The organism is Gammaproteobacteria bacterium (genome assembly GCA_015709695.1).
Taxonomy (GTDB): domain Bacteria; phylum Pseudomonadota; class Gammaproteobacteria; order Steroidobacterales.
The window spans coordinates 2,672,172-2,787,514 of sequence record CP054183.1 but is presented as its reverse complement, the minus strand read 5'-3'; the positions used below and the strand labels follow the sequence as shown (position 1 = coordinate 2,787,514).

Annotated in this window: 93 protein-coding genes and 1 pseudogene (2 of these 94 cut by a window edge); 38 read left to right on the top strand and 56 right to left on the bottom strand. The window is 68.1% G+C overall.

From position 1 onward, the window contains the following. A protein-coding gene (locus HRU81_12860; protein QOJ32934.1) for a primosomal protein N' crosses the window boundary here: on the top strand, positions 1–414 show its end. 1,794 nt of this gene lie to the left of the window's left edge; 414 of the gene's 2,208 nt are visible here — the last part of the coding sequence; the start codon falls outside the window, past its left edge; the stop codon is at positions 412–414. 185 nt (positions 415–599) lie between these two features. Here the strand turns inward: HRU81_12860 and HRU81_12855 are convergent, their stop codons facing one another. From HRU81_12855 to HRU81_12835, 5 genes are all read right to left on the bottom strand, one after another. Then, complete coding sequence (locus HRU81_12855) at positions 600–1,115, bottom strand: hypothetical protein (GenBank protein QOJ32933.1); 516 nt, start codon at positions 1,113–1,115, stop codon at positions 600–602. A gap of 524 nt (positions 1,116–1,639) precedes the next feature. Next, positions 1,640–2,590: an IS5 family transposase gene (locus HRU81_12850; GenBank protein QOJ32932.1), complete on the bottom strand. Its 951-nt coding sequence runs from the start codon at positions 2,588–2,590 to the stop codon at positions 1,640–1,642. 704 nt (positions 2,591–3,294) lie between these two features. Next, positions 3,295–4,560, bottom strand: coding sequence for an RHS repeat-associated core domain-containing protein (locus HRU81_12845; protein QOJ32931.1), 1,266 nt, complete (start codon positions 4,558–4,560; stop codon positions 3,295–3,297). 564 nt (positions 4,561–5,124) lie between these two features. Further along, positions 5,125–5,517 (bottom strand): hypothetical protein, encoded by a 393-nt coding sequence (locus tag HRU81_12840; protein QOJ32930.1) that lies wholly within the window; start codon positions 5,515–5,517, stop codon positions 5,125–5,127. Next, the gene (locus tag HRU81_12835) at positions 5,498–7,180 is read right to left on the bottom strand and encodes an RHS repeat-associated core domain-containing protein (GenBank protein ID QOJ32929.1); all 1,683 of its coding nucleotides are present in this window, start codon (positions 7,178–7,180) and stop codon (positions 5,498–5,500) included. Before HRU81_12835 ends, HRU81_12840 begins: the two co-directional genes overlap by 20 nt. Before the next feature lie 136 nt (positions 7,181–7,316). Here HRU81_12835 and argS point away from each other — a divergent pair, with 136 nt between their 5' ends. From argS to HRU81_12815, 4 genes are read left to right on the top strand one after another with little or no spacing between them, the layout of a single operon-like run. Further along, entirely contained in the window at positions 7,317–9,074 is a 1,758-nt protein-coding gene (gene argS / locus HRU81_12830) for an arginine--tRNA ligase (protein ID QOJ32928.1), read from the top strand. A gap of 22 nt (positions 9,075–9,096) precedes the next feature. Then, positions 9,097–9,669 carry an SPOR domain-containing protein gene (locus tag HRU81_12825; protein QOJ32927.1) on the top strand — a complete coding sequence of 191 codons (573 nt, stop codon included), beginning with the start codon at positions 9,097–9,099 and terminating at the stop codon, positions 9,667–9,669. Beyond that, positions 9,666–10,835 (top strand): CapA family protein, encoded by a 1,170-nt coding sequence (locus tag HRU81_12820; protein ID QOJ32926.1) that lies wholly within the window; start codon positions 9,666–9,668, stop codon positions 10,833–10,835. Before HRU81_12825 ends, HRU81_12820 begins: the two co-directional genes overlap by 4 nt. Continuing rightward, positions 10,832–11,908: a pyridoxal-phosphate dependent enzyme gene (locus HRU81_12815; GenBank protein ID QOJ32925.1), complete on the top strand. Its 1,077-nt coding sequence runs from the start codon at positions 10,832–10,834 to the stop codon at positions 11,906–11,908. The genes HRU81_12820 and HRU81_12815 overlap by 4 nt, the downstream gene beginning before the upstream one ends. A gap of 24 nt (positions 11,909–11,932) precedes the next feature. Here HRU81_12815 and HRU81_12810 read toward each other — a convergent pair whose 3' ends face one another. From HRU81_12810 to def, 6 genes are read right to left on the bottom strand one after another with little or no spacing between them, the layout of a single operon-like run. Next, complete coding sequence (locus HRU81_12810) at positions 11,933–13,282, bottom strand: sigma-54-dependent Fis family transcriptional regulator (protein QOJ33406.1); 1,350 nt, start codon at positions 13,280–13,282, stop codon at positions 11,933–11,935. Between the two features lie 29 nt (positions 13,283–13,311). After that, complete coding sequence (locus tag HRU81_12805) at positions 13,312–15,540, bottom strand: HAMP domain-containing protein (protein ID QOJ32924.1); 2,229 nt, start codon at positions 15,538–15,540, stop codon at positions 13,312–13,314. Further along, positions 15,522–16,109: a DUF4390 domain-containing protein gene (locus HRU81_12800; protein ID QOJ32923.1), complete on the bottom strand. Its 588-nt coding sequence runs from the start codon at positions 16,107–16,109 to the stop codon at positions 15,522–15,524. The genes HRU81_12805 and HRU81_12800 overlap by 19 nt, the downstream gene beginning before the upstream one ends. 38 nt (positions 16,110–16,147) lie before the next feature. Next, positions 16,148–17,497, bottom strand: coding sequence for a 16S rRNA (cytosine(967)-C(5))-methyltransferase RsmB (gene rsmB / locus HRU81_12795; GenBank protein QOJ32922.1), 1,350 nt, complete (start codon positions 17,495–17,497; stop codon positions 16,148–16,150). Next, complete coding sequence (locus HRU81_12790; GenBank protein QOJ32921.1) at positions 17,494–18,444, bottom strand: methionyl-tRNA formyltransferase; 951 nt, start codon at positions 18,442–18,444, stop codon at positions 17,494–17,496. The genes rsmB and HRU81_12790 overlap by 4 nt, the downstream gene beginning before the upstream one ends. Before the next feature lie 43 nt (positions 18,445–18,487). Beyond that, entirely contained in the window at positions 18,488–19,009 is a 522-nt protein-coding gene (gene def, locus HRU81_12785) for a peptide deformylase (protein ID QOJ32920.1), read from the bottom strand. A gap of 226 nt (positions 19,010–19,235) precedes the next feature. Between def and HRU81_12780 the strand changes: the two genes are divergently transcribed. The 6 genes from HRU81_12780 (at position 19,236) to HRU81_12755 (ending at position 28,529) form a co-directional block, all read left to right on the top strand. After that, positions 19,236–20,345: a LysM peptidoglycan-binding domain-containing protein gene (locus tag HRU81_12780; GenBank protein ID QOJ32919.1), complete on the top strand. Its 1,110-nt coding sequence runs from the start codon at positions 19,236–19,238 to the stop codon at positions 20,343–20,345. Positions 20,346–20,435: 90 nt separating this feature from the next. Next, positions 20,436–21,566, top strand: coding sequence for a DNA-protecting protein DprA (dprA, locus tag HRU81_12775; protein QOJ32918.1), 1,131 nt, complete (start codon positions 20,436–20,438; stop codon positions 21,564–21,566). A gap of 29 nt (positions 21,567–21,595) precedes the next feature. Beyond that, positions 21,596–22,072: a DUF494 domain-containing protein gene (locus HRU81_12770; GenBank protein QOJ32917.1), complete on the top strand. Its 477-nt coding sequence runs from the start codon at positions 21,596–21,598 to the stop codon at positions 22,070–22,072. 72 nt (positions 22,073–22,144) lie between these two features. Continuing rightward, the gene (locus tag HRU81_12765) at positions 22,145–24,670 is read left to right on the top strand and encodes a DNA topoisomerase I (GenBank protein QOJ32916.1); all 2,526 of its coding nucleotides are present in this window, start codon (positions 22,145–22,147) and stop codon (positions 24,668–24,670) included. 12 nt (positions 24,671–24,682) lie between these two features. Beyond that, positions 24,683–25,243, top strand: coding sequence for a Sua5/YciO/YrdC/YwlC family protein (locus HRU81_12760; GenBank protein ID QOJ33405.1), 561 nt, complete (start codon positions 24,683–24,685; stop codon positions 25,241–25,243). A gap of 136 nt (positions 25,244–25,379) precedes the next feature. Next, the gene (locus HRU81_12755; GenBank protein QOJ32915.1) at positions 25,380–28,529 is read left to right on the top strand and encodes a S8 family serine peptidase; all 3,150 of its coding nucleotides are present in this window, start codon (positions 25,380–25,382) and stop codon (positions 28,527–28,529) included. 8 nt (positions 28,530–28,537) lie between these two features. Here the strand turns inward: HRU81_12755 and HRU81_12750 are convergent, their stop codons facing one another. Further along, a complete protein-coding gene (locus HRU81_12750) occupies positions 28,538–29,134 on the bottom strand; it encodes a DNA-3-methyladenine glycosylase I (protein ID QOJ32914.1) in 597 nt (198 codons plus the stop codon). Positions 29,135–29,217: 83 nt separating this feature from the next. On the opposite strand from HRU81_12750, the gene aroE reads away from it, so the two are divergent. Together aroE and rhlP are read left to right on the top strand one after the other, a co-directional pair. Then, positions 29,218–30,033, top strand: a complete 816-nt coding sequence (aroE, locus tag HRU81_12745) for a shikimate dehydrogenase (protein ID QOJ32913.1) — start codon at positions 29,218–29,220, stop codon at positions 30,031–30,033. Positions 30,034–30,215: 182 nt separating this feature from the next. Next, positions 30,216–31,133: a rhombotarget lipoprotein gene (gene rhlP / locus HRU81_12740; GenBank protein QOJ32912.1), complete on the top strand. Its 918-nt coding sequence runs from the start codon at positions 30,216–30,218 to the stop codon at positions 31,131–31,133. A 71-nt stretch (positions 31,134–31,204) separates the two neighbouring features. On the opposite strand, the gene HRU81_12735 is transcribed toward rhlP, so the two are convergent. Next, positions 31,205–32,323 (bottom strand): PD40 domain-containing protein, encoded by a 1,119-nt coding sequence (locus HRU81_12735; protein ID QOJ32911.1) that lies wholly within the window; start codon positions 32,321–32,323, stop codon positions 31,205–31,207. An 81-nt stretch (positions 32,324–32,404) separates the two neighbouring features. Between HRU81_12735 and HRU81_12730 the strand changes: the two genes are divergently transcribed. Continuing rightward, complete coding sequence (locus HRU81_12730; protein ID QOJ32910.1) at positions 32,405–33,841, top strand: hypothetical protein; 1,437 nt, start codon at positions 32,405–32,407, stop codon at positions 33,839–33,841. 174 nt (positions 33,842–34,015) lie between these two features. Here HRU81_12730 and gorA read toward each other — a convergent pair whose 3' ends face one another. Then, a complete protein-coding gene (gorA, locus tag HRU81_12725) occupies positions 34,016–35,368 on the bottom strand; it encodes a glutathione-disulfide reductase (GenBank protein ID QOJ32909.1) in 1,353 nt (450 codons plus the stop codon). 61 nt (positions 35,369–35,429) lie between these two features. On the opposite strand from gorA, the gene HRU81_12720 reads away from it, so the two are divergent. The 4 genes from HRU81_12720 to rimO all read left to right on the top strand — a co-directional run bounded on the left by HRU81_12720 (position 35,430) and on the right by rimO (position 40,753). Next, positions 35,430–37,502, top strand: a complete 2,073-nt coding sequence (locus HRU81_12720) for a M3 family metallopeptidase (protein ID QOJ32908.1) — start codon at positions 35,430–35,432, stop codon at positions 37,500–37,502. Between the two features lie 9 nt (positions 37,503–37,511). After that, on the top strand, positions 37,512–38,276 hold the full coding sequence (xth, locus tag HRU81_12715) for an exodeoxyribonuclease III (GenBank protein QOJ32907.1): 765 nt from the start codon (positions 37,512–37,514) through the stop codon (positions 38,274–38,276). 81 nt (positions 38,277–38,357) lie between these two features. Beyond that, positions 38,358–39,407, top strand: a complete 1,050-nt coding sequence (locus tag HRU81_12710) for an HD domain-containing protein (GenBank protein QOJ32906.1) — start codon at positions 38,358–38,360, stop codon at positions 39,405–39,407. Between the two features lie 20 nt (positions 39,408–39,427). After that, complete coding sequence (gene rimO, locus HRU81_12705) at positions 39,428–40,753, top strand: 30S ribosomal protein S12 methylthiotransferase RimO (protein ID QOJ32905.1); 1,326 nt, start codon at positions 39,428–39,430, stop codon at positions 40,751–40,753. 24 nt (positions 40,754–40,777) lie between these two features. On the opposite strand, the gene HRU81_12700 is transcribed toward rimO, so the two are convergent. The 19 genes from HRU81_12700 to HRU81_12610 all read right to left on the bottom strand — a co-directional run bounded on the left by HRU81_12700 (position 40,778) and on the right by HRU81_12610 (position 58,067). After that, complete coding sequence (locus HRU81_12700; protein ID QOJ32904.1) at positions 40,778–41,803, bottom strand: LLM class flavin-dependent oxidoreductase; 1,026 nt, start codon at positions 41,801–41,803, stop codon at positions 40,778–40,780. A 17-nt stretch (positions 41,804–41,820) separates the two neighbouring features. Beyond that, the gene (locus tag HRU81_12695) at positions 41,821–42,321 is read right to left on the bottom strand and encodes a CoA-binding protein (GenBank protein ID QOJ32903.1); all 501 of its coding nucleotides are present in this window, start codon (positions 42,319–42,321) and stop codon (positions 41,821–41,823) included. Then, positions 42,248–42,805 carry a pyridoxamine 5'-phosphate oxidase family protein gene (locus HRU81_12690; GenBank protein QOJ32902.1) on the bottom strand — a complete coding sequence of 186 codons (558 nt, stop codon included), beginning with the start codon at positions 42,803–42,805 and terminating at the stop codon, positions 42,248–42,250. The genes HRU81_12695 and HRU81_12690 overlap by 74 nt, the downstream gene beginning before the upstream one ends. Before the next feature lie 47 nt (positions 42,806–42,852). After that, positions 42,853–44,688, bottom strand: coding sequence for a glutamine--fructose-6-phosphate transaminase (isomerizing) (gene glmS, locus HRU81_12685; GenBank protein ID QOJ32901.1), 1,836 nt, complete (start codon positions 44,686–44,688; stop codon positions 42,853–42,855). A gap of 112 nt (positions 44,689–44,800) precedes the next feature. Next, the gene (gene glmU, locus HRU81_12680; protein ID QOJ32900.1) at positions 44,801–46,174 is read right to left on the bottom strand and encodes a bifunctional UDP-N-acetylglucosamine diphosphorylase/glucosamine-1-phosphate N-acetyltransferase GlmU; all 1,374 of its coding nucleotides are present in this window, start codon (positions 46,172–46,174) and stop codon (positions 44,801–44,803) included. Positions 46,175–46,288: 114 nt separating this feature from the next. After that, a complete protein-coding gene (locus HRU81_12675; GenBank protein ID QOJ32899.1) occupies positions 46,289–46,714 on the bottom strand; it encodes a F0F1 ATP synthase subunit epsilon in 426 nt (141 codons plus the stop codon). 107 nt (positions 46,715–46,821) lie between these two features. After that, positions 46,822–48,201: a F0F1 ATP synthase subunit beta gene (gene atpD / locus HRU81_12670; GenBank protein ID QOJ32898.1), complete on the bottom strand. Its 1,380-nt coding sequence runs from the start codon at positions 48,199–48,201 to the stop codon at positions 46,822–46,824. 38 nt (positions 48,202–48,239) lie between these two features. Then, positions 48,240–49,100: a F0F1 ATP synthase subunit gamma gene (gene atpG, locus HRU81_12665; GenBank protein ID QOJ32897.1), complete on the bottom strand. Its 861-nt coding sequence runs from the start codon at positions 49,098–49,100 to the stop codon at positions 48,240–48,242. A 131-nt stretch (positions 49,101–49,231) separates the two neighbouring features. Further along, entirely contained in the window at positions 49,232–50,773 is a 1,542-nt protein-coding gene (locus HRU81_12660; GenBank protein QOJ32896.1) for a F0F1 ATP synthase subunit alpha, read from the bottom strand. 36 nt (positions 50,774–50,809) lie between these two features. Next, positions 50,810–51,373, bottom strand: a complete 564-nt coding sequence (locus tag HRU81_12655; GenBank protein ID QOJ32895.1) for a F0F1 ATP synthase subunit delta — start codon at positions 51,371–51,373, stop codon at positions 50,810–50,812. Positions 51,374–51,382: 9 nt separating this feature from the next. After that, a complete protein-coding gene (locus HRU81_12650) occupies positions 51,383–51,853 on the bottom strand; it encodes a F0F1 ATP synthase subunit B (GenBank protein QOJ32894.1) in 471 nt (156 codons plus the stop codon). 43 nt (positions 51,854–51,896) lie between these two features. Then, entirely contained in the window at positions 51,897–52,166 is a 270-nt protein-coding gene (gene atpE / locus HRU81_12645) for a F0F1 ATP synthase subunit C (GenBank protein QOJ32893.1), read from the bottom strand. 43 nt (positions 52,167–52,209) lie between these two features. Further along, complete coding sequence (gene atpB / locus HRU81_12640) at positions 52,210–53,049, bottom strand: F0F1 ATP synthase subunit A (GenBank protein ID QOJ32892.1); 840 nt, start codon at positions 53,047–53,049, stop codon at positions 52,210–52,212. Continuing rightward, positions 53,042–53,509 (bottom strand): ATP synthase subunit I, encoded by a 468-nt coding sequence (locus HRU81_12635; protein QOJ32891.1) that lies wholly within the window; start codon positions 53,507–53,509, stop codon positions 53,042–53,044. Before HRU81_12635 ends, atpB begins: the two co-directional genes overlap by 8 nt. A gap of 172 nt (positions 53,510–53,681) precedes the next feature. Then, positions 53,682–54,575, bottom strand: a complete 894-nt coding sequence (locus HRU81_12630; GenBank protein ID QOJ32890.1) for a ParB/RepB/Spo0J family partition protein — start codon at positions 54,573–54,575, stop codon at positions 53,682–53,684. Between the two features lie 296 nt (positions 54,576–54,871). Then, entirely contained in the window at positions 54,872–55,648 is a 777-nt protein-coding gene (locus HRU81_12625) for a ParA family protein (GenBank protein ID QOJ32889.1), read from the bottom strand. A 7-nt stretch (positions 55,649–55,655) separates the two neighbouring features. Then, positions 55,656–56,276, bottom strand: coding sequence for a 16S rRNA (guanine(527)-N(7))-methyltransferase RsmG (rsmG, locus tag HRU81_12620; GenBank protein ID QOJ32888.1), 621 nt, complete (start codon positions 56,274–56,276; stop codon positions 55,656–55,658). Positions 56,277–56,374: 98 nt separating this feature from the next. Then, positions 56,375–57,364, bottom strand: a complete 990-nt coding sequence (locus HRU81_12615; protein QOJ32887.1) for a YhdH/YhfP family quinone oxidoreductase — start codon at positions 57,362–57,364, stop codon at positions 56,375–56,377. A gap of 85 nt (positions 57,365–57,449) precedes the next feature. Continuing rightward, positions 57,450–58,067 carry a cytochrome c gene (locus HRU81_12610; protein QOJ32886.1) on the bottom strand — a complete coding sequence of 206 codons (618 nt, stop codon included), beginning with the start codon at positions 58,065–58,067 and terminating at the stop codon, positions 57,450–57,452. A 96-nt stretch (positions 58,068–58,163) separates the two neighbouring features. Here HRU81_12610 and HRU81_12605 point away from each other — a divergent pair, with 96 nt between their 5' ends. Continuing rightward, positions 58,164–58,904, top strand: coding sequence for an SIMPL domain-containing protein (locus tag HRU81_12605; protein QOJ32885.1), 741 nt, complete (start codon positions 58,164–58,166; stop codon positions 58,902–58,904). A gap of 23 nt (positions 58,905–58,927) precedes the next feature. On the opposite strand, the gene HRU81_12600 is transcribed toward HRU81_12605, so the two are convergent. The 5 genes from HRU81_12600 to mnmG all read right to left on the bottom strand — a co-directional run bounded on the left by HRU81_12600 (position 58,928) and on the right by mnmG (position 66,178). After that, on the bottom strand, positions 58,928–60,760 hold the full coding sequence (locus tag HRU81_12600; protein QOJ32884.1) for an ABC transporter ATP-binding protein: 1,833 nt from the start codon (positions 60,758–60,760) through the stop codon (positions 58,928–58,930). Further along, a complete protein-coding gene (locus HRU81_12595; GenBank protein ID QOJ32883.1) occupies positions 60,757–61,638 on the bottom strand; it encodes an ABC transporter permease subunit in 882 nt (293 codons plus the stop codon). The genes HRU81_12600 and HRU81_12595 overlap by 4 nt, the downstream gene beginning before the upstream one ends. Next, complete coding sequence (gene oppB, locus HRU81_12590; protein ID QOJ32882.1) at positions 61,635–62,561, bottom strand: oligopeptide ABC transporter permease OppB; 927 nt, start codon at positions 62,559–62,561, stop codon at positions 61,635–61,637. The genes HRU81_12595 and oppB overlap by 4 nt, the downstream gene beginning before the upstream one ends. A 55-nt stretch (positions 62,562–62,616) precedes the next feature. Further along, on the bottom strand, positions 62,617–64,164 hold the full coding sequence (locus tag HRU81_12585) for a peptide ABC transporter substrate-binding protein (GenBank protein QOJ33404.1): 1,548 nt from the start codon (positions 64,162–64,164) through the stop codon (positions 62,617–62,619). A 109-nt stretch (positions 64,165–64,273) separates the two neighbouring features. After that, a complete protein-coding gene (gene mnmG / locus HRU81_12580; protein QOJ32881.1) occupies positions 64,274–66,178 on the bottom strand; it encodes a tRNA uridine-5-carboxymethylaminomethyl(34) synthesis enzyme MnmG in 1,905 nt (634 codons plus the stop codon). A 218-nt stretch (positions 66,179–66,396) separates the two neighbouring features. Here mnmG and HRU81_12575 point away from each other — a divergent pair, with 218 nt between their 5' ends. The 7 genes from HRU81_12575 to HRU81_12545 all read left to right on the top strand — a co-directional run bounded on the left by HRU81_12575 (position 66,397) and on the right by HRU81_12545 (position 74,565). Beyond that, positions 66,397–67,587 (top strand): GGDEF domain-containing protein, encoded by a 1,191-nt coding sequence (locus tag HRU81_12575; GenBank protein QOJ32880.1) that lies wholly within the window; start codon positions 66,397–66,399, stop codon positions 67,585–67,587. Positions 67,588–67,623: 36 nt separating this feature from the next. Next, positions 67,624–68,268: a hypothetical protein gene (locus tag HRU81_12570; GenBank protein ID QOJ32879.1), complete on the top strand. Its 645-nt coding sequence runs from the start codon at positions 67,624–67,626 to the stop codon at positions 68,266–68,268. Between the two features lie 82 nt (positions 68,269–68,350). Continuing rightward, positions 68,351–68,719: a winged helix-turn-helix transcriptional regulator gene (locus HRU81_12565; GenBank protein QOJ32878.1), complete on the top strand. Its 369-nt coding sequence runs from the start codon at positions 68,351–68,353 to the stop codon at positions 68,717–68,719. A 41-nt stretch (positions 68,720–68,760) separates the two neighbouring features. After that, the gene (locus HRU81_12560) at positions 68,761–68,961 is read left to right on the top strand and encodes a DUF2892 domain-containing protein (protein QOJ32877.1); all 201 of its coding nucleotides are present in this window, start codon (positions 68,761–68,763) and stop codon (positions 68,959–68,961) included. A gap of 2 nt (positions 68,962–68,963) precedes the next feature. Then, positions 68,964–70,040, top strand: coding sequence for an efflux RND transporter periplasmic adaptor subunit (locus HRU81_12555; protein QOJ32876.1), 1,077 nt, complete (start codon positions 68,964–68,966; stop codon positions 70,038–70,040). Beyond that, positions 70,040–73,270, top strand: a complete 3,231-nt coding sequence (locus tag HRU81_12550; protein ID QOJ32875.1) for an efflux RND transporter permease subunit — start codon at positions 70,040–70,042, stop codon at positions 73,268–73,270. The genes HRU81_12555 and HRU81_12550 overlap by 1 nt, the downstream gene beginning before the upstream one ends. Continuing rightward, positions 73,267–74,565 (top strand): TolC family protein, encoded by a 1,299-nt coding sequence (locus tag HRU81_12545; GenBank protein QOJ32874.1) that lies wholly within the window; start codon positions 73,267–73,269, stop codon positions 74,563–74,565. The genes HRU81_12550 and HRU81_12545 overlap by 4 nt, the downstream gene beginning before the upstream one ends. A gap of 72 nt (positions 74,566–74,637) precedes the next feature. On the opposite strand, the gene HRU81_12540 is transcribed toward HRU81_12545, so the two are convergent. Next, on the bottom strand, positions 74,638–76,338 hold the full coding sequence (locus tag HRU81_12540; GenBank protein QOJ32873.1) for a DEAD/DEAH box helicase: 1,701 nt from the start codon (positions 76,336–76,338) through the stop codon (positions 74,638–74,640). 163 nt (positions 76,339–76,501) lie between these two features. Here HRU81_12540 and HRU81_12535 point away from each other — a divergent pair, with 163 nt between their 5' ends. Then, positions 76,502–77,599: a hypothetical protein gene (locus HRU81_12535; protein QOJ32872.1), complete on the top strand. Its 1,098-nt coding sequence runs from the start codon at positions 76,502–76,504 to the stop codon at positions 77,597–77,599. A 398-nt stretch (positions 77,600–77,997) separates the two neighbouring features. Continuing rightward, the gene (locus tag HRU81_12530; protein ID QOJ32871.1) at positions 77,998–78,321 is read left to right on the top strand and encodes an AlpA family phage regulatory protein; all 324 of its coding nucleotides are present in this window, start codon (positions 77,998–78,000) and stop codon (positions 78,319–78,321) included. A 493-nt stretch (positions 78,322–78,814) separates the two neighbouring features. Here HRU81_12530 and HRU81_12525 read toward each other — a convergent pair. The 8 genes and pseudogenes from HRU81_12525 to HRU81_12490 all read right to left on the bottom strand — a co-directional run bounded on the left by HRU81_12525 (position 78,815) and on the right by HRU81_12490 (position 91,191). Continuing rightward, positions 78,815–81,820: pseudogene (locus HRU81_12525) on the bottom strand (type I restriction endonuclease subunit R). Continuing rightward, positions 81,817–82,869, bottom strand: a complete 1,053-nt coding sequence (locus HRU81_12520; protein QOJ32870.1) for a virulence RhuM family protein — start codon at positions 82,867–82,869, stop codon at positions 81,817–81,819. Before HRU81_12520 ends, HRU81_12525 begins: the two are co-directional and overlap by 4 nt. 70 nt (positions 82,870–82,939) lie before the next feature. Continuing rightward, positions 82,940–85,942, bottom strand: coding sequence for an RNA-directed DNA polymerase (locus HRU81_12515; GenBank protein ID QOJ32869.1), 3,003 nt, complete (start codon positions 85,940–85,942; stop codon positions 82,940–82,942). Positions 85,943–86,093: 151 nt separating this feature from the next. Continuing rightward, on the bottom strand, positions 86,094–86,624 hold the full coding sequence (locus tag HRU81_12510) for a DUF4411 family protein (protein QOJ32868.1): 531 nt from the start codon (positions 86,622–86,624) through the stop codon (positions 86,094–86,096). Further along, entirely contained in the window at positions 86,621–87,772 is a 1,152-nt protein-coding gene (locus HRU81_12505) for an ImmA/IrrE family metallo-endopeptidase (GenBank protein QOJ32867.1), read from the bottom strand. The genes HRU81_12510 and HRU81_12505 overlap by 4 nt, the downstream gene beginning before the upstream one ends. Continuing rightward, entirely contained in the window at positions 87,769–89,010 is a 1,242-nt protein-coding gene (locus tag HRU81_12500; GenBank protein QOJ32866.1) for a restriction endonuclease subunit S, read from the bottom strand. Before HRU81_12500 ends, HRU81_12505 begins: the two co-directional genes overlap by 4 nt. Next, the gene (locus HRU81_12495; GenBank protein QOJ32865.1) at positions 89,007–90,998 is read right to left on the bottom strand and encodes an SAM-dependent DNA methyltransferase; all 1,992 of its coding nucleotides are present in this window, start codon (positions 90,996–90,998) and stop codon (positions 89,007–89,009) included. The genes HRU81_12500 and HRU81_12495 overlap by 4 nt, the downstream gene beginning before the upstream one ends. Beyond that, positions 90,988–91,191, bottom strand: coding sequence for a helix-turn-helix domain-containing protein (locus tag HRU81_12490; protein ID QOJ32864.1), 204 nt, complete (start codon positions 91,189–91,191; stop codon positions 90,988–90,990). The genes HRU81_12495 and HRU81_12490 overlap by 11 nt, the downstream gene beginning before the upstream one ends. 149 nt (positions 91,192–91,340) lie before the next feature. Here HRU81_12490 and HRU81_12485 point away from each other — a divergent pair, with 149 nt between their 5' ends. Both HRU81_12485 and HRU81_12480 read left to right on the top strand, forming a co-directional pair. Beyond that, positions 91,341–92,504 carry a Fic family protein gene (locus HRU81_12485; GenBank protein QOJ32863.1) on the top strand — a complete coding sequence of 388 codons (1,164 nt, stop codon included), beginning with the start codon at positions 91,341–91,343 and terminating at the stop codon, positions 92,502–92,504. Continuing rightward, positions 92,501–94,903: a DEAD/DEAH box helicase family protein gene (locus tag HRU81_12480; protein ID QOJ32862.1), complete on the top strand. Its 2,403-nt coding sequence runs from the start codon at positions 92,501–92,503 to the stop codon at positions 94,901–94,903. The genes HRU81_12485 and HRU81_12480 overlap by 4 nt, the downstream gene beginning before the upstream one ends. A 24-nt stretch (positions 94,904–94,927) precedes the next feature. Here HRU81_12480 and HRU81_12475 read toward each other — a convergent pair whose 3' ends face one another. The 5 genes from HRU81_12475 to rpmH form a co-directional block, all read right to left on the bottom strand. Further along, entirely contained in the window at positions 94,928–96,160 is a 1,233-nt protein-coding gene (locus HRU81_12475; GenBank protein ID QOJ32861.1) for a tyrosine-type recombinase/integrase, read from the bottom strand. Between the two features lie 188 nt (positions 96,161–96,348). Then, positions 96,349–97,695, bottom strand: a complete 1,347-nt coding sequence (gene mnmE, locus HRU81_12470) for a tRNA uridine-5-carboxymethylaminomethyl(34) synthesis GTPase MnmE (protein ID QOJ32860.1) — start codon at positions 97,693–97,695, stop codon at positions 96,349–96,351. Between the two features lie 49 nt (positions 97,696–97,744). Continuing rightward, entirely contained in the window at positions 97,745–99,400 is a 1,656-nt protein-coding gene (gene yidC, locus HRU81_12465) for a membrane protein insertase YidC (protein ID QOJ32859.1), read from the bottom strand. Between the two features lie 3 nt (positions 99,401–99,403). Next, positions 99,404–99,799 carry a ribonuclease P protein component gene (gene rnpA / locus HRU81_12460; protein ID QOJ32858.1) on the bottom strand — a complete coding sequence of 132 codons (396 nt, stop codon included), beginning with the start codon at positions 99,797–99,799 and terminating at the stop codon, positions 99,404–99,406. Beyond that, a complete protein-coding gene (rpmH, locus tag HRU81_12455; protein QOJ32857.1) occupies positions 99,800–99,934 on the bottom strand; it encodes a 50S ribosomal protein L34 in 135 nt (44 codons plus the stop codon). It lies immediately after the preceding gene. Positions 99,935–100,054: 120 nt separating this feature from the next. Here rpmH and dnaA point away from each other — a divergent pair, with 120 nt between their 5' ends. The 4 genes from dnaA to gyrB all read left to right on the top strand — a co-directional run bounded on the left by dnaA (position 100,055) and on the right by gyrB (position 106,339). Beyond that, positions 100,055–101,446: a chromosomal replication initiator protein DnaA gene (gene dnaA / locus HRU81_12450; protein QOJ33403.1), complete on the top strand. Its 1,392-nt coding sequence runs from the start codon at positions 100,055–100,057 to the stop codon at positions 101,444–101,446. Positions 101,447–101,696: 250 nt separating this feature from the next. Then, entirely contained in the window at positions 101,697–102,797 is a 1,101-nt protein-coding gene (dnaN, locus tag HRU81_12445) for a DNA polymerase III subunit beta (GenBank protein ID QOJ32856.1), read from the top strand. Between the two features lie 28 nt (positions 102,798–102,825). After that, the gene (gene recF, locus HRU81_12440; protein ID QOJ32855.1) at positions 102,826–103,890 is read left to right on the top strand and encodes a DNA replication and repair protein RecF; all 1,065 of its coding nucleotides are present in this window, start codon (positions 102,826–102,828) and stop codon (positions 103,888–103,890) included. A 31-nt stretch (positions 103,891–103,921) separates the two neighbouring features. Further along, complete coding sequence (gene gyrB, locus HRU81_12435) at positions 103,922–106,339, top strand: DNA topoisomerase (ATP-hydrolyzing) subunit B (GenBank protein QOJ32854.1); 2,418 nt, start codon at positions 103,922–103,924, stop codon at positions 106,337–106,339. 9 nt (positions 106,340–106,348) lie between these two features. Here the strand turns inward: gyrB and HRU81_12430 are convergent, their stop codons facing one another. From HRU81_12430 to glyQ, 4 genes are read right to left on the bottom strand one after another with little or no spacing between them, the layout of a single operon-like run. Further along, a complete protein-coding gene (locus HRU81_12430; protein QOJ33402.1) occupies positions 106,349–107,029 on the bottom strand; it encodes a 1-acyl-sn-glycerol-3-phosphate acyltransferase in 681 nt (226 codons plus the stop codon). Between the two features lie 26 nt (positions 107,030–107,055). Then, positions 107,056–107,616, bottom strand: coding sequence for a D-glycero-beta-D-manno-heptose 1,7-bisphosphate 7-phosphatase (gene gmhB / locus HRU81_12425; GenBank protein QOJ32853.1), 561 nt, complete (start codon positions 107,614–107,616; stop codon positions 107,056–107,058). Positions 107,617–107,632: 16 nt separating this feature from the next. Further along, positions 107,633–109,738 (bottom strand): glycine--tRNA ligase subunit beta, encoded by a 2,106-nt coding sequence (locus tag HRU81_12420; GenBank protein ID QOJ32852.1) that lies wholly within the window; start codon positions 109,736–109,738, stop codon positions 107,633–107,635. Between the two features lie 27 nt (positions 109,739–109,765). Next, on the bottom strand, positions 109,766–110,683 hold the full coding sequence (glyQ, locus tag HRU81_12415; protein QOJ32851.1) for a glycine--tRNA ligase subunit alpha: 918 nt from the start codon (positions 110,681–110,683) through the stop codon (positions 109,766–109,768). Between the two features lie 283 nt (positions 110,684–110,966). Between glyQ and glnA the strand changes: the two genes are divergently transcribed. The 4 genes from glnA to ntrC all read left to right on the top strand — a co-directional run. Continuing rightward, positions 110,967–112,376 (top strand): glutamate--ammonia ligase, encoded by a 1,410-nt coding sequence (glnA, locus tag HRU81_12410; protein QOJ32850.1) that lies wholly within the window; start codon positions 110,967–110,969, stop codon positions 112,374–112,376. A gap of 99 nt (positions 112,377–112,475) precedes the next feature. Next, a complete protein-coding gene (locus tag HRU81_12405; protein QOJ32849.1) occupies positions 112,476–113,003 on the top strand; it encodes a DUF4124 domain-containing protein in 528 nt (175 codons plus the stop codon). Between the two features lie 32 nt (positions 113,004–113,035). Continuing rightward, positions 113,036–114,115, top strand: coding sequence for a PAS domain-containing protein (locus tag HRU81_12400; protein QOJ33401.1), 1,080 nt, complete (start codon positions 113,036–113,038; stop codon positions 114,113–114,115). Beyond that, on the top strand, positions 114,112–115,343 hold the 5' portion of the coding sequence (gene ntrC, locus HRU81_12395; protein ID QOJ32848.1) for a nitrogen regulation protein NR(I). The gene runs 175 nt beyond the window's last position; the window shows 1,232 of its 1,407 coding nt (coding positions 1–1,232); it begins with the start codon at positions 114,112–114,114; its stop codon lies off the right edge, out of view. Before HRU81_12400 ends, ntrC begins: the two co-directional genes overlap by 4 nt.

Here is a 115,343-nt window from a genome sequence, read left to right as displayed (position 1 = left end):
TACATCCAGACGCTGTTCCCCGACCACCCGCTGCTGCAGGCCCTGGTGCGCGAAGGCTACGAGCGCTTCGCCGAGGCCGCGCTGGCCGAACGGCGTGCCGCCGGCTGGCCGCCGTACAGCCACCTCGCCATGCTGCGCGCCGAAGCCCCCGCGCGCGAACCCGCGCTCGCCTTCCTCGCCGACGCGCGCGCCGCCGCCGACGCCCTCGGCCCGCGGCAGGTGCGGCTGCTCGGCCCCGCGCCCGCGCCCATGGAACGCCGCGCCGGCCGCTACCGCGCCCAGCTCCTCGCCGAGGCCGCCAACCGTTCACGCCTGCAGGGATTCCTCGCCGCCTGGCGCGAGAGCATCGCCGCCCTGCCCGAAGCCGGGCGCGTGCGCTGGTCGCTGGATGTGGATCCGGTGGATCTGTTTTGAAGGCTGAAACCGGGCGTGGAGATCGCGGCCATTCTCCCGACGACGAACGGCTGGCTCAAGGAAGGATGGTCGATGGCGGGTGTCCGAGGCGGGGGAAGCGAAAAAGAATGGCGCCTACATCAGTCGAAGCTACATTCTCTGGAGAACAAGCAAACGGACGACAATCACCGCCTGTCCGTATTTCTCTATGCCCACAATTCTTCGGAGACGTCCAATCCCAAAGCTCTCATCGCAAAGAAAGGTGATTCATATCGCCCTGTTCGGAACTGCACCGGAGTGGGCACCGAGAACATAGGGTCAGATGACGCTACCTCCAGAGCACACAGCGTCGCGCGACACTCAAGCGTGCGCACCAGCCCACCCGGCACTTGCTCAATAATATCCCGCACTTCCGTCTCCATGCGATGCGCCCAAGCTACATCCCTGTGCTCCTGAGCCAGTTTTGCCAGCATTTCAAGGGCCGTCCTGCACCCTGACATCGAACCATATCTCTCGATCATTCGATGACATCCCTCTGCCACTGACGGCGAGATTGAAAACTCGTGCCTGCTTGTCTCATCACCATCCAATTTCCGTTCTCCAGTCCCGCTGTCATGGTGCTGTCCTTCCAGCACCCGGGAACTCACTTGCCCGTCAGCTTCCAGCGCTCCGGCGAATGCGGACGCCGCAACGATGACCGATGCCAGAAGGAAAGCGCTCATCATCCATCTTGTATGGAACATTCCGAGATTACTCCCTGAGTCAGTTCATGACTCAGCAACTCCTTTATGGAAGAACTTTCGGCGGCGGCCCGTTGCGAATTCTCTCGAGATTTGCCTCAAACAAAGATGGAGGTGGGGGCGGCGATTGGGGCAGGGGCGGAGGCTCTACGTACAGGGTGTTCATCGCACCGGACCGCCACACCCACAGCTTCGATAGTAGTTTGACAAGTAACGTGCTGCCAGCCGCAAATTGCCGTAGTAAGCGTTCCAGTCCCCTTCGGCACGTGCGTATGCCGCCGAATCTAGGGCAGACGCTTCCTCAGCCACCCACCCCAATGCGTCGCTGTAGTCGGTGTTATCCGCCAACAAGTACGGACTTCTAAGGAAGCTCTGAAAAACCGGTCATGACAGCGGACTCGGTCCAAGCGCACGGACGGAAGCCGGGTGCGGCGCGAGATGTTCCGCTCTGCGCGGGCGGTTTCGATGCAAAACGCTGCATTTCCCGAATTTCATCGACACTTCGCCTACGTTGCCAGCAGCTGTCGCCTGACCAGATACAGATTGGTGAGCGCCGCCGTCACTTCCAGCCGATGCAGGTTCTTCGCCAACCCGCGGTAACGAACCTTGCGGAAGCCGAAGATGTTCTTGATCACGCCGAATACGTGCTCGACCTTGGCCCGCACCCGCGATTTGTTGCGGTTTTTCGCCTTCTCGGCCTCGTTGATCGTACCGTGGAAGCGATAGCGGCGGTTGGTGAAGTCCTTGGCGTGGGGCGCACGGCTGCGAATGAGGTTCCGCTGGCCTTGGTAGCCTTGATCACCCCAGACCCGGCTCTCCTTCCCGTGCAGCAGATAGGGCAGTGCTTCCCGATCGTGGACGTTGGCCGCCGAAGCAAGCACGGTGTGCACCAGCTTGGTTCTGCTGTCGACGCCGATGTGAGCCTTCATGCCGAAGTACCACTGCTGGCCTTTGGCCGTCTGATGCATCTCAGGATCCCGTTGACCGGCCTTGTTCTTGGTCGAACTCGGCGCGCCGATGATCGTGGCATCGACAATAGTGCCCTTGGCGATCTTGATGCCACTGCGGTGCAGGTGGTCGTTGACCGCGGTCAACAGCGTCTTGCCGAGCTTGTGGCGCTCCAGCAGATGGCGGAACTTGCAAACCGTGGTCTCATCGGGAACGCTCTCCATCCCAAGATCGATGCCGGCAAAGCTGCGCATGGCCAGCGAGTTGTACAAGGCTTCTTCCACCGCGGGGTCCGACAGGTTGAACCACAGCTGCAGGAAGTAGATCCGCAGCATCCGCTCCACCGGAATCGGCGGCCGGCCGCCGTTCTCGCTAAGCTTCGGGTCCACCGTCTGCACCGCTGCCGCCAGCTCCGGCCACGGAATGATCTGGTCCATATCCAGGAGAAACTGCGCTCGGCGCGTGGTCTTGCCGAACTTCTCGAAACTCGTCAGCGTCTGCTGTTTCATCACGACCTCCGCACGGTTGAGCAATCATGCCTCAGCGGGCGGGGTAAATCAGAATTTCCTCAGCTGTCACCATGGAAGATGCTCCCTACGACCCATCATGAAAAGCGTCACAGTCAGCGTATCGCCCGAGGGCAAGCTTTCATCACCCGCTAGCCAGTATCCCGTTACGATTCCTTTGGAGCGCAGAAAACCATCATCTAGCAGTGGGAAGTAATTGAACCAGCCATCAGTCGAGCTCACCTCAGCGACGCACAGCGATGTGCGGCATTCCAAGGCGCGTACCGCGCACTGCGCATGCTGCGGACACTGCGCCACGATGTCTTCACGAATCCTAGCTTCGATCACCTCCGCCCATGCAGGGTCGCGTTCCTCGTTGGCAAACTCATCAAGATCGTGAATAACCCTGCCACACGGCGCCCCCGCGGCTACTGCTCTGGTGGGACACGTGGCAAGCACCGACTCCGATGCGGGAAATGGCACCCGACCAGCAGTAGGCCTTTGCGGTCGGTCGTTAGCTGCTACCCCATCGACTCGATCACCTGCTTGCACTTGCCCAATCAGGGCCACTGATGAGGAGTCGGCACAATCGCCCGAACCAGAGCACACCGCAAGCAAGAGAATCAGTAAGACCTCCGCAGATGACCCACCCTTAAGATTGAGTGGGCTCTCCCTCTTGTCGACACAAGCACGCATACAAACCTCCGTCATGGAAGGGACAGTCGTGGTGGCTGAATCCAATCAAAATTCAGCGATGGACTGGAGGGGGAGGGCAAAGAGCCTCCTATCGGGATTGGCTCTGGTCCTGGCTTCTCTACCAGGTTCCCGTAGAGCGCGTAATCATAGCGACGTATGGCATCGTCAATTTGTTCAGTCGCGCGCAATACTGCGAAGTCATCACCAGCAAAACGGGCATTGTTCAGACGCTCCGCTGCCTCGGCCCAGGCTTTCTCAGCCTGCAAGGCAGCCGGTATATCTGGGCTCCAACGTCCGCCCTGCCAAACGCTACTGCCAGCATCCGCCAGTAGATATGGGCTCCGGAACACCCTGCCGGTGCCTGAAAAGTCCATCGCAGAATCCCTCGCCACGACAGGCACCATCCTGCCATTCACCTCCGCATACCCCACCAGATCGACATTGCGGAAAGCGCGAAAATCTGCAACCGCCTGCCCTAACGTCAGCTCTCGCAACTGCTCGCGCGAAGTCATGTCATCGTTGATCATGCGCAAGACCGCCGTCGAAGTCCGCATCAGTCCAACTGCTGCGTCCCTCACACCGGTTGGAATCGGCATGTCAGCGCCGTCACAGTAGGGAAGCGCGGCACGGCATCCGGCCAGCCAGCCACTGAAAGCATGTTGGTAGTTGCGCAGCGCCACATCCAGACTGAGCATCGCGTTGTCCATGATGCGGCCGATCTGCCTGGAGAATTCCATGCTCTCCCTGTCCGCCGAGTACCCGCTCGGATCCCTGGCAGTCAATGGATTGTTCGCCACATAACTGTGCGGATCGAGCGTCTGCGGCGAGGCCAGATCCCCGCCATACACCGGATCGGCCGACAGGAACCGCCCGAGCTGCGGGTCATACACCCGCCCGTTCATGTGCACCAGCGAGAGGTTGTCCAGGTGCTCGTGCCCGGTGAACCCGCGCCGTGTGGTCGCGGTGATGGTGGTCCACTCCGCCGCCAGCAGCTGGTCCTGCCAGGCGCTGCCGCGGCGGCTGCCGAAGGCGGCAAAGCTCAGCTGGCTGAGCAGCGTGCCGTCGGCCTGCATCACCGCGGTGGCCGAGCCCAGATGATCCCCGGTGACGTAGTAGGTGGCGCTGGCCGGGCTGCCGGCACTCTTGCGCACCTGCAGCGCCATCGTGCCTGCCCCTGCCGGGATGTAGTGCTTCCACTCGGTCACCGCGCCGCGGGTCACCTTCTCCATCACCCCGCCGAGGTAGAGCGTGGTCTCCGTGGTGCTGGCGGAGTACACCGCCACCTGCTTCCAGCGGCTGCGGTTGGGCCCACCCTCATGCTCGCTGCCGAATCCAGTTTGCAAATGTAATCAACACAAAGCCGAATGATGCCGCTGCGAACGGCAGTAGAAGAAACACAATCCATGGAAAAAGGTCATCAGATGGTAGACCATTAAGATACGCAACCCCTCCTCTCCCGGATAGATCACCGATCATCGCAATAAGAACCAAGGGTGAGACAACGATAAATACCCACCCCACAAATAATAATGCGGTGCTGTAAAAGTGCAGAAAGCGGAGAAAGAACCAGCGAGTGTGATTAGCCAGACGATGGCCTATCTTGATCGTGGGCTTCTCAATCACATGAATGCTCCGGGAGATTCCTTACAAAAGAGCATGTCGCAACCCCCTCGTCCCGAATCCTACGGACCGTAGACCGGAGCTGTCGTGTATCCCCACCGGATGATTTCACCTGTCGCGTTCATGTATCCGATGCCCGGTCCTCCTCTTAGGCCTATCGTGCCCGAAACCTGAAATGGATCATTTCGGCCAGACACTGATCCTGACAAACGCCCAGCAGGTCAATGGGTTCTAGCCAGGAACGCCAATATCAAGCTTGCTGCAAAACCTGTCACTGTCAGAAACACGTACACAGCCCATAACTTTATCCATCCCGCTGCTTGCGCTGGCCCGCTGCGTACATTAATACCCGTACGCTTACCAACTACAACATGCAGGCATCCAATGGCGATACCTACAAGAATCAAAATGATCTTGTGACTTATGGCCCACTCAACCAAGGTAAAGGACCGAAAAAGCGCGAACTCACAGATTGTTGCAAGAGAGATGAGATTCAGCTCAAGCATGATCGACAGTGCCATGGCGGCACTGAGCGCGGGAAAGGAACGCTGTCCCTCTTTGCTTGCGTATAACGCCCGCAAGCCATCAAAGATCTCAAGGTACACAGCTGCCACCAGACAAATCCTCCCGCCCCGCCAACATGACGAGCTCCATGGTCCCTCGTGCAAGAAAGTATGGCCCGGTCACCACAACAGATTGTGGAACAACAACGCTTACCACAAATGCTGCGGTATCTAGAGTACCTACGCTTGCATCCCAATAATTCCCCGTCCGAAATCCGTTGATCGCAGTCGCTGCCGAGACTAATGCGCCAGCAGCACCGAGCCCTCTGACGAGAATCGGAGCGTCATTCCTAACTTGAGCTGCGATTCCTATTGTCATACCCGCGAAAGTTGAAGCGAACCCGGCCAATGCATACCGATCTGAATTGCTCATTACACACTGCTTCTCGGACGGCAATTCAGGAAGAACGCCCACTAGTGGCTTCGTTTGCGGTTGAGAACTGGCCTTCCTTTCTGATGCTTCATTTGGCTTCGTTGCAGTCACCACGATGGTGTTAATTGCATCCTCTTCCGCCTCGTCTTCGGTGGGAAGGCCCTCTATCACTGTATCGAAACTACCGTCATTTATTGAATCAAATACGGACTGAATCTCAAACCAGTCATTCCACCAGTTTGTTTTCGGCTGCACCCCAATGACGGTGATTTCATCCATCCACCCGCTCGGATCCGTAGCAGTCAATGGATTGTTCGCCACATAACTGTACAGATTGAGCGTCTGCGGCGAGGCCAGGTCGCCGAGGTACACCGGATCGGCCGACAGGAACCGCCCGAGCTTCGGGTCGTATACCCGGCCGTTCATGTGCACCAGCGAGAGGTTGTCCAGGTGCTCGTGCCCGGTGAACCCACGGCGCGTGGTCGCCGTGATGGTGGTCCACTCCGCCGCCAGCAGCTGGTCCTGCCAGGCGCTGCCGCGGCGGCTGCCGAAGGCGGCAAAGCTCAGCTGGCTGAGCAGCGTGCCGTCGGCCTGCATCACCGCGGTGGCCGAGCCCAGATGATCCCCGGTGACGTAGTAGGTGGCGCTGGCCGGGCTGCCGGCGCTCTTGCGCACCTGCAGCGCCATCGTGCCCGCACCGGCCGGGATGTAGTGCTTCCACTCGGTCACCGCGCCGCGGGTCACCTTCTCCATCACCCCGCCGAGGTAAAGCGTGGTCTCCGTGGTGCTGGCGGAGTACACCGCCACCTGCTTCCAGCGGCTGCGGTTGGGCCCATAGGCAACCTGGCTGGAGACACCGTCCTGGGTGCTGAGCGTCAGCGGCAGGTCGTAGCTGCTCCAGCTGATGGTCCTGCCGACGGCAGCGCCCCCGCGGGTGGTCTGGTTGCCGTTGGCATCGTAGGCGTAGCTGTCGCTCAGGCAGTCGCAGCCGCAGTCGTGGAGCACCTCGCTCACCGCGTGCGGATGGGCCGCGTTGCTGTACTGGTAGCTGTACTGGTAGCTGTAGCTCATCCCGCCTTCCAGCCGGCTCGCGATGCTGCCGTTGGCGTTGTAGCCGAGTGCGAGGTTCTGCACCCCGGCGCGCTGGGAATAGGACAGGCGGTTCAAGGCATCGTAGAAGAACGTCTCGGTCAGCCCGCCCTGGGTGTGGTCGGTGCGGGTCTTCAGGTTGCCGCCGGCATCCCAGTTGAACGAGAGGTCCTGGCGCACCGCGCTGCCCACGCTTGCCGGGTAGGACAGCAAGCCCGGCACCCCTGCACTGTTGTGGTCGCGGTTGAACACGTGGGAGTCGCCATCGGCCGTGATCGTGGTCTGTATCAGCCAGCCGGCCGAGTCCAGATCATAGACCTCCGCATGACCTTGCGCACCGCAGGCATGCTGGATCTACCCGCTTTCGACACCCTGCTAGAATTCCCCCATGCCCATCACCACCCCCATCGCGCAGGCCCTCTGCGCCGCGCTGGAGTATGCCCCGGAGCGCGGCGAGGAGATCGCCGGCCTGCTCACGGCGCCGCCGAACCTGAGCATGGGGGATTTCGCCTTTCCCTGCTTCCAGCTGGCAAAGGCGCTGCGTGCGCCGCCGCCGAAGATCGCCGCGGACCTGGCGGCCCGCGTGAACCCCGACGCGCTGATCGCGAAGGCGGTGGCGCAGGGCCCCTATGTGAACCTGCACCTGCACCGCCCGGAGGCGGCGCGACGCGTGCTCGGCGCCGTGCTGACGGAGGCGCGGGGCGAGGTCCGCCGCAACACCGGCGGCGGCCAGGTGGTGGTGCTGGATTTCTCGGCGCCGAACATCGCCAAGCCGTTCCACTTCGGCCACCTGCGTTCCACCAACCTCGGGGCGGACCTGGCGCGGATATTTGCCTTCCTCGGCTACCGCGTGGTGCGCCGGAACTACCTCGGCGACTGGGGCACCCAGTTCGGCTTCGTCATCCATGCCTGGCAGAAGTGGGGCGATGCGCAGCTGCTGCGCGAGCGGGCCATCGATTACCTGGTGGAGCTCTACGTGCGCGCCTACCGCGAGAGCGAGAGCGACCCGGGTGTGCGCGAGCAGGCGCGGCTGCTGTTCCTGCGGCTGGAGCAGGGCGATCCGGAGATCACCGCGCTCTGGCGGCAGTTCCGCGAGCTGTCGCTGGCGGGATTCATGAAGACCTACCGGCGGCTCGGCATCGAGTTCGACAGCTACGAGGGCGAGGCCGCGGTGAACCCGCTGGTGGAGGCGACGATCGCGCGCTTCCAGCGGGCAGGTGTCGCCGAGGAATCCCAGGGCGCGCTGGTGGTGCAGGTGGGCGCGGTGATCGGCCGCGAGATCGCGCCGCTGATGCTGCGCAAGTCCGACGGCGCTTCCACCTATGCCGCCCGCGACTGCGCCGAGGCGCTGGATCGCTGGGAGCGCTACGGCTTCTCCGCCAATATCTATGTGGTCTCGCGCCAGGAAGACCATTTCGCCCAGGTGTTCGCCGCGCTGACGCGGCTCGGCGAGGCGGAGGGCTGGGACAGCCGCTGGCCGGCGACCTGCGAGAACGTCAGCTTCGGCTACGTGCGCGGCATGTCCACCCGCAAGGGCGAGGCCGTGTGGCTCGAGGCGGTGCTCGACGAGGCCCGCGACCGCGCGCGGCGCATCCGCGAGGAGAAGTCCGCCGCCAACCCGCGCGCCTTCCCGGCGCTCTCGCCGGACGAACTCGACGCCGTGAGCGAGGCCGTGGGCCAGGCGGCGCTGCTGTATTTCGACGTCTCCGCCCGGCGTCTCTCCGACGTCAGCTTCGACTGGGACAGCGTGCTGCAGTTCGAAGGCAACACCGGGCCGTACCTGCAGTATTCCCATGCGCGGATGTGCGGCATCTTCCGGCGCGCCGCGGCCATGGGCATCGGTGAACCGGCGGCGCTGCCGCCGATGCCCGCCAGCCTGGCCGACGAGGAGTGGGCGCTGGTGCTGGCGCTGCGTGGCTTCGGTGCCGCGGTCGAGCGCGCCGCGGCCGAGCGCGAACCGCACGAGGTGGCCCGCTACCTCCACGGGCTCGCCAGCGCCTACAACGCCTTCTACAACAACTGCACGGTCCTCGACGCTACCGATGCGCCGACCACCAACGCGCGCCTGGCGCTGGTGAGCGCCTGCCGCGCGGTGCTCGCCAGCGGGCTGGGCCTGCTCGGCATCAGGCCGCTGGAGACGATGTGAGCGTCCCGGGGCATCGCTGATCGTGGCCACCCGTCGCAACCGGCGCCGTGCCGGCAGCACCCGCAGCCGCACGGGCACACCGGCCTGGGTGTTGCTGCTCGCGGGGCTGGCACTGGGCGCGGCCGCGGTGGCGGCGGTGTTCGTGGTGCGCGAGCGCCTCGCCAGCGGCGCGGCCGCCCGGGCGCAGGCCGTCGAGGCCGCCGCGGAGCGCCCGCGGCCGGCACCGAAGCCGAAGGCGGGCACGGCACCGCCGGAGAAGCGCTTCGAGTTCTATGAGATGCTGCCCAACTTCGAGGTCGTGGTCCCGGAGCAGGAGCGCGACGTGCGCCGTGACACCACGCCGGCGCCGGTGGACGTACCCGGGGCCTACGTGCTGCAGGCCGGCTCCTATGGCAGCTTCGCCGAGGCCGACAAGGTGAAGGCGCGGCTGGCGCTGCTCGGCATCCGCTCGCAGATCCAGAAGATCACGGTGGACGAGCGGCCCTATCACCGCGTGCGCATCGGGCCCATCGACGACCTCGGCGAACTCAACCGCACGCGCCGCCAGCTGCGCGAGGCGAAGATCGACGTGCTGGTCATCCGGGTGGGCGAATGACGAACCGATACCTGGGCTTCATCCTGCTGGCCGGCGCCGCGCTGCTGGCGGCCTGCGCGCCCGTGGCCCGGGCGCCGGCACCGGCGCCGCAGCCGGTGCCCCCGGCGGTGCCAGCACCCCCGGCGCCCGTGCCGACGCCAGCACCCGCGCCCGGCCCTCGGGCCTGCGCCACGCTGGACATCGCCGCGGTGGGCGACATCATGCTCGGCAGCGATTTCCCCGAGGACGTCCTGCCGCCCGACGACGGCCGCGGCCTCCTCGCCGCCGTCGCCCCGGAGCTGCGCGCCGCCGACCTGACCTTCGGCAACCTCGAGGGCGTGCTGATGGACGGCGGCGAGCCGGTGAAGAAGTGCCAGGACCCGAAGGTCTGCTACCTGTTCCGCTCGCCGGCCCGCTACGCGCGCACGCTGGCCGAGGCCGGCTTCGATGTCATGAGCCTCGCCAACAACCACGCGCGGGACTTCGGCGAAGCAGGCCGCAGCGCCAGCATGGCGGCGCTGGATGCGGCCGGCATCCGCCACTCCGGGCGCATCGGCGACATCGCCAGCTGGGAACAGGGTGGCCGGCGCATCGCGCTGGTGGCCTTCTCCTTCACCAGTGGCTCCCACCCGCTCAATGACCTGGCCGGGGCGCGCGCCCTGGTCGGCGAACTGAAGGCCGGCCATGACCTGGTGATCGTCTCCTTCCACGGCGGCGCCGAGGGCGGCGATGCCACGCAGCTGCCCTTCACCACTGAACGCTTCTTCGGCGAGGACCGCGGCGACGTCGTGGTGTTCGGGCGGGCGATGGTGGATGCCGGCGCGGCGCTGGTCCTCGGCCACGGCCCGCATGTGCCGCGCGCCATCGAGGCCTGGAACGGCCACCTGATCGCCTACAGCCTCGGCAACTTCGCCACGTATTTCGGCATCAGCATCGCCGGGCCCAAGGGCTATGCGCCGATCCTGCGGGCGACGCTCGACGGCGAGGGGCGGCTGGTGTCCGGGCGCATCGTCTCGGCGATCCAGCAGCGGCCGGACGGCCTGCGGCCCGATCCCGGCCAGCAGGCCGGGCGCCTGATCCGCAGCCTGACCGAGACCGACCTGCGCGGCGGCGGCCTGCTGTTCGACGCCGATGGCGGCTTCCGCCCGGCGACGCCGCCACCGGCCTGCGCGGCGGCAGCGCCATGAGCGGCAACCAGCTCGAGCGGCACTATCCCGGCCTCGCGGCCGCGCTCCCCTGCCTGACGCTCGGCGAGTGGCCGACACCGCTCGAGGAGCTGCCCGGGCTCGCCGCCCAGCTGGGCCTGGCCGCGCTGGCCGTGAAGCGCGATGACCTCAGCTCGCCGCTGTACGGGGGCAACAAGCTGCGCAAGCTCGAGTACCTGCTGCCGGACGCGCTGGCGTCGGGCTGCGACGCCGTGGTCACCTACGGCTCGGTGGGCTCCAACCATGCGCTCGCCACCAGCGTGTTCGCCACGCGCCTGGGTCTGCTGTCCCACGCGGTGCTGGTGGACCAGCCGCCCTCGCCGGCGGTGGCGCAGAAGCTGCGCTACCTGCTGAAGACCGGCGCCGTCATCCATGCCGCCGGCAGCTTCAACCAGACGCGGCAGATCTTCGAGCGCATCAGCCACAGCCACCCCGGCGGGCCCGCGCGCGTCTGCGACATCCCCTGGGGCGGCTCCAGCTGGCGCGGCGCGGTGGGTTTCGTCGCCGGCGCCTTCGAACTGGCGCGGCAGGGCGCGGATGCCGGCACCCCGCCGCCGGACTTCCTCTATGTCTCCGGCGGCACGCTCGGCACGGTGATCGGCCTCGCGCTCGGCCTGCGCGCGGCCGGACTGCCGACCCGCGTCGTCGCGCCACGGGCGGTGCCCTCGGGGGCGGGCTCGGCCGCGCACGCCGCCGAGCAGCTGCTGGACACCAACCGCGAGATCCATGCCCGGGATGCGTCGTTCCCGCTGTTCGACGAGCCGCTGGCCAACGTCGAGCTGCGGCCCGAGTTCTACGGCACGGGCTATGCCGAGGCGACACCCGGGGCGCTGGAGGCGATCGAACTGATGCACGGGCAGGGCGTGAAGCTGGAGGCCACCTACACCGGCAAGGCCTTCGCCGGCCTGCTGGCCGACGCCCGCAGCGGCCGGCTCGCGGGCAAGCGCGTGGTGTTCTGGAATACCTACAGCTCGGCGCCGTATCCGCCCGATCTCGACGCGGTGGACCTCGCGCGGCTGCCGGCCGCGTTCCGGCACTACGTCGAGGGCGGATAGCGCGGTATCCGCGCGGACGCCGGCTCAGTCCTCGCCCAGCGTGCCGCGGAAGTCGATGCCGAGGGAGCGCAGCTTGCGGTACAGGTGCGTGCGCTCCATGCCGACGCGCTTGGCGAGCAGGCCGACCTTGCCGCCGCAGAGGGCGAGCTGCTCGGTGAGATAGGCGCGTTCGAACTGCTCGCGCGCCTCGCGCAGCGGCAGCGCCAGCAGGTCCTGCTTGACCAGCGGTTCCTGGGTACCCGGCGCCGGGCGCAGCTCGCGTTCCACCTCGGCGAGCGGCACTTCCTCGGGACCTCCCGCCACCAGCAGGCGGCGCACCAGCCCGTTGAGCTCGCGCAGGTTGCCGGGCCAGGGGTAGTTGCGCAGGCGGTTCTGCGCCGCGAAGCCGAAACGCCGGAAGGCGAGGTGCTCGCGGTCGGCGAGGTCCTCGGCCGTGTAGCGCAGCAGCTCGGGGATGTCCTCCGAATACTCGCGCAGCGGCGGCACCTCGATGCGCAGGGCGCCCAGCTGTTCCACGAGATCGGGTCGCACCGCCGCCGCGGCGGGATCGGCCAGCGTCGCGGGGCGCAGGGAGGCGACGAGGCGCGCGGCCAGCGGCAGTTGCACGGCATGGCCGATGCGCGTGTAGCGCATGGATTCCAGCACGCCGGCCAGCAGCGCCTGGGCAGCCGGACCCGTGTCCTCGAGGTTGCTGATGAACAGCGTGCCGGCGCCGGCCTGGTCGAGCAGCCCGCGCTCGGCGCCGGTGGCCGAGTCCGTGCCGAGCAGGGCCTGGGCGGCGGTCTCCGCCTGGAGGCTGGCCCCCGGCACCGCGATGAACGGCGCGTCGCGTCGGGGACTCGTCTGGTGGATGAAGCCGGCCAGTGCGCCCCGCCCGGTTCCGCTCTCGCCGACGATGAGCAGCGGCGAGGCCTGCGGCGCCAGCTGTTCGGCCTGCTGGCGCAGCTCGCGGATGCGCCGGCTGCGTTCCAGCGCGGCGAAAAGCGGTGGCAGGCGCGCGCCCCGCGGGCCGCCGCGGTCGGCCGGGCGCACGCCGCGCAGGGATTTTTCCACCGTGCGCAGCAGCTTGTTGAGCGACAGCGGCTTCTCGACGAAATCGGCGGCGCCGAGGCGCGTGGCCTCCACCGCCGTCTCCACCGTGCCATGCCCGGAGAGGATCACCACCGGGCAGCCGACGCGGTTCTCCTGCTGCCACTCGCGCAGCAGGCTGATGCCGTCGGTGTCCGGCATCCAGATGTCGAGCAGCACCAGGTCGGGCGAGCGATCCTGCACGGCCTCGCGCGCCTGCGCGGCGTTGGCGGCGGTGGCGACGTCATAGCCCTCGTCGGAGAGGATTTCCTGGATCGTGTTGCGGATGTCCGCCTCGTCATCCACCACCAGGATGTGGGGTGCGCGCATCGGGCCTACCTCCGTTCACCTGCCCGCCGCGGCCGGCTGTCCGGCTGGGCGTCACGGTCGCGCTGGCTCACCGGTAGCGTAACCCGGATGGAGGCCCCGCCGCCCGTCTGGTTCCAGGCGCTGACCGTACCGCCGTGCTCTTCCACCAGCCGTCGCACGATGGCAAGGCCGAGGCCGGTGCCGCGCGTCTTGCCGGTGACATAGGGATCGAACACCCGGCCGAGCAGGCTGGCATCGATCCCTGGCCCGTTGTCGCGCACGACGATCTCCACCATCGCGGCGGCAGCCTCGCCCAGCCGGCGGGTGCTGATGAAGATGCGGCCGCCCGCCTGGCCCTCCAGGGCCTCGGCGGCGTTGCGGATCAGGTTGTGCAGCAGCTGGCGCAGGCGCACCGCATCCGCCTCGATGCTGGCCAGGCCGGCATCGAGGTCCAGTACCAGCTCCGGCTGCTGCGGTCCGTGGTAGAGGTCGGCCAGCTCGCGCACCAGGCCATTGAGGTCCATGGCGGCAAAGCTGACCTCGGGCGCGCGCGCGTACTCGCTGAAGGCATTGACCATGTCGCGCATGGCCTCGACCTGCTGGACGATGGTGTGCGTGGCGCGATCCAGCAGCTCGGTGTCCGCCTCCGGCTGGCCGGCCAGGTAGCGGCGCCGGATGCGCTCGGCCGACAGCTGGATCGGCGTCAGCGGGTTCTTGATCTCGTGGGCGAGCCGGCGCGCCACCTCGCCCCAGGCCGCCTCGCGCTGCGCCTGCAGCGTGGCGGTGATGTCCTCGAACACGAGGACGAAGCCCGGGCTGGCCCCCTGTTCGTCGGGCAGCGGCGCGGCCGAGCACATCAGCACGCGGCGCGCGGCGTTCTCGGCGCCGATCGCCATCTGCTCCCGCCAGCCGGCGGGCGACTCGCGGCTGCGCTGCAGGCAGCCGCCGAAGAACTGGTCGAGCAGCGGATGCTTCGCGCCGATTTCCTCCAGGGTCTCGCCGACCTGCTGCGACAGCCCGGCCCCGAGGATGGCGCCGGCCGCCTCGTTGGCGATCTGCAGGCGACCGCTGCCGTCGACGGCGACCACGCCGCTGGCCAGGCGCGCCAGCACCGTCGCCAGCTGGCTGCGCGAGCGCTCGATCTCGGCGGCGCTGCGCCGGGCCTGCTCGCCGGCTGCGTCCAGTTGCGCCGTCATCTCGTTGAACGACTCGACCAGCGCGCCGATGTCGTCCCGGCTGGTCACCGGCAGGCGCATGTCCAGGCGGCCGGCAGCCACCGCGCGGGTGCCGGCCACCAGCGCGCGTACCGGTGCCACCAGGCGCCGGGAGAAGACGAAGGCGCCATAGAAGGCGGCGAACAGCGCCAGCAGCAGCGCCACCGACAGGGCCAGCGTGAAGCTCGATTCCAGCGGATCGCGCAGGAACACCAGCTCGCCGTAGCGGCTGTAGATCTTCTGCACCGACTCGGCCAGCGCGCCCAGCTGCTCGCTGACGGGGAACAGCGCCTGCAGCGTCATCACGTCGCCAGCCGCGTCGCCACCCGGGCGCAGCAGTACCGCGGCGCGCACGCGCAGGCGGTCCCCGCCGGCGGGCTCCACGGCGACATAGCGGCCGTCGCGCGGCAGCTGCAGCAGCACGTCCTCGCCCGGCAGCTCCGGCATGACGCCGGGCCTGGCATCGCTGCTGGTGGCGACGATGCGGTAGTTGCGCGCGAACACGCTCATCTCGCTGGCGCCGGCTTCGCGCCGCAGCCGCGGCAGCGCCTCCACCATCTCCCCGGGGGCCAGGCCGGCGAGTTCGCGCGCCACCTGCTGCGTGTGCTCCAGCGCAGCGCGCAGCTCGGCATCGAGCGCGCCGCGCGACAGCTCCAGGGAACGCTCCAGGCCGAGGGCAATGCGGTCATCCGCCCAGGTCTCGATGCCCCGGTGCAGGAACTGCACGGACAGCAGGAACACCACCAGCACCGGCGCCGCCGCCACGGCGGCGAAGGCGCCGAGCAGGCGCAGCTTGAGCACGGAGCCCGGCACGTTCTCGCGGCGGTCGCGGAGCAGCCGCAGCAGGTTGAAGAGGAGCAGACCGAACAACAGCAGCGCGCCAGCCGTGTTGACCAGCAGCACGGTATCGTGCCAGCGGCCGAAGCGATCGGAGTTCTGTACGGTCTGGGTGAGGAGCACGAGCCCGGCGAGGCCGATGGCGGCCAGCACAGCCGCCAGCACCCAGCCGGGTGGCCGCAGCCTTACGGGCTCATCGTCCATTCGTACCAGTCGCTCTCCAGGCTGAAGCCGCTGTCCCAGAAGGCCAGCACCTGCAGCGGCCCGGGCAGGCGCTGCTGGTCGAGCACGGCCCGCACCGAGATGACATAGGTCTGGCCGGCGACCAGCGTGCCGGGCTCCGCCACCGCCAGTCCCTGCACGCGGCCCAGCGCGTTGAGCGCGCCGAACAGGGTGCCGTGGGAGGTGTCCGCGCGGCCGTCCGGATAGGCGACGAGGTAGCGCTTCGTCAGCGGCTCGTAGCTCAGCTGCCAGTCACGGTGGACGGCGAGCACCTCGGTGTTCGGCAGCCAGCGGCGCACGCGATCGGCGCCAAGCTCCACGCGGATGGTCAGCATCACGCCATTCTCCAGCGCGGCGATCGCCTCGTCGGTCAGGCGGTATTCGATGCGGGCGCTGAGCCGCCAGGCGCCGTCGGTGAGACCCATGCTGGCGGTGCGCACGTCGAAATCCTCGGCCCGCGCGCCGGCCGCGGGCAGGGTCAGCAGCAGGGCGGTGAACAGGGCGGCGATGCATCCGGCCACGGCCTGGAACCTCGGGGACGATGACTGCATGGGGACTGTCTGGATGGCGGATGGGAGGCCCGGCGCGCTCAGCCGGTTCTGCGGGTCATTAAAGCATAGTAGAGACCATCGGTATCGGCCTCGCCCGGCAGCGCCTGCCAGCCCGCGTGGCGCGTGCACCGCAGCCAGCCGGGCAGCGTCCCGGCCGGCGGTTCGGCCGCGGCGGCCTCCGTGTGGTCCGCGAGGAAACCGGCCACCACGTCATCGTTCTCCTCGTGCAGGATCGAGCAGGTGGCGTAGAGCAGCCGGCCGCCGGGGCGGAGCAGGGGCCAGAGCGCCTCGAGCAGCTGGCGCTGGCGCCGCGCCATCGGTCCGATATCCGTCTCGCGGCGCAGGATCTTGATGTCCGGGTGCCGGCGGATGACGCCGGTGCCCGAGCAGGGCGCATCGAGGAGGATGCGGTCGAAGGGTTGGCCATCCCACCAGGCCGCGGGCGTGGTGGCATCCGCCCGGAGGGTGGTGGCCGGCAACGCCAGCCGCGCGAGGTTCTCGCGCACGCGCCCGAGGCGGGCGTCATCCGCATCGAGAGCAAGCAGATCGAGATCGCCACCAGCCTGCTCCAGCACATGGCAGGCCTTGCCGCCCGGCGCCGCACAGGCATCGAGCACGCGCATGCCCGGGCTGGCGCCGAGCAGCGGCGCGGCGAGCTGCGAGGCCGCGTCCTGCACGCTGAACTCGCCCGCCGCGAAGCCCGGGATGTCGGCCACCGGCAGGGCACGCGCGAGGCGCAACGCACCGGGCACCGGGCCAGGCGCCGCCTCGATGCCCGCTTCCCGAAGGCGCGCCAGGCCGGCCTCCGGCGCCAGCCGCGTCTGGTTCACGCGCAGCCAGAGCGGCGGCGACTGCTGTGCGGCCTCGAGGATGCGCGGCCAGTCGCCGGGCCAGTCCCGGCGCAGCCGCGCGATCAGCCAGGCCGGGTGCGAGCTGCGCGCCTGCTCGTCGGCGAGCGCCTCGGCCAGCAGCTGCGCGCGCTCGCGCTGCAGGCGCCGCAGGCTGGCGTTGACCACGCCGGCGAGCCGCGGCCGGCCGAGCAGCCGTGTCGCCGCCACCGTGGCCGACACCGCCGCATAGTCCGGCTGCCGCTCGTCGAGCAGCTGGAACAGCCCCACCGAGAGCAGCGCCTCCAGCAGCCGGTCCCTGCCCGGCAGGGGACGGTCGAGCAGCAGCGCCAGCAGGCGCCGGTGGCGGTGATGCCAGCGCAGCGCGCCATAGGCGAGCGCCCTGGCCTGGCTGCGATCGGCAGGCGCGAGCTGCTGCAGGTCGGGCGCGCCCAGCGCGGCGTCCAGCGTGGCGCCCGCGCCGAGCACCGCCGCCACGGCACGCGCCGCGCATGCCCGGCTCGCCGCACCGGGCTCCGCGCGGCCGCCGCCACGGCTCATGCGCCGAGGACCCTGCCGACGACAGCGAACCCGTTGGCGAACACGCCGGCGGCGACCCGCTGGCGGCCGGCGAGCTGCACGCTCAGCAGCCGCAGCACGCCGTCGCCCGTCTGCACGTCGATGCCGTCGGCTCCCGCCGCGAGCACCCTGCCCGGCGGGGCCGTGCGATCGCCGCCCGCCTGCGGCCGTGCCAGCCAGCAACGCAGCTGCTGGCCCTCGAGCCGCGTCTCCGCCACGGGCCAGGGGTTGAAGGCGCGGATGCGCCGGTCGAGCGCGACGGCGGGCTCCCGCCAGTCGATGATCGCCTCGGCCTTGGTGATCTTCGGCGCATGCGTCACACCGGTGGCAGGCTGCGGGACGAACCGCGCGCGGCCATCGAGGATGCCGTCGAGCTCGGCCATCAGCAGATCGGCGCCGAGCCGGGCGAGCCGGTCGTGCAGCTCGCCCGCGGTGTCGGCAGGGCCGATGTCGAGCGCCTGCATCGCGGCGACGGGGCCGGTGTCGAGCCCTTCTTCCAGCCGCATCAGCGCCACACCGGTCTGCGCATCGCCCGCCAGCACCGCGGCCTGGATCGGCGCCGCGCCACGCCAGCGCGGCAGCAGCGAGGCATGGATGTTGAGGCAGCCCCGGCGCGGGATGCCCAGCACCTCCGGCGGCAGCAGCAGGCCGTAGGCCACCACCACGATGAGGTCGGGGGCCAGACCGCGCAGCGCCTCGCGCGCGCCGGCATCGCGACGCAGGCTCGCGGGCTGCAGCACCGGCAGGCCATGCGCCAGCGCGCAGGCCTTCACCGGACCCGCCTGCAGTTTGCGTCCGCGGCCGGCCGGGCGGTCGGGCTGGGTGAGCACGGCAACGACCTGGTGCGACGAGGCCACCAGCCGCTCCAGCGCCGGCACGGCGAATTCCGGCGAGCCGGCGAAGACGATGCGGGATGGGGGCGGACTCACCGGCGGCGTGACCTGGCGGCTGCGGCCGGAGGCCGGGCCGGCCTCAGAGCGCGGGCGCGCGCTCGCCGTCGCGCCGTGCGGACTTCGCCAGCTTCTTGCGGATGCGCTGGCGCTTGAGCTCGGAGAGATAGTCGACGAAGAGCTTGCCCTCGAGGTGGTCCATCTCGTGCTGGATGCACACCGCGAGCAGCCCGTCGGCGTCGAACTCCAGCGCCTTGCCCCGGGCGTCCAGGGCCCGCACGCGGATGCGGCGGGCCCGCGACACGCTCTCGGTGACCCCGGGCACGGACAGGCAGCCTTCCTCGCCGGTGCCGATGTCCTCGCGCTCGAGGATCTCGGGGTTGATCAGCGCCATCGGCTGCTTGCGGTCCTCGGAGATGTCCAGGACCAGCACGCGCAGGTGCACGTCCACCTGCGTGGCCGCCAGGCCCACGCCGGGGGCGGCGTACATGGTCTCCAGCATGTCGGCCACCAGGCGCCGTATTTTGTCATCGACCACCGGCACCGCCGCCGCCCGGGTGCGCAGCCGCGGATCCGGATATTCCAGAATCTTCAACAGCGCCATGGGTATTCCTTCACAGTTTCGTGTCCATCACTATGAAGGTCCGATAATTTTATGATATACCGCATCCGATTCGTCCCGGGCCATCGGGGTTGGGTTCGGTGGCAACGGATTCCTGAGTTGTTGTCGCAAACGTGTGTCGCACCGCGATCCCCGCCGACCGGGCCGGGATTCTAGCACCGGAGGATTGCCTCCCCGGCGCGGCGGTCAGCATAGGGATGGAGCTTCCATGAAGATCTCTCGCCCCTCCTTGGTTCCGGCCCTCGTGGTCGCCTGCACGGCGTCGCTGGTCCTCGGCAGCGCCTGGGCCGCCGCCGGTCCCGGCATCAGCCTCATGGCGGCGGACGCTGCCGCCACCTCGCCGGCCCTCAATCCGGCCCATCCGGACAGCTACACGGTGAAGCGGGGCGACACCCTCTGGGGCATCTCGTCGATGTTCCTCAAGGACCCCTGGTACTGGCCGGAGATCTGGTACGCCAACCCGCAGGTCGAGAACCCACACCTTATCTATCCGGGTGACGTGCTGACGCTGGTCTATGTCGACGGCAAGCCGCGGGTGCAGGTGCAGCGTGCCGCCGCCAGCCAGCCGGGCGGCACCGAGAAACTCTCGCCGCAGATCCGCGAGTCACCGCTGGAGAGCGCCATCCCGGCCATCCCGCTCGAGGTGATCGGCGCCTTCCTCGGCCGCGGCTCGGTCCTGCAGAAGGACGAGATCAAGCGCTCCCCCTACGTGGTGTCCATCCGCGGCAAGCACATCATCGGCGCCGCGGGCAACGAGCTCTACGTGCGCGGCAAGGTCGAAGGCGTGGACCACGGCTACAGCGTCGTCGAGGTCGGCAAGCCGCTCGTGGACCCGGACGACGGCGACGTCGTCGGTTACGAGGGCATCTACGTCGGCGCCGGCACCATCCGTCGCGTCGGCGATCCCTCCACGCTGTTCCTGACCGACACCAGCCGCGAGGCCACCGAGGGCGACCGGCTGATCTCGCAGCAGGTGGCCTTCCCCGCCCAGTTCGTGCCGACCGTGCCGCCGCGGCCCGTCGAGGGCACCATCATCGCGGTGATGGACGGCGTGTCCCAGGTCGGCCAGTACCAGGTGATCATCATCAACCGCGGCAGCGGCAATGGCCTCGCGCCCGGCAACGTACTGCGCATCTGGCAGGTCGGCGAGAAGACGGCCGATGCCGCCAAACCCGGGCGAATCTCCGCGAATGTCCGCTTGCCGGATGAGCCGGCAGGGCTTGCAATGGTGTTCCGCACCTACGACCGCGTGAGCTACGCGCTGGTCATGCGCGCCACCAGTGAAATGCATGTGCAGGACATCGTCAGGAATCCCTAGCCACCGCGCCGCGCCCCGGGCACGGCCCGCGATCGCACCTGATCCGCACAGCCCGCCGCAAGGCGGGCTGTGCCGTTTCCGGGGCCGCTGATGCAGCGGACCTGGCTGATCCTCGCCGATGCACCGGGCCTCAGCGGCGCCGAACTGCCGGCACTGCTCGCCGCCGCCGGCGGCATCGACGGGCTGGCGCGCGCCCCGGAGGCGGCGCTGCGCGCGGCCGGCGCCAGCGACGCGCTGCTCGCACACCTGCGCGCACCGGACGAGGCACGCATCGCCGCCGCCGGCGCCTGGCTCGCCGCTGCCGCCGATCATCACCTCGTCAGCTGGGAGGATCCGCTCTATCCGGCGCTGCTGCGGCAGATCCCCGATCCGCCCGTGGCCCTGTTCGTGCGCGGCGATGCGCGCTGCCTGGCCGAGCCCCAGATCGCCATCGTCGGCAGCCGCAACGCCAGCCCCGGCGGTGCGGCGACCGCCCGCGCCTTCGCCAGCCATCTCGCGGGCTGCGGGCTCGGCATCACCAGCGGCCTGGCGCTCGGCATCGATGCGGCGGCGCATGCCGGCGCTCTTGCCCGTAGCGGGGCCCGTAGCGGGGCCGGCGGCACGACCGGCAGTGGGCATACCGTGGCGGTGCTCGGCACGGGGCCGGACCAGGTCTACCCGCGCGCGCACGCGGCGCTCGCGGAGGCGATCGCCGCGAACGGCGCGCTGTGCACCGAGTTCCTGCCCGGCATGGGCCCGATGCGCGGCAACTTCCCGCGCCGCAACCGCATCATCAGCGGCCTCGCGCTCGGCACCCTGGTGGTGGAGGCGCGCCTGCAGAGCGGCGCGCTGATCACCGCGCGGCGTGCCGCCGAGCAGGGTCGCGAGGTGTTCGCCATCCCGGGCTCCATCCACAACCCGCTCGCCAAGGGCTGCCACCGGCTGATCCGCGACGGCGCGAAACTGGTGGAGTCCGCCGAGCACATCCTCGAGGAACTCGCGCCCCTGCTCGCGGTGGATGCTACGGCCGAAGCGGCAGCGGAGGCCGGCGCAGCAGACCGCGTGCGCGACCCGGCCTACGCGCGCCTGCTCGATGCGCTCGGCTGGGACACGCTGGATGCCGACACGCTGGCCGAGCGCAGCGGATTGACGCCAGCGGAGGTTTCCTCCATGCTCCTCATCCTCGAGCTCGAAGACTCGGTGCGGCTGCTGCCCGGCGGCCGCTACCAGCGACAGGGGTAAGAGCCGGTCCCAGAGGGTCACCAGAAGTAATGAACCACAGCGTACTCGACGTGCTCATGTACCTGTTCGAGACGTTTTCCGAGCAGGAGCACGAAGAGGCCACGGACCAGGATGTCCTCCGCCAGGAGCTCCTGCGGGCCGGGTTCGGCGAGCCGGAGGTGGACCGCGCGCTGGACTGGCTCGAAGACCTCAACCGCGACCCCGACCGTCCGTTCCCCTCGGCGCCGACCGAGCGCTCCCTGCGCCTGTTCAGTTCCCTGGAGCTGTCGCGGCTCGATGCCGCCTGCCGCGGCTACCTGATTTATCTCGAGCACATCGGTATCCTGTCGCCGCTCAACCGGGAGATCGTCATCGACCGGCTCATGGCCCTCGGCGCCGGGGAGATCGATGTCGAGCAGGTCAAATGGGTTACGCTGATGGTGCTGTTCAGCCAGACCGGGCAGGAAGGGGCCTTCGCCCGCATGGAAGACCTGGTCTTCGAGGAGAACACCGGCCTGGTCAACTGAGCACGCAGCGCAGGCAGAGTTTCCCCCGACCGCGGCCCAGCCGCGGTTTGTCGTCTATGGATACCGCAAGAAATGGCTAGCAAGGTCGTCGTCGTCGAGTCACCGGCCAAGGCCAAGACCATCGGCAAGTACCTCGGCAAGGATTACGAGATCCTCGCCTCCTACGGCCATGTCCGCGACCTGGTGCCCAAGGAGGGCGCGGTGGACACCGGCAACGGCTACCGCATGCGCTACGAGATCATCGAGCGCAACACCCGGCACGTCGATGCCATCGCCCGCGCCGTGAAGAAGGCCGACGCGGTCTACCTCGCCACCGACCCGGACCGCGAGGGCGAGGCCATCTCCTGGCACCTGGCGGAGATCCTCCGCGAGCGCGGCATGCTCGACGGCCGCGAGCTGCACCGCGTGGTGTTCTACGAGATCACCGAGCGCGAGGTGCGCGAGGCCATGCAGGGCCCGCGCCAGCTCTCCGCCGACCTGGTGAACGCGCAGCAGGCGCGGCGCGCGCTCGACTACCTCGTCGGCTTCAACCTCTCGCCGCTGCTGTGGAAGAAGGTGCAGCCGAAGCTCTCCGCGGGCCGCGTGCAGAGCCCGGCGCTGCGCCTGATCTGCGAGCGCGAGGACGAGATCGAGGCCTTCCGGCCGCGCGAGTACTGGTCCATCGAGGCGGACCTGCGCGCGGCCACCGCGCCGTTCGCCGCGCGGCTCGCCGAGTTCCGCGGCGAGAAGGTCGAGCAGTTCAGCTTCGGCAACGAGGCAGCCGCCAGCGCCGCCCGCCAGGCGCTGCTCGATGCCGCCGGCGGCAGGGTCCGCGTCTCGGCCATCGAGAAGAAGCAGCGGCGGCGCAATCCGGCGCCGCCCTTCACCACCTCGACGCTGCAGCAGGAGTCCTCGCGCAAGCTCGGCTTCAACGCGCGGCGCACCATGATGATCGCCCAGCGCCTCTACGAAGGGGTGGAGACCGGCGAAGGCACCGTCGGCCTCATCAGCTACATGCGTACCGACTCGGTCAACCTCGCCAGCGTCGCCGTCGACGAGATCCGCAGCTTCATCGCCAGCCGCTACGGCAGCGACAACCTGCCGGCGCAGCCGCGCAGCTACAAGACCACGGCGAAGAACGCGCAGGAAGCCCACGAGGGCGTGCGGCCCACCAGCGTGGCGCGCACGCCGGAAAGCCTGCGCCAGTTCCTCAGCGAGGAACAGTTCCGCCTCTACGACCTCATCTGGAAGCGCACCGTCGCCTGCCAGATGGTGCCGGCTGTCTACGACATGGTCACGGTGGACCTCGCCCCTGCCCGCGACCCGGGCGTGGCGCGCCTGCGTGCCAGCGGCTCGACGCTGGTGGTGCCCGGCTTCATCGCCGTGTACCAGGAAGGCCGCGACGACGCGGCCGAGGAGGAAGGCGACCGCATCCTGCCGCCGCTGCGCGAGGGCGACGACGTCGACCTCACCGGGGTGCGCGCCGACCAGCACTTCACCGAGCCGCCGCCGCGCTACAACGACGCCACCCTGGTGAAGGCGCTGGAGGAGTACGGCATTGGCCGGCCATCGACCTACGCCTCCATCATCTCGACGCTGCAGGACCGCGGCTACATCGAGGTGGACGGCAAGCGCTTCATCCCCAAGGACATCGGCCGCATCGTCAACCGCTTCCTCACCGACCACTTCACCCGCTACGTGGACTACGGCTTCACCGCCCACCTGGAAGACGAGCTCGACGAGGTGTCGCGCGGCGAGCGCGACTGGGTGCAGGTGCTCGACGAGTTCTGGCAGCCATTCGAGGCGCTGGTGAAGGACAAGGAAACCAGCGTCACCCGCGAGATGGTGGCGCAGGCGCGCGATCTCGGCATCGATCCGGCATCGGGCAAGCCGGTGTCGGTGCGCATGGGCCGCTTCGGGCCCTTCGCGCAGATCGGCACCAAGGACGACGTGGAGAAGCCGCGCTTCGCCGGCCTGCGGCCGGGGCAGAAGATGGTATCCATCACGCTGGAAGAAGCCCTCGCGCTGTTCCAGCTGCCACGCAAGCTCGGTACCACGGCCGAGGGCGAGCCGGTGCAGGCCAGCGTCGGCCGCTTCGGGCCCTATGTGCAGTACGGCAAGAAGTACGTGTCGCTGAAGCCGCCCGACGATCCCTACACCGTGAGCCTCGAGCGCGCGCTGCAGGTCATCGAGGAAAAAAAGGTCGCCGATGCCAACCGCCTGATCCTCGATTTCCCCGAGGCCGGCATCCAGGTGCTCAATGGCCGCTACGGACCCTACATCACCGATCGGGAACGCAATGCGCGCATCCCCAAGGGCGAGGACCCGAAGAGCCTGACGCTCGAGCAGTGCCGCGAGCTGCTGGCCGCCGCCCCGCCGCGCGGCAAGCGCGGCTTCCGTGGCCGCAAGGCCGCCCCGGCGAAAGCCCCCGCCGCGGAGGACGCGAAGCCGAAGAAGACCGCGAAACCCGCCAAGCGCGCCGCCAGCAAGACCAGCAAGACCAGCAAGGCCGGCAAGCCCGCGGAAGGCAGCCCCGCGCCCCGCAAGCCCCGGGCCCGACGCGCCGCCGGCAGTCCGGGCCAGGCACCGGACAAGGCACCGGGCGACAGCTCGGGCTAGCCACCGGGGGCGCTGGTGTCACCGGGCTTCCCGCTGCGGCTCGCCGCCCGCGTGGTCCGCGCCGGCGGCGTGATCGCCTATCCCACCGAGGCGGTCTATGGCCTGGGCTGCGACCCGGCGGCCGTCGAGGCCGTGCTGCGCATCCTCGCCATCAAGGGCCGGCCGGCAGCCGCCGGATTCATCCTGGTGGCAGCCAGCTGGGCGCAACTCGAGGGCTGGATCGCCCCCACGCCGGCGGAACGCCGTCGCCTCGGCCAGCGCCTCGCGCGGCCGGTGAGCTGGGTGGTCCGCGCCGGTCCCCTGGCCTACCCGCTGCTGACCGGCGACCGGCCCAGCCTGGCCGTGCGGGTCACCCGCCACCCGGTGGCCGCAGCGCTCTGCGAGCTGTCGGGCGGGCCGCTGGTTTCCACCAGCGCCAACCGCCACGGCCGGCCTCCAGCCCGCACGGCGCTCGCCGCAAGGCGGCGGCTCGGCACCGAGGTCGACCAGGTGGTCGGCGGCGAGGTCGGGGGTGCCCATCGGCCCAGCGAGATCCGTGATGCCGCCACCGGCACGGTGCTGCGCCCCGGCTGAGCCCCGGGGCTGACGCCCCCCGCCCGGATTCTGTAATATCGGCCGTGGACCGCTAGAAAAACCGCGGCCAAGCCGTTGCGAAAAATAAGGAAATCATCGGCAACCCCGGCCCCTGGCCGCGCCTGCCCCCCATTCCATGCGACGCAGCCAGCACCTGTTTCCCGCTCCCTGGCGCCTGCTGGCGCTGCTGATCCTTGCAGCGGCCCTCGCCGGTGCGCTCACGCCGAGCCGCGCCCGGGCGGATGAGGCGGAGGCCACCCGCGTCTACATCGTGCAGCTGCGCGAGCCGCCGGCCATCGACGCGACCGACCGCAGCCGCCGCGTTGGCGAGGAGCGCTTCGATGCGCGCTCGCCGGCGGTCTCCAGCTATGGTGCCGCGCTGGTGGCCAGCCATGACCAGCTGCTGGCCGAAATCGGCGCGCCGGACGCCAAGCTCTACAGCTACAAGCTGGCCTTCAACGGCTTCGCCGCACGCCTCACCGCTGCGCAGGCGGCGAGGCTGCGCGCCCATCCCGACGTGCAGCGGGTCTCGCTGGACCGGGTCAAGTCGCTGCGCACCAATGCCAGCGCCCAGTTCCTCGGCCTGCTCGATCCGGGCAACGGCCTGCGCAACGCCCGCGGGCTCACCGGCGAGGGCGTGGTCATCGGCATCATCGACAGCGGCATCGATCCCGGCCACCCGGCTTTCGGCGACCGCGAGCAGAAGCCGAAGCCGCGCCTGTGCCGCGGCAGCTGGGCGAAGGAATCGCTGCTCGGCGCCTGGCTCTGCCAGCGCTTCAGGAAGCCCCGCTTCCGCCCGCTCTATGCCCCGCTGCCCGACTGGCATGGCCGCTGCCAGGCCGGGCCGGGATTCCCGGCGACGGCCTGCAACAACAAGCTCGTCGGCGCCCGCTTCTACGCCAATGGCTTCCGCGGCAGCTTCCCCATGGATCCGGCGGAATCGCTCTCGCCGCTCGATGCCGATGGGCATGGCACCCACATCGCCTCGGTGGCCGCCGGTGGCCGCGTCACCGCGACCCTCGGCGACACGGTGCTGGCACCCATCAGCGGCATCGCGCCGCGGGCACGCATCGCGGTGTACAAGGCCTGCTGGCTGGAACCCGGCGCCACGCGCGCCCACTGCGCCATGTCGGACCTGCAGCGCGCCATCGAGGACGCGGTGGCCGATGGCGTCGACATCATCAATTACTCGGTCGGCACCGGCGACGGCGGGCCGGGTGATTCCGATGCGCTGGCCCTGCTCGCCGCCGCCAACGCCGGCGTGCTGACCGTGGCCGCCGCCGGCAATGGCGGGCCCGCGCCGGCCAGCATCGAGTCACCGGGCAGCTCGCCCTGGGTGCTGGCCACGGCGGCCGCCACGCGCAGCGGCACCCGCTACGACGAGGTGCTGCGCTACACCGCGCCGGCCGGCGTCACCGGCGATCTCACCATGAAGGAGGCGGCCTTCACGCCGGAACTGCGCAACACCGGTGCCGTGAACGGCTCGCTGGTGCTTGCCGACGACGGACTGGGCGCGGCCGATGGCTGCACGGCGCTCGCCAATGCCGCCGACCTCGCCGGCCGCATCGCCCTCGTGCGCCGCGGCTCCTGCGAGTTCCTCTCCAAGGTCGCCAACGCCGAGGCGGCCGGCGCCATCGCCGTGGTGGTCTTCGGCGATGCGCAGGACGACGGTCAGCCCATCACCATGAAGGGCGAGCGCGGTGTCGTCGACATTCCCGCGGTGATGATCGGCCAGGCCGATGGCGAAGCCCTCGCCACCCGGCTGCTGGCCGGCGACAGCGTGCAGGTGACGCTGCAGAAGGGCCTGATCGCCAGCCGCCAGGTCGCCGGCAACATCCTCTACAAGGCATCGGCCCGCGGGCCGAATCCCGACGTGTTCGACATCCTCAAGCCGGACGTGGCGGCGCCGGGCGTGGACATCCTCGGCGCACAGACTCCCGGGGTCGCCAACGGCCTGCGCGGTGAACGCTTCCAGTACCTCTCCGGCACCTCGATGGCGGTGCCGCAGGTGGCCGGGGTCGCCGCCCTGCTGCGCCAGGCGCATCCCGAATGGAGCCCGGCGGCGCTGCGCTCGGCGCTGATGACCACCGCCAGGCAGGACCTCCTGCTGGCGGATGGCGGCAGCGCCGGTCCCTTCGACTTCGGCGCCGGCCACATCGTGCCCGACCTGGCCGTGGACCCCGGCCTGGTCTACGAGGCGGGCCGTGACGATTACGACGCCTTCGGCTGCGGCGTCGGCCTCACCGGCATCGGTGACGAGCGTTGTGATGCCCTCCGGGAAGCCGGTCTCTCGCTGGAGGCTGCCGACCTCAACCTGCCGTCGATGGCCAGCCACGCCGTGGTGCATTCACGCAGCATCCGTCGCCGCGTGACCAATGTCGGCCCGGCCGCGGTGTACCAGGCGACGGTGGAGGCGCCACCCGGCATCGCGGTGGCGGTGGCACCCGCCAGCCTGGCGCTCGCCAGCGGCGAGAGCGCCGAGTACACGCTGACCTTCACCAGCACCGGCACTGCCCGGCGCAGCGACTACTTCAGCGACGAGGCCCGGCTGCCGGATTTCCGCTTCGGTTCCCTCAGCTGGAGCGATGGCCGCCACCGGGTGCGCAGCCCGCTGGCGGTGGCGCCGGCCGCCATCGGTGTCGAGGATCCGGTCGCCGGCCACGAGGCCACGGGGCAAACCACGGTGCATGTCGACTTCGGTTACGACGGCACCTACCAGGCGCTGGTCTCGGGACTGGCGTCACCGGCCAGCACCACCGGCACCGTCATCGATGATCCGCTCGATTACTACACCTTCCAGTCCGACGACAGCGCGCTGCCCGACTTCATCCGCCGCCAGCGCATCAGCGTCCCGCCCGGCACCCGCTACCTGCGGGTGGCCCTGGTCGCCACCACGGGTGGTGACGCGGAGGATCTCGACCTCTACCTGCACTGCCCGGATGGCGCCTGCCCCGGCGGTGTCCTCGCCAGCGCCACCGATGCCGCCACCGAGGTGATCGACCTGCTCGATCCCGCGCCCGGCGAGTACCTGATCGACATCCACGGCTTCGAGGTATCGGGCCCGGAAGCGGGATACGAAACCGGCGTCTGGATGGTGAACGATGCGCCAGGGCCGGGGGGCTTCTCCGTGCTGGCCGCGCCGGCGGCGGCGGTGACCGGTGCCAGCGGCGAGGTGACGCTCGGCTGGGCCGGCCTCGATCCCGGCGAACTCTACCTGGGCCTGGTGACCCACGGCGATGGCGAGCACGCGCTCGCGCTGACGCTGGTGGAGATCGCCACGCCCTGAGGCGGGGCTCAGCGCGGACCCGTGCCGAGCGCGCGCACCGGCCGGTGGCGGAAGCAGCCAACGAGGTGGTCGTTCACCAGCCCGGTGGCCTGCAGGTGCGCATAGACGATGGTGCTGCCGACGAAGCGGAAGCCGCGCGCCCTGAGGTCGCGGCTCAGCGCGTCGGAGAGGGCGCTGGTGGCGGGCACCTCGCGCGGCGTGCGCCAGCGGTTCTGCACCGGGTGGCCGTCGACGTAGCGCCAGATGTAGTCGCTGAAGCTGCCGAACTCCTCCTGCACGGCGAGGAAGGCGCGGGCATTGCCGATGGCGGCCTCGATCTTCAGGCGATTGCGGATGATGCCGGGATCGAGCAGCAGCTTTGCCACCCGGGCGGGCGTGAAGCGCGCGACCCGGGCCGGGTCGAAGCCGGCGAAGGCGCGGCGGTATCCCTCGCGCCGGTGCAGGATGGTGGCCCAGCTGAGTCCCGCCTGGGCGCCCTCGAGCAGCAGGAATTCGAACTGGCGCGCATCGTCGCGCACCGGCACGCCCCACTCGGTGTCGTGGTAGGCGAGGTAGGCCGGGCTGACGCCTTCGGCCCAGGGGCAGCGTTCGGGGGTCTTCGCCATGTCCGCCAGTGTACGCGGCGCGGCGGTTGGACACCCCGGGTCCCGTAGGGTAAAAAACCCGCGAGCAGGCACAGGGTCATTCCATGACGGACCGCTACGGGGTCATCGGCCATCCCATCGGGCACAGCAAGTCGCCGGTGATCCACCGGCTGTTCGCGGCGCAGACCGGCGAGGATCTGTCCTACGAGGCCATCGACATCCGGCCGGAGGACCTCGATGCACGGCTGAAGGCCCTGGCGAAGGAGGGCCTGCGCGGGTTCAACGTCACCGTGCCGCACAAGGAGGCGGTGGCGCGGCTGGTGGACCAGCTCACCGACCGCGCCCATCTTGCCGGTGCCGTGAACACCGTGATCATCGCCGCCGACGGCCGGCTCGACGGCGACAACACCGATGGCGTGGGCCTGCTCACCGACCTGAAATCCAATCTCGGCCTGCAGCTCAAGGGCCGGCGCCTGCTGGTGCTCGGTGCCGGCGGCGCCACCCGTGGCATCGTGCCCGCCCTGCTCGGCAGCGGGCCGGCGGAGTTCTGCATCGCCAATCGCAACGTCGAGCGCGCGCGGGAGGTCGCCGGCCACTTCGAGCGGCTCGGCGCCATCCGCGCCTGTCGCTTCGATGAACTGCCCGCCGGGCCCTGGGACCTGGTGATCAACGCCACCGCAGCCGGCCTGCAGGGCGGCGTCCCGCCGGTGCCGGAGGCCGTGATCGGCCCGGACACCGCCTGCTACGACCTCTCCTACGCCATGACCGACACGCCCTTCGTCGGCTGGGCCCGCCGCCTCGGCGCGAAGCAGGCCTGGCAAGGCTGGGGGATGCTGGTCGAACAGGCTGCCGAGGCGTTTTTCATCTGGCGCGGCGTGCGCCCCGACACCCGGCCAGTCCGCGCGAAGCTGCCTGCGTAGGGGAAAAGGAAAAAAGGAAAAAGGTGCCTGACTTATTTTCCGTGCGGAAAAGGTGCCTGACTTATTTTCTACGAACTGCTTTCTCAAATTCCGTCGGCACCACAGAAAATAAGTCAGGCACCTTTTCCGCACGGAAAATAAGTCAGGCACCTTTTTCCCCTTTTTCCTCGAGGAGACGCGAAATGAATGCCCTCCGCGCAATCATCACCATCGCCTTGGGTACCGCCCTCGCCACCGGCTGCAGCGCGCTCTTCGATGAGCATGGCAGCGGCATGCGCACGGGGGTGTCGAGCAGCCTGGTCGATTACCTCTACCCCAAGGGGGACATTCCCCCTCCGCAGGACCAGCAGATTCCGCACCTGGTGCTGCCACTGCGTGTCGGCCTGGCCTTCGTGCCCGGCAACAGCGCCCCGGGCAACGCGCCGACCGAGGCCCTCAAGAACCAGCTACTCGAGCAGGCCCGGAAGCAGTTCCTCGACCGCAAGTACATCGCCTCGATCGAGGTGATCCCCGAAACCTACCTGCGGTCCACCACGGGCTTCGAGGGCATGCAGCAGGTGGCCCGGCTCTATGGCGCCGACGTCATGGCGCTGGTGTCCTACGACCAGGTCACCACCACCACCGACAACAAGCTGGCACTGACCTACTGGACCATCGTCGGCGCGTACGTCATCAAGGGTACCGAGAACCAGACGCAGACCTTCGTCGACACAGCCGTCTTCGACGTGGCCAGCCGCAAGTTGCTGTTCCGGGCTCCTGGCGTCGACGCCCGCGAGGAGTCCTCCACGGCCGTCGAAGCCTCGCAGGTGGTGCGCGACTCGCGAGCGGCAAGCTTCACCTCCGCCATGTCCAACATGACCACGAACCTCGCGGCGGAGCTGGACCGCTTCCAGCAGCGGCTGAAGGACGAACCGCAGCTGGCCGAGGTCGAGTGGAAGGGCGGCTCGAAGGGTGGCGGCGGCGCGCTCGGCCTGCCGGGCCTCGCCATCCTGGCCGGCGCCGGATGCTGGCGGCGCGCGCGGAAAAGGTGCCTGACTTATTTTCAGGGAAAAGGTATCGGAAAAGGTGTCCGGAAAAGGTGTCTGACTTATTTTCTGTAGTGCTGACGGAATGGAGAAAGTAATTCGTAGAAAATAAGTCAGACACCTTTTCCGGAGACACCTTTTCCGCGCTACCGACGACTGAAATCGCTCACGCGCACCGCGCCCGGCGGGATCGGCGTGTCGGGAATCCCCTTGTAGTTCTCCGGCCCGAGCCTGAGGGACGATAGATCCATGACGTGCGAGTAGAGCGCGCGGGGATCACCTGCGAGTCGCACGAACACCATCTTGCTGCTGTCGGGCGAGAACGACTTCATGCCGTCGAATCCCGGATTGTAGGTGAGCCGCAGCGGCGGATCGCCGGCGAGGTCGCCGAGGAAGAGTTCGTGGTTGTTGCCGTCGATGATGCGCGTGAACAGGTAGTGGCGCCCGTCGGCAGCAGGGCCCGGACCCCAGTACATGTTGCGGTCGAAAGTCCGCTGGACCAGTCCGCTGCCATCGGCCTTGATGGTGAAGACCGTCATCGGCACCGGGTCGAGCTTGCCATACTCGCTGGCGCGCCAGGCCTGGAAGATGATGGTCTCGTTGTCGGGCAGGTAGAAGGGCGCACCGGGCTGCCAGTCATCGGTGAAGGTGATCTGCTGCTCGCCGGTGCCATCCGCGCGCATGCGCCACAGGCTGGCCTTGCCCTCGATCTGCCGCATCCACACGATCCACTCGCCGTTGGGCGACACCGTGACCTCCGCGTCATACCACCGGTTGCGGGTGAGGCGGACGACATGCCGGCCGTAGAGATCCGAGGTGTAGAGTTCCGCACCCTGGGGGTAATTGGCCGGATCGGCCCAGTCGCCGAGCGGCATGTCCATGTGGTCCCGCGTCGAGGTCCAGATGACACGCCTCTGGTCGGGGAAGAAGAACGAGCAGGCGTCCTGGCCACGGTCGTTGATCCGCCGCAGCGTCTGGCCATCCTCGGTGAAGATGTAGGTCAGCGCGCCACCGACGCGTTTGTCGCCTGACTGCTGCGCGTCCTTGTCGCGCACCTGGGCAATCAGGTGCTGGCCATCCGGTGCGTAATAGGCCTCCGCAGCCGGCGGAATATGCGGGATGCGGAACACCGGCAGTTCCTTGCCACGGTCCGCGGCCGGGGCCGCGGGACTGGCAGCGGAGACCGCATCGGTCTGGGCCCAGGCGGCGGCCATCAGCAGCAGCCAGGCGGTGGCGGCGGATGCCGGCAGACGGATTGCATTCATGGTGCTGCACTCCCTGGTTGTCGACCTGCGCTGACGGCGATCATGGCACCGGACCCCCGGCCTGATCCAGACTCCGGCACCATGCCAGACCAGCTCGACACATCCTCCCCCATCGCCCGGCTGCTCGCCGCGCTCGCGGCGGGCGAACTGTCCGCCGAAGCCCTGGCGCGGGACATGCTCGCGCGTTGCGAACGTCACCGTGACCTCCATGCGCTGATCGCCCAGGACCCCGCGCAGCTGCTGGAGGCCGCGCGGGCCGCGGACCGGCGGCGGGCAGCGGGGGAACCGCCCGGGCCGCTGCATGGCCTGCCCATCCTGGTGAAGGACAACATCGATGTCCTGGGCTACGCGACGACGGCGGGCACGCCCGGCCTCATCGGCGTCTGCCCGAATGCGGACGCGCCGGTGGTCACCCGGCTGCGCGATGCCGGCGCCATCATCGCCGGCAAGGCCAACCTCCACGAGCTGGCGGTCGGCGGCACCAGCCACAACGAGCATTTCGGCCACGTGGTCAATCCCTGGCGCACTGGGGTCGTCGCCGGCGGCAGCAGCGGCGGCTCGGCGGTGGCCGTCGCCGCGCGGCTGGTGCCGGCGGCGCTGGGCACCGACACCAACGGTTCGGTACGCGGGCCCTGCTCGTTCAACGGCATCGCCGGGCTGCGCCCGTCCTTCGGGCGCTACCCGTATGGCGGCATCTTTCCCGCCACGCCGACCCGCGACACAGCAGGTGCCATGGCCGTCGACATCGAGGGCCTGGCGATACTCGACGCGGTGCTGGCCGGCGAGCCGGTGGCGCCGCTGCCGGCAATCGCCCCCGGGGAATTGCGCCTCGGCCAGCCGCTTGGCGACTTCGAGACGCTGGTCGATTCGCGTACCGCGGCCGTCATGGCAGCGGCACTGGATCGCCTGCGCGAGGCCGGTGCGCGGATCGTGCCGGTCGAGTTGCCCGGCCTGCACGCGCTGGCGAACCGGGTGGCCTGGCCGATCTCCGCCTACGAGGCCATCGTTGGCATGCCGGGCATTCTCGCGGGCCGCCGGCCGCTCACCCGCATCGGGGATATCGTGGCGAAGATCGCCTCACCGGTCGCCAGGCAGCGCTTCAACCCGGACCCGGCGAGGCTCGCACAGCTGGAACCGGCCTGGCGCGAGGCCATGGCGGCGCTGCGGCCGCGGCTGCAGGCGCAACTCGCCGCCTGCTTCCGCGACCAGGGGCTCGATGCCCTGGTGTTCCCGACCACGCCGTTCCCGGCGGTCGCCATCGCCGACGACAGCGCCGACATGGTGATCGACGGCCGCCATGTCGCCGGCGGCTTCGGGCACTTCATCCGCAACCTGGTGTACCAGAGCGCGGCTGGCATCCCCAGCCTCAGCGTCCCGGCGGGGCTTGCCATCGACGGTCTGCCGGTCGGCATCAACTTCGACGGCCCCCTGGACAGCGACCGGCGGCTGCTCGCCATCGGCCGCGTCTTCGAGCAGCTCCGGGGACCATTCCCGGCGCCGGGAAAAGGTGTCCGCTGAGAAAAGGGAGAAAAGGTGTCAGACATATTTTCCCCGCTGAGAAAAGGGAGAAAAGGTGTCGGTGTCAGAAAAGGTGTCAGACATATTTTTCCGGCACCGGAAAATATGTCTGACACCTTTTCTGACACCTTTTCTCAGCGGGGAAAATATGTCTGACACCTTTTCTCCCTTTTCTCAGCGCATGGTCACCAGCTCTTCGGCGAGTGTCGGGTGGATGGCGATGGTGTCGTCGAAGTCACGCTTGGTGGCGCCCATGCGGATGGCCACGGCGAAGCCCTGCAGCGCTTCGTCCACCCCGGGGCCGGCGATATGGCAGCCGACCACGCGCTCGTCGGCGCCGGCGGTCACCAGTTTCAGCCTTGCCCTGGGCTTGGCCGTGGTGAGGGCGTGGTACATGGGGACGAATTCGGCCTGGTAGACCTTGACCGCGGCCTCGCCATGCACCTGGCGGGCCTGCTCCTCGCTGAGGCCGACGGTGCCGAGCGGCGGGTGGCTGAAGACCACGGTGGGAATGTTGTGGTAGTCGAGATGCCGGCCCTCCATGCCACCGTAGACCCGGTCCGCCAGGCGTCGCCCGGCGGCGATGGCGACCGGTGTCAGCTGCTCGCGGCCGGTGACGTCACCGATGGCGAAGATGCCGGGCACGGCGGTCTCCTGGAAGCGGTCGGTGGGCACGAAGCCGCCGGCATCGGTGTCCACGCCCGCGGCGTCGAGGCCGAGCCCGCGGGTGGCCGGCAAGCGGCCCACCGCCCAGACCAGCGTCTCGAACGGCCCGTGCTCGACGCCGTCGCGGGTGCGCAGGTGCAGGCCGTCCGCGCGCCGGGTGAGTGCCTCCGGCACGCTGCGCCAGCGCAGCGACACGCCATCGGCCCGCAGCGAGCCCACCACCGATTCCTGCAGCAGGCCGTCGAAGCGGCGCAGCAGGCTGTCGTGCCGCGCGAACAGCGTCACCGCCGAGCCCAGCGCCTGGAGCATGCCGGCGAGTTCCACCGCGATGTAGCCGCTGCCGACGACGGCGGTGCGCGCCGGGCAGTGGTCGAGTTCGAAGAAACCGTCCGAGGTGATGCCCAGCTCTGCGCCCGGCAGCTCGGGCACCAGCGGATAACCACCGGTGGCGATGATGAGATGGTTTCCCTCCAGTACCTCGCCGGCGACCTCCACGGTGCGCGGGCCGGTGAGGCGGCCGCTGCCGCGGAACAGCTGCACCCGCCGGCGCTCGAGGTTCGCGGCATAGATGTCGTTGAGGCGGCGCAGGTAGGCATCGCGCTTCTCCCGCAGCTGCGCCCAGTCGTGGGGCCCGCTCGTGGCCAGGCGGAACCCGTAGTCGGCGGCGTCCTCGAGTACATGGGCGATGCTCGCCGCATTCCACATGACCTTCTTCGGCACGCAGCCGACGTTCACGCAGGTGCCGCCCAGACGCCCCGCCTCCACCAGCGCGACGCGCGCGCCGTACTCCGCCGCGCGCTGGGCCGCAGCCAGGCCGCCGCTGCCGCCACCGATCACCACCAGGTCCCAGGGTTTGCCCATTCCATGTCCTCCGGCCGCGGGGCCGATGCCAAAAGCCCGCTGCCGACACCATAATAGCGGCATGGACAATCCCCTTCTCGACACCACGGCGGGCGCGCTGCCCGCCTTCGCCGCCATCCGTCCCGAGCATGTCGAGCCGGCCCTGCAGGCCGTGCTGACCGCCAACCGTGCCGGGCTGGAGCGCATCCTCGCCGCCAGCCGTGCGGCCCCGCCCCGCTTCGAGGACGTCATTCCGCCGCTGGAGGAACTCGGCGACCGGCTGCAGCAGGTGTGGGGACCAGTCAGCCACCTGCATGCGGTGGCCAACACGCCGGCGCTGCGCGAGGCCTACAACCGCTGCCTGCCGCTGCTCGCCCGCTACCAGACCGAGATCGCGCAGAACGCCGAGCTGTACCGGCTGTTCGCCGCGGTGGCGGGCACCGTTCCCGAAGGACGCGCCGACGGCGCCCGCGCCCTGCTCGACCACGCGCTGCGCGATTTCCGCCTCTCCGGCGTCACCCTGCCCGCGGAGCAGAAGCAGCGCTTCATGGAGATCATGGAGGCGCTCGCCGCGAAGCAGGCGCTGTTCGAACAGAACCTGCTCGATGCCATGGCCGCCTGGAGCCACCACGAGACCGACGCCGCGCGGCTGGCAGGCATCCCGGCCAGCACCCTCGAGCGGGCCGCGGAAACGGCGCGCGCCGCGGGCAGGGAGGGCTGGCTGTTCCACCTGGACCAGCCCACCTATATCGCGGTACTCACCCATGCGCAGGACCGCGAGCTGCGCGCGCACTTCCACCGCGCCTGGAGCACCCGCGCCTCGGACCAGTCACCCTCGCCGCCCGCCTTCGACAACGGGCCGCTCATGGACGAGATCCTGGCGCTGCGCCACGAGGCCGCGGAGCTGGTGGGCTTCACCGATTTCGCCGAGTACTCGCTGGCCACGAAGATGGCCAGCTCGGTGCAGGAGGTGCGCAGCTTCCTCGATCGCCTGGTGGTGGCCTCGCGCTTCGCGGGCCGCGCCGAGTTCGCCGAACTCGAGGCCCATGCCGGCCACGCGCTCGCGCCCTGGGATGTGGCCTTCCATGCCGAGGAACTGCGCCGGAAGAAGTTCGCCATCTCCGACGAGGAGCTGCGGCCCTACTTCCCGCTGCCGCGCGTGCTCGATGGCCTCTTCGGCCTGGTCGGCAGGCTCTACGGCCTGCGCCTGGAAGCCGACGGCCAGGTGGCCGTCTGGCACCCGACGGCCCGCTTTTACCGCGTCCTCGACGCCGACGGTACGGTCATCGGCGGGCTGTACACGGACCTGTACGCCCGCCCGGAGAAGCGCAGCGGCGCCTGGATGGACGACTGCGTCAGCCGCAAGCATCTCGACGGCAGCCTGCAGCGGCCCGTGGCACACCTGGTCTGCAACTTCGCGCCGCCTTCAGCGCGCGCGCCGAGCCTGCTGTCGCACGACGAGGTGCTGACGCTGTTCCACGAGATGGGGCATGCGCTGCATCACCTGCTCACCCGCGTCGATTACCCGAGCATCGCCGGCATCCACGGCGTGCCCTGGGATGCGGTGGAGCTGCCCAGCCAGTTCATGGAGGGCTTCGCCTGGGAGCCCGAGATCCTCGCCATGGTGTCCGGCCACCACGAGAGCGGCCTGCCGCTGCCCGACGGGCTGGTGGAACGGCTGCGCCAGTCGCGGGTGTTCCAGGGCGCCATGCACATGCTGCGCCAGCTCGAGTTCTCGCTGTTCGACCTGCGCATCCATGCGGAGTACGCGCCCGGAGAGGGCGGGCGCGTCCTGCCGCTGCTGGCCGAGGTGCGCGATGCCGTGGCCGTGGTGCCGGCCGCGCGCTACGACCGCTTCCCGCACGGCTTCGCCCACATCTTCGGCGGCGGCTATGCCGCCGGCTACTACAGCTACAAGTGGGCGGAGGTGCTCTCCTCCGATGCCTATGCCGCCTTCGAGGAAGAAGGCGTGCTCGCCCCCGGGCCGGCCGCGCGTTTCCGCCGCGAGATCCTCGAAATCGGCGGCAGCCGCGACATCGCCGCGGCCTTCCGCGCCTTCCGCGGCCGGCCGCCGGACATCGCCGCCCTGCTGCGCCACTCGGGCATCACCGCGGCAGCGGCCGGCGAAGCGGGAACAGGCCCCGCCGCCGCCTGAAGGGCGCGGATGAAGATCGCCAGCTGGAACGTCAACTCCATCCGCCAGCGCCTGGGCCATGTGAAGGACTGGCTGGTGGCCGAGCAGCCGGACGTGCTGGCGTTGCAGGAAATCAAGGTGGTGACCGAGGGATTCCCGGCCGCCGAGTTCGAGGCGCTGGGCTACCACTGCGCGGTGGACGGACAGAAGGCCTACAACGGCGTGGCGCTGCTCTCCCGGCTGCAGCCCGTGGACGTGGTCCCTGGCCTGCCCAATTTCGAGGATGAACAGAAGCGGGTGCTGGCCGCGAGCTATGCGGACCTGCGGCTGTTCAATCTCTACGTCCCCAACGGCCAGAGCGTCGGCTCGGAGAAATTCGAGTACAAGCTGCGCTGGCTGGCGGCGCTGCACGATCACCTGAAGGAGGAGCTCGCCCGCCACGGGAAGGTCGCGGTGATGGGCGACTTCAACATCGCGCCGGAGGACCGCGACGTCCACGACCCCGAGGCCTGGCGTGGGCAGGTCCTGTGCAGCGAGCCGGAACGCGCCCGGCTGCAGGCGCTGTTCGACCTCGGGTTCGTCGATGTCTTCCGCCGCTTCGAGCAACCGCAGCAGTCCTACAGCTGGTGGGACTACCGTGCCGCGGCATTCCGCCGCAACCGCGGCCTGCGCATCGACCTGATCCTCGCCTCACCCGCGCTGGCGGCCACCAGCACCGGCAGCGGCATCGATACCGGTCCCCGGGGCCGCGAGCAACCCTCGGACCATACCCCGGTGTGGGCGAGCTTCACCTGAGCAGCCGGTGAAATCAGCGTGTTCCCGAGCCATTGCGGCGTTGTGCGGAGACGGGCAGCGGTGCCAGAATCCCGCCACAGCATGTCAGACCCGGTCTACATCGAGCAGACGGCGAGCCGGCCCTTCCGCATCCGGCCCAACGAATTTGACGTAACCGGACGGGTCTGCGTCAGCTCGGCGGCCTCGGTCCGCGACGCCGTGCACGACATTTTCCTCCAGGCCTACCCCGGGAGCGCGTTCGACATCCTCTGGGTGGCCTTCCACGATTTCGAGCGGCTGTTCCGCGGCCAGTACGAGGATTACCTCGGCTGCGACACCGTCTACCACGACATCCAGCACACGCTGGACATGACCCTGGCCATGGCGCGGCTGCTGGCGGGCCACGAGAAGACCTGCGCCGCGGCGGACCGCCTCGGCCAGGAACGCGCGGTGCTGGGCCTGATCACCGCGCTGTTCCACGACTCGGGCTACATCCGCCGGCGTTCCGACACGGGCATCCTCAATGGCGCGGAATTCACCGGCCAGCACGTGTCGCGCAGCGCCGAGTTCCTCCGCAGCTACCTGCCGCGCATCGGCCTGACGGGGCAGGCCCAGGTCGCCGCCCAGGCCGTGCACTTCACCGGCTACGAGATGAGCCTCGACGACATCGAGCTCGACGATCCCAGGGACAGCCTGGTTGGCCATCTGCTCGGCACGGCGGACCTCATGGCGCAGATGGCCGATCGCTGCTACCTCGAGAAGTGCCGCGACCGGCTCTACGCGGAGTTCGTGCTGGCGGGCGTGGCCACGCGCGCCATCCCGGCGGCGGACAGGATCCAGTACCAGTCGGGGATCGACCTGCTGCGGCAGACGCCCGGCTTCTTCCGGCTGTCGGTCCGCGAGCGGCTGGACCAGAAGTTCAACCGCGCCTACCGCTACATCGAAGCCGCCTGCGAAGGGCGCAATCCCTACTTCGAGGCCATCGAGCAGAACATGGCCCACCTCGAGCGCGTCATCGACAGCGAAGGCTGGGACCGCCTGCGGCGCCAGCCACCCTGCTTCACGGTCCTGGAGCAGCCGCTGCAGCATGTCAGCGGACTGGTCAGCCGCTACCTGGCCCGCTTCGAGATGCCTGCCGCCATCCCCGCCTGACGCATCGTCCCGGCTGGTCCATGGCCCGCAAACCCGCAGCGCCGCCCCGCATCGGCTTCGTCAGCCTCGGCTGCCCGAAGGCGCTGGTGGACTCCGAGCGCATCCTCACCCGGCTGCGCGCAGAGGGCTACGAGGTGGCGCCCAGCTACGAGGGCGCGGACCTGGTGGTGGTCAACACCTGCGGCTTCATCGACGCCGCGGTGGACGAATCGCTGGACGCCATCGGCGAGGCGCTGGACCGCAACGGCAAGGTCATCGTCACCGGCTGCCTCGGTGCGCGCCGCGAGACCATCCTCGCGCGTCACCCGACGGTGCTGGGTGTCACCGGTCCGCAGGCCTATGCCGAGGTCATGGAGACGGTGCACACGCACGCACCCAAGCCGCACGACCCCTACCTGGACCTGGTGCCGGCGCAGGGCATCCGCCTGACGCCGCGGCACTACGCCTACCTGAAGATCAGCGAAGGCTGCAATCACCGCTGCAGCTTCTGCATCATCCCCAGCCTGCGTGGCGATCTCGCCAGCCGCGGCATCGAGGAGGTCATGCAGGAGGCCGAGCGCCTGGTGAGGGCGGGCGTCCGCGAACTGCTGGTGATCTCGCAGGACACCAGCGCCTACGGGGCGGACATCCGCTACCGCACGGAGTTCTGGCAGGGCCAGCCGCTGCAGACGCGCTTCCTCGACCTGGCGCGCGCGCTCGGCAGCCTCGGCGCCTGGGTGCGCCTGCACTACGTCTATCCCTATCCGCATGTCGACGAGGTCATCCCGCTGATGGCCGAGGGCCGGGTGCTGCCCTACCTCGACATCCCCTTCCAGCACGCCAGCCCGCGCATCCTGCGGCTGATGCGCCGCCCCGCGCACGCCGAGAACACGCTGGCCCGCATCCGCCGCTGGCGCGAGGCCTGCCCGGACCTCACGCTGCGCAGCACCTTCATCACCGGCTTCCCCGGTGAAACCGAGGACGACTTCCGGATGCTGCTCGACTGGCTGGAGGAGGCCCGGCTCGATCGCGTGGGCTGCTTCACCTACTCCCCGGTGGCCGGCGCCGCGGCCAACGACCTGCCCGACCCCGTGCCGGCGGAAATCGCCGCGGAACGCCAGGCCCGCTTCATGGAAGCCGCCGCCCGCATCAGCACCGCGAAGCTCGCCGCGAAGATCGGCAAGCGGATGCGTGTGCTGGTGGACGAACTCGGGCCCGAGGGTGCCGTGGCGCGCGGCCCCGGCGATGCCCCGGAAATCGACGGCGTGGTGCGCATCGCCGCGCCGGGGCGCTGCAAGCCCGGCGATTTCCTCGAGGTGGTCGTCACCGGCTCGGATGCCTACGACCTGGAGGCCAGGCTGGCCTGAGGCGCCGGCCCGGCTTGCCGCCGGTCAACGCAGGGCCGGCACCACGTGGCGGCCGATGATCTCCAGGGCCTCCATCGGCTGGTCGTGGAGCCGCAGCGCGATGGTCGTCTGCCCGGCCCTGCCGAACTGCCGGAAGCGCTCGATCTCGCGATCCAGGTCCTCGAGCCCGCCGGTGGAGGTAAAGCCCTCGCAGAGTGCGCTGGTGATGCGCTCGGGCACGCCCCGGATGTTGCCGGAGCGGTCGAACCAGGCGGCGACGAAGTTCTCCCAGTGATCGCGCACGAACTGCACGTCCTCCGGGCCCAGGAACAGGTTGATGAGCGCCGGATCGAGCTTGCGCGCACGCCAGGCCAGCTCGCGGCGCGACTCGCGGTAGCCCTCGGCACGATCCTTCTTCAGGTGCCAGGCCCAGAAGCTGTTGATCCGGAAATCCGCCTTCGGCGCCTGGCGACGGGCCAGGCCCTCGCGGATGGCGGCGATGGCGGGCCCGAGGATCTCCAGCGGCGTGCAGCCGATGAACACGCCGTCGGCCACGCGGGCGCCGGCGCGCATCATCTGGTGCCGGTAGGCACCGAGGTAGACGCGGGGCGGCGGCGCCTGGAGCCAGCCGTAGGCACAGGGATAGGTCACCTGAAAGTGCTCGCCCCGGTAACCCGCCTGCTTCAGCCGGCCCTGGCCCGCGCCGATGACAATCTCGACCGCCTCGCGCGTGGCGCCGACGATCTTCTGCGGCTTGCTCAGCGCCATGGCGTCGAGATTGCCCTCGCCGGCGCCGATGGACACTTCCGCGCGGCCGCCTGAAAGCTCGTTCAGCGACAGCAGCGCATTGGCGATCTTCAGCGGGTGCATCTCGAAGGGTGACAACGCCAGGGCACCCAGCCGCAGCCTGCGGGTGGCCAGCGCCACCGGGGCCAGCGACACGAACGGATCCCAGTGGGCGAAGTAGTTCGAGGCCCAGAGGGTGCCCACGCCGAAGCGCTCCGCCGCCTGCGCCAGCTCGACCAGCTGCGCCGGGGTCAGTTCGGGCTCCACGATGATGTCGATGTCCACTCGCGAGGCTCCTGCCTTCAGCCGAGGTCCAGCCGTCCCCATTCGATGACCGGGCAGCGGTCCATGATGACCGTGAGCCCGGCGCGGCGGCCGCGTCCGGCCGCCTCCTCGTTGATCACGCCCAGCTGCATCCACACCACCTTCGCGCCGATGGCGATGGCCTCGTCGACGACCGGCCCTGCCGCCGCGGAATTGCGGAACACGTCCACCATGTCCACCGGCTCCGTGATCGAGGCCAGGTCCGCATGCACCGTCTCCCCGAGCAGGGTTTCGCCCGCATGGCCCGGGTTCACCGGGATGCAGCGGTAACCCTTGCCCTGCAGGAAGCGCATGACCTCGTGCGAGGCGCGGTGCGGCTTGGGCGAGGCGCCCACCACGGCAATGGTGCGCGTCTCGCGCAGCGTGGCGCGGATGACCTCGTCCGGCGTCGCGTCGGCCACCGCGCTATTTCTTCTTCCGCGCCGCGGGCCGGCGCGCCGCCTTGCGCGGCGAGCGCTCCCAGCGCTGCTTGGCGCCATAGCCGAGCTTCCACAGCCAGGTCTCGGTGTAGAGGATCTTCTCCGGCACGATCCGGCAGACCTGGCGCTCGAAGGGCTTGCGGGCATCCAGGCCGAGGTCGCTCATCCACTCATGCCAGCGGAACACCTGCATGCCGCGATCCCAGCCACGCGCATGCGGCTCGATGACCTCGGCGCGGCCGAAGATCTGCACGCCGCGGGCGCTGTGCCAGCCGTGGTAGGCACCGTGCACCGCCACCGACACCCGTGGATCGGCCTGCATGGCCTTGAGCTTCGGCGTGCCCGGATCGGGCAGCATGTAGAGGTCCAGCCCGTCGGCGTAGTACTCGATCGGGCTGGCGATCGGCTGGCCACTCCGGCCCACGGTCGCCAGCACGCACATGTTCGTCGAACCCAGCAGCTGCGCGATGCGATCCTCGAGCTGCGCGCGGGGCAGGACCTTGCGCGGCCAGGGCGGCTTGACCCAGGGGTAGGCGGTACTCATGGCGAAGCGCTCCAGTCAGGGTGCAGGAGCGCTATGGTGCCAGAGCGTTACTCCACGGTCACCGACTTGGCAAGATTGCGCGGCTGGTCCACGTCGGTGCCCCGCAGGATGGCCACGTGGTAGGCGAGCAGCTGCAGCGGCACGGTGTAGACGGCCGGGGCCTGCAGGTAGGTCACGTGCCGGGGCATCTGGATGACGGTGACGCCGTCGCTGGATTCGAAGCCGGAGTCCGGGTCGGCGAAGACGAAGAGCTCGCCGCCGCGGGCGCGCACTTCCATGAGATTGGACTTCAGCTTCTCCAGCAGGTCGTTGTTGGGCGCCACGGTGATCACCGGCATCTCGGCATCCACCAGTGCCAGCGGGCCGTGCTTGAGCTCGCCGGCGGGGTAGGCCTCGGCGTGGATGTAGGAGATCTCCTTGAGCTTGAGCGCGCCCTCCATGGCGATCGGGTGGAGGATGCCGCGGCCGAGGAACAGCGCATGGCGCTTGTCGGCGAAGCGCTCGGCGAGCTTCTTCATCTCGGGGTCGAGGACCAGGGTCTTCTCGATCAGTCCGGGGATCTCGATCAGCCGCGTCACCAGGCCGCGCTCGCGCTCGGCATCGGTGCTGCGATGCTTGGCGAGCGCGATGACCAGCATGCTCAGGGCGGCGATCTGCGTGGTGAAGGCCTTGGTGGAGGCGACGCCGATCTCAGGGCCGGCCCGGGTCAGCATCACCAGATCGGACTCGCGCACCAGCGAGCTTTCCGGCACGTTGCAGATGGCGAGCGAGGAGAGGAAGCCCTCCTGCTTCGCCAGGCGCAGCGCCGCCAGCGTGTCGGCGGTCTCGCCCGACTGCGAGATGGTCACGAACAGCGTGTTCGGCGTGACCACGGGATTGCGGTAGCGGAACTCGCTGGCGATCTCCACGTAGCAGGGAATGCGGCAGATCTGCTCGATCAGGTAGCGGGCCACCGAGCCCGCGTGGAAGCTGGTGCCGCAGGCGACGATGTGCACCGCCTGGGTGCGGCGGAAGATCGCGGTGGCGTCCGGGCCGAAGGCCGCTTCCAGCAGCTTGCCGTTGGCGACGCGCTCCTCCAGGGTCTGGGCCACCGCGCGCGGCTGCTCGTGGATCTCCTTGAGCATGTAGTGCGGGTAGGGTCCCTTTTCGGCGGCATCCGCGGAGAGCTCGCTCAGCTTCACGGGCCGGTGCACGGGCTGGCCATCGCGGTCGACGAGGCGCACGCCGTCCTTGCGGACCTCGGCGACGTCGCCCTCCTCGAGGAACATGAAGCGCCGGGTCACGGGCAGCAGCGCCGAGACGTCCGAGGCGACGAAATTTCCCTCTTCGCCGATGCCGATCACCACCGGGCAACCGCAGCGCGCCAGCACCAGAAGGTCCGGATTGGCCTGGCTCATCACCGCCAGCGCGTAGGCGCCCTGCAGCTCCGCCACGGTGGCACGGACCGCCTCGAAGAGATCGGGCTTGCCCTTCTTCAGGTGGTAGTGGATGCGATGGGCGATGCACTCGGTGTCGGTATCGGAGCTGAACACGTAGCCGAGCTTCTTCAGCTCGTCGCGCAGGTCCTCGTGGTTCTCGATGATGCCGTTGTGGACGATCGCCAGCCCGTCGTGGGAGATGTGCGGGTGCGCGTTGCGCTCGGCTGGCGCGCCGTGGGTGGCCCAGCGGGTGTGGGCGATGCCGACCGGCGCATCGAACGGATCCGAGGCAAGCGCGGCCTGCAGCTCCGCCACCTTGCCGAGCCGCCGCTGGCGGCGCAGCACGCCGTTCTTCAGGACCGCGAGGCCCGCCGAGTCATAGCCGCGGTATTCGAGCCGGCGCAGGCCCTCCATGAGGATGGGGACCACGTCGCGCCCGGCAATGGCTCCTACGATTCCGCACATGTTCTGATTATGTCTTGCTGGCTGTCCGGGAATGAAGGGGATTATCCGTGCCGGGCCCGGCGCGCGCCCGACACCAGGTCGCAGTTCGGCGAGGAAATTCCCGCCCGGCCAGCTACTTCGGCTGCTTCACCGGGCGTTTCCAGCCCGGGATCGTCAGCTGCTTGCTCCGCGCCACGGTCAGCTCACCGGGCGGGGCATCCTTGCTGATGGTGGAGCCCGCGCCGATGGTCGCCCCGGCACCGATCGTCACCGGCGCCACCAGCTCGACGCCCGAGCCGATGAAGGCCTGGTCGCCGATGACGGTGTGGTGCTTGTTGGCGCCGTCGTAGTTGCAGGTGATGGTGCCGGCGCCGACGTTCACCCGCTCGCCGATGGTGGTGTCGCCGATGTAGGTCAGGTGGTTGACCTTGCTGTGCAGGCCCACCGTGCTCTTCTTCACCTCGACGAAGTTGCCGAGCTTGACATGGCCGCGGAGCACCACGCCCGGGCGCATGCGGGCGTAGGGCCCGATCTCGCAGCCCGGGCCGATGTCCCCGGATTCGATGACGCAATGGCTGTGGACCACGGTGCCGGCGCCCAGTTTCGTGTTGCGGATGCGGCTGAAGGGCTCCACCACCACGCCGTCGCCCAGGCTGACCTCGCCTTCGAACAGCACGTCCGGGTAGATGGTGACATCACGGCCGCAGCGCAGGCTGCCGTGGACGTCGATGCGCTCCGGGTCGACCAGCGTCACGCCCGCCTGCAGCAGCTCGCCGGCGATCCGCCGGCGCAGCAGGCGGCCGGCCTCGGCGAGCTGGGCCTTGTCGTTGACACCCATGACCTCGTCGGCCGACGCCGCCGCCACGGCGGCGACGCCCATGCCGTCGCGGACGGCGAGCGCGACGATGTCGGTGAGGTAGTACTCCTTCTGGGCGTTGTCGGCCCGCAGGCGGCGCACCATGCGGGCCAGCGCGCCGGCCGGGCAGGCGAGCAGCCCGGTGTTGATCTCGCGGATGGCGCGCTGCGCCGGCGTGGCGTCCTTGTCCTCGACGATGGCGACGATGCCGCCGCGGCTGCCGCCGCTGCGGATGATGCGCCCGTATCCGGCCGGATCGTCGAATGCGGCGGTCAGCACCGCCAGCTGGCCGGTGCGCGCCTTCGCCACCAGCCGGCGCAGCGTCGCCGGCCGCACCAGCGGCACGTCGCCATAGAGGATCAGCACCACGTCCTTCGGCGGGATCCGCGGCAGCGCCTGGCGCACGGCGTGCCCGGTACCGCGTTGCTCGGCCTGGTGCACCCAGGTGAGCTCACGGCCGGCAAATGCGTCCTTGACGCGTTCGCCGCCGTGGCCGTGGACGACACGGATCTCCCGCGGCCGCAGCGCGCCGGCGGCAACCAGCACATGCTCAAGCAAAGGACGGCCGGCGAGCGGGTGGAGCACCTTGGGCAGGTCCGAGCGCATGCGCTTGCCCTGCCCGGCGGCGAGGATCACGACGGTGGTTGCCATGAGTCGATTATGCACCCAGCGTGACCGAGCTCCGGCCGGGGGGCTCGCCCAAAGCGAGTGTCGGGAAGCGACGGCGAGGCCCCCGGCCGGGGTTCAACCGCCGTCGGCGGATTCCTAGAGCTGCTTGCGCTTGCCCTTGAGCTTCTGCGTGGCGCGGTAACGGGCGGCCGCCTCGACCAGCTGCTGCTGGGCGTGGGCCAGGTCCTCGCGGCCAGTGGCGCCCTTGAGCGCCTCCTCGGCCTTGCGGCGCGCATCGTCGGCTGCCGCCTCGTCGAGCTCATGCTCGCGCAGGGCCGTGTCCGCCAGGATGGTGACCTGCGTCGGCTGCACCTCGAGGATGCCGCCGGTGACGAAGAGAAACACCTCGTCCTTGCCCTCGGCCTGTACCCGGACCTCGCCCGGGCGCAGCGTCGTCATCAGCGGCGCATGGCGCGGCGCAATGCCGACATCGCCCATCTTCGCCGGGCAGATCACCAGGTTGGCATCGCCCGAGTAGATGTGCCCCTCGGCGCTGACGATCTCGACGTGGATGGTGTTCATAGTGCGGTGCCGGTGTTCACTTATTCACTTATTGCGGCTGATCCGGCGTTTACTCACTGCATCACCGATTGCAAAAAGTGAATAAGTGAACACCGGCACCGCACGGGTTACTGCAGCGTCTTCGCCTTGGCGACGGCTTCCTCGATGGTGCCGACCATGTAGAAGGCCTGTTCGGGCAGGGCGTCGTACTCGCCACCGACGATGCCCTTGAAGGCGCGGATGGTGTCCTTCAGCGACACGTACTTGCCGTCCTGGCCGGTGAACTGCGAGGCGACGAAGAACGGCTGCGAGAGGAAGCGCTGGATCTTGCGGGCGCGCTGCACGGTGAGCTTGTCGTCCTCGGAGAGCTCGTCCATGCCGAGGATGGCGATGATGTCCTGCAGCTCCTTGTAGCGCTGGAGCACCGCCTGCACCGCGCGGGCGGTGTCGTAGTGGTCCTGGCCGATGACGTTGGGATCGAGCAGGCGGCTGGTGGAGTCGAGCGGATCCACCGCCGGGTAGATGCCGAGCTCGGCGATGTTGCGCGAGAGCACCAGCGTCGCATCGAGGTGCGCGAAGGTCGTCGCCGGCGACGGGTCGGTGAGGTCGTCCGCCGGCACGTAGATCGCCTGGAAGGAGGTGATCGAGCCGGTACGGGTGGAGGTGATGCGCTCCTGGAGCACGCCCATCTCCTCGGCCAGTGTCGGCTGGTAGCCCACCGCCGAGGGCATGCGCCCGAGCAGCGCCGAGACCTCGGTGCCGGCCAGCGTGTAGCGGTAGATGTTGTCGATGAACATCAGCACGTCGCGGCCTTCGTCGCGGAAGTTCTCGGCGATGGTCAGGCCGGTGAGCGCCACGCGCAGGCGGTTGCCCGGCGGCTCGTTCATCTGGCCATAGACCAGCGCGACCTTGTCGATGACGCCGCCGTCCTTCATCTCGTGGAAGAAGTCGTTGCCCTCGCGGGTACGCTCGCCGACGCCGGCGAACACCGAGTAGCCGGAGTGCTCCACGGCGATGTTGCGGATCAGCTCCATCAGCGTCACGGTCTTGCCCACGCCGGCGCCGCCGAACAGGCCGATCTTGCCGCCCTTGGCGATCGGCATGATCAGGTCGATGACCTTGATGCCGGTCTCGAGCAGCTCGGTGGTCTTCGCCTGGTCCTCGTAGGAGGGCGCCGCGCGGTGGATCGGCATGTGCTGGGTGGCGCCGATCGGGCCCGCCTCGTCGACGGGATTGCCGAGCACGTCCATGATGCGGCCGAGGGTCTTGGTGCCCACCGGCACGGAGATCGGCTTGCCGGTGTTCGCCACCGGCAGGCCGCGCTTGAGGCCTTCCGAGGCGCCCATGGCGATGGTGCGCACCACGCCGTCGCCGAGCTGCTGCTGCACTTCCAGCGTGAGGTTCGCCTCGTCGATCTTCAGTGCGTCATAGACCTTGGGGATGGCATCACGCGGGAATTCCACGTCCACCACCGCACCGATGACCTGTACAACCTTGCCGTTGCTCATGCTCTCTCTCCGGGTCGCATTCCTGTGGTGCCAGGCACCTAAACTGCCGCGGCGCCGCCGACGATCTCGGCGATCTCGCGGGTGATGCCCGCCTGGCGGGCCTTGTTGTAGTCGAGCTGCAGCCTCTCGATGAGCTTGCCCGCATTGTCGGTGGCGGCCTTCATGGCCACCATCTTCGCGGCCATCTCGCAGGCCACGTTCTCCACCGCCGCGCGGTAGACCTGTGTCTCGATGTAGCGCGTCAGCACGTCATCGAGCAGTTCCGCGGCGCCGGGCTCATAGAGGTAGTCCCAGTTCTGCGGCAGCGATTCGGTGCAGGGCGCCTCGGCGGGCAGCAGCGTGCGCACGTCGGGCTTCTGGCTCATGGTGTTGACGAAGCTGTTGTGCACGAGGAAGAGCCGGTCGATGCGGCCCTCCCGGTAGGCGTCGAGCATGACCGTCATGGCACCGACCAGCGCGGAGATGTACGGATTCTCGCCGAGATGGGTGGTGGCGGCGACGACGTTGACCTTCAGGCGGCGGAAGAACTGCACGCCCTTGGCACCGATCAGGCAGAGATCGACCTCCACGCCCTTGTCCTGCCACTGGCGCAGTTCCGGCAGCAGGCGGCGGAAGGTGTTGACGTTGAGGCCGCCGCAGAGGCCGCGGTCGGTGGTGACGACGATATAGCCGACGCGCTTCACTTCCCGCGAGACCAGATAGGGATGGCGGTACTCGGGGTGGGCCTTGAAGAGGTTGGCGATGACGTCGCGGATCTTGTCGGCATAGGGACGCGCAGCGGCCATGCGCGCCTGGGTGCGGCGCAGCTTGGAGGCCGCCACCTTCTCCATGGCCTTGGTGATCTTCTGCGTGCTCTTCACGCTCTTGATCTTGGTGCGGATTTCTTTTGCGCCTGCCATTTGTCCGGTCTCGTCGGTGCTTTCACGGCCGCCCTTGCGGCGGTACCCCCCGAAGTCGCTCCCCGATACTCGCTTTGTTCGGGGGGTACCGCCTCCGGGCGGCCTGCGACTGCGCGGCGTTCAAGCAGCTATCAATAAGCCCCGCTCTTCTTGAAGTCCTCGCAGACCTTCTTCAGCCCCGCGGCGATGTCGTCGTTGTAGTCGCCGGTGGCGTTGATCTTGTCGATCAGCGCGCCGTGCTTCTCCTTCGCGAAGGCATGCAGCGCGGTCTCGTAGGCCACCACGGACTTGGCCGGGACCGCATCGATGTAGCCCTCGTTCACCGCGTACAGCGACAACGCCATGAGGCCGACCGACAGCGGCGAGTATTGCTTCTGCTTCATCAGCTCGGTGACCCGCTGGCCGCGCTCGAGCTGCCTGCGGGTGGCCTCGTCGAGGTCGGAGGCGAACTGCGCGAAGGCGGCCAGTTCGCGGTACTGGGCGAGAGCAAGGCGCACGCCGCCGCCGAGCTTCTTGATGATCTTGGTCTGCGCCGAGCCGCCCACGCGCGACACCGAGAGGCCGGCGTTGATGGCGGGGCGGATGCCGGCGTTGAACAGGTCGGTCTCGAGGTAGATCTGCCCGTCGGTGATGGAAATCACGTTGGTGGGCACGAAGGCCGAGACGTCGCCGGCCTGGGTCTCGATGATCGGCAGCGCGGTGAGCGAACCGGTCTTGCCCTTGACCTTGCCGCCGGTGGCCTTCTCGACGTAGTCGGCGTTGACCCGTGCGGCGCGCTCCAGCAGGCGCGAGTGCAGGTAGAAGACGTCGCCCGGGTAGGCTTCGCGGCCCGGCGGCCGGCGCAGCAGCAGCGACACCTGCCGGTAGGCCCAGGCCTGCTTGGTCAGGTCGTCGTAGATGATGAGCGCATCCTCGCCCTTGTCGCGGAAGTACTCGCCCATGGTGCAGCCCGAGTAGGGCGCGATGTACCACATGGCCGGGGAGAGCGAGGCGGAGGCAGCCACCACGATGGTGTGCTCCATCGCGCCGTGCTCCTCGAGCTTGCGCACCACGTTGGCGATCGACGAGGCCTTCTGGCCGATGGCCACGTAGATGCACTTAACGCCGGTGCCCTTCTGGTTGATGATGGCGTCGATGGCCACCGCCGTCTTGCCGGTCTGGCGGTCGCCGATGATCAGCTCGCGCTGGCCGCGGCCCACCGGCACCATGGCATCGATCGCCTTCAGCCCGGTCTGCACCGGCTGGTTCACCGACTGGCGGGTGATGACGCCCGGCGCCACCTTCTCGATCGGCGACGTGCCGGCGGCCTTGATGGGGCCCTTGCCGTCGATGGGATTGCCGAGCGAATCGACGACGCGCCCGAGCAGGCCCTCGCCCACCGGCACCTCGAGGATGCGCCCGGTGGTCTTCACCGTGTCGCCCTCGGAGATGTGCTTGTAGTCGCCGAGCACCACCGCGCCCACCGAGTCCTGCTCGAGGTTGAGGGCGAGGCCGAAGGTGTTCTTCGGGAACTCGAGCATCTCGCCGTACTTGGCGTCGGCCAGGCCGTGGATGCGGCAGATGCCGTCGGTCACCGCGATGACGCTGCCGACATCGCGCGCCTCGGCGGCGCTCTCGAAGTTCTGGATGCGCTGCTTCAGCAGCTCGCTGATTTCTGAGGCCTTGAGTGCCATCGTTTCGTTCCTCTGCCGTCTGTCGTTTGCCGTCGGCTAAACGCGAAGGGCGGTTGCCAGTTTGTCCAGGCCGGTGCGCACCGTGCCGTCGATGACGCGGTCACCGACCTGCAGCCGGGCGCCGCCGATGAGTCCCGCATCGACTTGCACCGCGAGGCGGATGCTGCGGTTGAAGCGCTTGTTCAGGGTGTCCTCGATTCGGGCGCGCTGCTCGTCGCTCACCGGGGTGGCCGAGGTGAGCGTGACGTCGAGGCTCTTCTCGGCTTCGGTCTTCAGGACCGCGAACCGCGCCGCGATGTCGGGCAGCAGGCCAAGCCGCCGGTTCTCCACCAGCAGCCGCAGGAAGTTCTCGCCCCGGGAACCCGCGCCCGCGAGCAGCGTGCCGCCGGGCTGCCCGCGGCAGACCTCGGCCAGGCTGCCAACGAGGCGCGGCAGGTCGACCGCCGGCGTGCGGATCAGCCGGCTGACCGCCGGCTCCAGCACCAGCCGTGCCGCGAGTTCCAGGAAGTCCTGCCAGGCCTGCAGCTGGTTCTCGGCCCGGGCCAGCTCGAAGGCGGCCTGGGCATAGGGCCGGGCGACGGTGCTGTCTTGCTCCGCCATGGTGCGTCCTCAGATCTGCGCGGCCAGCTTGGTGAGCAGGTCCTGGTGTGTGCGCGGATCGATCTCCCGCGCCAGGATCTTCTCCGCGCCGGCCACGGCGATGGCGGCCACCTGGCCACGCAGCTCGTCGCGGGCGCGGTTGACCTGCTGGTCCACTTCCGCCTTGCCCGACTGGATGATGCGCTCGCGCTCCTGGTCGGCTGCCGTGCGCGCCTCCTCGACGATGCCGTTGGCGCGGCTCTGCGCCTGGTCGAGGATGCCGCGCGCCTGGGCGCGGGCCTCGTCGATCATCGCCTGGATCCGCTGCTGCGCTTCCTCGAGCGCCCTGGTGCCCTTGTCGGCGGCTGCCAGGCCGTCGGCGATCTTCTGCTGGCGTTCCTCGATCATCGCCAGCAGCAGCGGCCAGACATATTTCATGCAGAACCAGACAAAGACCGCCATGGCGATCGCCTGACCGATGAGGGTGAGATTGATGTCCACCGCTATGCTCCTGACTTGGCCTGCCTGTGACCCTGTACCGCGATCAGCCGCCCGCGGCGGTCTGCAGCTGGCCGATGAAGGGGTTGGCGAAGGCGAAGAACAGCGCGATACCCACGCCGATCATGGCCACGGCGTCGAGCAGCGCCACCACCAGGAACATCTTGGTCTGCAGCATGTTGGCCAGCTCCGGCTGGCGTGCGCAGCCCTCGAGGAAGCGCCCGCCGAGCAGGCCCATGCCGATGCCGACACCGAGCGCGCCCAGACCGATCAGGATGGCCACGGCGATCGCGGTGAATCCAATTACAGTTTCCATCGTTTTCTCCTACCTCGAAATGCGCAAGTTGCGGACTAGGGATCTAGTGGTGCTCGCAGGCCTGGCTCATGTAGACGATCGTCAGCATCATGAAGATGTAGGCCTGCAAGGTGATGATCAGGATGTGGAACACCGCCCAGGGGAAGTGTAGCGGCAGCTGGAACACGCCCAGCAGCGCGATGAGGATGAACATCAGCTCGCCGGCGTACATGTTGCCGAACAGCCGCAGCGACAGCGACAGCGGCTTGGCCAGCAACCCCACGGTCTCCAGCACGAAATTGAAGGCGATCACCACTGGCCAGAACACCACCGGCACACCCAGGTCCTTCGGGTTCAGCGGGTGCATGGTCAGCTCGGCGAGGAAGCCGCCGGCGCCCTTCATGCGGAAGCTGTAGAAGATCATGAGGGCGAACACCGACAGCGACATGCCGAAGGTGACGTTGACGTCGGCCGTGGGCACCACGCGCAGGTAGTCGGCGACGCCGGGGGCCTCGGCCGCCGCCGGCAGGAAGTCCACCGGGATCAGGTCCATGAGGTTCATCATGAAGACCCAGCTGACGATGGTCAGCGCCAGCGGCGCGATGAGCTTGCTCTTGCCGTTGAAGGTGCTGCGCACGCTGTCGTCGACGAAATCGACGATGAGCTCGACCAGCGCCTGCGTCCTGCCCGGGCGGTCGCGGCTGGCGTTGACGGCGATGCGGCGGAACAGGTAGCCGAGGAACAGCGCGAGCAGCAGCGAGAACACCATGGAATCGACGTTCACGGCCCAGAAGTTGCCGTGGCACTCGTTCCAGACCCAGTGGCCATCGGCGCGGCACACCTGCAGATGGGTCAGGTGATGCTGGATGTACCCGCCCGCGGTGTTGTGTGCTGCTTCAGACATGCCCGGCTTCCGTCTTGTCCTGGTTCTTCCTGCGTTCCGTGCTGCCGCCCGGGGCGACCCCGGTCTGGCCCGCGAACCACGGATAGCCCGTGCCGAGGGCGATCCAGTACGCCAGGAACGTCACCGCATACGCTGCCATCAGTGGCAGGAACTGCGGTCTCATGATGCGGATCGCCGCCACGAACAAGGCTGCCGTGATGACGATCTTCATGAACTCACCCACATACACCGCCCGCATGAACCGGCCCGGATCCTCGGCGGCACTCACGCTGAACATGCGCAAGGCCTGATACAGCGCCGGCACCGTGCCGATGCAGCCGCCGGCCAGTGCCGACCGGGCGCTCGCCGTGCCACCCAGCCAGCCGGCCGCCGCCGTCACCAGCAGGGTCAGCACGGCCTGGCCCGCAGCCAGCAGCCACGCGGTCCGCCGCAGCAGGCGACGTGCCTCCGGGTCACTCATGCCGTTGCCCCGATCCAGCGCGCTCTGCGCGGGCAACAAAAAGGCCACCTCGCGCCCCTTCCGGGCGGTGCGGTGGCCGCGCGCGGCGCCTCAGGCACCGCAAAGCCGCAAAATTCTAAGGATTGGCACCGCAGGATTCAAGCCGGAAACATGCCGGCCGGAGCCGCAGGCGCTACTGGATGTGCGCGATGATGCCGTCGAGCTCGTCGAGGCTGCTGTAGCTGACCACCAGCTTGCCCCGTCCCTTGCTGCCATGCTGGATCTGCACCCGGGCACCGAGGCGGTCGGTCAGCTCGTGCTCCAGGCGCTGGACATCGGGGTCCACCGCCCGGGGCTGGCCGCCGCCCGCGGCACCGCCGCCAGCCTGCACCCGGCGCACCAGCGCCTCGGTCTCTCGCACCGAGAGACCCTTTTTCGCCACCAGATTGGCCACCTCGGCCTGCATGCGCGGGTCCGTCAGGCCAAGAAGCGCGCGGGCATGGCCCATCTCCAGCGCCGCGGAGCGCAACAGGGTCCGGGCCTGCTCGCCCAGCTCCAGCAGCCGCAGCAGGTTGCTGACTGCCGCCCGGGACCGGCCGATGGCGTCGGCTGCCTCCTGGTGGGTGAGCTGGAACTCGCCGATCAGCCGCTGCACGGCCTGGGCTTCCTCGAGGGGGTTGAGGTCCTCCCGCTGGATGTTCTCGATCAGCGCCTGGGCAATGACGGCCGAATCCGGAATCTGCCGCACCACGGCCGGCACGGTCGCCAGGCCCGCCATCTGCGCGGCGCGCCAGCGGCGTTCGCCGGCGATGATCTCGTAGCGGACCTCGCCCGCGGCGCTGGGCGCCGGCAGCGGGCGGACGACGATCGGCTGCACCAGGCCCTGGGCCTTGATGGAACGGGCGAGGTCCTCGAGCGCACCGGCGTCCATGTCCTGGCGCGGCTGGTACTCGCCCCGCTGCAGCAGCTCGACGGGGATCTGCCGCAGGCCCTCCCGCGGCTCGGTCTGCACCGGCCGTACCGGCGGACTGGCGTCACCGAGCAGGGCGTCGAGGCCGCGTCCGAGTCCTGTTCTTCTGGCGCTCATGGTGGTGTGGGGGGTGACCGACGGATGCGGGGCATTCTAGCTTGAGTGCGGGCGGGTCATGCGGGCGGCGACCACGCCTTCGGCAGCAGGCCTTGCGCCTCGTGGCCTCGCATGTGCTGGGGGGCTTTGGCGCGCCGTGGCCGCCCTTGCGGCGGGGGCCTCCGAAGTCGCTCCCCGATACCCGCTTGGTTCGGAGGCCCCCGCCTCCGGGCGGTGCGGCGCAGCTGCTCGCCGCGAGCGCTGGCAGTCCGGCGCAGCGGGCTGCCGCAGGGGTGGGCGCTCGACCCGTCCGGCGGCTAGGGTTCGGTGGCGGTGTCGCGGCGGATGACTTCCTCGGCCAGCTGCAGGTAGGCCTGGGCGCCGCGTGAGGTCTTGTCGTGGTGGATGGCGGAGAGGCCGAAGCTCGGCGCCTCGGCGAGGCGCACGTTGCGCGGGATGATGGCGTCGTAGACCTTGTCCCTGAAGTGCTTGAGCAGCTGGTTGGAGACTTCGGCGGCGAGGCGGTTGCGCGGATCGTACATGGTGCGCAGCAGGCCCTCGATGCGCAGCTGCGGGTTCACGGTGTTGCGCACCTGCTTGATGGTCTCCAGCAGCGAGGACAGGCCCTCGAGCGCGTAGTACTCGCACTGGATGGGGATCAGCACGCCGTCGGCCGCCGTCAGGGCGTTGAGCGTGAGCATGTTGATCGACGGCGGGCAGTCGATCAGCACATGGTCGTAGAGGCCGCGCACCGGTTCCAGCGCCTTCTTCAGGCGCAGCTCGCGGCCGATTTCCTGCAGCAGGCGCACCTCGGCGGCGGTGAGGTCGGCATTGGCCGGCAGCAGGTCGAACTGGCCGTCCTGCACCGGCACGATGCTGTCCTGGGCAGCGGAATCGCCGAGCAGCACGTCGCAGCTGGTGCTGGCGAGCGTCGCCTTGTCGACACCGCAGCCGGTGGTGGCATTGCCCTGGGGATCGAGGTCGACCAGCAGCACGCGCTTCTCCGCGCCGGCGAGCGCCGCCGCCAGGTTCACCGCCGTGGTGGTCTTGCCCACGCCGCCCTTCTGGTTGGTGATCGCGACGATGCGGCCCACGGCAGCCTCAGCGCTCCAGCACGATGATGTGGCGCTCGGCGTCGAGGCCCGGCACCTGCACACGGTCGACGATCGTTGCGCGCCAGGGAGCCGGCACGCCGGCCAGTTCGTCCACCGGCTTGCGCCCCTTCATGGCCACCAGTCGCCCGCCGGGGGCGACCAGCCGGCCGCAGGTGGCGACGAAATCCGCGAGGCTCGCCAGGGCACGACAGACCACGGTGTCGAAGCGGCCGATGTCGGTGTGATCCTCCAGCCGCCGCTGCGCCAGGCTGACGTTGGCGAGGCCGAGTTCGCTCACCACCTGGTGCAGGAAGCGCATCTTCTTGCCCACCGAATCCACCAGCGTGAAGTGGCGCGCGGGCTCCAGCAGCGCGAGCGGGATGCCGGGCAGGCCTGCGCCGGTGCCGGCATCGAGGATGGCCCTGCCCTGGAGGTACGGCCGGGCGGTCACGGAGTCGAGGATGTGCCGCAGGGCCATGTCGTCCAGTCCGGTGATGCGCGTGAGGTTATAGACGCGGTTCCACTGCTGGATCAGCTCCAGGTAGCGGATCAGCGCCCCCGTCAGGCTCTTGTCGGCCGGCACGCCGAGCTGCGCCAGGCCCTCGGTCAGGCGCTGTTCGACATCCATGGGCGTGGCCTCGGGGGCCGGCGGCCGAAGTGTGCGCAGAGTATAGCCAAAATGGTCCACCCGGCCGGGTGGTCAGGGACCGAAGCGGCAGCCGGCCCTCAGCCGAGGCGCACGAGGGTGCGGCCGGTGATGCGTCCTTCGATGTAGGCGTCGAAGCAGGCCGGCAGTTCCTCGATCCCCACCTCGCGGCTGGCGATGCGCCCGAGCTGCGCGGGCTTGAGGTCGGCGCCGAGGCGCTGCCAGACGACGCTGCGCAGCTCGCGGGGCGCATCGGCGGAGCTGATGCCGAGCAGGCTGACGCCACGCAGGATGAAGGGCATCACCGTGGTCTGCAGTTCCGGGCCCGCCGCCAGGCCGATGCTGGCGATGTTGCCGAGCGGGACGACGCTGCGTGTCAGCCAGGCGAGCACGCTGCCGCCGAGGTTGTCCACCGCGCCGCCCCACACCGCCTTCTCGAGCGGTCGCGTGCCGAGGACCTTGCCCTCCAGGGCCTGCACGTCGCTGGCGCCCAGGCTGCGCAGGTAATCCTCGGCCCCGGGCTTGTGGGTCAGCGCGGTGACGCGATAGCCGCGGCGGCTGAAGATGTCGATGGCGACGCTGCCGACACCGCCGGTGGCGCCGGTCACGGCGAGGGGTCCGAGCCCCGGGTGCTGGCCGTTCTGCTCCATGCGGTGCAGGGCGTAGGCGGCGGTGAAGCCGGCGGTGCCGATGGCCATCGCCTCGCGCAGGTCGAGCCCGGGCGGCAGGGGGGTGAGGACATCGCCGGGCAGCCGCGCGATCTCGCTGAAGCCGCCGTCGTGGATCTCGCTGAGGCCGCAGCCGCAGGAGACCACGGCATCGCCGGGCCGGAAGCGCGGGTCGGAGGAGCTTTCCACGGTGCCGGCGAGGTCGACACCGGCCACCAGCGGGTAGCGGCGCAGGATGCGGCCCTTGCCGGTGGCGGCCAGGGCGTCCTTGTAGTTGATGCTGGACCAGGCGGTGCGGATGACGACCTCGCCCGCGGACAGGTCATCGAGGCGCAGACGCTCGAGGCGCGCGACGATGCGCTCGCCCTCGAGGTGAACCCGCAGTGCCCGGAAGTCCTTCATTGCGCTCTCCCGGAGACGACTCCGGGGCGCGAGCGCCCCGGAATCCGTGATCGGCCGGCGCGGCCCCTGGGGCCGCCGCACCCGCCTACTTGTCGTAGTGGACCGTGAACAGGCCGGACTGCGCCGCGAAGTAGGCGGCGAGGTCCTTGACGTCGGCATCCTTCAGAGTGCCGACCTGGCCCTGCATGATGGGGTCCTGGCGCGCCTTCTCGCGGTACTTGGTGATGGCCTGCACCAGATAGTCCTCGTGCTGCCCGGCGAGGTTCGGCCAGGTGGGCGAGGCGCTGATGCCGGTCTCGCCGTGGCAGGCGGCGCACACCGTCGCCTTCTCCTTGCCGCGGGTGGCGGCAGGGGAGCCGCTGGCGGCGGCGCCCGCCTTCGCATCGCCCTCGCTGCCGAGGAAGGCGGCGATGTCCTGCATGTCCTGGTCGGACAGCGTGGCGGCCTGCGCCTGCATCGTCGTATGCGGCCGGGTCTTGGCCTTGTATTCCTGCAGCGCGATCACCAGGTAATCGGGCTTCTGGCCACCGAGCTTGGGAACGCGGTAGGAGGGGTAGGCATTGCGGTAGCCGGGAATGCCGTGGCAGCCCATGCAGGTCGAGGCCAGCTCGGCACCGCGGGCAGGATCCCCGGCAGCCTGGGCGCCCATGGAGAACCCGACGAAGGCGGAAACGGCGGCGATCAGGACGAGACGTCGACTCATGCACAGGACCTCGGGTGGGGAAGCAGGCAGGCCGTAGGCCGCCTCGCAGCGCCGGTATGTTAGTGTGAGTTCCCCGTGAATTCTAGAGAGATTGCCATGCCCCGCAGCATTGCCACCCTCCTCTTTCTCTCGGTCCTGGCGGGCGCCACGCCCGTGCTGGCGCAGCCCGGCGGCACGCCGATGCAACTGCCGCGGACCATTTCCGTGCCGGGCAGCGGCTCGGTCACCGGCACGCCCGACAAGGCGCAGGTCCGGCTCACCGTGCAGAAGACCAACCCCTCGATGGAGAAGGCGCGCGCCGAGGCGGTGGTGGTGGTCCAGCGCTTCCTCGCGCTCACGAAGAAGCTCGGCATCCCCGAGGCCAAGGTGCGCACCACCAGTGCCATGGTGAATCCGGAGTACCGCTGGGACCAGCCGACCTCGCGGCAGGTGCTGGTGGGCTACTCGGTGCAGCGCGAGTTCGAGGTCGAGGTGAACGATCTCGACAAGCTGGGTGCCCTGGTGGAGGGCGCGGTGGATGCGGGCGTCAATCACGTCGCGCCGCCGGTGCTCGACAGCACGAAGCGGCGCGAGCTGAACCGGCAGGCCCTCGCTGCCGCTGCCCGCGACGCCGAGGCCAATGCGCGGGCCATCGCCGACACCCTGGGCGTGAAGCTGGGCAGCCTGCGTGAACTCACCGCCGGCGGTGCCGAGCCACCCCGCCCGCCGATGCCGATGGCCATGATGAAGGCGACCATGGCCGAGGCCGCCGATGCCGGCGGCGCGGCGACCTATACCCCGGGCAGCCTGACCTTCGACGCGACGGTGAACGCCAGCTTCGACATCGTCAGCCCGTAATTGGCACTGTCAATTGAGTGGCATTAGCAACTGACTGATTTGGCGATTATTTCCTGAATGTCCTCGACACGATGGCAGGCCACCTCGGCGGCCCCGTGGCGCAGCAGGGCCGGCGCCTGCGCGGCACAGGTTTCCACCGCATGGGGGCAGCGCGTACGGAACACGCAGCCGCTCGGCGGCGACAGCGGTGAGGGCACCTCGCCGCTGAGGCCGGCCCGCTGCCGCGAACGCTCCAGCCGCGGATCCGGCAGCGGCGCGGCGGCCAGCAGGGCCCGCGTGTACGGGTGACGCGGGCGATCGAAAAGCTCCCCGGCCGGGCCCGTCTCCATGACCCGGCCGAGGTACATGACCATCACCCGCTGGCTCACCTGGCGGATCACCGCCAGGTCGTGGCCGATGAAGATCAGCGACAGGTCCAGCAGCCGGCGCAGCTCCAGCAGCAGGCGCAGGATCTGCGCGCGCACCGAGACGTCCAGGGCGCTCACCGCCTCGTCGCAGACGATCAGCCTCGGCCGGGTGATCAGCGCCCGGGCGATGGCCACCCGCTGGCACTGGCCGCCGGAGAACTGGTGCGGGTAGCGGTTCATGTGCGAGGGATCGAGGCCGACCCGGCTCAGCATCTCGGCGACCTGGTTGGTGCATTGCGCCGCATCGAGGCCGGGCTCGAAGGTCTCCAGCGGCTCGGCGACGATGTCGCGCACCGTCATGCGCGGATCCAGCGAGGCGAGCGGATCCTGGAACACCACCTGCAGGTCCCGGCGCATCGCATCGAGTTCGGCCCGCGCCAGGCTGCCGAGGTCCCGACCGAGGAAACTCACGCTGCCGGCGCTGACCGGCACCAGCTGCAGCACCGCCCGCCCCAGCGTGGACTTGCCACAGCCTGACTCCCCGACCACACCGAGCACCTCGCCCGGCGCGAGCTCGAAGCTCACCTCGCCGACCGCCTGCAGGAAGCGGCGCCCGCCCCAGAACCGACCTGCCGCTACCGGATACCCGACCCGCAGCCCGCGGGCCTGCAGCAGCGGCGCGGCCCCGGGATGACGCGACGGCGCGGGCGGCGGGCCGGCACGATCCAGCCGTGGCACCGCCGCCAGCAGGGCGCGCGTGTAGCGCTCCCGAGGGGCGTAGAAGATCTCCTCGGGGCTGCCCGCCTCGCGGCACTCGCCCTGCTGCATCACCAGCAGGCGGTCCGCGAGCCCGGCCACCACCGCGAGGTCGTGGGTGATGAGGATGATGGCGGTGCCGAAGCGCCCGCGCAGCTCCCGCATGAGATCCAGGATCTGCGCCTGCACGGTGACATCGAGCGCGGTGGTCGGCTCATCGGCGATCAGCAGCGCCGGACGGCAGAGCAGCGCGGTGGCGATCATCACCCGCTGGCGCATGCCGCCGGAGAGTTCGTGCGGGTGCTGGCGCAGACGCCGGCCGGCGTCCTGGATGCCGACCGACTCGAGCATGCCGGCGCATTCCCGCGCGGCATCGCGGCCGCGCAGGCCCCGGTGTGCGTGCAGCACCAGCGCCATCTGTGCGCCGATGGACAGGTAGGGATTCAGCGAGGTCATCGGGTCCTGGAAGATCATGGCGATGCGCGAGCCGCGTACCCGGTTGAGCCCCGCCTCGTCGAGCGCCAGCAGGTCCTGGCCCTCGAACAGCGCCCGCCCGCTGGCCCGGCCGTTCGCCGCCAGCAGGCCGAGCAGCGCCAGCATCGCCTGGCTCTTGCCGGAGCCGGATTCGCCGACGACGCCCAGCACCTCGCCGGCGGCCACCGTGAAGTCGAGCGAGCGCACCGCCTGCACCGGGCCGGCGTGCGTGTCGAAGCGCACCCCGAGGCCGGCGACGTCGAGCAGCGGGGCGCTCAAGAGCGGCTCCGGTCGCGCGGATCCAGCGCATCGCGCAGCCCGTCGCCGAGGAAGTTGAAGCAGAACAGCGTCAGCGCGAGGAACAGCGAGGGGAAGACGATCATCCACCAGGCCGTCTCCAGTTCCTGCGCGCCCTCGTTGACCAGGGCGCCCCAGGACGTCATCGGCTCCTGCACGCCGAGCCCCAGGAAGCTCAGCACGGATTCCACGAGGATGACGTGCGGGATGGTGAGCGTGACATAGACCACCACCACGCCCAGCAGGTTAGGCACGATGTGGCGGCGGATGATGCGCCCGGTGGGCACGCCGCCGGCGCGCGCCGCCTCGACGAACTCGCGGTTGCGCAGCGACAGCGTCTGCCCGCGGACGATGCGCGCCATGTCGAGCCAGTTGATGGCGCCGATGGCGACGAAGATCAGCACGATGTTGCGGCCGAACAGCACCATCAGCAGGATCACCAGGAACATGAAGGGCAGCGCGTAGAGGACATCCACCACCCGCATCATCAGCTGGTCGAGGCGGCCGCCGACGTAGCCGGCCACGGCGCCGTAGAGCACGCCGATGGCCAGGCTCACCGCGGTGGAGACCAGCGCCACCAGCAGCGAAATGCGTCCGCCCCACAGGGTGCGCACCAGCAGGTCGCGGCCCAGCGAATCGGTGCCGAACAGGTGCCCGCTCGCCAGCGAGGGACCCATGGCGATGTGGTCCCAGTCGGTCTGCTCGTAGCTGTAGGGCAGGAAGAACGGCGCGACGACCACCACCCCGGCCATCGCCACCAGCAGCCAGAGCGCGGCGATCGCCGCGCGGTTGCCGCGCAGCGTCGCCCAGGCATCCGACCACAGGCTGCGCGCCTCGGTGCTGTCGGCTTCCACGCTCATGACAGGTGGCGGATGCGCGGGTCGAGCAGCCCGTACACCAGGTCGACGAGGAAGTTGCCCAGCAGGATCAGCGCGCCGTAGAACACCACCACGCCCATCACCAGCGTGTAGTCGCGGTTGAGTGCCCCGGTGACGAAGAAGCGGCCGATCCCCGGCAGCCCGAAGATCTGCTCGATGACCACCGAGCCGGTGATGACGGCCGCCGTCGCCGGGCCCAGGTAGGACACCACCGGCAGCAGCGCCGGCCGCAGCGCGTGCCGCAGCAGGATGCGGCCCGAGGACAGCCCCTGCGCCCGCGCGGTGCGGATGTAGGGGCTCGACAGCACCTCGATCATGCTGGCGCGGGTCAGCCGCGCGAGGTAGGCGACCTGCGGCAGCGCCAGGGTGATCACGGGCAGCACGAGGTGGCGCCAGGCGCCCCCGCCATAGCCGCCGGCCGGCAGCCAGCCCAGGCCCACCGCCACCACCAGCACCAGCAGCGGCGCCATGACGAAATTCGGGATGGAGATGCCGGTCATCGCCGCCGCCATCACCAGGTGATCGCCCGCCGAATTCTGGCGCAGCGCCGCCCAGGCGCCGGCGGAGACGCCCGCCAGCAGCGCCAGCAGCATCGCCAGCGAGCCGATGCGCAGCGACACCGGGAAGCCCGCGCGGATCAGCTCGGTGACGCTGAAGTCGCGGTACTGCAGGGAGGGGCCGAAGTCGCCGCGGGCGAGGTTGCCGAGGTAGCGGGCGAACTGCCGGGGCAGCGGCTCGTCGAGATGGTAGGCCTGGCGCAGGTTGGCCTCGATCTCCGGTGGCAGGTCGCGCTCGCTGTCGAAGGGGCCGCCGGGTGCGGCACGGATCAGGAAGAACGCGGCGGCGATCAGCACCAGCAGGGTCGGCACGCCCGTCAGCAGGCGCTGGATCGTGAACCTCAGCATGGGCGCATGGTGCCTCGGCGGCGTGCGGACGGGAAGCGCGGTCGCGCGGCCGTGCTCAGTGACTCAGGATGTAGAGGTCCTTGCTGTGGTGATGGTCCATGAGGTTCGCCCGGTAGCCGCCGACCCAGGGCTTCACCAGGCGCTTGGACGCATAGAAGTACAGCGGGATCAGCGGCTGGTCCGCGAGCAGCTGCCGCTCGGCCGCCTCCAGCAGCGCACGCCGGCGCGCCGGGTCCGCGGTCGCGGCGGCCTGGTCGAGCAGCGCATCGTAGGCCGGGCTGGCGTAGCCCGGGTCGTTCTGCCCGTTCTTCGAATGCAGGAGCTGGGAAAAGGTATAGGCGTCGTTGTAGTCGCCGATCCAGCCGGAGCGGAACACCTGGGTGATGACGCGCTGCTTGCGGTTCTCGAGGAACACCTTCCATTCCTGGTTGAGCAGTTTCGTGCGCACGCCCAGCGTCTGCTTCCACATGGCCGCCAGCGCGCCGGCGATGCGCTTGTGGTTCTGGTCCGTGTTGTAGAGCACCTCGACTTCCAGCGGGTGCTGCTGCGAATAGCCGGCCTCGCGGTACAGGCGGCGCGCCTCGGCATTGCGCTGCTCCTGGGTCCAGTCCGCCCAGGCCGGGCGCTGGCCGGTGTAGTGGGCGACCGGCGGCACGAAGCCGTAAGCGGGCTGCTCGCCGGTGCCCATCACGCGCCGGGTGAGGATGTCGCGGTCCACGGCCATGGACAGCGCGAGACGCAGCGGCAGGTTGTCCTTGAAGGGGGGGCGGGTGTTGTTGAAGCCGAAGTAATAGGTGCCGAGGTACGGGGCGATGTGCAGCTCGCCCGGCAGGTTGGCCCGCAGCCAGCGGATCTGGCGGAAGGGCACGCCCTCGGTGAGGTCGAGCTCGTCGGCGCGGTAGCGGTTGACCTCGGCGTCATCGTTCTCGATGGGGTAGTACCAGACCTCGTCGATGCCGGTGCGGGCGTCATCGCGGTACTGCGGATTGCGCACCAGGCGGATGTGCGACTGGATCACCCACTCCTCCAGCCGGTAGGCGCCGTTGCTGACCAGCGTGCCCGGGCGCGCGAACTTCGTCCCGTACCGCTCCACCGAGGCGCGGTGCACCGGATAGGCGCTGCTGTGGGTGAGCAGGCCGAGGAAGTAGGGCGTCGGCCCCGAGAGGCGGATCTCCAGCGTGGCGTCGTCGAGCGCCCTCACACCCAGCGCCGTGGGCGGCAGGCGTCCGTTGACCACGGCCTCGGCGTTGAGGATCGGGAACAGGATGCTCGAGTAGCTGTTGAGCGTCGCCGGGTCGCAGCTGCGGCGCAGGCTGTACTCGAAGTCGCGGGCGGTCAGCGGGTCGCCGTTGCTCCAGCGCGCGCCGGGCTGCATGTGGAAGACATGGGTCAGGCCATCGGCGCTGCTCTCCCAGCTGCGCGCCGCTCCGGGCACCAGCTCCCCGTCCTCGGTCTCCAGCACCAGTCCTTCGAAGAGGTCGCGCTCGATGTTGGCGGCCGCGACGCTCTCGGTGCGATGGGGATCGAGGCTCTCCGGCTCCGCGCCATTGCCCTTGCGCAGCACCTGCCGCGGCGCCCGCTCCTGGCCGCTGGCGCCGCCGATGGCGCCGTGGCTGGCGGATGGCACGGCCGCGTCGCCACCACAGGCGGCCAGCAGGCCGCAGAGCAGCGCAGGCAGCAGGGCAGCGCGCGCCGCGCGTGCCGGGTGCCGCTCAGGCACGGCGTGCCCGTTTCTTCTTCAGGTGCACCAGCAGCAGCGAGATGGCTGCCGGCGTCACACCCGAGAGGCGCGCCGCCTGGGCCACCGTGGCCGGGCGGGCCGCGCTCAGTGCCTGGCGGGTTTCGTTGGAGAGACCGCGGACGGCGGCGTAGTCGAGGTCGCCGGGCAGCACGGCATCGGCATGGCGCCGGTCGCGCTCGATCTCCAGCTGCTGGCGCTGCACGTAGCCGTCGTAGCGCGCCTGCACCTCGACCTGCGCCACCACCTGCTCGGCCTGCTCCGGCGTCTCCCCGGCCGGTGCCGGCCGTGCGCCCACCGCGGGCAGGGCGGTCAGCAGCGCATGGCTCGCGCCCGGACGACGCAGCAGCTCGAAGGCGCGCTGCGCGCTGCGCAGGGATCCGCCGAGGGCGGCGGCCGTCGCCTCATCCACGGCCTCGGGATGCACGACGAGTCCCCCGAGGCGCGCGGTCTCCGCCGCCACGGCATCGCGCGTGCTGCAGAACTGCCGCCAGCGCACATCGTCGACCAGCCCCAGTTCGCGGCCGATCGGCGTCAGCCGCAGGTCGGCGTTGTCCTCGCGCAGCAGCAGCCGGTACTCGGCGCGGCTGGTGAACATGCGGTAGGGCTCGACCGTGCCGCGGGTGATGAGGTCATCCACCAGCACGCCGATGTAGGCCTGCTCACGGCCGGGCGTCCAGGGCTCGCGCCCGAGCGCCGCGCGGGCGGCGTTGAGGCCGGCCAGCAGGCCCTGCGCGGCGGCCTCCTCGTAGCCGGTGGTGCCGTTGATCTGGCCGGCGAAGTACAGCCCGCCGAGCGCCCGCGTCTCCAGCGTCGGCTTCAGGTCGCGCGGGTCGAAGAAGTCGTATTCGATGGCGTAGCCCGGCCGCGTGAGACGCGCGCCCTCGAAGCCCGGGATGCTGTGCACCAGCGCCTCCTGCACGTCGAAGGGCAGGCTGGTGGAAATGCCGTTGGGGTAGAGCTCCGTGCTGTCGAGCCCCTCGGGCTCGACGAAGATCTGGTGCGAGCTGCGCCCGGCAAAGCGCACCACCTTGTCCTCGATGGAGGGACAGTAGCGCGGCCCGGTGCCCTCGATGGCACCGGTGAACAGCGGCGAGCGGTCGAGTGCGCCGCGGATGATGGCGTGCGTCGCCTCGGTGGTGCGCGTGATGTGGCAGGGCACCTGGCGCGGATGCTCCGCCCGCCGCCCGAGGAAGGAGAAGACCGGCACCGGCTCGTCGCCCGGCTGCGGCTGCATCACGCTGAAATCGACGCTGCGGGCATCAATGCGCGGCGGCGTGCCGGTCTTCAGCCGGCCCACGCGGAAGGGCAGTTCGCGCAGGCGGTCGGCCAGCTCGATGGAGGGCGGATCCCCGGCGCGGCCGCCGGCGTGCTGCTCGAGGCCGACGTGGATGCGGCCGCGCAGGAAAGTGCCGGCCGTGAGCACCACGGCATCGGCGTGGAAACACTGGCCGAGCTGCGTGCGCACGCCGGCCACCCGCCCGCCCTCCAGCAGCAGGTCGGCCACGCTCGCCTGGAACAGCGCGAGGCCCGGCTGGGCGTCGAGCAGCGCACGCACCGCCGCCTTGTAGAGCGCCCGATCGGCCTGGGCCCGCGTCGCCCGCACCGCCGGTCCCTTGCTGGCGTTGAGGATGCGGAAGTGGATGCCGGCGCGATCCGCGGCCCGGGCCATCAGCCCGCCCAGCGCGTCGATCTCGCGCACCAGGTGGCCCTTGCCGATGCCGCCGATGGCGGGATTGCAGCTCATCTGGCCGATGGTCTCGAGGTTCTGCGTCAGCAGCAGCGTGCGGGCGCCGAGGCGCGCGGCGGCCGCGGCCGCCTCGCTGCCGGCGTGGCCACCGCCGACCACGATCACATCGAAGCGCGATTGCTGCTGCATGGCTCGGGCACCCTTGCCGCGGGCAGGCTCCCGGCAGCCGCGGCGGCGCGCATTGTAGCGCGGCCATCCGCCCTCGCCGGCGTTGACCATAAGCGGCGCCATCCGGCGTGCTGCGACGCCCGTCACAGTCCGGCCGGGCCGCGATCTGCGACGCTAGTCTCACTTGCCGCGCCCGCGATCGTCGCCGGCGCCCACAACAAGAACAAGAACAGGCAGCCATGGCAGACGGCGAACCCGCACCGGACCTTTCCATCGACGACCAGCCCGCGCAACGGGCTTCCTGGCAGGCCTCGCTGCCGGCCGCCGGCTTCTACCTGGCCTGGGCGGGGCTGGCCTTCCTCAGCCACCTCGCCGGGCGCACCACCCTGGACCCGGCCGCCGCGGCCCTGCTGGCCGGCGCGGTGCTGGTGACCAACGCGCTGCTGGCGCTGCTGAGCCTGCCGGCGGTGCGCGAGGACAGCGATTCGGCCATCGCCACGGCCCAGGCCGGCCTCGCCATCGCCTGGACCACCGTGTATGCGGTGCTCGCCGAGGGCCCCGGCGAACTGGTCCCGGGCATGTACCTGACCGCGGTGCTGGTGGCCTTCACCCGCACCGATTCCGTCCGCCTGCGCCAGCTCTGCCTGGCCGCGGGAGGCGGCTATGCGCTCTCCATGGTGATTCGCCTGCTCGCCAACGGCGCCGGCGAGGGTCTCTGGGGCGAGGTGCTGCAGTGTGCGGGTGTCATTGGCATGCTGGTGCTGCTGGGCCGCCGCGCCCGCCAGACCGAGAGCGACCATGAAGGCCTGCGCGACGAAGTCGGGCGCCTGCAGCAGGAGGTCGAGCGCATGGCCCGCAGCGCCGAGCGCGACCACCTGACCAAGACCTTCAACCGCCAGTACATCATGGATGCCCTGCTGCGCGAGAAGGCCCGTGCCGACCGCACCGGGCGCCCCTTCAGCGTCTGCATCTTCGACCTGGACCGCTTCAAGTCGCTCAACGACTCGCACGGCCACCTGGTCGGCGACCGGGTGCTGGCCATCTTCGCCAACCGCGCACGCCGCGCGCTGCGCGCCATGGACGCCATCAACCCGACGCGCTTCCGCCGTGCGCTCGGCCGCCTCGGCGGCGAGGAATTCCTCGCCATCCTGCCCGGCACCGAGATCGACGGCGCGCTGCGTTGCGCGGAGCGCGTGCGCGAGGCCGTGGCGCGCCACCCGGTGGACCGGGAGCTGGAGATCACCGTCTCCGCGGGCGTGGCCGAATACCGCCGCGGCGAAACCGTGCCCGAGCTCCTCACCCGGGCCGACCAGGCCATGTATGCCGCCAAGCGCAGCGGCCGCAACCGCGTGCGCGTCAGCGCGGCGCGCAATCCGCCGCCGCGGAAGGCGATGGAATCCGCCAAACCGAGCCTGCGCGTCGTACGCTAGTCCCGGCCGGCAGCCGCCGGCGGCCCGGGGCTGCGCATGTCCAGCAAGGTTTTCTGCATCGGTTTCAACAAGACCGGCACCTCCTCCATGCACCAGCTGTTCCTCGAGCTGGGGCTGCGCTCCTTCCACGGCTACTACAGCCACATACCGGTCACCGATCCGCTCTACGCCGCCTTCCAGTGCTTCAGCGACGGCAACGAGCACGATTTCGCCCTGCTCGACCGCAGCTTCCCGGGCAGCCGCTTCATCCTCACCACGCGCCGGCTCGACGACTGGCTCGCCAGCCGCATACGCCACGTCGAACATCGCCGCAGCATCGGCGCCACCGGACCGATGCGGGAGGAGTACGAAGCCGGGCCCCGACAGGCGCTGCGGCGCTGGATCGCCTGCCGGCAGGACTATCACCAGCGGGTACGCCGGCACTTCGCCGGGCGCGACACCGACCTGCTGGTCATCGACATCTGCGGTGGCGCAGCGGACGAGAACCTGGCCCGCATCCTGGCGTTCCTCGGTTACGCGCCGCGCCCCGGCCTGGTGCTGCCCCACGAAAATCCCCGCGAGGGCCGCGGCGCGCTGCCCTCCGGCCCGGTACGCAGCCGGGCCGAAGTCCGGGCCGAAGTGGAGCAGGCCCTGCGCGACTGCGGCCTGACAGCGGAGGCCGGGGCCAGCGTCTTTCCCTGACAGGCTGCACGGGCTTGCTCCCATTCACGACTGCCTGTATGTTAGAAAGCGCTTAATTAGATATTGCTTAAGGACCAACCGGATGCCGCAGACCGGATCCATGCCGGGCCTGGACCAGCAGGCCATGCGCCGGCACGCCGGCAGCGCCGCCAGACTGGTGCGGGCGCTGTCCAGCGAGCATCGGCTCCTGGTCCTGTGCGCGCTGTCGGCCAGCGAGCTGTCGGTCAGCCAGATCAACCAGCTGGTGCAACTGTCCCCCTCGGCGCTCTCGCAACATCTGGCGGTGCTGCGGCGGGAAAAGCTGGTGCAGACCCGCCGCGAAGCGCAGACGATCTACTACCGCGTCACCCCCGGCATCGCGCTCGAGGTGGTGCGGCTGCTGCACGACCACTACTGCGGTGCCCGGACGGGCAGAAGGGCAAAAGGCGGGTCGACACGGACCGCGGCCTGACAGCGAAGCCCATGATCACCCCGACAAGGAGAATCATCACCATGACCATCGACCGTGCAGTACTGGCTTTTGCGGGAGCGGTGATACTCATCAGCCTGGGCCTGGGCCTGGAGGTGCACCCCTACTGGTTCTGGCTCACGGCCTTCGTCGGCGCCAACCTGCTGCAGTCGGCGTTCACCGGGTTCTGCCCTCTGGCGATCATCCTGCGCAAGGCCGGGTTGAAGCCCGGCCCGGCATTCTGACGATGCCGCTGCGCCTGCCGGGCCGGCTGCCGGCGCTGGCGGCCGTCCTTGCGCTGGCCGGCTGCGGTGGCCAGCCGCCGCCCGTGCCAGCGGCTGCCTCCGTCGCAAGCCTCGCCTCGGTAGTCATCCAGCCGGTCGCCGTTCCCCTCGAGCGGCGGATCGACGGCCGGGTGGAGGCCGTGGAGCAGGCCACCCTCTCGGCGCAGACCGCGGGCCGCGTCGAGGCCATTCTCTTCGACGTCAATGACGCCGTGCCGGCCGGCGCGGTCATCCTCCGGCTGCGGGGCACCGAGCAGCGCGCCGGGCTCGAAGCGGCGCAGGCTGCGCGCAGCGAAGCCGCCGCCCGCGAGGCCGAGGCGCAGGCGCGCTTCGCCCGCATCAGCGACATGTACGCGCGCCAGGTGGCGGCCAAGGCCCAGTACGAGCAGGCGCAGGCCGAACGCGACGCCGCCGTGGCGCGGCTGGCCGCCGCGCAGGCCGCCCTCGACGGCGCCCGCGAAGGCCTGGCCTACACCGAGGTGCGTGCGCCCTATGCCGGCATCCTCAGCGAACGGCTGGTGCGGGTCGGCGAGGCCGTCGCCCCCGGAACACCGCTGATACGCACCTATGCCGCCGGCCGGCTGCGGGTGGTCTGCGACCTGCCGCAGGCACTCGCCGGCCCGCTGCGTGCGGCCGGCAAGGCCGCGGTGTACGTCGACGGGCGGCGCATCGAGGCCACTGCCGTGACCGTCTTCCCCGAAGTCGACACCGCCACGAACACGGTGCGCGCACGGCTCGATCTCCCCGCCGGCATCCGGGATGTCTACCCCGGCCTGTTCGTCAGGGTGGGCATCGTGACCGGCGAGGAACCACGGCTGCGGGTGCCCGCCACCGCCATCCTCACCCGCAGCGAGGTCACCGCGGTGTACGTCGTCGATGCGGACGGCCGGATCAGCCTGCGCCAGGTGCGCACCGGCGCCGCCAGCGACGGGCAAGTGGAAATCCTCGCCGGGCTCGCCGGCGGCGAGCGCCTCGCGCTCGACCCGCAGGCGGCACTCCGGGCCATCGAAGCCGGGGGCGGCGGGGTCCGCACGCGGTGATGGGCGCGGACCCCGGCATCAGCGGCCGCATCGCGCGGTTCTTCCTGCACTCGGAACTCACCCCGCTCCTGGCGCTCACCGCGCTGCTCCTCGGCGTGTTCGCGGTGCTGGTGACGCCCCGCGAGGAGGAGCCGCAGATCAACGTCACCTTCGCCAACATCATCATCGGCTTTCCCGGCGCCAGCGCCGCCCAGGTGGAAAACCTGGTGGCCTCGCCCATGGAGAAGGTGCTGGGCGAGATCGCCGGGGTGAAGCACATTTACTCGGTATCGCGGCCCGGCGTGGCCGTGCTCTCGGTGCAGTTCAGGGTCGGCGAGGAGCGCACCGCTGCCATCGTGCGCCTGTACAACGCGGTCTATTCCAACCAGGACTGGCAGCCGCCCGGCGCCGGGGTGCTGCCCCCGCTGATCAAGCCCAAGGGCATCGACGACGTGCCGGTGCTGACTCTGACGCTGTGGACCCGCGACCCCGCGCGCGGCGGCTTCGAGCTCGGCCAGGTGGCCCGCTCGATCGAGGCCGAGATCAAGCGCGTGCCCGGCACCCGCGATGTCTACGCCATCGGCAGCCCGGACAGCGTGGTGCGGGTCGACCTCGATCCGCAGAAGCTCGCGAAGGTCGGGCTGTCGGTGGATGAACTCGCCGCCGCGCTCGAGGCCGCGGGCCGGGCCGAGCAGGCGGGTGTCGTCGTCGGTGGCGACCGGCTCACCCCGGTGCAGGCCGGCAGCTTCCTCGCCGGCAGCGCCGAGGTCGCCTCGCTGGTGGTGGCGCTGCGCAACGGCCGGCCGGTGTACCTGCAGGATGTCGCCACGGTGAGCCGCGGCGCCGACCCGCCGCAGAGCTTTGCCTGGCACGGCACCGGGGCGGCCACCCCCGCCGGTGCGGGGCAGGTGCGCCACGCGCCGGCGGTGACCCTGGCGATCGCCAAGAAGCCCGGCGAGAACGCCATCGATGTCACCCGCGCGGTGCTGGCGCGGGTGCAGATGCTGCGCGACACCTGGATTCCCGCGGGCGTGGAGATCACCGAGACCCGCAACTACGGCGTGACCGCCAACGACAAGGCGCAGAAGCTGATCCAGAAGCTGCTGTTCGCCACGCTCTCGGTGGTGGTGCTGGTGCTGGTCACCATGGGCCGGCGCGAGGCGCTGGTGGTGGGCGCCGCGGTGATCGTCACGCTGGCGGCCACGCTGTTCGCCTCCTGGGCCTGGGGCTTCACCATCAACCGGGTGTCGCTGTTCGCGCTGATCTTCTCCATCGGCATCCTCGTCGACGACGCCATCGTCATCGTCGAGAACATCCACCGCCGCCAGCATCTCGATGGCGGCAGCTTCCTCGCCATGATCCCCGCCGCGGTGGACGAGGTCGGCGGGCCGACCATCCTCGCCACCTTCACCGTCATCGCCGCCCTGCTGCCCATGGCCTTCGTCAGCGGGCTCATGGGCCCGTACATGAGTCCGATTCCCATCAACGCCAGCATGGGCATGCTGATCTCGCTCGCGGTGGCGCTGGTGTTCACGCCCTGGCTGTCGGGTCACCTGCTGGCCACCGCCCGCCCCGGGGCCGCCCCCGCGCCCGCAAACGCAAACAGCCGGCTGCACCGCGGGTTCGAGCGGATCATGCTGCCCTTCCTCCACGGCGAGCGGGCCCGCGCCCGGCGCCACCGGCTCTATGCAGGCCTGGGGCTGGCGATCGTGTTTGCCCTGGGCCTCGCGGGGCTGCAGTGGGTGGTCCTCAAGATGCTGCCCTTCGACAACAAGTCGGAATTCCAGGTGATCGTGGACATGCCCGAGGGCACGCCGGTGGAAGGCACCGCAAGGGTGCTGGACGAGCTCTCGCGGGTGATCGAAACCGTGCCCGAGGTGCGCGACTACCAGGCCTATGCGGGCACGGCCGCGCCGATCAACTTCAACGGCCTGGTCCGCCAGTACTACCTGCGCGCCAGCCCCGAGCTCGGCGATCTCCAGGTCAACCTCCTCGACAAGCACGAGCGCCACCGCGCCAGCCACGAGATCGCGCTGGCCGTGCGCCCGGCGCTCGCCGCCATCGGCCGCCGGCACGGCGCCTCGGTGCAGGTGGTGGAAGTCCCGCCCGGCCCGCCGGTGCAGGCGCCCATCGTCGCCGAGGTCTACGGGCCCTTCTACGCCGCCCAGCGGGCCGCGGCCCGCGAACTGCGCACGCTGTTCGAGCAGACGGCCGACATCGTCGACGTGGACGATTCCACCGAAGCAGCCGCCGAACGCCTCGTGGTGTCCATCGACCGCGAGAAGGCGGCGCTGCTCGGTGTGGCGCAGGCCGCGGTGGCCAGCGCACTCGCCACCGGGCTGCGCGACCTCGATGCGGTGTACGTGCACGAGGGCAGCGAACGGCGGCCGATTCCGGTGCGCATCGGCCTCGGCAGGGCCGACAAGGCCGGCCTCGATCCGGTGCTCGAACTCGGTGTGCGCGCCACGACCGGCGCACTCGTGCCGCTCTCGGCGGTCACCCGCGTGGAACGCCTGCCCTGGGATGGCGCGATCCACCACAAGGACCTGCTGCCGGTGGTCTTCGTCACCGGCGACATGGCCGGCAGGCTCGACAGCCCGCTCTACGGCATGTTCGACCTCGTCGGCCAGCTGGACCGCGGCCTGCCCTCGGGGCTGAAGCCCGATCAGCTCTTCATCCGTACCCCCGAAGACCCCAACCGGCTGGCCATCAAGTGGGATGGCGAGTGGCAGATCACCTACGAGACCTTCCGTGACATGGGTATCGCCTACTCGGTGGGCCTGGTGCTGATCTACCTGCTGATCGTCGCCCACTTCCGTTCGTATTTCATGCCGCTGATCATCATGGCGCCCATCCCGCTGACCATCATCGGCGTCATGCCCGGCCATGCGCTGCTCGGCGCGCAGTTCACCGCCACCTCGATGATCGGCATGATCGCGCTGGCCGGCATCATCGTGCGCAACTCCATCCTGCTGGTGGACTTCATCGACGACGAGCTGGCGCGGGGCGAGCCGCTGGAGCGGGCGGTGGTCGATGCCGCGGTCATCCGCGCCCGGCCGATCCTGCTCACCGCGCTCGCGGCCATCAGCGGCGCCCTGTTCATCCTCGACGATCCCATCTTCAACGGGCTGGCGGTGTCGCTGATCTTCGGCATCCTCGTCTCCACGCTGCTGACGCTGGTGGTGATCCCGGTGCTGTATTTCGCCTGGCGCAGCCGGCGGCCGGCCAGCGCCGCAAGGGAGGCCCCATGACGGTTCATCCGGCGAGTCTGTGGCGACTGGCCGCACCCCTGGTGTTGCTGGCCCTGCGCACCGCGGGCGCGGAAACGCTGGCTGAAGCCTGGCAGCTGGCTGCGGAAAACGATGCCGGACTCGCTGCCCTGCACAGCCGGGCGGAAGCCGGGCAGGCAGAGGAGGCCGCCGCCCGCGCCGAGCGCCTGCCGAAGCTCAGCATCGACGGCAGCTGGCAGCGCTTCGGCGATGCCCCGGCGTTCCGCTTTCCCTTCGGCAGCAGCACCTTCACCTCGCCCGAGCTGGTGAGCCACGACAACTTCCTCATGGGCCGGGCGCGCCTGGAGCTGCCGCTCTACACGGGTGGGCGCATCACGGCGGGCATCGAATCCGCCCGGCAGGTGGCCCTCGGGGCCGGCTTCGGCACACAGGCTTACGCGCAGGACCTGCGCCTGCGGGTGGCCACCGCGTACATCGACGTGCTGCGGGCCAGACGTGCGCTGCGGGCGGCGGAGTCCGCGGTGGCAAGCCTCGAAGCCCACGCCGGCGAGGTGGCGGTGATGCTCGAGCGCGGGGCGGTGCCACGCAACGACTGGCTGGCGGCCCGCGTGACGCTGGCTGATGCCGGGCAGGCGCGGCTGCGTGCCGACAGCCGGCAGCAGCTGGCCCTGGCAGCCTACAACCGGTTGCTCGGACAGCCGCTGGACCGGCAGGCCCCGCTCGAGGACATCGCCGAAGCCGCGCCGGTCGCGGGCCCGGTGGACGAGCTGGTCGAACGCGCCCTGGCACACCGGCCAGAACTCGCCGGCTCCGCCGCGCAGGCGCAGGCGCTCGCCGAGCAGGCCCGCGGCGAGAGCGCCAGTCACCTGCCCCAGTTCGGCCTCATCGCCGACTACCAGCACCTCGAGAACCAGGTGCTCGACAGCGAGGACTTCGGCCTGCTCGGCCTCGGCTTCTCCTGGACGCTCTGGGACGGCGGGCGCATCCGCGAGCGGGCCAGCGCGCTGCGCAGCGCCAGCCGCGCCGCGGCCCGCGAGCACAACGATCTCCAGTCACGCATCGCACTCGAGGTGCGGGAAGCCTGGCTCGCGCTGCGCGAGGCGCAGGCCCGCGTGCCGCTGACCCGCGAGGCCGTGGACCAGGCCGAGGAGAACCTGCGGGTCGGGCGCGAGCAGTACGGCGTGGGCCTGGCCACCAGCACCGTCGTGCTCGATGCCGAAGCCCTGCGCCTGCAGGCGGTGGCCAACCACGACAACGCCCTGCTCGACGTCGTGCTCGGCGAGCTGCGCCAGCGCCGGGCGATCGGGGAACTCTGAGGGAGCGGCGCCCCGCTGGCCCGGCCACCGCCGGTCCAGCCGAGGCGACAACCCGCGGGGCCGGGGCGACGCTCAGTATTTTTTCTTCTTCCGGCCGGCGGCCGGGCCCGTCGTCACCGGCCTGATGGCCAGCAGGCGCCCGCGGATCTTCACCTCGGCGATGCGCTCGAGGGTTTCCGGCGCCAGGCCCGCGGGCAGGCGCACGAAGGTCTCCTCGCGCTGGATGTCCACGCCGTTGATGTCCGAGCCGTGGATGCCGCCGACGTTGGCGATGGCACCGACGATATTGCCCACCTGGATGCCATGGCTGCGGCCGACGGCGAGCCGGTACAGCTGCTGTTCCTCGTGGCGCGGGCCGCGCGGCCGGCGGGTTTCCTCGTCCGCCTGCGCACGGCGCGGCCTTGAACCGGCGGATGCCGGTTCGCCGGCCGGCTCCGCGGCAGGCTTCGCCAGCAGCAGCGGTGTCCGGCCCTGGGCGAGGCTCGCCAGCGCGGCGGCCAGGTCCGCGGCATCCGCGCCGCTCTCCCGCGCCAGCTCGTCGATGATGCCGCGGTAGGGCGTGGCATCCCCGCGGCCGAGCGCATCGAGGATGCGGGCCTTGAACTTCGCCACGCGCTTCGCGTTGACATCGCCCAGCGTCGGCAGGCGCAGGGGCTCGAGGGGCTGGCGCGTGTGCTGCTCGATCAGCCGCAGCATGTTGCGCTCGCGCGGCGCGACGAACAGGATCGCCTCGCCGCTGCGCCCCGCACGCCCGGTGCGCCCGATGCGGTGGACATAGGACTCCACGTCGTAGGGCAGGTCGAAGTTGACGACATGGCCGATGCGCTCCACATCGATGCCGCGGGCAGCCACATCCGTCGCCACGAGGATGTCGATCTTCCCGGCCTTGAGCTGGGCGATGGTGCGCTCGCGCTGGGCCTGCACCATGTCGCCGTTCAGTGCCGCCGCGGCAAAACCGCGGGCCTCCAGCTTCTCCGCCAGCTCGGTGGTGGCGAGCTTGGTGCGCGCGAACACCAGCATGGCATCGAAGGGCTCGACCTCGAGGATGCGGGTCAGCGCATCGAGCTTGTGCAGCCCGTCCACCAGCCAGTAGCGCTGGCGGGTCTTCGCGGCCGTGCCCGGCTTCGCGCGGATGGTGATTTCCCGCGGCTCGCGCAGGTGCTTCCTGGCGATCCGCCGGATCGGCGCCGGCATGGTCGCCGAGAACAGCACCACCTGGCGCTCCGGCGGCGCCTGGCCGAGGATCTCCTCGATGGCATCGACGAAGCCCATCTGCAGCATCTCGTCGGCCTCGTCGAGGATCACCGTGCGCACCGCCGCCAGCTGCAGCGTGCCGCGCCCGAGGTGGTCGATCAGCCGCCCGGGCGTGCCGACGACGACGGACGCACCACGACGCAGCGCTGCAAGCTGCGGCTCGTAGCTCTGGCCGCCGTAGACCGGCACGACGTGGAAGCCCCTGAGGTGGGCGGCGTACTTCTGGAACGCCTCCGCCACCTGGATGGCGAGCTCGCGGGTCGGCACGACCACCAGCACCTGCACCTCGCGTCGGGCCGGCTCGAGCCGCGAGAGCGCGGGCAGCGCGAAGGCCGCCGTCTTGCCCGTGCCCGTCTGCGCCTGGCCGACGATGTCCACACCGGCGAGCAGCAGCGGGATGGTGGCGGCCTGGATCGGCGAAGGGGACTCGTAGCCCACCTCCGCCAGCGCCTTGAGCAGCGGCGGGGCGAGGCCGAGATCGGCGAAGGACGGGACGGGCTCGGTGGCGGATGAGGTCATGGTGGACATTCTGACGGACTCGGCGGGGCTCGCATGCTATATGAGCCCGGGACGGGCCGTGGCGCGAGCGCCCGCCCCGGGCGGCGGGCCGGCGCCCGCCTGCCTGTCAACCCGGGCAGCGCCGGCTCGTTGATTCCGTTGTCGATGTCCGGCAGGAACCCGTATGCTCAACCCGCCCACCGCTGATCGCCTGAACCGCTGCCGCCCCATCCTCCCCGGACTGCTGCTGCTCGCCCTGGCGGGCTGCGGTGGCGGCGGCGGCTCCCCGGCCCTCGGTCCACCCGCCGCCGACGACGATGGCCCGCCCACGCCCAACAGCGTCGCCGCCGTCACCCAGACCGCCGGGACCAACGCGCGCTGCACCGCCATCCAGCCCTTCTACTGGGAGATCGGCAACGGCGACGCGGCGCTGGCGGGCGGCAGCTCGACGCAGGCCGGCGGCACGCCGGTCACCGCGGTCACCCGCTGGCCGATCGCCTCGGCATCGAAATGGATCTACGGCATGTACGTGGTGCAGAGGCGCGGCGGCGCCGCGAACCTCAGCCCCGACGACATCCGCTTCCTGAATTTCACCAGCGGCTACACCTACATGGATACCTCCACGAGCAGCCCCACCTGCACGCCACCGGCGAGCGGCGCCAACAGCATCGAGCATTGCCTGACGCTGCCGTCCTCGACGCCCGGGAAAACCTTCTCCAGCTACGATCCGTCCACCGACGGCCTCTTCGACTACAACTCCGGCCACGAGGAAAACCACGCCGGCTTCTTCCAGCCGGAGATCAACGACCTCGACACCGCCGACCTCGGCCCCGCCATCGTCGCCGGCCTCGGCGTGCCCGGCGTCAGCCTGCAGTACACCCAGCCGCTGCTCGCCGGCGGCATCGCCGCCCGCGCCAGCGACTATGCGCTGCTGCTGCGTGCCGTCCTGCGAGGTGATCTCGGCATGCGCGAGGCGCTCGGCAGCCATCCGGTCTGCGCCTGGGTGCTCGGCACCGGCTGCAACGCCGTGCACAGCCCCGCCGTCACCGTGCAGTGGCACTACTCCATCGCCCACTGGGTGGAGGACGACCCCCAGGACGGCGATGGCGCCTTCAGCAGCCCCGGCGCCTTCGGCTTCTACCCCTGGATCGACGCCGACAGGAAGTACTACGGCGTCATCTCCCGCTTCGCCCTGGCCAACGGCGAGATCCAGCAGGGCCTCGCCTCGGCGGGCTGCGGGCAGGAGCTGCGCGCGGCGTGGGAGACGGGGGTGGCGCGGTAGGCGCCCAGCGTCGGCATATGGGTTGTGACGCTGGGGGTAGAGTCCGATGCAGAAGGTTGAGGGTTGACGTAGGTCTCTGATAGCGCATCAGTCTACGCGAGACGACTCGCGGAAATGGGGCACCTATGGGGGCACCGGTGCAGAACTCACCCACGCCTGCCAGATGCCATCTTTTCGCCGCGCGCTAGCGTTGTGGCCCAATGTGGCCCCAATGCTAAGCCGATGGCTATCCTGCACTACCGCCAATTCAGTACCCCGTGTCGACTTCCGCCTTGGAGTCGACGTTCGCGCCTTGCGGGGTATTGCCGGGTTTTGCCTGCAATCCCGGTCTCTCGCTCAGTCCCCCGCGCCGCGTAGTCTTTGCCTCACGCTGACAATCAGCCGAGGCACCACGTCGAATGCATCACAGCAGCTCGAACACGGATCAACCCGAGGGATTCATCGGCGCGCAGATCCTGCGACTGCCGCAGGTCTGCAGAGTGACGGGCCTCGGCCGCTCGATGATCTATCAACTCGAAGCCGAGCGCCGGTTCCCGTGCCGGGTGCGGATCGGTGCCCGCGCCGTCGGGTGGGTTGAGTCGGAGGTGCAGAGCTGGGTGGCGGGACGCATCCAGCATCACCGCGCCGCACCGGGTCCCTGCATGTCGCATAGGTCCCCGCTACCATCGAGCGAGCACGCGACGCTCACCGGTCAGGTGCCGCCGTTCCCAGGACCTCGATGAGTTCGGCGATCACCTGCACCGCGCCCTCTTCGCTGTCTTGCAGCTCGATTGGCGCAAACGCGGGATTGTTCGGCTTCAGTACAATCCGGGTGTGCCGCCAGGTATCGCCGTCGGCGGTCTTTTCGCTCTCATATCGCTTCACGGTGTAGCTGTGGCCGGTTTCCGGGTCCACGGCGCTGCGTAGCTGCACGAGTACGGTACGGCCCTGGCGCGAGCCTGCGACCGGGGCGGCGAACAGGCAGTACGAGCCGTCGGGTATCGCAGGCTCCATCGACTGCCCAACCACCTGCGCGACGAACATTCCACTGCGCAGCGGCCGGTCGGTGCCCGGCTCGACCCATTGCCAGTCGGTATCGACGACGTGCTGGGGGTTACCGAAGGCCCCGGCGGCGACCTTCAGCGGCACGAGCGGCACGCACCGGACATAGCGCTCGCGCGGGGCGCCTTCGACCAGCCGCAACTTCGGTCTGGCGGTCGCCGGCTCGTCCACCCGAAGACGCCGATAGGCCTCTTCCGCCATCCAGGTAGTGACGACCTTCTGGAACGGTGCGTCGTTCATGAACCGGACGAAGATGTCCTCGTTCTGGTCCATTCGGTCGACGAAGAGCTTCTCCAGGACGTTCTTGAAGAGCAGCTCGAACTTGTCGCCGGGATTCACGGCGGCGGCGCGGCGCAGTCCGTCATCCGCCATCGCCGCCTCGACGATCTGGTCGAAGAAGAGCTGGTCGGCCTGGTTGAAGTCCGTACCGAAACGGTCGTTGACGACATCGATGAGCTGGGACAGCGGCACGGGCTGCTCGCGAAGCGCTCCGCTGCCAACTTCCGTCGGTCCGTCGAGCTTCCGAGCTTCCCCGTCCTTGAGGGCGATGGAGCCCTCGCTGATCTTCTGCAGCCGGTAGTACTCCAGCTTCACTTCGTCGTCGAACTGGTAGCCCTCGCCGCTCGAACGGCGCGGGAGCTTGGTCGAGAGGTGCCGCAGGAAGACGTACAGGCGTTCCAGGTCGGAATCCTGATACGGGATCACCTGGCTCAGGAAGCCGTACAGGTTCAGGAACGCCTGCAGCTTGCCGCGCCACAGCTCCGCCTCATCCGCGTCGTCGTCCATCCGGGCCTTGAACCGCGACACGGCCGGATCGAGTGCCGCGTTCATCGTCTGATGATCCAGCGGGCTCTGCTTCTGTCTTGGCTTGAAGTACACCTCGCTGAATCGCGCTACCTCTTCGGCGAGGTAGATGCCCGCGACGTCGAGTTCGCTCTTGATCGCATACAGCCGGGCCGGTTCAACGGCGTCGCCGATTTCGGCGCCTTCGTAGTACGTCTTGAACGCCTGGCGGATCTCCTCGCGATCATTCACGAAGTCCAGGACAAACGTATCGTCCTTCAGCGGATGGATGCGATTCAGGCGCGACAGGGTCTGGACTGCCTGGATTCCCGCCAGCCGCTTGTCCACGTACATCGTGTGCAGCAGCGGTTGGTCGAAGCCGGTCTGGTACTTCTCGGCGACGAGCAGCACCTGGAATTCCGCCGTCGCGAACCGTTCGGGGAGTTCCTTCGCTCGCAGGCCGTCGTTCATGCCCTCTTCGGTGTAGGCGACGCCGGGCAGCTTCTCGTCCTGCACCTGACCCGAGAACGCGACCAGCGACTTGATGGCGTAGCCCTTGGCCTTGATGTACTTGTCGAAGCTCTGCTTGTAGCGGACCGCTTCGAGACGCGATCCGGTGATCACCATCGCCTTGGCCCGGCCACCGATCTTGTGCCGGGTGACGGCGTGGAAGTGCTCCACCATCACCTCGGTCTTCTGAGCGATGTTGTGCGGGTGCAGCTTCATGAACCGGGCCAGCGCGCGTGCCGCCTTCTTGCGCTCGACGTTGGGGTCCTCATCGCAGGCCTTCAGCAGCCGGAAATACGTCGCATACGTCGTGTAGTTGCGCAGCACATCGAGGATGAATCCTTCCTCGATGGCCTGCCGCATCGTGTAGCGGTGGGACGGCTGCCCGTTCCGCCCAAAGACGGCTAGCGTCTTGTGCTTCGGGGTGGCCGTGAAGGCGAAGAAACTCAGGTTCGCCTGCCGGCCGCGCTGGGCCATGCTGCGATAGAGTTCTTCCATGTCCTCGGCACCGTCTTCCGCAGCTTGCCGCCGGGCTTCTTCGTGCAGGTCCTCCCCGCCGAGCACGCCCTTCAGTTCGGTGGCGGTCTCGCCACCCTGCGAGCTGTGCGCCTCGTCGATGACCACGGCGCAGCGCCGGGTCTGCAGTCGTCCGCTGCCCGCATCGCCCCGCTCCTCGGCCATCTTGAGTAGCTGACGCGACACGAACGGAAACTTCTGCAGCGTCGTGATGATGATCGGCACTGCGCTCGTAAGCGCTTCGGCGAGCTGGCGAGAGCTCTCGTCGATCTTCTGCACCACGCCCTGCTTGTGCTCGAACTGGTAGATGTTGTCCTGCAGCTGCTGGTCCAGCACCACGCGATCAGTGATGACGATGACACTGTCGAAGACGCGGCTGTTACTGTCGTCGTGCAATGACGCCAGCCGGTGCGTCAGCCAGGCGATCGTGTTGCTCTTGCCGCTGCCCGCCGAATGCTCGACCAGATAGTTGTGGCCGGGGCCTTCGGTCTTCGCCGCCGCGACCAGCGACCGCACGGCCTGGAGCTGGTGGTAGCGCGGGAACACCAACTGCTCCGTCTTCACCTTGCGGCCTTGCTCGTCGCGCTTCTCATCGATCTGCAGGTGCAGAAAGCGGGCAAGCAAGTCGAGCAGGCTGTCCCGCGCGAGGACTTCCTCCCAGAGATACGCCGTGCGGTAGCTGCGCCCTTGCGGGTCCGGCGGATTCCCGGCGCCGCCACCATCGCCCTTGTTGAAAGGCAGGAAGTGCGTGGCGCTGCCTGCAAGGCGGGTCGTCATCAGCACGGCGTCGGTATCGACCGCAAAGTGCACGAGGGTGCGCTTCTTGAACTCGAAAATCGGGTCGCGCGGATCGCGATCCTGCTTGTACTGGCGGCGTGCGTGCTCGACGGTCTGGCCCGTCATGGCATTCTTCAGTTCGAGCGTCGCCACGGGAATGCCATTGACACTCAGCGTCACGTCCAGTGACTTCTCGGATCGCGTCGAGAAATGCAGCTGCCGTGTCAGGCCAAGGCGGTTCCGCGAGTAGCGCTCTTCCAGCTCCGGGTTCAGCTCATGCGCAGCCTTGAAGTACGCGACGAACAGCGTTCGACCGTAGCATTTGAAGCCATGGCGCAGGGTGGCCAGCGAGCCGTTGGCATCCATCCACTTGCAGAGGTCGCCGAGGATCTGCTCGCCGGTCTTCACGCCGTGCAGCGTCTCCAGCTTCGCCCATTCTTTCGGCTGGGTCTCCCGGATAAAGTCCAGCACCGCGGAGGGAAAAATGGCGCGTTCCCTGTCGAAACCTTCGCCTGGAACAGCTACGTAGCCGTGATTGAGTAGGTAGTGCTCGATTACCGTCTCGAAGGCACCTTCGGAATGGCGCGATACGGTCATTCGTGCTCGTCCTTCTTGCGTCGGGACGTGCGCTTTGATTCGAGCCGCTTCACCTCGGCTTCGAAGTCGCTCTCGAACTCGCGGTCCTGTCGCACGCGAAACTGATCGAACTGCTCCTCTGCGAGGCGCTTGGCTATCTCCGCAGAGACCTTTCCCGCATTGGCGAGCACCTCGTACTCATTGAACTGCAGGAATGCGTCGAGGCGCTCTGTCCAGTCGGCCATCCTCATTGGAATCTGGCGGGCGGCCTGGTTCTCCGCGTAGTCCAGGTACATCGAGACAATGCGTTCAAGCTCCTTGATCTCCGTCTCGATCAGGTAGTTCTTGGCGACACCGACGTCCGTCTTGAGAATCTTGCCCTTCGGGGCGTTCTTCCAGGTGGTGAGGCCCATCGACGGCTTCGAAGCATCCGCCCTGTCGGCGATGATTTCTGCAGCCGTCTTGCCAGTCACAGCCCAGTGCAATTTGTTCTGCACGGTCTTGAAAAAGGTCTTGGTCGTCTCGGCCTGCGCGTCGTAGTCGATGCTGCACTGCTCGTAGATGTCCGTGATCTTCAGGTAGAAGCGACGCTCGCTGGCCCGGATCTCGCGGATCCGTTCGAGCAGCTCGTCGAAGTAGTCTTTGCCGAAGCGCTTGTTCAGCTTCAGCCGCTCATCGTCGAGCACGAAGCCCTTGACGATAAACTCCCGCAACGTCTGCGTGGCCCAAATTCGAAACTGGGTCGCCTGCGCGCTATTTACCCGGTAGCCGACTGAGATAATGGCGTCGAGGTTGTAGAACGCAATGTCGCGGGCGACTTCGCGGGAGCCCTCAATTCGAACCATCCGGATTTTCCGGAGAGTTGCCCCTTCCGAAAGCTCGGCGCTGTCATAGATGTTGCGCAGATGTTCGTTGACAGTACGGACGTCTACCCCGAATAGCTCGGCCATCCGTCGCTGGTCGAGCCAGAAGGTCTCTGTTTCGTAAAGTACTTCGACGCGCACGGAGTCGTTTGCGGTGCGGTAGAGAATTAGCTCACCGTTGAGCATGCCGTTGGTCTCCGTTGTCATCGCTGGCGCTCCTCCGCCGAGCGTACGAGCTTCCATTCGCGCAATGAGGAGTCGATCTCGCAGGCGTGCGTCATGGCCAGTCCGGTGGCAGAGGGCGCCATCTCTTGTTAGGCACGCCGTTGTGGAAAGCGACGAGCTGCGCCAGCGGAATGTCGACGTGGACAACGTCGTCCACATCCCGTTCGATCAGCCGGCATAGGTCTCGCTCCCACCGCTCTGTGCGAGGCGCCCACGCTCGGCAATCCGAGTAGTGTCCGTTGTTTGCAATGGCAATGATGGAATGGAGTTGGAACCCGACAGACTGAATCAGGTGGTCGTACGAGGACGTGTCGGTGTTCCAAGCCGGGCAAAGCACCACGTTAATGCGCCCAAGTAGATCCGCCACGCGCCGCGCCTCGAGTAGCTCGCTACATATCAACACCGATAGTGAACCCAGTGCCGATTTCACGACCGTTCGCGGCAAGCTGGTGGACGGTATGGGTGAGAACGAGACGGGTGGTTTCAATTTTGCGAGCTGAATTGCCTCCTCTCGCGCCGGCAAGCGTTTCGTCCAGGGCCATGTTGCTGCCGACGAGAACGGCCCAGGTAGCACTGCGACTACCTGATTGTGCACATGGGGTTGCTTCGGGTCGTGTAGGTATTCAAGCCCGGCGATCAAGCCGAACTTGCCAAGTCGAACAACGTGGTTCGATACGGCCCGAAGCCACCGGCGTGGCAACGAAAGTTCGGGAAGCACCAAGACTGCTGGGACGTGGCCGCGCGCAACGCGGGTCGCCTTGTCGAGCACAATCGCGATCCCCTGAAGCCGGTCCCGCGTCAGCATCGGGGCGTTGTAGGGCGGGCTTGCAATTCGAGTTGCCGCAGCGGCCCACGCCCGATCAGAGATCTGGAGATTGCCGAGGATGATGCGTGGATCTGGTGGAGAGGAGGTACCCACGTCCGGCTCCGCTGCCGGAAATGAATCGATGAACACGGTGCTTCGATCAATCACTTGGCCCACAGGGTCGCGGTACTCTGTCCCACGAACTGCGTTGACGACTTCGAGCAAGTGTGTGAACACGTCGGGCGCAAAGCCGTCCTTCTCGACGCGATACAGCCATCGACGCGCGATGTCGAAGTACGACGGAGGGCGCGTGCAGAGGAAGAGTCGGGCGGCAGGCATGAGCCACGGGCGATCGCCTAGCTCTTCGCAACGCTCAAGAAACTGGTCTATCACCGCTAGGCGGGCCGAAAGCTCGAGATCAACCCTTAACTCCTTGCGCAGCCAGCTCCGATCTATCTCAACCGAATGAAAATCAAGCTGAGCGTCGTCTTCGCGATCCCGCGAGCGCAGATCAGCAGCGGCGAGCTGTTCAGCTCGCCGCCGCAGTACTGTTGCTCCAACTCTTCTTGTCCTTACTACAAGGCCCTTGGGAATGCGGCTCTCAATCTGGGCGGCATTCATGCCTATCGGCAAGGATGAACTAATGGCCTCTAGCCGGCGTTCATGCAGATAGTTCCGTAGCCAGGTCCAGGGCGCGATCCTTCCGGGTGGGAGTTCACACCCTCGATAGTAGAGTGTCGTGGTAGCAGCGCGAAGTGAATCTACCGTGCCCCATATGCGGTCCATGCGCTCCCGCAGTTCCGTCGCGGACTTCCAATCCCCGGTGCTGATCGCCAGCTTGAGCAGCCGCAGCGAGACATCAAAGTCAGAAACCCAGTTGTCCTCAGAGTCGAGTACCCGACCGACGCGCTCAAGGCATCCCCGAACGATCTCCTGAGCTTCTTCGTGGCCAATGAGGCTAGATACTCGTTCGAGCGAGTGCAAACTCGTCGACAGCGCGAAGCGCTCAAGTCTGGCGCGGTCCGCATCTCGCAGTACTCGAAGAGGTGATCCCTCGGCTTGGCCCGCCCGTATGAGGTGCGTGACACCGTCTCCCACTAACGTCGCAGAGTCGATAAAGGCTCGCCGTTCACTTACGGCCTTGCCGAAATCCGAAGAAACCGCTTCTACGAAGTCGAGGCCGGGCGCCCCAGCAAGGTGGTGGACTCGGACCTTTGCATTCTGCAATTGGAGCTCAGAGCCATCACGTCCCAGCAAGTGGACGTCCAACCGCAAGACGTCATCGTCACCATCAAGTAGCGGGAGGAATCGCTTTATCGTTTTCAGGCGGGTGCTATCGGTATCGAACTCACCACCCTTTGCGACGATCACTAAGTCGTCGACGTATCTCCGATAGCAAAGGACGCCGGATTGCGCCGTGACAAATCGATCCAGCGGCGCCAAAGATAGGTTTGCGACCACCCGGCTAGTCAATGCGCCGATCGGTATACCAACTGCAATCGGTGTGGCTGCGCGACGCCCTGCCTCGACTCGAAATCTTCCGTACGCAGCTAGCAACGATGCGGTCGCGCGCCTGTATTCCCTTATGTCACTGTCTTGAGCGCCAAGGCCCAGCAATCCCGCGAGGAGCTGGTCTCCGAGCATGAACGAGGGTTCTACGGTGTCGTAAAAGCTCGCGAGGTCGCCATTAATGATCAGCGCCTCCTCCCCGCGACCCAGAGCGCTTTTCGCAGCTTCTAGAGGCTCCGCTCGAAATTTCTGATATCGGGTAGGCCAGTACTCGAATAGCCAGCGTCTGTGCGGCACGACCTCACCATTTCGAAGGTCAAGTCTGTAGCCAACTACCTCCTGATCCAACAGCAACGCATCAAGAAGCCCGCCAAACCGCCAGAGGTACAGGACCTCGGCAACGGCAAACTCCGGGTGGGGTGTCAGCCTGATTTGGACGTCGATGGCGCGGCGTCCATCTTTTCGGCGCGACGGGCCGATGCGAACAACGCCTTCACCCGCTTGGTCGGCTACGCGAAGTCGCTTGGGAACGAGCCACGTTTCACCGACGGGTAGTTTGTCGAACCACGCGCTCTTCTCCAGCTTGCTCTGCAGCGCTTTTAGGTTTTTCGGCAAATCCTGTTCATAGGCCGCGAGCTCAAGGAGTCCCACCCCACGCCTTTCGAAGTAGAGAGCGGTCTTTGCCTGCCGGAAGGCTAGGTACAACTCAGCAATCGTGGGCGGGCGGGACAACGTCACCACCGGCAAGCGCTCCTCGCTTCCGTTTGCATTCGCAAGGGTCCCCTACAAGCTTCCGACTTGCCGCCTTCGGCCTCGAACCAGTAGTCGCGGTGCGTACGACCACCCTCGGTCTGGTAGCTGTTTGGCCCGCCACCTGAAGGGAACTGCGGGGTCACGAGGCGCCGTTCCCTGGAAGGACGAGCTGCACTGCCAGACTCCTAAGCATCGTGAAGGTGTCCCTTGAGGGCACCTTGAACTGCGCACACACGTCCGGCAGCAGCACCCGGCTCCGCGAATCGGGTCTTGGCTGCTCGTTGGTCACAACGGTCGTGCCGTGAACCATCGAGTAGGCCACGAGCCAGCCATCAGCCTCGGTCGCGAACTTCGCCTTGGCGCGATCTAGGTACTGGGTGCTGCGCTGAACCCACAGCACGATTTCAGCGTAAGCGTCGAGCACAGCCTTTGACTGTGCGGTGTGGAAGAAGCCGGCCGGGACCTTTCCCTTGACCCATTGCACGAGGTCTTCCTTGGGCTGACCCGCGAGCAGTTCAGCCTTGATACGGTCGATACTGTGCGCGCGGTCCTCGCCGTGCGCCCGAATGATCGCGTCCCAGAAGCCGGGACAGATGTCGAAGGCGTAGTAGGCGTTCTTCGCTGCGATGAAGACGTCGGAATCGAGGACGAAGACCGCTGGCTTCTTCATGGCAGCGGGACGCCAAGACGGCGTCCGTACTCCTGGAAAGCGCCACCGCGCAGCCCGGTCAGGTCGTACGCCTCCTTGAAGCTCAGGCGGCCTTCCAGCGCTGCGCGCATCACGGAGAGCGCGAAGGTCGCGCCTAGACGGGTGTTCTGCGTGTTGTAGAAGTCGCCGCCCCCCGAAGCCTTCGTTCTCTCGCGCTCCCGCTGCGTGTATTCGGTGTAGAACCTAAAGAATGCATCGCGCCCAATGAGGCGAAGATCCATGGCACGGCGACCGGCAACGATGGGGCTGACCTTGAACTGTCGCGCGAGTCGCTCGAACACATCGCGTTCCTGCTTCACCGCCGGCCACGCGCGCTTGAGCTCGGCAGCGGGCACGAGAAATTCGGCGGCTGCGCGGTCGCAGAACTTCTCGACACGCTGATTGCCGGGGAAGATGCCCTCGAAGCCAGAGATCCCCTCGCCCTCGCGACCTAACCAGACGTGCGCCAGTTCGTGCGCCAAGGTGAACATCTGCGCCGACTTTGCATCCGCTCCGTTCACGAAGATCAGTGGGGCATAGGGATCGGTGAGCGCAAACCCGCGGAACTCATTGACGTCAAGCTTGCGGGAAGTATTGTTGCCGACCACTCCATTGATGACGGCGATGACGCCGAGCGCCTCGACGCGGCGTCGCAGTTCGCCCACTGCCTCCGTCCAAGTTCGGACTTCCGACGCCCAACCGTCGTCGAGACCGATGAACCGCCGCATTTCCCGTCCAGCCGCTTCCGGCTCGTCGGCAAGGCGAGCACCGCCTACGAAGTCCAGCGGTTCGCCGTCACCCTCTCGTCGCTCTTCGCGCAGCCAGTCCTGCCGACGCTGCATCGCGTAGATGGTGTCGAGAAGGTCGGCGCTTGGCCGTGAATAGCCCGAGCGAACCGTGCGGAAGTCCTGAATAGGTAGCCGCTCGACCGGAGGCTCCGGCAGGAAGAAGTAGCCGATTGGCGTGTGTGTCGCCTTGGCGAACGTCTCCAGTTGCTTGAGCGTCGGCTGCTTCTCACCGCGCTCCCAGTCTTCGAGCTGCGGGAACCGTACGCCCAGTTCGAACTCGTCGATTCGCGAGCGTTCGCAGGCCCACCGAAGAAGCTGCCGGCTGACCTGCACGCGGGTCACGCCGCCGCCCTCACGTCGAGCTGGCCCGTCACCGCGGCGGCAATGAGCGCAGAGCGGCGCTCCTTGAGGAGGCCAATAGTTCGCTCCGTCGCTACCAGCACGGCGTCGAGCTTTTCAGACTCGCGAGCGATGTGCTTCGCGATAGCTTGTTGCTCTGCTTTTGGCGGCACCGGCAGGTACACCTCGAAGAAGCCTTCAGGGTAGAGGCGGAGACGGGAGGACCAGACCCCCTTCGAGTAGCGCGTCACCTCCTGGGCGAACACCGGGAGGCGAGCGAGCGCATCGACATAGGAAGGGGTGAGGCGTGGGCCGGGCTTGTAGATGTTGTAGGCAGGGCTGACGATGCCCTTCACAGGAGCGATGCCCATCGCACCCATCCATGCCCACAGCGTGTTGATAACTAGGTCCCCCGGCTCGCAGAGCTTGTAGCCCTCGTTCGTTTCGGCCTCGAACATGTTGACGTCCTTCTCGGACCGAGGCGTGACGCCCGTGAGGTGCGAGACGGTGAGCATCTCCTCTTCGCCGGTCGTAGAGCGCACGTCGCGCTCGCGGAAGAGCCAGCGTGCGCGCTCGATCTCCCAATGCGCTGGGATCTCTCCCAACCACGGGACACCGGAGTCGTGCAGCGTCACCTTCGGGTCGAGTCCGCGCGTGACGGCCGTGGCGATGATGGCCTTGCGCCTCTCGGCTAGCAGATCGAGCACGCGCTGCTTGGCGGCGGCCAGTGCATCAATCTCGCCGACCTCCGCGTCGAGGAAGTCGACGATTGCGCGCTGTGCGGCCCGCGGTGGCACCGGGACCGGAACAGTCCCGATGAAGTCCCATTCAGCGCGTGGCATCTTCGACCCGTAGGTGGACGAATCTACCGCGTCGACGAACGAAGGTTGGAGTAGTACATAGAGCAGGTAGCGAGGCTCGACACGCTCTGCGCGCATGACGAGCGCTTCCGTAGTGCATCGGCCTCCAAAGTCCGCAACCCATGCCTTTGCCAGATACGGCCGCAGCTTTCCAAACAGGATGTCGCCGGACTGAAAGCTGTTTGTCTGTGACTGACCAACGCTATCGTCGACCGGGTCCTCAGAAGGCGGTACCGTATCCGGTGTCGCCTTCAGTCGCCCAGTCCACGATTCAATGTTCTCTAGTCCCACATAGGGACCTTCTACGACGTCGGCGCGAATGCGTTGAAGCTCAACGACGTGCTTCAATCTCCGCGTTTCGAACGTACGCTTGGCGGTCACGCGGTCACCTCGCGCAACAACCGGAGGATTTCTTCCTCAGCTTTCTTTAAGTCCGCGTCGATTTCGGCGAGCGGCCTCGGCGGCGTGAACGCGTAGAAGTGTCGATTGAAGTTGATCTCGTAGCCGACCCTGTCCTTGCTTCGGTCTATCCATGCGTCAGGGACGTGCGGCTCAACTTCTCGCTTGAAGTACGCCTCCACATCTTCCTTGAGCGGCACGTTCTCGAAGTCTCGCAGGTCCGCATCCACCTCGAAGCCGGAACCGCGGCCGCCCGTCGGGACGGGCTTGGCCTTCGCATCTCGCTGCGTGAAGACCGATCGGAACAGCTTCTGCTCAGTGGCCTTCCAGCGACTGCCGCGCTTCTTCAGCAGCGCCTCGATCTCGTCCCAAGCCGCCGGCCAGTCCAGCCGAGGCTCACGACCGAGCGACTTGTCGATGGCCTGCACGTCATCGAGCAGATGCGGACAGGCGTCGAGGAAGCGAGCCTTGTCCTCCGTTGTCATCTCGTAGCGCAGGCGCAGCGGTCGCTCTACGGTCACGCGGGTGTAGCCGAAATCGGCGTTGTCGAAGATCTTCGAGCGCTCGCCCTCCTCGAACTTGCCGTAGAGGCGCACCAGCTCATCGATCTGGGCAACGGTCATGTGTCGCCGCTTGTCGCCGAGGCTGCGCTTGCTGTCCTCACTGCCTCCAGGCGTCCAGACATCGCGCGCGTCCAGCAGCTGCACCTTGCCCTTGCGTCTCTTTTCCTTGCGGTTGGTCACCACCCATACGTACGTGCCGATGCCGGTGTTGTAGAACATGGCCTCCGGCAGGGCGACGATGGCTTCGAGCCAATCGTTCTCCAGCAGCCACTTGCGGATCTCGCTCTCGCCCGAGCCCGCGCCGCCGGTGAACATTGGCGAGCCGGAGAACACGATCGCGAGCCGGGAGCCTTCCTTGCGCTCCTTCGGGTTCACGTCCTCGCGCTTGCTCCACATGTGCTGCAGGAACAGCAGGGCGCCATCGTTCACGCGCGGCAGGCCGGCGCCGAAGCGGCCGTCGAAACCGCGCTTGTCGCGTTCCTTGACGATGACCGCCTGCTGCTTCTTCCAGTCGACGCCGAAGGGCGGGTTACTCAGGAAGTAGTCGAAGGTCTCGGTCGGGAACTGGTCCTCGGTGAAGATATCGCCGTAGCGGATGTTGTCGCCGCCGCCGTTGTGGCTCACTTCCTTCATGAGCATGTCGGACGCCGCCGTGGCGAAGGCGGGCTTGTTGTAGTCCTGTCCGTAGGCGTAGAGCCTGGCTTCGGTGTTGTGCTCGCGCAGGTAGCGCTGCGCCTCGGCCAGCATGCCGCCGGTGCCGCAGGCCGGGTCGAGGAGCTTACGCACAGTGCCCGCTGTGGCCAGCAGCCTGTCGTCGTGGATGAAGAGCAGGTTGACCATCAGCCGCACGACTTCACGCGGCGTGAAGTGATCGCCGGCCGTCGTGTTGTCGAGCTCGTTGAAGCGGCGGATGAGGTTCTCGAAGATGAGCCCCATCTGTTCGTTGGGCACGTTCGACGGGTGCAGGTCCACGTCGGCGATCTTCGAGACGACGAGGTAGAGGATGTTCGCCTCGTGCATCTTCTCGATTTCGGATTCGAACTCGAAGTAGTCGAAGATGCGCTGGACGTTGGCCGAGAAGCCCTTGATGTAGCTGACCAGGTGTTTGTTGATGTTGTCCGGGTCGCCTTTGAGCTTCGCGAAGTCGAGCGGCGAATGATTGTGGAAGCGCTGGCCTGCGACCTTGTTGAGCTTGGTGTCGAGCGCGTCGCCAGAGAGCTTGCCGCCCCTGGCCCGTTCGTATTCGGCGACCACCTTGGCCTTCGTCGGCTCCAGCACACAGTCGAAGCGACGCAGCACCGTCAGCGGCAGCATCACGCGCTTGTACTGCGGAGGCAGGTAGGGGCCGCGCAGCAGGTCGGCGATCTGCCAGATCAGGTTCGCGAACTGGTTGTGGTCAGCGGCCATGCGCGCCTCCACCGTCCTTTGCTTGGCGCGACTGCGCCGCCAGCCAGCGATCGAACTCGGTGCGCGTGATGCGCCACTGGCCGCGGATCTTGAAAGCCGGGATCTCACCCGCCTGGGCCATCGTGTAGACGGTCTTCTCGGCGAGCTTCAGGAGCGCGGCGGCTTCCTTGATGGTCAGGACCTCATCGGCCATGGGCGGTTCGCTGTGCTGGACTTGGGAGGCTGAAGGTATCAGATTCCAAACGATTCCAGCGCAGTGTGGGCCAAGCCATAGACTGTAGATTTAGCTTTGCGTCATAACCTAAAATAAGACCGGTGCTTGTTTTAGGTTCGGCGACCCCGATGCATCGACCCCAACCCGGCCACTACCAGACGGTGACGACCACAGACGAAGCCTTCCGGGCCTTCGTCCCGGCGCCGTTGCCGCCGGAACCGCCGCTGGTCTGGTCGGCAGCGCTGCGCCATCGGTTCGACGCGGCGTTGGTGGCTCTGGGCCGGCTCGACTCGGTCACCGCGCTGCTGCCGAATGCAGCGCTGCTGCTCTACAGCTTCGTGCGCAAGGAGGCGGTGCTGTCGTCGCAGATCGAGGGTACCCAGTCCTCGCTCGCGGACCTGCTGCTCTACGAGATCGACGAGGTGCCGGGCGTGCCAGTCGAGGATGCGCGCGAGGTGAGCCGCTGCGTCGCCGCGCTGGAGCAGGGCCTCGAAGGGCTGCGCGGCGGCCTGCCGGTGTGTACGCGGCTGGTGTGCGACATGCATCGGGTGCTGCTCTCGCATCCCGGCGGGAAGGCCAAGGCGCCGGGCGAGCTGCGTCGCAGCCAGGTGTGGATCGGCGGCACGCGGCCCCGCAACGCGGTGTTCGTTCCGCCGCCGGCCGACGAGGTGCCGAAATGCCTCGCGCCGCTGGAGCGGTTCCTCAACGACGAACCGGAGCCGGTGCCGCCGCTGCTGAAGGCGGCGCTGGCGCACGTGCAGTTCGAGACCATCCACCCGTTTCTGGATGGCAACGGTCGCATCGGTCGGTTGCTGATCGTGCTGCAGCTCGTGGCCGACGGCGTGCTGCGCGAGCCTATGCTCTATCCCAGCCTGTACTTCAAGAAGCACCGCGCGCTTTACTACGAGCTGCTGAACGAAGTGCGGCTGCGCGGCGATTGGGAACGCTGGCTGGATTTCTTCGCCGAAGGCATCGAGGCCAGCGCGACGCAGGCGGTGGCGACGGCGAACACCTTGCTGGCGCTGGTGAATGCGGACCGCGACCGCATCGCCCGTCTCGGGCGCGCGGCGCCCTCCGCGCTCGCCGTGCATCAGGCGCTGCAGCGGCAGCCGATCGCGACGGCAACATCGCTGGTGAAGGCCACCGGACTCACGGCGGCGACGGTCAACAAGTCGCTGGCGCATCTGGAGCGCATCGCGGTCGTGGGTGAACTCACGAGCCGGCAGCGGGGACGGGTGTTCAGCTACCGCGAATACGTGAAGGAATTGGCGGCGGAGATGGAGACGCCGTGAACGAGCAGCAGCGGCTCGCGGCGCTGCAGGCTGAGAACGCGCGTCTCACTGCGCTGCTCGATGCCCACGGGATTCAATGGCGGCCATCGGCTGCGGCACCATTGGCCGTCCGTGAACCGGAATCCAGCACGCTCTCCCCGGAACAGAAGGTGGCGTTGTTCCGGAAACTGTTTCGTGGCCGCGTGGACGTGTACCCCGTCCGATGGGAGAGCAAGTCGTCGGGCAAGGCCGGCTACGCTCCCGCCTGCGGCAATGAGTGGCGCCCCGGCGTCTGCGAGAAGCCGCGCATCAGGTGCGGTGACTGCGCCCACCGACTGCTGCTTCCGGTTTCCGATGACGTGATATTCGGTCACCTCGCCGGCAAGCACACGATCGGCATCTACCCGCTGCTCTCCGACGATACCTGCCACTTCATCGCCGTCGACTTCGACGAATCAGATTGGCGTGATGACGCGAAGGCCTTCGCCCAATCGTGCGAAGGGCTGGGTGTGCCAGTTGCGCTCGAGATCTCGCGTTCCGGCAAAGGCGCGCACGCCTGGATCTTCTTCTCGATGTCGGTGCCGGCCCGGGACGCGCGCCGGCTGGCAACCGCGATCATCACGCATACCTGCGCACGTACCCGACAGTTGCGGTTGGCCTCGTACGACCGGTTGTTTCCGAACCAGGACACGATGCCAAAGGGCGGCTTCGGCAATCTGATTGCCTTGCCGCTGCAGAAGACTCCTCGCGAAAGCGGGCTCAGCGTATTCGTGGACGCCGCACTACAGCCGCACGTGGACCAATGGGCTTTTCTTGCTTCAGTACGGCGCATGGCGCTGCTCGATATCGAGCCCACGATCCTGCGCGCGACCGGTGGCGTCCATCCGCTGGATGTCACCTTCATCGATGACGAGGATCTGGCAACGCCGTGGAAGCGGGCGCCGGACCACGGCATCAGGCTTTCGGGAGACATGCCGAAGGCATTGACCCTGACGCTCGCGAACCTGATCTATTTCGACAAGGCGGAGGTCCCACAATCACTCGCGAATCGATTGATCCGGCTTGCGGCCTTCCAGAACCCCGAGTTCTACCGCGCTCAGGCGATGCGAATGTCGGTGTGGGACAAGCCGCGCGTGATCGGCTGCGCCGAGAACTTCCCCAGGCACATTGCGTTGCCAAGGGGCTGCCTGGATGCAGTCGTGGAACTGCTGCGCGTGAATGGCATTCGGTGCGAGATTCGCGACGAGCGGCTTTCCGGTGACGCGATCGATGTCGAGTTCGTCGGCTCGCTGAGGCGCGACCAGGAAACGGCTGTTGCTGCCATGCTCATTCATGAAACGGGCGTGCTTTGTGCGCCTACCGCCTTCGGCAAGACGGTCCTGGCGGCTGCCGTGATCGCGCAGCGACGCGTGAACACGCTGGTTCTCGTCCATCGCACCGAACTGCTGAAGCAGTGGCAGGAGCGCCTGCAGTCGTTCCTAGGCGTCGGCAAGGACGTCGTCGGCTTCATCGGCGGAGGAAAGTCCAAGCCCACCGGCAAGATCGATATCGCCGTGATGCAGTCGCTGTCGAGAAAGGGTGAAGTGAGCGCGCTGGTGGAGCGCTACGGGCAGGTGATCGTTGATGAATGCCATCATGTGGGGGCCGTCTCTTTCGATGCCATTCTCAAGCGTGCGAAGGCGAAGTTCGTGTTGGGCCTGACGGCCACGCCGATTCGGAGGGACGGCCAGCAGCCGATCATCTTCATGCAGTGCGGGCCGATCCGCTACAAGGCGGACCCTTCAGCCGATGCGCCCCACGATCTTGCCGTTATCCCCCACCTCCGCGAAGGACGTATCGATGTGCCGGCAGACGCCGGTATCCAGGATGTGTTCCGCCAGCTGGCGGGCGATGCGTCGCGAACTCGTGCGATCGCGCGGGAAGTCGCCACCGCCTATCAGCTCGGCCGGAAGGTGTTGGTGCTGACCGAGCGCACCGAACACGTCACGGCGATCGCCGGTGCGTTGAGTGATCGGGTAACCGTGCGGTTCGTGCTGCATGGACGGCTGTCGAAAAAGCAGAGGGTCGCAGTGATCGAGTGCCTGGCCGCGTTGCCAGAAAACGCGCCGCGCGTCTTGGTGGCCACCGGCAAGTTGATCGGCGAAGGTTTCGACCACCCGGCGCTCGACACGATGGTGTTGGCGATGCCGGTTTCATGGCGAGGCACGCTGCAGCAATACGCCGGCCGACTGCACCGACAACACGCTGCAAAGAGCGACGTGCGAATCATTGACTTCGTCGATGCCGGCCACCCCGCGCTGCTGCGAATGTGGGACAAGCGCCAGCGCGGGTATCGGGCGATGGGCTACCGAGTCGCGGCAGCCGACAAGCTCGTCGACGGCGAACACACCGAGGCATTGGAGCTTGGCGGAATAGGATAGAAGGCGGCGCCGCAGACCAACGGTTCACGCCGCCTGAAACGCCTTCCCGAACCGCCCGATGACGACCTTCCGCCCCTCCTCGATCTGGGCATCTACTAGGTCCGCCCACCACTGGAGCATCTCCCGGCGCTGGTTCAGGTATTCGGCTTTGTTGTAGACGCCGCGGACGCCCTTCTGCTCGTGGGCAAGCGCCTTTTCTATCCAGTCGGAGTTGAAGCCGGCCTCGTGAAGCTGCGTCGAGGCAGTGCGGCGGAAATCGTGGATGACGAAATCACGGATGCCGAGGTCCAGCGAACGGATGGCCTGATTCAGGGTGCTGTGGGCGATCGGCTCCTTTAGGGTATTCCGGCTTGGCAGCACCCATTGGGACTTGCTGGAGAGGCCCTTCAATTCCTCGAACATCGCGATCGCCTGCTTCGACAGCGGCACCAGGTGCGGCTTGTCCTTCTTCATGCGCTCGGCCGGAATCAGCCACTCCGCCTTGTCGAAGTCGATTTCTTCCCAACGCGCACCGATCAGTTCGCCCTTGCGGACCATACACAGGACCAACAGGTGCAGGGCCAGCTTGTGCTGGCGGCGAATGGACGATTGGTAGATACCGCGCAGTAGCTGGCCGATTTCCGTCTGTGTCAGTGCCACGTCGCGACTACGGGCCGTCGCGATGAAGCGCGCCTCGATGGCGGCGGCCGGGTTGAAGCGGGTCTTGCCGCGCGCGATGGCGTAGGCGAACAGCCGCTTGATGACGTTGCGGGTCTGCAGCGCCATCTGGTCGGCGCCGCGAGCCTTCACGGCGTCCGTGATCGCGAGGATGTCCTGGATTGTGACGTCGGCCACGGGCTTCTCGCCGATGGCGGGCAGCACGTCCTTGTCGAGCACGCGCCGGATGTTGCGCGGCTCGCTATTGGTGCGGCTGACGATGTCGGCGTACCAGAGGTCGGCGAACGCGGCGACGGAATCGGTGGCGCGCGCGGCGCGCGCATCCTTCTCGGCCTGCTTGGCCGAGGCTGGTGACCGGCCGTGGGCGATCATCGCCCGGCACTGCTCGCGCCACAGGCGGGCCTGAGCGATGGTGTGCGCGGGATACTCGCCCAGCGTCACGCGCTCCTTGCGCGAGTCGCGCCCGCCGAGCCGGTACTGCATGCGCCAGACTTTCTTGCCGGTAGGCTGCACCTCGACGTACAGCCCGCCGCCATCGGCGGACTGATAGGGCCGCTCGCGGGGCTGCAATCGCTGCAGTTTGGTGTCGGTGAGCGCCATGCGTGCCCCCATGGAAAATCGGGCGGTGCCCCACGGGGTTCTGCACACCCTCCGCATGGGGGCACCTATGGGGGCACACTAGCAAGGCTGCCCCCGGAGGGCAATCGACGGCAGTGGACGAAATGACCGAGAAATCCCGCATGAAATGCGATGCCGCTGGACGACTGCGGATGTCTCCGGACGCTTCGCTATTTTCCGATGCAGAACGCCCCGAAGATCCGCCCCAGCAGATCCTCGCTGCTGAACTCGCCGGTGATCTCGCCAAGCGCGTTCTGTACCTCGCGCAATTCCTCCGCCATGAGTTCCCCGGCCTGCTGCTCGCGCAGTTGCCGGCAGGCGGCCTCGAAGTGCTCGCGGGCCTGGCGGAGGCTCTCGAGGTGGCGGCGCCGGGCGGTGAAGCTGCCCTCCCCCGCGGGCTGGTAGCCGGCGACTTCGCGCAGCCGCCGGCGCAGCTCGGGCAGGCCGGCGCCGGTGAGGGCGCTCACCCGCAGCGCGCCGGGTTCGCCGGGCACGGAGCCCGCGGGCTCGCCGGTCAGGTCGATCTTGTTGCGCACCAGGGTGCGCGGGAGGCCTGCGGGCAACTCGGCGAGGAGCCCAGCGAGCGTCGCCTCGTCATCGGCGGCGGCGTCGATCACCACCAGCGCATGGTCGGCGCGGGCAAGCTCGGCCTGTGCGCGGCTGACACCCTCGGCTTCGACGAGGTCCTGCGCCTCGCGCAGGCCGGCGGTGTCGATGATGTGGATGGGCAGGCCGTCGATGTCGAGCTGCTCGCGGATGACGTCGCGGGTGGTGCCAGCCACGGGGGTGACGATGGCGGCGGCGTAGCCGGCGAGCGCGTTGAGCAGGCTCGATTTGCCGGCGTTGGGCCGCCCGGCGATGACCACGCGCAGCCCCTCGCGCAGCAGGCAGCCCTGGCGGGTGGCTTCCTCGAGGCGGCGGAAGGAGGCGGCCACGCCCGCCACCCTCGCGGCGAGCTCCTCGGCGCCGAGGAAGTCGATGTCCTCGTCGGGGAAATCGATCGCCGCTTCCACCCAGGTGCGCAGCGCGGTGACCTCCTCGGTGAGCGCGAGCACCGCGGCGGAGAAATCCCCGCGCAGCGAGCGCTGGGCGGCGCGGGCGGCGGCCTGCGAGTCGGCGTCGATGAGATCGGCGATGGCCTCGGCCTGGGTGAGGTCGAGCTTGTCGTTGAGGAAGGCGCGCTCGGTGAACTCCCCGGGGCGGGCGGGACGCGCGCCGAGCGCCATCACCCGCTCCACCAGCAACTCGGCGAGCACGTGGCCACCGTGGGCGTGCAGCTCGAGCACGTCCTCGCCCGTGAAGGAATGCGGCGCGGGGAAGTACAGCGCCAGGCCGAGATCGAGCGCCTCGCCGCCGGCATCACGGAAGCCGGCCAGGGTGGCGTGGCGGGGCTGCGGCAGCGCACCGAGCAGCTGCTGCGCCAGCTGCGGCACGGCCGGGCCCGAGACGCGGATCACCGCGATGCCGCCACGGCCGGGCGGCGTGGCGCGGGCGACGATGGTGTCGGTCGGGCTCATGCGGGCGCGCCGGATGCGGCGCGGGCTCCGGGGACAGGCGGGCCGCGGCTCAGTCGCCGGCGATGACCTTGTTGATGCGCCACTGCTGCAGGATCGACAGCAAGGAGTTGGTCAGCCAGTACAGCACCAGGCCCGCCGGGAAGAAGGCGAACATGCCGGCGAACATCACCGGCATCCACTTCATGACCTTGGCCTGCACGGGATCCGGCGGCGCGGGGTTGAGCTGTCCCTGCAGGTACATGGCCCCGGCCATCAGCAGCGGCAGGATGAAGTACGGGTCGCGGGTGGAGAGGTCGGTGATCCAGAGCATGAAGGGCGCCTGGCGCATTTCCACGCTCTCCAGCAGCACCCAGTAGTAGGCGATGAAGAACGGGATCTGGATCAGCATCGGCAGGCAGCCGGCGGCGGGATTGACCTTCTCCCGCTTGTAGAGATCCATGAGGGCTTCGCTGAGTTTCTGCCGGTCGTCCTTGTAGCGCTCCTGGATGGCCTGCATGCGCGGCTGCATCTGCCGCATGCGCGCCATGGAACGGCCGCTGGTCTCGGTGAGCTTGTAGAAGGCGAGCTTGATCAGCAGCGTCGCCAGGATGATCGACCAGCCCCAGTTGCCCACCACCTTGTGGATCTGCTCCAGCAGCCAGAACAGCGGTTGCGCCAGGAGCGTCAGTCGCCCGTAGTCCACCGTCAGCTTCAGGCCATCGGCGACCTGCGCCAGCTGTGCCTGCAGCTTCGGGCCGACGAACAGCTGCGCGTGGAGTTCCGCCTCGCCACCCGGGGCCACCACGGTCGCCGGGCCGACGGCGCTGAGGGTGTAGACGTTGTTGGCGACCCGGCCCTCATAGGCGTATTGCTGGTCCGCCGGCGGCACGGCAGCCGCGAGGAAATGGTGCTGGATGGCCGCGATCCAGCCCCTGGCGAGCTGCTGGTGGAACGGCTCCGCTGCCATCTCTGCGACATCGAGCTTGGTGTACTTCTTGCCGTCGTAGGCCACCGGGCCGGTGAACGAATAGGAGTCGACGTTGAAGTACGAGCGCTCCGGCGGATTATTCAGCCGCTGGATCTCCAGGTAGCTCGCCACGCTGTAGGGCTCGGTGCCGAGGTTGTGCACCGCATACTCCAGGCCGATGGCATAGCTGCCGCGCCGGAAGCGGTAGGTCTTCGCCACGCTGGCCCTGCCCGGCGCCTCCCAGGTCAGGGTTACCGCGAGCTCGTCGCTGCCGTCGGCCAGCCGGTACTCCGACTGGTCGGCATGCATCAGCGCGAGATGGTCGGCTTCCGGCTGCCCTGCCGCGGAGCGCAGGCCGGTGTGGAAGGCAAACAGGTTGTCGGGCGCCGGATTCAGCAGCTGCACCGGCACGTCCGGCTGGTCCTTGTGCACGGGGTAGACCGGCAGGCGAACGCTGCGGATGTCACCACCGAGGGTGTCGATGGTGAGGTCCAGCACGTCGGTGCGCACGTGGATGAGCTCGCCGGTCTGCGCGACTGGCGCTGCGGTGGGCGCCGCGGCCGCGCCGGCGGCGGTGGCCGGTGCCCCTGCGACGGCGGGCAGCGCCGGAGTCGCCGGTTGCGGTGTGGCGGTCGCCGCCGGCGTGGCCGGCGCCTTGGGTGCGTAGTCGAGCTGCCAGGCCTGGTAGCAGCTCCAGATCAGCAGCACCACGCCCACCCAGAGGGCGAGGCGCATGTTCTCCATCACGGAATCACTCATGGCTCAGGACTGCGGCAGCATATCGCGCTGCAGGCGGCGCCAGTGGCCCGCGAGGCTCGAGCGGATATCGGCGTTGGTGGCGGTGGCCGCCGTCTCCCGGACGAGCACCACGATGTCGAGACCGAGATCCCGGATCCCGCCCTGGCGAAAACTCTCGCGGACCTGGCGGCGGACCCGGTTGCGCGCCACCGCGGTACGCAGGCGTTTTGCGGACGTTGTCATGCCCAGGCGGGAATGCTCGAAACCGGAGGGGCGGTACAACACCGTGAACAGTCGATCGGCTGAACGCCGTCCTTGCTTGAAAACCGCCTCGAAATCCGCCGCGCGGGTCAGCCGGAGGCGGATCGGAAAACCCTGCGGCCGATGCCCTGTCTGCGCGTCTGCCGCCGGCCCGGGCAATCAGGGAATCAGGCGGACACGGCCCTTGGCACGCCGCCGCTTGAGCACCAGACGGCCGCCGCGCGTGGCCATGCGGGCCCGAAAGCCATGAGTGCGGCTGCGTTTCAGCTTGCTGGGTTGGTATGTGCGCTTCATGGCGGGTAAAAGCCTTCTGGAAACAAAGCGATGGGCCGTTCTTTAGAGCGCGAAAGGTTACGCAGCTGTCCCGGTGCTGTCAATCCTGAAATGCCTTGTGGATAACCCCGGATCACGGCGATAGACTTCCCGTCCCCCGCATTCCCGCACCACAACGAACGACACACCAGGGGCCAAGGCGTGGCGACATCCCTCTGGAACGGCTGCCTCCGGCAACTGCAGGCGGACCTTTCCGAAACGGAATTCAATACCTGGATCCGGCCGCTGCAGGCGGTCGAGGACGGCGGCACGCTGCGTTTGCTGGCGCCGAACCGCTTCGTCATCGATTGGGTCACCAACCGCTGTCTCGCGCGCATTCAGGAAGTGGTTGGCCGCGATGCGGTTTCAGGAACAGCCGCGGTGATTCTGCAGGTCGGCAGCCGCGGCCTGGCGCCGGAGGCCAGCGTCACGGCACCGGCTGCGGTGCCGGCAGCTCTGAAGCCCGCACCGCTGGGTGGCAAGCTCAACCCCACCTACACCTTCCAGCGCTTCGTCGAGGGCAAGAGCAACCAGCTGGCACGCGCCGCGGCCATGCAGGTGGCGCGCAACCCCGGGAGTGCCTACAACCCGCTGTTCATCTACGGGGGTGTCGGCCTTGGCAAGACACACCTGATGCAGAGCATCGGCAATGCCATCGTCGCCGAGCGACCTTCGGCGAACGTGGCCTATGTCCACTCCGAGCAGTTCGTGCAGGACATGGTGTCGGCGCTGCGGCATAACACCATCAGCGAGTTCAAGAAGACCTACCGCTCGCTCGACGCCCTGCTGATCGACGACATCCAGTTCTTTGCCGGTAAGGACCACTCCCAGGAAGAATTCTTCCATACATTCAATGCCTTGCTGGAAGGCCAGCGGCAGATGGTGCTGACCTGCGACCGCTATCCGAAGGAAGTCTCCGGGCTGGAGGAGCGGCTGAAGTCACGCTTCGGCTGGGGCCTGACGGTGGCCATCGAGCCGCCGGAGATGGAAACCAGCGCGGCCATCCTCATTACCAAGGCCGCGGCGCAGGACGTCGAGCTGCCGGAGGAAGTGGCCTTCTTCATGGCGCAGAGGATCCGCTCCAACGTCCGCGAGCTCGAAGGAGCGCTGCGTCGGGTGATCGCCAACTCCAGTTTCACGGGGCGGCCGATCGACCTGGATTTCGCCCGCGAGGCACTGCGCGACCTGCTGGCCCTGCAGGAGCGGCTGGTGACCATCGAGAACATCCAGAAGACGGTGGCCGAGTATTTCAAGATGCGCGTGGCCGACGTGCTGTCCCAGCGACGCAGCCGCTCCGTTGCGCGGCCACGGCAGATTGCCATGAGTCTGGCGAAGGAACTGACCCGCCACAGCCTGCCGGAGATCGGTGACGCTTTCGGTGGCCGTGACCACACCACCGTGCTGCATGCCTGCCGGCGGATCCAGGAGCTGCGCGAGTCCGACACGAAGGTACGAGAGGACTACCAGAACCTGCTGCGTACCCTGACCAATTGAAACTGCCTGAATCCTGTCGATGAGACGGGCTGAAGCTGTGGACCAGTGGTGGATGGTTTTTTGCGGCGATTCGACCAACAGCTTACGCACAGCGCGCCAGCAGAATTCGCGGCTGCTTATACAGGCCGTGGTTCGTTGCAAGCGGGTGTACCGGCGCGGAATTCAGGATTTCCGCACACGCCGGTCGGGCATAATTGAAGTAATCGATAGATTCAGATATTCAGGAATTCAATCTTAATCGGGGTCCCCCATGAAGTTGTCGATCTCGCGGGATGCGCTCCTCAAGCCATTGCAATCCATCATCGGTGTCGTTGAACGCAAACAGACGATGCCGATCCTGGCCAACGTGCTGCTGGTGGCCAAGGACGACAGGCTGACGGCTACCGCCACGGATCTCGAGGTCGAACTGGTCGCGGTGGCGATGGCCGAGCGGATCGATGTGCCCGGAGAGATCACCGTTCCCGGCCGCAAGCTGCTGGATATCGCCAGGGCGCTGCCGGAGGGCGTGAAGGTCGGCCTGCAGCTCGATGGCGATCGACTGGTCATCAAGGCCGGCAGAACGCGATTCGTGTTGTCGACGTTGCCGGCAGCGGAATTCCCCCTGGTCGATGGCATCGAAGCCAGCAATCGCCTGAAGCTGCCCCAGAAGGAGGTCGCGCGCCTGATCGACAAGACGCAGTTCTCCATGGCACAGCAGGACGTGCGCTACTACCTGAATGGCCTGATGCTGGAGTGCTCGAAGAAGAGGCTGCGCGCCGTAGCCACCGATGGCCATCGCCTGGCACTTTGTGATATTAATCTTGAAAATCAAGATGTTACAGCTGGTCAGGTCATCGTTCCTCGCAAGGGCGTGATCGAGTTGCACAAGCTTCTTGGCGACGGGGAGATGGTCGATCTGACCATCGGCAGCAATCACATCCGTGCCAATCTCGAGGGCATCCGCTTCACCTCCAAGCTGATAGATGGACGTTTCCCGGACTACGAGCGGGTCATCCCGAGCAGCGGCGCCGCCACGCTGACGGCTGAGCGTGAGATTCTGCGGGGAGCCCTGCAGCGTGCGGCGATCCTGTCGAATGAAAAGTATCGGGGCGTGCGCCTCGAGCTGGGCAAGGACCTGCTCAAGGTGCAGGCCAACAATCCGGACCAGGAAGAGGCGCAGGACGAGATCGAGGTGCAATATTCCGGGGCCGCCATCGAAATCGGCTTCAACGTGACCTACCTCCTCGATGCGCTTGCGGTGGTCGACGGGGATACGGTGGAGATCGATTTCCTCGACGCAAACAGCAGTTGCCTCATCCGTGGTGGCAAGGGCAGTCACGCGAAGTACGTCGTGATGCCGATGCGGCTGTAAGCGGGCGGCGCCGGCGACTCCCCTGCCCTTGCTGGCTGACATCCGGGTCCGGGACTTTCGCTGTATCGGCGACGCGGACCTGAGCTTCGACCCGGACCTGAATGTTCTTGCCGGTGCCAACGGTGCCGGCAAGACTTCCTTCCTCGAAGCCATCTATTTCCTGGGCCGTGGCCGTTCGTTCCGTGCGGCCGACAACCGCGTGCTGGTCCGCTCCGGGCAATCGGCCGCCGAGATCGGCGGCCACCTCGATTCGCAGCCGGCAGGCACCTTCCTGGGCGTTCGCATTGCCGCCGGCGGACTCGATATCCACGTCGGCGGGCAGGCCGGCTGCGGGCCCGCAGACCTTGCCTCTCACTTCGCCGTGCAGGCAATCGATGCCGACATCAGTAGTCTTGGCCAGGGCCCGCCGGAAGCCCGGCGCCGCCTCCTCGACTGGGGCGTGTTCCACGTGAAACATGACTTTCTCCGTTCCTGGAGATCGTTCCGGAGAGCGCTGGCGCAGCGGAATGCGGCGCTTCGTGATCAGGCCGCGGATGCCGTGCTGGCCGCCTGGGAAGTGGAGCTCGCCACGTCGGGTGAGGCCGTCGATGCCTCGCGCCAGGCCTACCTCGCTGAATTGACGCCCCGTTTCCAGGACATTGGGGAACGTCTGCTTGGCGCCGCGGTTTCCCTGGACTACAGCCCGGGATGGACTGATGGCCTGCCGCTGGCGGAGGCCCTGGCTGGCAGCCGTGCAGCCGACCGACTGGCCGGGTACACCCGAGTCGGCCCCCAGAGGGCAGACCTGCGCTTCGAGATCGATGCCGAGCGTTCCCGCTGGCGGGCATCCAAGGGGCAGCAGAAGCTCCTGGGTGCCTCCCTGGTCCTGGCCCAGGCGGATCTGGCAGCCGGCAGCGGCAATGCGAAATCGGCTTTGGTCGTGGATGAACCTGCAGCCGACCTTGACGGAGAGCGGCTCGCTGCGCTGATACGGGCACTCGAGGCTGCACCGGCTCAGGTTTTCCTGGCCTGCATCAACCCCCGGGAACTGCCGCTGTCGCGGCCTGGAAAGTTGTTCCACGTGGAACACGGTAACGCTAAAGCTTTGTTATAATTCACGAAATTCTATACAGCGAGCACCGTTGATGACCGGAAGCGACAAGTACGATTCAAGCACAATCAAGGTCTTACGTGGGCTTGATGCAGTGCGAAAGCGGCCGGGCATGTACATCGGCGACACCGATGACGGTACCGGCCTGCATCACATGGTGTTCGAGGTCGTCGACAATTCGATCGATGAAGCGCTTGCGGGCTTCTGCACCGAAGTCACCATCGCCATTCACCAGGACGGCTCGCTGACTGTAGGTGATGACGGCCGCGGGATCCCGGTGGACATCCATCCGGAAGAGGGCGTGTCAGCGGCCGAGGTGATCCTCACCGTCCTGCACTCCGGCGGCAAGTTCGACCAGAACTCGTACAAAGTGTCCGGCGGCTTGCATGGCGTGGGTGTTTCGGTGGTCAATGCCCTGTCGGAAACGCTGGACCTCACCATTTTCCGTGGTGGCCAGATTCACGAGCAGCGCTACCGGATGGGCGATCCCGAAGCGCCCCTCAGGGTAACCGGTACCACGCGGAAGACCGGAACGGTCATCCGCTTCAAGCCCAGCGGCCAGATCTTCAGCAATGTCGAGTTCCACTACGACATCCTGGCCAAGCGACTGCGCGAGCTCTCGTTCCTGAACCCCGGTATCCGCATCCAGCTCAGCGACGAGCGCGACGGCCGCCAGGAAACCTTCCAGTTCGAGGGCGGCATTCGTGCCTTCGTCGAGCACCTGAATCGGAACAAGACCCCGATTCAGCCGACAGTTATCTTCATCTCCCGCGAACAGGACGGCATCCTCGTCGAAGCTGCAATGCAGTGGAACGATGGCTATCAGGAAAACATGTTCTGTTTCACCAACAACATCCCGCAGAAGGATGGCGGCACGCACCTGGTGGGTTTCCGCAGCGCCCTCACCCGTACCCTGAACGGCTATATCGAGCGGGAGCTCAACGGCAAGCGGGACAAGCTGCCGACCACCGGTGACGACGCCCGCGAGGGCCTCACGGCGGTCCTGTCCGTCAAGCTGCCCGACCCGAAGTTCTCTTCCCAGACCAAGGACAAGCTGGTGTCCTCCGAGGTCAAGGGCATCGTGGAATCCGTCGTGGCGGAGCGGCTGGAAGCCTTCCTGCTGGAGCATCCGCCCGAAGCGAAGATCATCGTTGCGAAAATCGTCGAAGCAGCACGGGCCCGCGAGGCGGCCCGCAAGGCGCGCGAGCTCACACGCCGCAAGGGCGCCCTGGATATCGCCGGCCTGCCGGGCAAGCTCGCCGACTGCCAGGAAAAGGATCCGTCCCTCTCGGAGATCTTCCTCGTCGAGGGCGATTCAGCGGGCGGCTCGGCCAAGCAGGGCCGCGACCGGCGCACCCAGGCCGTGCTGCCGCTCAAGGGCAAGATCCTCAACGTGGAGAAGGCGCGCTTCGACCGCATGCTCGCCAGCGACGAGATCGGCACCCTGATCACCGCGCTGGGCTGTGGCATCGGCCGCGAGGACTTCGACGTAGAAAAGCTGCGCTATCACCGGATCATCATCATGACGGACGCCGACGTCGACGGCTCCCATATCCGCACGTTGCTGCTGACCTTCTTCTACCGGCAGATGCCCGAGCTGATCGCTCGCGGCCACGTCTACATTGCCCAGCCTCCGCTCTACAAGGTCAAGCGCGGCAAGCAGGAGCAGTACGTCAAGGACGACGCCGAGCTCAATGCCTATCTGGTCAATGTGGCACTGGAAGGCGCAGCACTTCATGTCAGCGCCAATGCGCCGCCCATCCAGGGTACCGCGCTGGCAGCACTGGCGGAGAAATTCGTCCGGGTGATGGCGGTTACCGAGCGCCTTGGCCGTCGCTACGACCGGCACGTCCTCGAGCAGATGATCTACGCGCCCGCTGTCGACCGCGAGCATGCCACCGATGCAGCCTGGATGACCGGCTGGATCGGCGATCTCGAGCAGGCGCTGCGTGCGTCACTGAATGGCGACGGCGCCAGTTACCGGCTGTCCGCGATCGAAACCGATGGCGGTCTTGCCGGCATCCGCATCCAGCGCGAGCGGCACAGCCTCGCGGAAATCCACGAGATCTCCATCCGCTTTTTCGAGTCACCCGAGTACGCGCAGCTCGTGGACCTCGGCCAGAGCCTGGTGGGGCTCATCGGCGAAGGCGCGTACGTCAGCCGCGGGCAGGATCGCCAGCCGGTGACGGGCTTCCACCAGGCCATGGACTGGCTGCTGGGCGAGGCGCGCCGGGGCCAGACCATCCAGCGCTACAAGGGCCTGGGCGAAATGAATCCCGAGCAGCTCTGGGAAACGACGGTCAATCCGCAGACGCGACGCCTCATGCAGGTGCGCATCGAAGACGCGGTCTCGGCTGATGAGATCTTCACCACGCTGATGGGTGACCAGGTCGAACCGCGACGCGACTTCATCGAGCGCAACGCCCTGACCGTCTCCAACCTGGACGTCTGAACCGCCCGGTCAGCCGCGCGGGGGGCGCAGGTCCGCAACCTGCGCTTCGATCCAGCGCTGCACGTCGTCATTGAACTCGCGGGGATCCCGGCCGGCGGGATCCATCGGCGCGCCGATGCGGAAGATCACTGTCCCCGGCCGCTTGCGCAAGCCGCGCCGTGGCCAGAAGTCGCCGGCGTTGTGCGCCACGGGCACCACCACGCAACCCGCCTGCTGCGCCAGCAAGGTGCCGCTGATGCCGTAGCGGCGCGTCTCGCCCGGCGGCATGCGTGTCCCTTCCGGGAAGACCATTACCCAACGGCCCCGTGCCAGCTGCTGCCGGCCCTGCTCGACGACCTGGTTCACCGCACCGCTGCGGGCCTTGCGGTTGATGGCAATCGGGTCGAGCGCGGCGAGTGCCCAGCCGAAGAACGGCGCCCACATCAGCTCGCGCTTCAGTACCCAGCACTGCGCCGGGAACAGCAGCATCTGCGCGATGGTCTCGTAGGCCGATGAGTGCTTCATCAGCGCCACTCCAGGCACTGACGGCACGTTCTCCATGCCTTCGATGCGGTAGTCGAGCCTGCAGATCAGGCGGCAGAGGCGGGTCGTCAGGCGGGCCCAGGCGACCGCCACCCGGTACGAAGCCGCCACCCCTGCCGGTCGCACCAGAATCGCGGCCAGCGCGTAGGGTGGAATGGTCAGGAACATGAGGGATGTGAAGACCAGCGAAGCGATCACGGCAGCTCTCTGCACAGCACACCGGCCGCTGCCGCAAGATCGTCGTAGACCTCCAGCTTCGCACCCCTGGCCAGGAGTCGCGCCTCCGTTTCCATGCCATTGCCGGTACGCACGAGGATGGCTCGGGCACCCACGGCCAGTGCGGCGAGCAGGTCGCGCTCGGAATCACCGATGACAGGGTGACCTGCCAGCGGGCAATGGAACGCGGCCTCGATCTGCCGCATCAGCCCAGGCCGCGGCTTGCGGCAGTCGCAATCGGCATCCGGGGCATGCGGGCAGATGAAAATCCCGGCAAGCCGGCCACCCGCCGCCTCGATGCAGCCGGTCATCCTGCGATGGATCGCCACCAGGGTTTCCGCGGTGAACAAGCCCCGGCCGACACCGGACTGGTTGCTGGCGACCACCACGGCAAAGCCGCTGCGCGTCAGGCGCGCGATGGCATCCATGGCGCCCGGCAGCGGTATCCATTCCGCCGGCGATCGGATGAAATCGGGCGATTCGCGGTTGATCACGCCATCACGGTCCAGCACCACCAGCCTGCAAGCCTTAGCGGTCATGGGCCGGCGCGGACCTTCAGGCAACGTTGAGACAGGACAGATCAGCCACGTCCAGGAACAGCTGACGCAGATCCTGCAGCAGCGCCAGCCGGTTCTGGCGCAGGGCCGCATCCTCGCTCATCACCATGACGGCGGAGAAGAAGGCGTCCAGCGGATCGCGCAGCCCTGCCAGGCGCTGCAGCACCTCGCCGTAACGGCGGTCCACGAGGCCCGCCTGGTGCACCGGCAACAGCGCTTCGAGGGCGGCATGCAGCTGCCGCTCCTCGGTGGTTTCGAACAAGGCGGGATCCACCAACGCGGGATCGACGCCCGTGGCCGTCCTGAGGATGTTGGCGATACGCTTGTTGGCGATGGCGAGCCCGGGCGCCTCGTCCATCTCCATGAAGGAGCGCACGGCGAGCAGCCTCGCGTGGAAGTCCAGCGGCGATGCGGGAGCACGCAGCCGCACGGCCTCGAACATCTCCGCCGTCACCTGGCCGGCACGGATCCCCGGTGCCTGTCCTTCGAGGTACCAGGCGCGCAAGCGTTCGATGATGAAATCGTAGAGGTCCTGGCCAATGCTCCGGGGGTCGGCGGCTTTCGCCGGCTGCAAGGCCAGCGCGCTGGCGATGAATTCCGGCAACGGCAGCTCGATGCCGCCCTCGATCAGGGTCCGGACCAGGCCAAGCGCTGCACGCCGCAGGCCGAAGGGATCCTTGTTGCCGCTCGGCCGCTTGCCGAGGGCGAAGGCGCCGGCGAGTGTGTCGAGCCGCTCGGCGAGGGCCAGGCAGCGGCCGGGACCGGTGGTGGCCAGCCGGTCACCGGCATGTCGTGGCAGGTACTGCTCTTCGATGGCCATCGCGACGGCATCGGGCTCGCCATTGCGCAGGGCGTAGTAGTAGCCCATCCGGCCCTGCAGTTCGGGGAATTCCTTCACCATGTCCGTGAGCAGATCGGCCTTGGCGAGAAATGCCGCCCGCTCCACCGCATCCGGTGCGGCGCCAAGGCGGCCGGCAATCTGCACGCCGAGAGCCGCCATGCGGGACGATTTGTCCTTCAGGCTGCCGAGGCCACGCTGGAAGACGATGTCGGCGAGGGCGGGCGCGCGCTCGGCAAGAGGCTTGCGCAGGTCCTGCGTCCAGAAGAACGACGCGTCGGCCAGGCGGGGTTTCACCACGCGTTCGTTGCCGAGTTGTACCTGGGCAGGATCGCTGCTGCGCAGGTTGCTGATGGTGATGAAGTTCGGGAGCAGCCTGCCATCGGCGCCCCGCATCGGGAAGTAGCGCTGGTGACCCTGCAGGGTGGCCATCAACACCTCTTCGGGGAGGTCCAGGTAAGCCGGATCGAAGCGGCCCGTGACGGCGACCGGCCATTCGACAAGCGAGGTGACTTCATCGAGGACCGCGTCCTCCGTCACGGCCTCGCCGCCGAGCTGCCGGCCAGCCGACATGGCGAGTTCACGCACCATGCCGCGCCGTTCGATGAAGTCGGCGATGACGCAACCGGCACCGCGCAAGGCGGATGGGTAATCCGCCGGGCTGCGCAGCTCGATGGCACCGGTCGACATGAAGCGATGGCCACGGGTGTGCCTGCCCGCCTGCAGGCCGAGGATCTCCGCCGGTACCACGGCCTCGCCGAGCAGCATCACCAGCCAGTGGACCGGCCGGACGAACTCGACCTCACGGTTGCCCCAGCGCATGCGGCGCGGCACCGGCAAGCCAGCCAGCGCCTCGGCGACGAGTCCTGGCAGGATGTCGGCAGCAGCCTTGCCGGCAGATTCGCCGCGGAAAACCAGCCAGGATCCGGCTGGTGTTTCCAGCTTTTCCAGCGCATCGACCTCCACGGCGCAGGTTTGCGCGAAGGCCAGGGCGGCGCGGGTGGGCTGGCCTGCGGCATCGAAGGCCACTTTCAGCGGCGGTCCGCGCTTCTCGACCCGTTGCGCCGCCTGTTCCACCGCAAGGTCGGGGACCAGCACGGCGAGGCGACGTGGTGTCGCGAACGAACGGGCCTCGGCGCCGCCCAGGTTTGCGGCGTTCAGCCGGCTGACGACACCGTCGCGGAAAGCGAGTTCGAGGTCGCGCAGTGCCTTGGGCGGCAGCTCTTCGGTGCCAATCTCGACGAGGAAGTCGGCGTGCGCCGGCATCGGGGACAACTCCGGTCGGAAACGGGATCAGGCAGCCGGCCGGGCCGCATTACCCATCGGGAAACCGAGCGACGCCCGGCTGTCGTAGTAGGCCTGTGCAACCAGTCGCGCCAGTTCACGAACACGCAGGATGTAGCGCTGACGCTCACTCACGGAGATGGCCTGGCGGGCGTCGAGCAGGTTGAAACTGTGGGAAGCTTCGAGCACCTGCTCGTAGGCCGGCAGGGTGAGCTGGTTGCCGATCAACGCCTTGCATTGGCGCTCGGCGTCATCGAAGCGTGCAAAAAGCACCCCGGTGTCTGCACACTCGAAATTGTAGCGGGACATTTCCACCTCGTTCTGGTGGAACACATCGCCGTAGCTGACGCGCCCGAACGGACCATCGGTCCAGGTCAGGTCGTAGACACTCTCGGCGTCCTGCAGGTACATGGCAATCCGTTCGAGGCCGTAGGTGATCTCGCCGCTGACCGGACGGCAGTCGAGGCCGCCGACCTGCTGGAAGTACGTGAACTGCGTGACTTCCATGCCATTCAGCCACACCTCCCAACCCAGTCCCCAGGCGCCGAGTGTCGGTGATTCCCAGTTGTCCTCGACGAAACGGATATCGTGCACCAGCGGATCGATGCCCAGCGAGCGCAGCGAATCCAGGTACAGGTCCTGGATGTTGTCGGGCGACGGCTTGAGGATCACCTGGAACTGGTAGTAGTGCTGCAGCCGGTTCGGGTTCTCGCCATAGCGACCGTCGGTTGGCCGGCGGCTGGGCTGCACGTACGCCGCACTCCAGGGCTCGGGCCCGATGGCGCGCAGGAAGGTGGCCGAGTGGAAGGTGCCCGCGCCCATCGGCATGTCGTAAGGCTGCAGGAGAACGCAGCCCTGGCCGGCCCAATAATGCTGCAGTGCCAAAATGAGGTCCTGGAAGGTCGCTGGCGGGCGGCTGGCGGTCACGCGTGAAACCCATGAAAAATCAGGCGCGGAAGTATAACGTTCTTTGTCCCGGCCTCTGCCCGGCCGCCGAAATGGTCACGGTTGGCCCGCATGCGCTACATTGGTGCAGTCAAGTGCCAGTGCGCACCATGATGGTGCATGCTGGATGAGCAGAAGATACAAATTTCACGTCTAATCAATCTCTTATAGTCGCACCGTTTCTGGCACGCCGCATGCATTGACGCTGCGGCCGATTACCGCTGGTCATCGAACCCCGAATATCTGGACATCTGGAGGATGTGCAATGACGCCCGCTGACGTACTGAATCTCATCAAGGAAAAGGAAGCCAAATTCGTCGACCTGCGGTTCACCGACACCCGCGGCAAGGAACAGCACGTGACCATTCCGGCCAGGCTGGCCGATGAGTCGCTGTTCGAGGACGGCAAGATGTTCGACGGCTCATCGATCGCCGGCTGGAAGGGCATCAACGAGTCGGACATGGTACTGATGCCTGATCCCGGCACGGCCCGCCTCGACGTCTTCAGCGAGGATGCGACCATCAACATCAGCTGCGATGTGCTCGAACCCTCGACGATGCAGGGCTACTCGCGCTGTCCGCGCACGCTGGCCCAGCGCGCCGAGGCCTACCTCAAGTCCACCGGCATTGCCGACCAGGCGTTCTTCGGGCCGGAGAACGAGTTCTTCATCTTCGACGACGTCCGCTATGGCTCGACCATCAACAGCGGCTTCTACTCGGTCGATTCCGCCGAGGCGTCGTGGAATTCCAATCGTGCCGAGAAGGATGGCGGCAACATCGGCCATCGTCCGGGCGTGAAGGGCGGCTACTTTCCCGTGCCGCCGGTTGACTCGCTGCACGACATCCGTTCCGCCATGTGTCTGGCGCTGGAGCAGATGGGAATCAGCGTGGAGGTCCACCACCATGAGGTGGCGACCGCCGGGCAGTGCGAGATCGGCGTGCAGTTCGGGCACCTCGTGCAGAAGGGTGACGAAGTGCAGGTCCTGAAGTACGTCCTGCAGAACGTCGCGCACAGCTACGGCAAGACCGTGACGTTCATGCCGAAACCGCTGGTTGGCGACAATGGCAGCGGCATGCATGTCCACCAGTCCCTCGCCAAGGGCGGCAAGAACCTGTTCACGGGCGACCGCTATGGCGGCCTGTCGGAGCTGGCCCTCTATTACATAGGCGGCATCCTCAAGCACGCCCGGGCCCTCAACGCCTTCACGAACCCCAGCACCAACAGCTACAAGCGCCTGGTGCCGCATTTCGAGGCGCCGGTGATGCTGGCCTATTCCGCGCGCAACCGTTCCGCCTCGATCCGCATCCCCATCTCCAGCCCGAAGGGCCGGCGCATCGAAGTGCGCTTTCCTGACAGCACGGCCAATCCGTACCTGGCCTTCTCGGCGATGATGATGGCGGGTCTCGACGGCATCAAGAACAAGATCAATCCGGGCGAGGCCATGGACAAGGACCTCTACGACCTGCCGCCGGAGGAGGAGAAGAAGATCCCGCAGGTGGCTTTCTCCCTCGAGCAGGCCCTCAATGAACTCGACAAGGACCGTGGCTTCCTCATGGCCGGCGACGTGTTCTCCGCCGACATGATCGATGCCTACATCGACCTGAAGATGCAGGACGTCACCAAGGTGCGCATGACCACGCATCCGGTTGAGTTCGAGTTGTACTACAGCCTGTAGGTGTCATGGCGCCGCGCCGCGGGTCTTGACTTAAGGCCCGCGGCGCGCTGGCCCCGCCAGGCACCGGGAGGGTATGCTTGGGGCATGCGAATCGTGCTCTTGCTCGCGCTCCTGCTGGCCCTGCCTGCCGGTGCAACCGATGTCTACCGGTGGGTCGATTCATCGGGCCAGGCCCACTACTCGGACCAGTGGCAGCCCGGCGCGGAAAAGCTGCGCATCACGGATGCACCGGGCTTCTCGACGCCGAAGGCGGGCACGGGCAGCAGCAGCGGGACCGGCGCCACTGGCAAGCAGGCAGCGGCGCCGGCTGCGGCGGCCACCAAGCCACGGTATGAATTGCTGGAGATCGTCAGCCCGGCACAGCAGGAGGTACTTTGGAACATCGCAGGCCAGGTCCGCGTATCGATGCGGGTGAGCCCCGAGCTTCAGCCGGGCAATCACCTGCGCCTGTACCTGGACGGCGTGGCCCAGGATCTTCCGGAGGGGAGTACGGAGACGCAGCTCCAGGACGTGTACCGCGGAGTGCACACGCTGAAAGCCGAGGTGATCGGCAAGAACGAGGCAGTGCTTGGGGAGAGCGAGCCGACGACATTCGTCGTTCGCCAGACTTCCATCGCGACTCCCTGACCAGGATTGCTGACACGGCAGCCACCAGCAGCCTGCCTGCTTCGCTCATCCTCGACGGCCTCACCACGGCGGTGGCCGTGGTGACCGCGGATGGCCATGTCTGCCAGCTCAATGCGGCCGCCGAATCGCTGCTCGGCGTCAGCGCGAACCAGGCCCGCGAACGCCACTTGCCGTCGCTGCAACCGGAGCTGGCGCCGCTCGCCCCGCTGATCGGTCGCGCGGCAGCCACCGGCCAGAGTTACGGCCATGAATTCGCGCTGCATCCTGTCTACCGGCAGGGCGAGGCCATGCAGGTCACGGCACGCGCCACGCCGCTGCGGACCGATCACGGCCTCGTCATCGTCATCGAGCTCATCGATGCCACACAATGGCGGCATATCGACCGCGAGAAGGCACTGATCAGCCAGCACGACGCCAGCCGGCGTGTCATCCACCAGCTTGCCCACGAGATCCGCAACCCGCTTGGCGGCCTGCGCGGCGCCGCACAGCTCCTGGAGCGCGAGTTGCCCACCCCGGAACTGCGCGAGTACACGCGGGTCATCATCGGTGAGGCAGATCGCCTTGCTGCGCTGACCGACAGTCTGCTCGGTCCGGCGCGTCGCCTGCGGCGCGAGCCCGTGAATATCCACGAGGTCCTCGAGCGGGTCCGGACCCTCGTGGCCAGCGAGGTGCCGCCTGGTGTGAAACTGCTGCGCGACTACGATCCCAGCCTGCCGCCCATACCGGTCGACCGCGACCAGATGGTGCAGGCGATGCTCAACATCGTGCGCAATGCCGCCCAGGCGGTCGGCCAGTCCGGGCGCATCACCATTCGCAGCCGTGCGCTGACCAACTGGGTGATCGGCGACCAGCGGCACAAGCTGGTGGCGAACATCGAGATCGAGGACGATGGGCCTGGAGTCGACCCGGAACTGGGGGACTCGATCTTCTATCCGCTGGTCTCCGGCCGCAGCGACGGCACCGGCCTTGGCCTGCCGCTGGCGCAGGAGATCCTCAGCCGCCACGGCGGCCTCATCGAATACCGCTCGCAGCCGGGCGAGACGGTGTTCATGCTGCGCCTGCCAGTGGAGTCCATGGAAGCGCAGCCAGCCTCCGGGAGTGGCAGCACATGAGCGGCGCACCGCTCGATGTCTGGGTCGTCGACGATGACGATGCGGTGCGCTGGGTGCTGGACAAGGCGCTGAAGGCGGCGGGTATCAGCACCCGGAGCTTCGAGCGGGCCGAGGAATTCTTTGCGGCCCTCGGTGAGGCGCGGCCGGACGTGGTCGTCACGGACGTGCGCATGCCGGGTGTGGACGGCATGGACCTGATGCGCCGCCTGGACGCGAGCGGGCTCTCGCTGCCGGTGATCGTCATTACCGCCCACACGGACCTGGACAGCGCGGTGGCGGCCTACCGGGGCGGCGCCTTCGAGTACCTGCCCAAGCCGTTCGACGTGGACGAAGCCGTGAGCCTCGTCTGGCGCGCGGCACGCTCGGTCAACCATGCCGCGTTGACCGAGTCGGCCGAAGGCCCCGTCATGCCCCAGATGATCGGCAAGGCCCCGGCCATGCAGGAGGTATTCCGGACCATCGGCCGCCTGTCACGCTCCAGCATGAACGTGCTCATCACCGGCGAGTCGGGCACCGGCAAGGAACTGGTGGCGCGGGCGCTGCACCAGCACAGCCCGCGCTCGGCCAGGCCCTTCGTGGCGCTGAATACGACGGCGATCGCTTCGGAGCTGCTGGAGTCCGAGCTGTTCGGCCACGAGCGTGGTGCCTTCACCGGCGCCGACGCGCGTCGCATCGGCCGCTTCGAGCAGGCCCACACCGGCACGCTGTTCCTCGACGAGATCGGCGACATGTCCCCCGCGCTGCAGACACGGCTGCTCCGCGTTCTGGCGGAGGGGGAGTTCTATCGTGTCGGTGGGCAACAGCCATTGCGCGTTGACGTGCGCGTCATCGCCGCCACCAATCAGGACCTGAACGTGGCGGTGCGCGAAGGCCGCTTTCGCGAGGACCTGTTTCATCGGCTCAACGTGATCCACATTGCCACGCCGCCATTGCGCGAGCGCCGTGATGACATTCCGCTGCTGGTCGGGCATTACCTGCGCGAAGCAGCCCGCGAACTCGGAACCGAGCCGAAGGCCATGGCGGCCGATGCGCTGGCGCTGCTCCAGGGCTTCGACTGGCCGGGAAACGTGCGCCAGCTGGTCAATGCCTGCCGGCGCCTGACCGTGACCGCACCGGGTCCGGAAATCCAGGTGGCTGATGTGCCCGCAGACCTCGGCGGCAGCAGCCAGCGGCCCTCCGGCACGCCGGAGTGGTCAGCGAGCCTGATGCGCTGGGCCGAGCGGCAGCT

Excerpts from the sequence above, each read along its gene's own strand:
- HRU81_12855 (QOJ32933.1), bottom strand. The coding sequence starts at position 1,115 with ATGAGCGCTTTCCTTCTGGCATCGGTCATCGTTGCGGCGTCCGCATTC.
- HRU81_12850 (QOJ32932.1), bottom strand. The coding sequence starts at position 2,590 with ATGAAACAGCAGACGCTGACGAGTTTCGAGAAGTTCGGCAAGACCACG.
- argS (QOJ32928.1), top strand. The coding sequence starts at position 7,317 with ATGCCCATCACCACCCCCATCGCGCAGGCCCTCTGCGCCGCGCTGGAG.
- HRU81_12820 (QOJ32926.1), top strand. The coding sequence starts at position 9,666 with ATGACGAACCGATACCTGGGCTTCATCCTGCTGGCCGGCGCCGCGCTG.
- HRU81_12815 (QOJ32925.1), top strand. The coding sequence starts at position 10,832 with ATGAGCGGCAACCAGCTCGAGCGGCACTATCCCGGCCTCGCGGCCGCG.
- HRU81_12805 (QOJ32924.1), bottom strand. The coding sequence starts at position 15,540 with ATGGACGATGAGCCCGTAAGGCTGCGGCCACCCGGCTGGGTGCTGGCG.
- HRU81_12800 (QOJ32923.1), bottom strand. The coding sequence starts at position 16,109 with ATGCAGTCATCGTCCCCGAGGTTCCAGGCCGTGGCCGGATGCATCGCC.
- rsmB (QOJ32922.1), bottom strand. The coding sequence starts at position 17,497 with ATGAGCCGTGGCGGCGGCCGCGCGGAGCCCGGTGCGGCGAGCCGGGCA.
- def (QOJ32920.1), bottom strand. The coding sequence starts at position 19,009 with ATGGCGCTGTTGAAGATTCTGGAATATCCGGATCCGCGGCTGCGCACC.
- HRU81_12780 (QOJ32919.1), top strand. The coding sequence starts at position 19,236 with ATGAAGATCTCTCGCCCCTCCTTGGTTCCGGCCCTCGTGGTCGCCTGC.
- dprA (QOJ32918.1), top strand. The coding sequence starts at position 20,436 with ATGCAGCGGACCTGGCTGATCCTCGCCGATGCACCGGGCCTCAGCGGC.
- HRU81_12770 (QOJ32917.1), top strand. The coding sequence starts at position 21,596 with ATGAACCACAGCGTACTCGACGTGCTCATGTACCTGTTCGAGACGTTT.
- HRU81_12765 (QOJ32916.1), top strand. The coding sequence starts at position 22,145 with ATGGCTAGCAAGGTCGTCGTCGTCGAGTCACCGGCCAAGGCCAAGACC.
- HRU81_12755 (QOJ32915.1), top strand. The coding sequence starts at position 25,380 with ATGCGACGCAGCCAGCACCTGTTTCCCGCTCCCTGGCGCCTGCTGGCG.
- HRU81_12750 (QOJ32914.1), bottom strand. The coding sequence starts at position 29,134 with ATGGCGAAGACCCCCGAACGCTGCCCCTGGGCCGAAGGCGTCAGCCCG.
- aroE (QOJ32913.1), top strand. The coding sequence starts at position 29,218 with ATGACGGACCGCTACGGGGTCATCGGCCATCCCATCGGGCACAGCAAG.
- rhlP (QOJ32912.1), top strand. The coding sequence starts at position 30,216 with ATGAATGCCCTCCGCGCAATCATCACCATCGCCTTGGGTACCGCCCTC.
- HRU81_12735 (QOJ32911.1), bottom strand. The coding sequence starts at position 32,323 with ATGAATGCAATCCGTCTGCCGGCATCCGCCGCCACCGCCTGGCTGCTG.
- HRU81_12730 (QOJ32910.1), top strand. The coding sequence starts at position 32,405 with ATGCCAGACCAGCTCGACACATCCTCCCCCATCGCCCGGCTGCTCGCC.
- gorA (QOJ32909.1), bottom strand. The coding sequence starts at position 35,368 with ATGGGCAAACCCTGGGACCTGGTGGTGATCGGTGGCGGCAGCGGCGGC.
- HRU81_12720 (QOJ32908.1), top strand. The coding sequence starts at position 35,430 with ATGGACAATCCCCTTCTCGACACCACGGCGGGCGCGCTGCCCGCCTTC.
- xth (QOJ32907.1), top strand. The coding sequence starts at position 37,512 with ATGAAGATCGCCAGCTGGAACGTCAACTCCATCCGCCAGCGCCTGGGC.
- HRU81_12710 (QOJ32906.1), top strand. The coding sequence starts at position 38,358 with ATGTCAGACCCGGTCTACATCGAGCAGACGGCGAGCCGGCCCTTCCGC.
- rimO (QOJ32905.1), top strand. The coding sequence starts at position 39,428 with ATGGCCCGCAAACCCGCAGCGCCGCCCCGCATCGGCTTCGTCAGCCTC.
- HRU81_12695 (QOJ32903.1), bottom strand. The coding sequence starts at position 42,321 with ATGGCGCCAAGCAGCGCTGGGAGCGCTCGCCGCGCAAGGCGGCGCGCC.
- HRU81_12690 (QOJ32902.1), bottom strand. The coding sequence starts at position 42,805 with ATGAGTACCGCCTACCCCTGGGTCAAGCCGCCCTGGCCGCGCAAGGTC.
- glmS (QOJ32901.1), bottom strand. The coding sequence starts at position 44,688 with ATGTGCGGAATCGTAGGAGCCATTGCCGGGCGCGACGTGGTCCCCATC.
- glmU (QOJ32900.1), bottom strand. The coding sequence starts at position 46,174 with ATGGCAACCACCGTCGTGATCCTCGCCGCCGGGCAGGGCAAGCGCATG.
- HRU81_12675 (QOJ32899.1), bottom strand. The coding sequence starts at position 46,714 with ATGAACACCATCCACGTCGAGATCGTCAGCGCCGAGGGGCACATCTAC.
- atpD (QOJ32898.1), bottom strand. The coding sequence starts at position 48,201 with ATGAGCAACGGCAAGGTTGTACAGGTCATCGGTGCGGTGGTGGACGTG.
- atpG (QOJ32897.1), bottom strand. The coding sequence starts at position 49,100 with ATGGCAGGCGCAAAAGAAATCCGCACCAAGATCAAGAGCGTGAAGAGC.
- HRU81_12660 (QOJ32896.1), bottom strand. The coding sequence starts at position 50,773 with ATGGCACTCAAGGCCTCAGAAATCAGCGAGCTGCTGAAGCAGCGCATC.
- HRU81_12655 (QOJ32895.1), bottom strand. The coding sequence starts at position 51,373 with ATGGCGGAGCAAGACAGCACCGTCGCCCGGCCCTATGCCCAGGCCGCC.
- atpE (QOJ32893.1), bottom strand. The coding sequence starts at position 52,166 with ATGGAAACTGTAATTGGATTCACCGCGATCGCCGTGGCCATCCTGATC.
- atpB (QOJ32892.1), bottom strand. The coding sequence starts at position 53,049 with ATGTCTGAAGCAGCACACAACACCGCGGGCGGGTACATCCAGCATCAC.
- HRU81_12635 (QOJ32891.1), bottom strand. The coding sequence starts at position 53,509 with ATGAGTGACCCGGAGGCACGTCGCCTGCTGCGGCGGACCGCGTGGCTG.
- HRU81_12630 (QOJ32890.1), bottom strand. The coding sequence starts at position 54,575 with ATGAGCGCCAGAAGAACAGGACTCGGACGCGGCCTCGACGCCCTGCTC.
- rsmG (QOJ32888.1), bottom strand. The coding sequence starts at position 56,276 with ATGGATGTCGAACAGCGCCTGACCGAGGGCCTGGCGCAGCTCGGCGTG.
- HRU81_12615 (QOJ32887.1), bottom strand. The coding sequence starts at position 57,364 with ATGAAGGACTTCCGGGCACTGCGGGTTCACCTCGAGGGCGAGCGCATC.
- HRU81_12610 (QOJ32886.1), bottom strand. The coding sequence starts at position 58,067 with ATGAGTCGACGTCTCGTCCTGATCGCCGCCGTTTCCGCCTTCGTCGGG.
- HRU81_12605 (QOJ32885.1), top strand. The coding sequence starts at position 58,164 with ATGCCCCGCAGCATTGCCACCCTCCTCTTTCTCTCGGTCCTGGCGGGC.
- HRU81_12595 (QOJ32883.1), bottom strand. The coding sequence starts at position 61,638 with ATGAGCGTGGAAGCCGACAGCACCGAGGCGCGCAGCCTGTGGTCGGAT.
- oppB (QOJ32882.1), bottom strand. The coding sequence starts at position 62,561 with ATGCTGAGGTTCACGATCCAGCGCCTGCTGACGGGCGTGCCGACCCTG.
- mnmG (QOJ32881.1), bottom strand. The coding sequence starts at position 66,178 with ATGCAGCAGCAATCGCGCTTCGATGTGATCGTGGTCGGCGGTGGCCAC.
- HRU81_12575 (QOJ32880.1), top strand. The coding sequence starts at position 66,397 with ATGGCAGACGGCGAACCCGCACCGGACCTTTCCATCGACGACCAGCCC.
- HRU81_12570 (QOJ32879.1), top strand. The coding sequence starts at position 67,624 with ATGTCCAGCAAGGTTTTCTGCATCGGTTTCAACAAGACCGGCACCTCC.
- HRU81_12565 (QOJ32878.1), top strand. The coding sequence starts at position 68,351 with ATGCCGCAGACCGGATCCATGCCGGGCCTGGACCAGCAGGCCATGCGC.
- HRU81_12560 (QOJ32877.1), top strand. The coding sequence starts at position 68,761 with ATGACCATCGACCGTGCAGTACTGGCTTTTGCGGGAGCGGTGATACTC.
- HRU81_12555 (QOJ32876.1), top strand. The coding sequence starts at position 68,964 with ATGCCGCTGCGCCTGCCGGGCCGGCTGCCGGCGCTGGCGGCCGTCCTT.
- HRU81_12550 (QOJ32875.1), top strand. The coding sequence starts at position 70,040 with ATGGGCGCGGACCCCGGCATCAGCGGCCGCATCGCGCGGTTCTTCCTG.
- HRU81_12545 (QOJ32874.1), top strand. The coding sequence starts at position 73,267 with ATGACGGTTCATCCGGCGAGTCTGTGGCGACTGGCCGCACCCCTGGTG.
- HRU81_12540 (QOJ32873.1), bottom strand. The coding sequence starts at position 76,338 with ATGACCTCATCCGCCACCGAGCCCGTCCCGTCCTTCGCCGATCTCGGC.
- HRU81_12535 (QOJ32872.1), top strand. The coding sequence starts at position 76,502 with ATGCTCAACCCGCCCACCGCTGATCGCCTGAACCGCTGCCGCCCCATC.
- HRU81_12530 (QOJ32871.1), top strand. The coding sequence starts at position 77,998 with ATGCATCACAGCAGCTCGAACACGGATCAACCCGAGGGATTCATCGGC.
- HRU81_12520 (QOJ32870.1), bottom strand. The coding sequence starts at position 82,869 with ATGACAACGGAGACCAACGGCATGCTCAACGGTGAGCTAATTCTCTAC.
- HRU81_12510 (QOJ32868.1), bottom strand. The coding sequence starts at position 86,624 with ATGAAGAAGCCAGCGGTCTTCGTCCTCGATTCCGACGTCTTCATCGCA.
- HRU81_12495 (QOJ32865.1), bottom strand. The coding sequence starts at position 90,998 with ATGGCCGCTGACCACAACCAGTTCGCGAACCTGATCTGGCAGATCGCC.
- HRU81_12490 (QOJ32864.1), bottom strand. The coding sequence starts at position 91,191 with ATGGCCGATGAGGTCCTGACCATCAAGGAAGCCGCCGCGCTCCTGAAG.
- HRU81_12485 (QOJ32863.1), top strand. The coding sequence starts at position 91,341 with ATGCATCGACCCCAACCCGGCCACTACCAGACGGTGACGACCACAGAC.
- HRU81_12475 (QOJ32861.1), bottom strand. The coding sequence starts at position 96,160 with ATGGCGCTCACCGACACCAAACTGCAGCGATTGCAGCCCCGCGAGCGG.
- mnmE (QOJ32860.1), bottom strand. The coding sequence starts at position 97,695 with ATGAGCCCGACCGACACCATCGTCGCCCGCGCCACGCCGCCCGGCCGT.
- yidC (QOJ32859.1), bottom strand. The coding sequence starts at position 99,400 with ATGAGTGATTCCGTGATGGAGAACATGCGCCTCGCCCTCTGGGTGGGC.
- rpmH (QOJ32857.1), bottom strand. The coding sequence starts at position 99,934 with ATGAAGCGCACATACCAACCCAGCAAGCTGAAACGCAGCCGCACTCAT.
- dnaN (QOJ32856.1), top strand. The coding sequence starts at position 101,697 with ATGAAGTTGTCGATCTCGCGGGATGCGCTCCTCAAGCCATTGCAATCC.
- gyrB (QOJ32854.1), top strand. The coding sequence starts at position 103,922 with ATGACCGGAAGCGACAAGTACGATTCAAGCACAATCAAGGTCTTACGT.
- HRU81_12430 (QOJ33402.1), bottom strand. The coding sequence starts at position 107,029 with ATGTTCCTGACCATTCCACCCTACGCGCTGGCCGCGATTCTGGTGCGA.
- gmhB (QOJ32853.1), bottom strand. The coding sequence starts at position 107,616 with ATGACCGCTAAGGCTTGCAGGCTGGTGGTGCTGGACCGTGATGGCGTG.
- HRU81_12420 (QOJ32852.1), bottom strand. The coding sequence starts at position 109,738 with ATGCCGGCGCACGCCGACTTCCTCGTCGAGATTGGCACCGAAGAGCTG.
- glnA (QOJ32850.1), top strand. The coding sequence starts at position 110,967 with ATGACGCCCGCTGACGTACTGAATCTCATCAAGGAAAAGGAAGCCAAA.